This is a genomic window from Pseudomonas sp. PDM25 (genome assembly GCF_019219045.1).
Classification (GTDB): Bacteria; Pseudomonadota; Gammaproteobacteria; order Pseudomonadales; family Pseudomonadaceae; genus Aquipseudomonas.
Window position 1 is genome coordinate 57,672 of sequence record NZ_JAHUWL010000018.1, and the last position, 80,937, is coordinate 138,608.

Here is an 80,937-nt window from a genome sequence, read left to right on the forward strand (position 1 = left end):
GATTGAGATCGCGATGGCCAATCCGGCAAATGCCGAGATTGCCCGGCGTTTGCCTTCACTCGGCCTGGACCAATGCATGTTGACGGCGGGCTGCCTTTTTCAGGCGGTCTGGAATCATCAAGCCGGGCTTCCCGCCGCTTGGGGCATCAAGGATTACGACGTTTTCTACTTTGATGAAGACGTGTCGTGGGAGGCCGAGAATGAAGTCATCGTTGCCGCCCGGAAGCTCTTTTACGATCTGGACGTGAACATCGAAATCAAGAACCAGGCACGGGTTCACCTTTGGTACGGTCAGCGATTTGGCAGGGCTTATCCCAAGCTTCAGTCGGCAAAGGATGGCATTGATCGGTATCTGATTGCGGGGACGTGTATCGGTCTGGATGTGGTGACCGGCGAGGTGTACGCGCCTTACGGTTTGAGCGATGTCGAAGAAGGGCTTTTGCGGATCAATCCGGTGAATCATCAGCCCGATCTGTTCGATCAGAAGGCCCGGAGTTATCAGGCTCGCTGGCCTTTTCTACGGTTGGTCGCAGTTTGAACCGACAGACATTTCCGCCGCGCACCATGCACTCCGTGTGATCGACTTCACCACCGCCTAACGCTCCGATCAACGCCAGGTCCAGTTCGCAGACCACCGGGTGGGCCGCGGCCAGGCGGTGGAAGACGCAGTTATGCGCGACGATTTCCTTGTCGTCGGACGAGCGAAAAAACACCTCTGCTTCGTATCCTGCCTGGTTCATGTGCTGCACGATCCTGGCTTCGTCAACCACCTGAGGTTCGCGGTCCAGGGCCAATTTGCGGCCCATGCTGCGCATCAGCGAAGCCAGGGCATCGGGGCCGATGATGTCGGCCACTTCTTCAATCAGCACACTGGCCAGCATCTGATATTGGCGAGGGAACTGCTCCCGCGCATGGTCGGTGAGCCGATACAGCTGCTCTGGACGCCGGCCCGTTGGCCGGGTTTCGCCGCGCAGCACCAAGGCGTCACGCTCCAGCGCCGCCAGATGCTGGCGAACCGCGGTGCGTGTCACCGAAAGATGGTCAGCCAACTCGTCAATGCTCATGCCGCCCGCGTGGTGCAGCAGCGCATTGAGCAGGTCCTGCTGTGTACGGCCCAGTCCTTCCAGCATGGTTTGCCCTCGCGCGGTATCAGAACTTGTCCGGGAACTGCTTGACCAGTGCGGCCGTCAGCGCATCAGCCAGCGACACGATATGGGTGCGCATCATCTGCCAGGTGCGTGCTTCGCCTGCGTAATCGTGCGCGGCGAGTTCATCGACCTGGGCGACGTGATGGCCGCCGTGAGCCGACAACATGGCAACCAGTGTGTTTTCAGGCAGGTTGGGGTTGGCTTTGGCCAGAAACGCCGCAATCGCCTTGGCATTGCTGGTCAAATCCGTGACGGCTGCCTGCTTGCCTTTCGTGTCTTTGGCGACCGTGGCGTCGCTGTAGTGTTTCACCGCGCCCCAGTGACCGGCAAGCAGCTTGAGCAATTGATCGGCAGCGGGCTGGCCGTAGAGCGGAGCAATGCTGTTGGCGATTTTGGTCGCGTTGTCGACGACCTGGTCAGCGGCGACTTTGGCTTGCTGTTTGTCCGCCGCCTGATTGGCGATTGCGTAGTTTCTGATCCAGAAAATATGCTCGACCCACAGGTCGCGCAAGGCCAGGCGCGTGGTCAGCGCGGCGCTGTCGGCGGAGGCTGGAGCGGCGGGGGGATTCTGACTCCAGGCCGGTTGAGCACAGAACGCCAACAGCATTAAAGCCAGGACTTTGATATTCATGACGGCACCCTCTGGTGATGGGATTGTTCGACAATATCAATTTAAGCATACGAATATGTTTTTATTGGGCCCAAGCCAAACTCGCAGATCAACGGTAGGTAAAAGGGGAGAGTAGGGACACCGCAGCCTAGCTAACGGGTGTCCCCTTCGTTACGCAAAAATCAGAACTTGAACGCTTGTCGACCGACCAGCAACCAGTGGCCTTTCTGTTTTTGCCAGATCTGGAAGTTCTCGATTTCGGTCGGAACCACTTCGGTGCCTTTGAGTGCTTGAGCCGAGAAGTGATGGCGGACCAACGCTACGTCACCCGAAATGGTGATGGTCTGGTTCTGCATCTCCAGGGTTTTGAACGCGCTTTTGCCGGTTTCGATATCGTCGATGAATGCTTTCTTGTCCTGGATCTTCCCGCTGGAATGCCCGTAGGTCAGGTTCTCGGCGGTCAGTGCTTTCAGTTCGGCAATGTTCTTGTGCAGCATGGCTTGCGTCAGATGATCGACGGCTTGCGCAACATCCTTGTCCGCGGAAGCGGGGGCGGCGGCTACGTAGCCACTGAAAAGGCACAAGAATCCAATCAGCAGTTTCACTTTTTTCATCGGTGTTTCCTTGTTGTTGTGGGTTGTAGGAGCGAGAGTGAAAAACATCACTTATCGGTCATCGTACAACCTAGCATGCAGCCGAGAAAAAAACGAACTTGCGTTGAGGACTCATATTCCTGGGTAGGAAGCGCGACTCGCCATTACAATGCAACACGTAGTAACTCATCACTTATAGGGATATTGGCCAGTGGATGACAACAGAAGGCCCATCAAGACGCGCTCTGCGGGCTGGGCAAAACACATCACCGACATTTTGGTGAAAAGAGACATTTCCCCCAATCAGATATCCGTCGCCAGCATCGCCTTCGCGCTTGCCGGCGTCGTGGCGCTCAATATTGATAGCGGTGTCATTGGATCGATCTGCTGCGCGATCGGCATTCAGTTGCGCCTGCTGTGCAACCTTTTCGATGGGATGGTGGCGATAGAGGGCGGCAAGAAGTCCGACATCGGCAGCCTCTACAACGAATTCCCCGACCGGATTGCCGACAGCCTGCTGATCGTCGGGTTGGGGTATGCCATTGGCCAATCCGACCTCGGATGGTTTGCTGCCCTGGCGGCGGCACTGACTGCTTATGTCAGGGTGTTCGGCGGCTCGATTGGCCTCAAGCAGACCTTCATCGGTCCTATGGCCAAGCAGCATCGAATGGCCGTGATGACCGCAGGACTGCTGCTGAATGCCATCGAAGCAAAGTTTTATGGCACTCACTACGTACTGTTGATCGCGCTGGTTGTCATCGCCCTTGGTTCAGTCGCCACCTGCGTCACGCGAACGCTGGCGATCGCCAAGCAGTTGAAGGGGACCGACCATGTGGATCAGTAATGCGCTGATTTCTGTTCTTCGACTGCTGATTGGCGTCACGGCCAGATGGGAGAGCCCGCCGGATCTGACGCGTCAGCGAATCTATTTCGCCAACCACACCAGTCACATGGACACCTTGGCCATCATTGCGGCCCTGCCGCCTGAGGCGAGGTTGAATGTGAAGCCGATCGCCGCTGCCGATTACTGGGGGAAGAACCGATTTCTCTCGTACATCTCCCAGAAAGGCCTGAATGCTGTGCTGATCGACCGTAAACCGGCGCCCGGTAAAAACGCGCTGGAGCCCATTTTCGATGTGGTGCAGGCGGGTCATTCGATCATCTTCTTTCCGGAAGGCACGCGCTCATCCGAGGCACTGCCCGGGGAATTCAAATCAGGTCTTTACCGGCTGGCCGAGACCTTCCCCGATGTCGACCTGGTGCCGATCTACCTGGAAAACCTTCATCGCTCCATGCCCAAAGGCAAACACGTCCCTCTGCCGATCATCTGCACGATCCGTATCGGCAATCCGATGGAAAGGATTGCTGGCGAGGATAAACAGGTGTTTCTGGAACGCGCGCGTAACGCCATTGTGGGGTTGTCGAAATGAGTCTTGAAGCAAAGTTTTTGTGGTTCTTTTTCGGATTGGCCTGCTTGCTGGCGATTGCTTCGCTGGCCGGTCGATTGCTGGCCCGGCGGGCCAAAACGGAAGGCGCTGTCTCGACCATCGAAAACCTCAATCAGCGTGTGAATGCCTGGTGGGGGATGGTCATCATCTTCTTCGTGTCCTACCTGCTGGGCGGCAATGCAACGGTCGTCCTGTTCGGATTCATCTCACTGTTCGCGCTCAGGGAGTTCATTACCCTGACACCGACCAGGCGGGGAGATCATAACGCCTTGTTTTCGGCGTTTTTCATCCTGATCCCGCTGCAATACATTCTGATCGGTACTCACTGGTATTCGATGTTTACGCTGCTGATTCCGGTGTATTCATTCCTGCTGCTACCGGCGATTGCGGTGCTGAGCCAGGACACTGACGGCTTCCTGGAAAGGACGGCAAAAATTCAGTGGGGCGTGATGATCTGCATTTATTGCATCAGCCATGCGCCCGCGCTGTTGCTGTTGGATCTGGAAGGATTCGCCGGCCAAAACGCGCTGTTGCTGTTCTACCTGGTGTTCGTCGTTCAGTTGAGTGACGTGTTGCAGTACGTGTTCGGCAAACTCTTGGGCAAGCACAAAGTTGCGCCGCTGGTGAGTCCGTCAAAAACGGTCGAAGGTCTGGTCGGTGGCGGCCTGTCCGCAACGCTGATTGGCGGCTGCATGTTCTGGATGACCCCCTTCAGCTTCTGGCAGTCACTGCTGATGTCGTTCGTCATCGTGGTGATGGGCTTCCTCGGTGGGCTGGTCATGTCGGCGATCAAACGCAGTCTGAGCGCCAAGGACTGGGGCACCATGATCAAAGGTCACGGCGGCATGCTCGACCGGATGGACTCGATTTGCTTCGCCGCGCCGATCTTCTTTCACCTGACGCGCTACTTCTTCTCCGCTGCCTGATTCAGGCGCCCTCAAAACCGAAAAAACATACCGCATGTCGCAAAGACATGCGCGTATGGACTTTCGCTTCATTAACCACTCGTGCCGGTCGATAACCTCTTTAGCAAACCAATCCGCGGTTGGCTTCAACGCAACTGACAAACGTGCTGTGAGAGGATCCACAAAGTGTCCATAAAATTACGTTTGATTCTGCTGATTGGCACCGGGCTGGCTACCGCGTTGATCATGAGCCTGGTCAGTTACCTGGGAAATACCCGGATGGCTGCTGCGGTGAATGACAACGAGGTCAGTATGACCGTGCTGCGCAACCACCTCGAAGCCGACATGATGCACGACGCCTTACGCGCCGACGTGCTGTCCGCGATGTTGGTCGGGTTGGGTAAAAGCACCAGCAGCAAAGCCGAGGTGCGCAGTTCCATCGAGGAACATGCGGCGCATTTTCGTGAAATGCTCGGTGAAAACCTTAAGCAGCCGGTCAACGACACCATCAAAGGGGCCCTGAACAAGATCAAGCCCAGCCTTGATACCTACATCAGCGCAGCCGAAGGCATTGTTGGGGTGGCGCTGGAAAATCCGCAGGCCGCGCAGCAACAACTGGGCAGTTTCAGTAGCATATTCAGCCAGTTGGAAAGTCAGTTGGCCACCCTCAGCGAACTGATCGAGACCAACACCCAACAGACCCGTGCCGACACTCAGAACGTCATCAGCAATGCCAATTTCACCCTCGGCGGTGTCCTGATCGCCAGCCTGTTATTGCTGCTGGCCCAGGGGCGCTCGGTGATGCTGAGCATCATGGGGCCGTTGCAGACTGCCAGCCGCATTGCTGACAGCATCGCCCATGGCAACCTGAGCGAACCGATTGTCGAACCCACCCACAACGACGAAGCCAGCGCTCTGATTCGCAGCCTTGCGACCATGCAGCGCGACCTGCGCGGCATGATCGAAGCCGTGCGCAGCAACGCCCACGGCGTGAGCGGCATGAGCGAACAATTGAGCAGCGGCTGCCACGAAGTCGCCGGCAGCAGCCAGCAACAAAGCGTAGCGGCCAGCACCATGGCGGCTGCCGCCAGCGAAATGACCGCGAGCATCGAGGAAATCACCCGGCATGCCGAGCGCGCACTGAACATGGCCAATCAGGCCGAGGCACTGGCCAAGGATGGCGGTCGCGTGATCCATCAGGTGGTCAACGACATGGACGGCATTGCGCGTTCGGCGCAGCAATCGGCCCAAGTGATCCGCACGCTGGACAAGGAGTCCGAAGGGATTTTCAGCATCATCCAGGTGATCAAGGGCATCGCCGATCAAACCAACCTGCTGGCGCTCAACGCCGCGATCGAAGCCGCTCGTGCCGGTGAGCAAGGCCGTGGATTTGCCGTGGTGGCCGATGAAGTGCGCAGCCTGGCGGGACGCACCAGCGCCTCCACCCAGGAAATTGCCACGATGGTCTCACGCATCCAGCAAAGCACCCGCGAGGCGGTGACCAGCATGGAGGCGGGCGTGGCGCAGGTCGACAAAGGCATGGCTGTGACCGCCGACGTCGAACGCGCCATCCGCGAAATTCTCGACGCCACGCTGAACACCACGCAACTGGTCAATGACATCACCCGCACCATCGGTGAGCAGAGTCTGGCCAGCAACGAAATCGCCCATCAGGTCGAAATGATTGCCGGTATGTCCGAAGGCAACAGCAAGGTCATCGGCCGGACCGCCTCGACCACCGATGAGCTGTCCACCCTGGCAGGCAAGCTCTCGCAGTCGGTGGATCGGTTCAGACTTTAAGGCGTCAGTCCTGACAACGTCGATTACAGATACTTGTCCGTCACCGCGCCTTCCGAGGCGCTGGACACGGTCTTCGCGTACTTGGCCAACACCCCGCGTTTGTACTTGGATTCCGGGCGCACCCAGCGGGTTTTGCGCTCGGCCAGTTCGGCGTCGGAGACATCGACCGTGATCTGCCGTGTTTCGGCGTCGATGGTGATCTTGTCGCCGTCTTCAATCAGCGCTATCGGCCCGCCGTCAAAGGCTTCGGGCGTGATATGGCCCACCACAAACCCGTGTGAACCGCCGGAGAAGCGGCCGTCGGTGATGAGCGCAACGTCTTTGCCCAGCCCCTTGCCCATGACCGCCGACGTCGGCGAGAGCATTTCGCGCATGCCGGGGCCGCCCTTGGGGCCTTCGTAGCGAATCACGATCACATCGCCGGCCTTGACTTCGCCGTTGAGGATGCCGGCCAGCGCGCCTTCCTCGCCGTGATACACACGAGCCGTGCCTTCAAAGCGCAAACCTTCCTTGCCGGTAATCTTGGCCACGGCGCCGGTGGGCGAAAGGTTGCCTCGCAGCACCACTAAATGGGAGTCCTTTTTGATCGGTTGGTCGAAGGGCAGGATCACGTCCTGACCTTCGGGGTAATCGGGCACGTTTTCCAGGTTTTCGGCCAGGGTTTTGCCGGTGACCGTCAGCGCATCGCCATGCAGCATGCCGGCGGCGAGCATGCGCTTCATCAGCGGCTGGATACCGCCGATGGCCACCAGTTCGCTCATCATGTATTGGCCGCTGGGACGCAGGTCGGCCACCACCGGGGACACCTTGCCCAACTCGACAAAATCATCCAGCGTCAGCTCGACATCCACCGCATGCGCCATGGCCAGAAGGTGCAGCACGGCATTGGTCGAGCCGGCGAGGGCGATCACCACCCGAATCGCATTTTCAAAGGCCTTGCGGGTCATGATGTCGCGCGGTTTGATGTCTTGCTTGAGCAGCTCCATGACTTGCTGACCGGCGCGGAAACTGTCCGACGCCTTGTCGCTGCCGACGGCGTCCTGAGAGCTGGAACCGGGCAGGCTCATGCCCAACGCTTCAATCGCAGAAGCCATGGTGTTGGCGGTGTACATGCCGCCGCAGGAGCCGGGGCCCGGAATCGCCACTTCCTCGATGTGCTTGACCTGAATCTCGCTGATATCCCCCCGCGCGTGCTGACCCACGGCCTCGAACACGGAGATGATATCGGTGTGGCCTGCGCCCGGCCGGATGGTGCCGCCATACACGAAGATGGACGGGCGATTCAGCCGCGCCATACCGATCAGGCAGCCCGGCATGTTCTTGTCACAACCGCCCACGGTCACCAGACCGTCAAAGCCTTCGCAGCCGGCCACGACTTCAATGGAATCGGCGATCACTTCCCGCGACACCAGCGAATACTTCATACCTTCGGTGCCGTTGGCGATGCCATCGGAAATGGTGATGGTGTTGAAAATAACGCCCTTGGCGCCAGCGGCATTCGCGCCTTTTTCGGCTTCAATCGCCAGCTTGTCGATGTGCATGTTGCAGGGCGTGACCATCGCCCAGGTGGAGGCGATACCGATCTGCGGTTTCTTGAAGTCTTCGTCGGTGAAACCTACGGCACGCAGCATGGATCGTCCGGGCGCGCGTTCCACGCCGTCGACCACTTGGGAGGAATATTTGCGCAGATCAACTTTGTCGCTCATGACATCTCCTCACCGGCTCATCGAGAAAAGCACGATGAGTATAGTGGTCGAGACGGACCATCAAGTCGGGAACAGACGCGCGGGTTTGCCTTGTCGTGATATTCTGCGCGCCAACTTGCTTTGACCTATTCAGTTTGTGCGTCCTTGAGACGCGCCAACAGAATCACTGTCGCTCAAGTAGCTGAAGCCAATAACGATAAAAAGTCAGTTCAGTAGGGACATATAAACTGAGGTCGATGGAGACACGTCGGCCTTGTGTGCCCACCCTCCAATCCTTATGCGTGCGCAACCCGCAGCATGCTGCCTGCATGCCGTGAACCAGGGGCATCAAGCATGGGGATGGAAGGGCGGATGACGTTTTATCAAAGGTGCTACAGATGTTTAAGAAAATGAACACGGCCCTGCTGGGGCTGGCTTTGTCGATGGGGATCACGTCCGTTCACGCGGAAGAGGCAAAGAAAGTCGATGTGCTGCTCATTGGCGGCGGCATCATGAGCGCGACCCTCGGTGTTTGGCTCAATGAGCTGGAACCTGGCACTTCGATGGAAATGATCGAGCGTCTCGACGGCGTCGCCCTGGAAAGCTCCAATGGCTGGAACAACGCCGGTACCGGTCACTCTGCCCTGGCCGAATTGAACTACACCCCGGAAGACGATAAAGGCAACGTCCAGATCACGAAAGCCGTTGAAATCAACGAAGCCTTTCAGATCTCCCGTCAGTTCTGGGCCTGGCAGGTTCAGCAAGGCGTGCTGAAAAACCCGCGTTCGTTCATCAACTCCACACCGCACATGAGCTTTGTGTGGGGCGATGACAACATCAAGTTCCTGAAAAAGCGCTACGAAGCCCTGCAAGCGAGCCCGCTGTTCGCTGGCATGCAGTACTCCGAAGACCCGGCTGTGATCAAGAAGTGGGTTCCGCTGATGATGGAAGGGCGTGACCCGAACCAGAAAGTCGCAGCCACCTGGAGCCCGATCGGTACCGACATGAACTTTGGCGAGATCACCCGCCAGTTCGTTGCGCACCTGCAAACCACGCCAAAATTTGACTTGAAACTGTCTAGCGAAGTGCAAGACATCACCAAGAACGAAGACGGCAGCTGGCGCGTCAGCTACAAAAACCTGAAAGACGGCAGCAAAACCGAAACCGACGCCAAGTTCGTGTTCATCGGCGCGGGCGGCGGTGCACTGCACCTGCTGCAGAAGTCCGGCATTCCTGAAGCCCAGGAATACGCAGGCTTCCCGGTTGGCGGCTCGTTCCTTGTGACCGAGAACCCGACCATCGCCGAGCAACACTTGGCCAAGGCCTACGGCAAAGCCTCCGTTGGCGCACCGCCAATGTCGGTTCCGCACCTGGACACCCGCGTCCTGGACGGCAAGCGCGTCATCCTGTTTGGCCCATTCGCGACCTTCAGCACCAAGTTCCTCAAAGAAGGCTCGTACCTGGACCTGCTGACCACCACCACCACGCACAACGTGTGGCCAATGACCAAAGTCGGCATCAAGGAATACCCGCTGGTCGAGTACCTTGCAGGCCAACTGATGCTGTCTGACGAAGACCGCCTCAACGCCCTCAAAGAATACTTCCCGAATGCCAAAGCCGAAGACTGGCGCCTGTGGCAAGCTGGCCAACGCGTGCAAATCATCAAGCGTGATGAAGCCGCTGGCGGCGTGCTGAAGTTGGGTACCGAGATTGTTGCCTCGCAAGACGGCACTATCGCTGGCCTGCTGGGCGCATCGCCGGGCGCTTCGACGGCTGCACCGATCATGCTGACCGTGCTGCAAAAGGTGTTCAAGGACAAGGTGGCATCGCCTGCCTGGCAGGAAAAGCTGCACCAGATCGTGCCGAGCTATGGCACTCAGTTGAATGGCAGCCCTGAGAAAGTGGCTGAAGAGTGGGCTTACACCGCCAAGGTGTTGCAGCTGACGCCGCCGCCGGCGATTGGTCAGATGGTGGCTCCGGCTGCTGCTCCGGCTGCTCCGGCCAAGGCGCCGAAGGCTAATGCTGCGACTGATATGGCTCTGTAACTAGAGGCGTAATCGAAAAGCCCACTGAACCGGTGACGGTCAGTGGGCTTTTTTGTATCTGGGATTCAGTTCTTGCAGGTTTCGCAGTGCTTAGGTCGACGAGTTTTTGTGGCGAGGGGGCTTGCCCCCGTTGGGCTGCGAAGCGGCCCCAGAAAGGTGAACGATCATTCAATGTCGTACATCAGTTCCAAGCTTTTTATCCATTCATTCGGCGCATTGTATCTTGCGTAATAAATTTCCCTTTCTGCTCCGCTTAAATTAGTAAAAACCGCAGGGCAAGGTGGCTTTTGACCTTGACTTGAGACCGGCTAATGGGGGGCGCCTTTTAACCGTCACCTTTTAATCTTCTCGATATTTATTGTTAGTGTTTTACGTTTTTTGAGGGGGCGCGCCAATAACCCAGCTTATGAATACGCTCGCAATCTCGCTCCATAAGTTTTTCAATTTTTCACAGTCGGGAGATATTTGATGATTCGAGGCGAGTGCTGTTTTCACCTCGGCTTTCAACGGCCATGGTCTGATCAGGTAACATTCGCATTTTTTAGCTGTGCACTGTGATGCACATTTATTGTATTCAACACCGAGAGCACCATGCCAATAGTTTCTATAGTGTTCGTTTTCTTGTGCATAATGACCGCGAAGACCTTTTTTATAGTCCCAGTATAACTTGGCTTCAGGGTAACCATTAGTTTCTGCAATTTTCAAGGTAGAGATGATTTGTTTTGCTTCGGCAGTTCCAGAGTTTTCTTCTAGAAAATTCAATGGAAGTAAATTTTCGATTTCATGAAAGTCTAAGTCTAAGTGATACGAGAGGGGCATCGAAGTGTCTTCTACTTCGCGGACCAATGCAGATGTATCTCCAGCCGTATCAGTGGGGTATTTTTTATCGCTATCCGTTATGCATAAGCAGAAGGTTTCTCCCTCTTGCTGTTTTTCTTTGTAAACGGCGTAGGTTCTATTTCCGCCCCCTTGAACTTTTTTATATGTAAGTGAGAGATATTTGTTGTTAAGTACGTTTTTTGCATACCATTCCGCCACGGCTGTGTAAATTAGATTGTCATTGATGTCTTCAAACACAACCTCGGAAGAGGATTGAAAGTTTAACTTTATGAAGCTGTCGATTGGTATCTTTATAACTTTTTTGTTGTTTTCTATTGCGCACTCTATGTTGCTTCTTCCGAAGTCAACGATAGTGTATGTGGTTACATCTTTAAGTATTGAGAGGACTTGACTGCGGCGGGTTGCTGCTCTGTGGAAAATGGCTCTGCAAGGGAGACTTAAGTCATTTAAGTTTGATATCGCAATTAAAGTTTTTTGATCGCCGCTGATTAAATGTGCGCCAGATCTCAGTATTAGGGATAGTCCTTCTATTGATCTTAAGGTGTCGTGAGGAATTTTTTCGGCAGCAATGCAATTTAATATCGAATGATCGAGGTAGATAAACATCTTACACCTCGATATCGAAAAAGCCATAGGGCCAGTTTGTCAATATACCATCGTCATCAAATTTACTAAGGTCGACACAGGTTTTTGATTTTTCGGTTTCTTTGGAAAATATAATGATATTTGCATCATTGTTGCTTATCTCGCCTGCAGCCATCATTAAACCTATTTTGTTAACTATCGCTTCGCTATGAGTCTCTAAAATTAAGTTGATCTGCATGCCGTGTTTTTTTGCTTGCATTACAGCTCTTATGAGAGCTTCGGCAAGCTTGGCTTGAAGGCGTGGATGCAAGTGGAGTTCTGGTTGTTCAATTAAATAAGTGTAGGTAAAGCCGTCTTTGAATCTAGCTTGTTTATTGATTAGTGTCCAAACCTGGACTATTATTGGCATTACTTGAGAAAAGCCGAAGCCCATGTCCGTGAGGTTGAAGCTTTCCCCGGAGCCTTCGTATTCAATCCCCGCAGTTATGTGGCCGCCAGAATATTTTACTTCTAGCCTGAATCCAAATTCTTGTTTTGTCCAATTGTCTAAACTTTGTTTTTCTCTATCCGATAAATTTCGAACGAACATGGCTAAGTTTTCACCCTTAGAGTCAAGCTCTCCAACACTAAGATCTTGAGACCTATAATAGCGTTCTGCTGAGGCTCTTAGGGGCGCAGTGTAAGATACCCTCCGGAATGTTTCATTTAGTACTTCGTCAATTTCTGGGATCAGAGCAGGTAACCTAGCGAGAAGCACAAGATCACGAATTGTTTTAAATTCTATGCAGTCATGTGTCATCCCTTCGGTTCGCTTTCTCCAGGTGACAGTAGGGGAAGCCCGATAGAAGGATGTAAGCATATCTTTGCTACTGCCAATTCTTATTTGAGAGTACGCACTTGCGATAGCGGACTCTCCGGATTTTCCATGCATATAGAGGCTAAGTTTTCTTAATATGACCTGGCGTAATTTTTCTGGTGGGTTTTTTGAGCGCCATGTACTGAACATTAATGCTTCTGAGGGGTCATGTTTCGCAAAAATCCCCGGTAATAAACGTACCGCCTGAAAGTAAGAGAATAAGTCCGCATAATCGGAGTATTCCGCGCCGTTTATATGTAAAGTCGAAATTTTTCCTTGGTCATTGATTCCAATATCAACTTCATTATCTGCTATTGATAATTTTAGTCCTGCTGTTCTGGTGAGACCATCTTTGCCGCGAGAAGTAAGTCGTATATCAACAACTATTTTTGTAGTCGGACCGCTTGGATCTCTTCTGTGATTTCTTTGCCAAAGCAAGGGGTTTATGAGTATCTGTTGTGGGACTGTCAAGCCGAAAGTAAATGATATTTCTTTGCTGTCGTTATTTCTGTTGAGCGCTTGGTCAAAGTCTCCAAAGTCGACATATTTTCCATACCATAAAACAGAGCTTCTGGTATTCGTTTCTACACTTTGCTTTAATAGAGGAAACGTTCGTAAAAAGGTGCTTTTACCAGAGCTGTTTTCTCCTAGCAACACAGTTACGGGGTTGATTTTAATGTTTCCGGTGTCTTCTAAGCTGCGAAGGTTTTTAATTCTTATATAGTCAAGCACAATAATTCCCTTTCTATGTCGACGCGCTTAGGTTAACGATTTGAATACCACACATTTCACACACAAAGGCTATGCTAGATTGAAAGCCATCAAATGGCCATAATTTTGGGGTCGGAATTTTCTTTTTGAGGCATACCTGTCATCAGTACGTGATCAAAGAAACCCCGAATCCTCCCTATACGGACAGCGAAGAAACCGCCCCCACATTCAAATCCAACAAGCCAGCCATGGCTAAACGCCGTCCCAATTCCATTTTTTCAATCGTCCCCAAAACTCACTCCGAAACCCTACCTGTTCACGCCTGTGAAACCCTTGCCTCAGCCGGTGTGATGGCCTCTGAGCTGGCATTCATCCTCGAAGGTCCTAAATGCAATTTGGCATTGGCGATAGAGCAGATGATTTCATTGGCGGAGTTGTCAGTGAATCGAATGCTGGATCAGGTTGATCCGCAGACGGTAGAGGAGGGCGTTGTTTCAGCGTGATATGGCAGTGAAAAGCCCCGTCCCTTTTTAGGGGGCGGGGCTTTTTTACGTTTTAAGATTAAATCATCGCCCGAACACGGTCCGAGCCTTTGGCAGCTCTTACATGTTCGCGGATCTGATCCGTATTTTCCCGCGTCATCTGCATCTGTAATGCACACAGCCGCCGGCTCACAATAACGGCACGCTCCGCAGTCGCGGCAACCGCTGCACCGCAAACTCATAATGTAGGAGGCCCAATGGGCAAGATGGCGATTTTCCTGGGTGGATTTCTGGTGTTGACCATTTTGATTGGCGCCCTGGCCACGATCTCTCCCACTTAGTCCTTTCTGCGATCAGACATTCTCCCGCCAGCGCCGCGCCTGAACCAACAACGCCTCCACAGTGGGAGGCGTTGCAGTTTCAGCGATACCGCTCGTGTTACCTGAGGTCGAAGCGATCCAGGTCCATTACTTTGGCCCAGGCGGCGACGAAGTCTTTCACGAACTTTTCCTGCGCATCAGCGGTTGCATAGACTTCAGCCAACGCTCGCAACTGCGCATTTGAGCCGAAGACGAGATCGACGCGGGTGCCGGTCCATTTCAATTCGCCGGTTTTGCGATCGCGCCCTTCGAACTCCTCATTAGCCTTCGACACCGGTTTCCATTCCACGCCCATGTCCAGCAGGTTTTTGAAGAAGTCGTTGGTCAACGCTTCCGGCTGCTGGGTGAATACACCGTGCCTGGTTTGTCCGACGTTGGTGTTCAACACACGCATGCCGCCAATGAGCGCGGTCATTTCTGGCGCGGTGAGTGTCAGCAGTTGCGCCTTGTCGATCAACAGATGCTCGGCCGGGACGCTGTATTTGCCTTTGAGGTAGTTGCGGAAGCCATCGGCGATGGGTTCGAGGAAGCCGAAAGACTCCACGTCCGTCTGCTCTTGGGTGGCATCCATCCGCCCAGGTGAGAAAGGCACCGTCACGGTTTGACCGGCATTTTTCGCCGCCTGTTCGACGCCGGCATTACCGGCCAGCACGATCAGGTCTGCCAGCGAGATTTTCTTGCCGCTGTTGTTGAACTCGCTTTGGATACCCTCGAGTTTCGCCAGCACGCTCGCCAGTTGCTCAGGCTGGTTGGCCTGCCAGAACTTTTGCGGGGCCAGACGCAAGCGCCCACCGTTGGCGCCACCGCGTTTGTCGGAGCCGCGGAAAGTCGACGCCGCCGCCCAAGCCGTTGATACAAGCTGCGAGACGGTCAGGCCCGAGGCCAGGAGTTTGCTCTTGAGCGCGGCGACGTCACTGTCGTTGACCAAGGCATGGTCGACCGCTGGAATCGGGTCTTGCCACAGCAGCTCTTCGCTCGGCATTTCCGGGCCGAGGTAGCGGGAGAGGGGACCCATGTCGCGGTGGATCAGCTTGAACCAGGCGCGGGCGAACGCGTCGGCCAACTGGTCTGGATTGGCCAGGAAACGCCGTGAAATCGGCTCATAGATCGGGTCGAATCGCAGCGACAGGTCGGTGGTCAGCATGGTCGGATTGCGACGCTTGGACGGGTCGTGAGCATCCGGAATGATGCCGGCGCCGGCGTTATTTTTCGGTATCCACTGGTTCGCACCGGCCGGACTTTTGCTCAGTTCCCACTCGAAGCCGAACAGGTTTTCCAGGTAGTTGTTGCTCCATTTCGTGGGTGTGGTGGTCCAGGTCACTTCCAGGCCGCTGGTGATGGTATCTGCGCCTTTGCCGGTGCCAAAGCTGTTCTTCCAGCCAAAGCCTTGGGCTTCGAGGCCAGCGGCTTCGGGCTCGGCCCCGACATTGTCGGCAGGTCCGGCGCCATGGGTCTTGCCGAAGGCGTGGCCGCCGGCGATCAGTGCCACGGTTTCTTCGTCATTCATCGCCATGCGACCGAACGTTTCGCGGATGTCCTTGCCCGCAGCGACCGGATCCGGGTTGCCTTCCGGGCCTTCCGGGTTGACGTAGATCAGGCCCATTTGCACGGCGGCGAGCGGGTTCTCCAGGTTGCGCCCCTGTTCAGTGCGGCTAGCCTCGTTTTCCCCTGGCTCAGCTACAAGTGGGCCTTCGCCGGGTTCTTGCATGGGCTCGTCTTTTTTGCCGTAGCGGGTGTCGCCGCCCAGCCACTTGTTTTCCGAGCCCCAGTAGACGTCCTCATCCGGTTCCCAAACGTCCGGACGACCGCCGGAAAAGCCGAAGGTCTTGAAGCCCATGGACTCCAGGGCGACGTTGCCGGTGAGGACGATCAGATCAGCCCAGGAAATTTTGTTGCCATATTTTTGCTTGATCGGCCAGAGCAGCCGACGTGCCTTATCGAGGCTGACGTTGTCCGGCCAACTGTTGAGCGGCGCGAAGCGTTGCTGGCCGGAACCGGCGCCACCACGACCGTCACCGGTGCGGTACGTACCGGCGGCGTGCCAGGCCATGCGAATGAAGAGTGGCCCGTAGTGACCGAAGTCCGCCGGCCACCAGTCCTGGGAGTCAGTCATCAACGCAGTCAGGTCTCTTTTGACCGCTTCAAAGTCCAGGCTTTTGAAGGCTTCTGCGTAGTTGAAGTCCTTGTCCATGGGGTCGGACAGGGACGAGTGCTGATGGAGGATTTTCAGATTCAGTTGGTTCGGCCACCAGTCGCGGTTTGTCGTGCCACCGCCAGCGGCGCTAATGAACGGGCATTTCGATTCGTTTGCCATGTGTGAGCTACCTTTGGTCGTATTCATCCGGCTATCCGGCCCAACGTGGGCGTTAAACAGCAACGGGCGAAACCAATGACACAGGCTGCAGGGCCAGCAGTTTGATCAACTGATTGTTTTGATCACAGGGGAATTCTGAACAGCGGCAATCGAGTTGCCTGCACGGTGGCCTACGGCAGGTTTAGTCAGGTTTCTGACCCATTCCTATCTCCTTATCAGCTCTTGACCGGCCGGCTTATGGTGCCGACGCTCGAATAAGGTTAGACCCCAGTTGGGAAGTCAGCTAATAGGGGGAGTATTGGGTCGTGATAGGCAGAGTCTTTTACTGGCGTCACGGGGCGGGGCCGCGTCTATCTGGACCCATAGACGCGGCTCGCAGGCGAAAGCGCTTACATCACGGGACTTTTACGGCGGCGTATCAGTTGCCACTGAACACCGCCGGCCTGCGCTCGGTGAAGGCCGCCAGCCCTTCAGTGAAATCGGCGCTTTCGCAGGCCTGTCGCCGCAACTCCGCAATCTGCTCCATCGCCTGCACAGGCATCGGTTGCAGGTCTTCCAGAATGCGCAATTGTTCCTTCACCGCCGCAATGGCCAGCGGCGCTTTGCCGGCGATGCCTTGGGCCATGTCGAGCGCAGTCGTTTCCAGCGCGTCGCTGTTCACCAGTCTATTGATCACGCCAAACCGCTCCGCCCGTTCGGCATCCAGTTTCTGCGCCGTGAAGAACATTTCCTTCAGCACGTGAATCGGCAAGTTGTTGAAGAACCGCAGCAACCCGCTGGTGGTGTAGGGCAAGCCGATGTTGGCCGGGGTCATTGCGAAGCTCGCGCTGTGGTCGGCAACCACCAGGTCGCAGCTCATGGCCAGGTCTACCGCACCGCCCCAGACCGAGCCGGAAATCAGGGCGATCACCACGCCGGGGTAGGCGCGGATGCGGCGCAGTACCTGTTCGAGGGGTTTGCCGTAGGCAATCGGGTCGCGGTCGTGTTGCAGTTCGCGTATGTCGTGACCGGCGCTCCACACCGGCTGGCCCACTTCGCTGCCAAGAATCACCACGGGGACGCGTTGTAAGGCGAGGGCGGCGAGGCTTTCATCGAGGGATGCCAGCAACTGCGCGCTGAGGGCGTTGCGGTGGGTGGGGTTGCTGAACACCACCCGCGCGATGCGTTCATCGACGATGTTGACGGTCACGGTGCCAGAGGAGGTTGGGTTCATTGGGTGGTTCCTGTTGAGTGTGCGGGCGAAACGTCGGTGTCCTGGAACACGACTTTGGTGGCGAGCAGTGCGTTGATCGATGCAGCGTCGAAACCGGCTTCGCGCAGGACTTCAATGGTGTGTTCACCGAGGAGCGGCGGTGGACGGCTGGCGGCGCCGTCGGTGGCGCTGAACACCGGTGTCACTACCTGGCGCAATGCGCCGAGTGTCGGGTGCGTAAGTGTTTCGGTCAGTTGGCTGTGCAGTACCTGCGGGTCGTCGAACACTTCGTCGAGCGTGTTGATCGGACCGGCGGGCAATCCTGCCTCGACGAACAGCGTGGTCCATTCGAGTTTGCTGCGGGTTTTCAAGCGGCTTTCCAGAATCTCCCGTAACTCGTCACGCCGTTCGACTCGCGCTTCGTTGGTGGCAAATCGCGGGTCATCCGGCAACGCTGGTAAATCGAGCAGCACGCACAAACGCCCCCACATGGCCGAGGTGATCGGCGCCAGATTCAGCGGGCCGTCCAGCGTCTGGAACACGCCATAAGGCGCAATCACCGAATGCGCATTGCCGGTACGACGCGGCACATCACCCAGGCTGAGATAACGTTGACCGTGCACACTCAACAGCCCGATTAAACTGGCCAGCAACGACGTACTGACGTGTTGGCCTTGCCCGGTCGTCGAGCGCTCCAGCAGGGCCGCCAACACCGCCGTCACCAGCCACATGCCCGAGGTCAAATCGCCGATGGCGGTGCCGGTGCGCGTCGGGTCGCCATCGACGAAACCGGTCAGGCTCATCAACCCCGAATAACCCTGGGCAATCTGGTCGAAGCCCGGCCAACTGCTCATCGGCCCGTCGGCGCCAAAGGCATTGATGCTGCCCATGATCAGTCGCGGATTACGGGCGCTGAGCACGTCATAACCGAGCCCCATACTCTCCAGCGTGCCGGGTTTGAAGTTCTCGATGACGACGTCGGCGTCATCGATCAGCCGCTGGATAGTGGCCAATCCCTGGGGATTGCGGAAGTCGATGCACAGGCCGCGCTTGTTGCGGTTACACGACAGGTAGTAAGTGCTCACGCCCCGGTCGAACGGGCCCCAGGTGCGGCTCATGTCGCCGGTCGGGCCGGGCTCGACCTTGATCACATCGGCCCCGAGGTCCGCCAGCACCATGGTGCAGAACGGCCCCGACAGTGCGCGACTCAGATCAACAATCTTCACGCCTTGCAACGCTTGCATAGGGTTCTCCAGTAAGTGTTCAGGTGCGGGTTATTGCGGCAAGGTTTGATCACGGGTTTCGACGGCAAACGGCAGGATCAGAATGCCGACCACGAAGGCCGCAGCCGTCCAGGCGATGGGGGCGCCGAGCGAGCCATACCAGTGAATCGCCGCGGCCAGCAGGAAGTTGACGCCGGCGCCGATGAAGCGACCGACCGAGGCATTGAAGGCGAAGGCCGTGGCGCGGATCCGGGTCGGATACTGCTCGGGCAGCCAGAGCGAGAAAATCGCGAAGTTACCGCCGAAGAAGCCGAGGAACACCAGCGACACCATGAACAGATGAAGGCCATCGTCCATGTAGAACACCCAGCCGAACGCGACGATGATCGATGTCGCCATGCCGGCGAAATAGATGCCCAGAGCAACCCGTCGACCCAGTCGTTCGGCCAGCCAGGGCGCCACGAGGCAACCCAGAATCGTGCTGAGCGACAGCACCGCTGCGCCGATGGAGGCGAGGTGCACCGCGCCGACGTGGTCAATGCCCGCCTGGGTGGCCAGCGTGACGACAGCCGTCGCTTCGTACACCGAGCCGGCCCACAAGCCGACGATGGCGACCCCGACCAGCAATGAGCTGGTCAACGTGCGGCGTCGAAAGGCCGGGGCAAAAATTTCCCACCACGACGCGCGCGTTGCAGGTTTCAACTCGGGGGTTTTGAGGTTGAGCGCAGCGTTGCGCACCTGGCCCGGCTCTTTCACTTTCAGCGCGGTATAGATCGCAATGAACGCCGGGAACAGGCCGCAGAGAAACATCACGCGCCAGCCATAGGTGGCGCCGACGGTGTAGTTCAACAGTGCGGCAATGAAGAAGCCAAAGTAGTAGCCGGTTTGCAGATAACCCGCGCCCATCTTGCGCCGGTCTTCCGGCCAGCTCTCGGCGACATAGGTGCCGGCGAGTGCCCACTCGCCGCCGACGCCGATCCCGGCGATCAGCCGAAATGCCGCCAACTGCCAGATGTTCTCCGAGAACGCCGCCGCGCCGGTAAACAGCGAGTAGACCAGGATGCTGGCGGCGAGCATTTTCACCCGGCCAAAGCGGTCGGCGAGCGGCCCCCAGATGAACGACATCCCCCAGCCGATCAGAAACAACCCGAACGTGATCGACCCGTACATGGCGATGTTGGTGGCGCTGGGCTCAATGCCCGAGGCGGGCAGCAGTTCGGTCAGGGCAGGAATCAGAACCAGGGCGAAGATTACCGAATCCACGCCATCCAGAACCCATCCCACGTAGACCGTCCAGAAGCCACGAATCTGCTCGCGGGTCAGGGGCGTCTTGATGGGCTTCACGCTCGTTGCTGATGCTGTTAACACTCTAGACATTGAGATCTCCCATTGACCTTGATCAGGCCTATAGAAGCGCTGCTTGCCGGTCGCGGCCGTTGGCGCTTCGTTTGTTGTGAGACGAGTCTAGGCGTCGTATCTCATAAGCTTCAAATATGATATTCCTCTGATTCCATCGGAAATTTATATGGCTTTGGAGGGATGCATGGACCTGCGCCAGTTGCGGTATTTCATCAAAGTGGTCGAGTGCGGCAACATCACCCGCGCCAGCGAAGCGCTGCATATTGCGCAGCCTGCGATCAGCCAGCAGATGCGCAATCTGGAACGGGACATGGACATGCAACTGCTCGAGCGCAGCGTGCATGGCGTGGTGCCCACGGCGGCCGGGCAGACGCTGTATCGGCACGCCATCGAACTGCTGCGCCAGGCCGACGGCACCCAGGAACTGCTACGTCAGGACGCCGAATTCCCGCAGGGCAAAGTGTCGGTCGGCATGCCGTCGAGTACCGCCCGCATGCTGGCGATTCCGCTTGCGCGCACGATTCGCAGTCGCTATCCGGGCATCAAGCTGGAGTTGATCGATGCCCCGAGCGCCGACCTGGGGCGGCTGATCACGGTGGGGCGGGTGGCGCTGGCGGTGAATGTCGATGCGGTCGACACCCGTGGCATGGCCATGCAGCGGCTGTTCACCGAAACGCTGTACCTGGTGGCGTGGCCCGAGTTTTCGTTACCGGATGGACCGGTGTCGATCGAGGCGTTGGCGAAGATGCCGCTGGTGTTGCCCTGCGCGCCGAACACGATTCGCAGCCGGGTCGAGTCGGCCTTCCAGGAGGCTGGCCTGCACTGTGAGGTCGAGTTCGAGGCCAACTCCACGGACCTGCTGTTCTCGGCCGTCCTGGCCAAACTGGGCGTGACCATCCTGCCGTGGGCGGCCGCCCATGTTGAACTTGAGCAACACAGGCTCAAACTGGCCAGGATCGATCATCGACTGTTTACCCGTGATCTTTCGCTGTGCTGGCATGACACAGTCGTGGAGAGCAACGCGGTGCAAAAGGTCAAAGCGACCATTTTTGAACTGTTCAAAGACTTCGGACGGCAGCCGGGGTGGGCGGCGGGACGATGACGTTGTGAGGGCAACCTTTTGTCGGTGGGCGTGAACCGGACTCGCGATCAATTGATCCCTGTAGAAGGACTCACTCTCCGACTGAGGAACTCAAACCATGCAGCCCAAGGCACACCAGCGATACGACCTGACGCTGCTGATGCTGTTTGTGTTGATCGTCGTGGTGTCGGGTTATTCACCCCGCAGCCGAGTGGATTGGGCACTGGAAAACCTCTTGGTGCTGTTATTAGTGGGCACATTGGTGGCTGTCGCTGGCCGGTTTCGCCTGTCGGCGGTTGCCATCAGCCTGGTATTCGTTTTCCTGTGCATTCACGAACTGGGTTCCCACTACACCTATGCCAAGGTGCCGTACGACCAATGGTGTTCAGCCTTGACCGGGGTCAGCCTCGATAAAGCGCTGGGGTTGCAGCGCAATCATTTTGATCGGCTGGTCCATTTGAGTTATGGGCTGTTTATGGTTTATCCCATTCGAGAAGTGTTGGTGCGCCTGACGCCGTTGCGGGGTTTCTGGTTGGTGTTTATGGCGTTGAACATCATTCTGTCGACGTCGGCCATTTACGAAATGGTGGAATGGATCGGCGGCGCCTACCTGGGCGACGACACCTCGCGTGCCTTCATCGGTGCGCAGAACGATCCCTGGGATTCACAGAAAGACATGGCATTGGCGGTGGTCGGCGCCTTCGTCAGCGAGTGTGTGGTTTTGCTGTGCAAGCAAAAACGCGCCGTTCCTCAGGCTGAGCAACCGTTTTAAATCACCCGATAAGAAAAACCGATACCCGCTTAAGGATTTCCCAGAGGCGGGGCAGGCACCTACGGCTTTAGAGTCACGCCCTTCGTGATGGGTCATCGTGAGATAGACTCAACAGCGAACATCCGACAGTGGGAGTGACAACGGTGGCGGGAATGCGATGGACTCGCTGATCACGGCCGCAGCGCAGGCGCTGGCAGCGGGTGATCCGCTCGGCGCGCTGAACCGGGTCGCGTTGCGCGACGATGCGCCGGCGCTGGCGTTGCGCGGGATTGCGATGGCGCAACTCGGCGATCTGGTGCGAGCCAAGGCGCTGGTGCAGAGGGCGGCGCGGGCCTTCGGGCCGAAGGAGGCCTTGGCTCGGGCGCGCTGTGTGGTCGCCGAGGCCGAGATCGCGCTGGCCTCCCGGGAGTTGGGCTGGCCGGTGAAGGCACTCGAGTCGGCGCGGTTGACGCTTGAGGCACACGGCGATCGAGTGAACGCCGCTCATGCGCGGTATCTGCAGATTCGGCGTTTGCTGCTGATCGGGCATCTCGAAGAGGCTGACGTGCTGCTCGCCGAGCTTGACCCCGCGCCATTGCCGCCGGCATTGCGCGCCGCCCACGAACTGGTCGTGGCGGGGATCGCGATGCGACGACTCGAGACGAACAAGGCGCGGTCTGCACTCACAAGGGCCGAGCACGCCGCGCGCGATGCCGATATTCCTGCGCTGACGGCCGAGGTGGAAAACGCTGCCCTTGTCCTGAACACGCCCGTCGCGCGTTTGATTGCCCATGGCGAAGAACGGCCTCTGTTGCTGGAGGAGGTTGAAGCGTTGCTCGCGTCCACGTCGCTGGTCGTTGACGCCTGTCGCTACGTGGTGCGTGGCGCCGGCATGTCGGTCTCCCTCGCCACACGCCCTGTCTTGTTCGCCCTCGCACGGGCACTGGCCGAAGCGTGGCCAGCCGACGTGTCGAGGGAAATGCTGATTGCCCGGGCCTTTCGTTTGAAGCATGCCGATGAGTCCCTTCGCGCGCGGTTGCGAGTCGAAGTCGGGCGACTGCGCGCGGCGCTGAAACCCTTGGCCGGTGTGACGGCTACCCAGCGCGGGTTTGCCCTGGTGTCGCTGGTTGCCTCCGACGTTGTGGTGCTGGCGCAACACGTCGAAGAGAAGCACGGGTCGGTGTTCGCTTTCCTTGTCGATGGTGAGTCGTGGTCGAGCTCGGCCCTGGCGCTGGCCCTTGGCGTCAGCCAGCGCACGGTGCAACGGGCACTCGACGAACTGGCCCGCGCGGGCAAGGTGCAGTCGTTCGGTCGCGGTCGGGCGCGTCGCTGGATGACCCCGCCGGTGCCGGGTTTCGCGACGACCTTGTTACTCCCGGTGCCACTGCCGGGTGACTAGGATGAACGTCACCCACCCGTAACGAGGAATGCCAACATGAAACAGTCAGCAGCCAAAATCGTTCGTGAATATGGACCCTTTGCCGGTGTCGACAAGGTGCACGGCGTCACCTGGGACGGCCGGCACGTGTGGTTTGCCACCGGCGACAAACTCAACGCCCTGGACCCGGCGAGCGGCAAGACACTGCGCTCAATCGATGTCGCTGCCCATGCCGGCACCGCCTTCGACGGCCAGCACCTGTTCCAGATCGCCGAGGATCGCATCCAGAAAATTGACCCGCAGACCGGCCGTGTACTCGCGACAATTCCGGCGCCTGGCGGCAGTGACTCAGGGCTGACGTGGGCGGAAGGGACGCTGTGGGTCGGCGAGTATCGGGATCGCAAGATTCATCAGATCGATCCCGAGACCGGCGCGATTCTGCGCACCCTTGAATCCAATCGTTTTGTCACCGGGGTGACTTGGGTCGACGGTCAGTTGTGGCATGGCACCTGGGAAGAAGACGAGAGTGAGTTACGCCATATCGATTCGACCACCGGCGAGGTGTTGGAGAGTGTGAAGCTGCCGGCCGGCGTCGGGGTGTCGGGGCTTGAATCGGATGGTGGCGATCAGTTTTTCTGCGGCGGCGGTGGCAGTGGAAAGGTGAGGGCGGTGCGACGCCCTGAATAAGGCGCCGCTCAATCACTCAAGGCGCGCCAAACAACATCGTCCAATAAACGCCTTCATCGCTACGCGCGTCCGCCGCATAGGCTGCGCCCACCTGGGTAAACATCGGGTTCATCAGGTTGGCGCAATGCCCCGGGCTGGCCAGCCAGCCCGACATGGCCTTGCTCGGTGAACCCTGGCCGGCGGCGATGTTCTCGCCGATCTGCCGGCCACGGAAACCTGCGGCTCTGGCCCGGTCTGCAGGCATGTCACCGTCGGGGTCCTTGTGGGCGAAGTAGTTGCCGTAGGCCATCGCCTTGCTGTGCCCTTGCGCCGCTGCGCCCAGGGCTGCGTTCCAGGCCAATGGCCGTGCGGCGGCGAAGCGCTGACGACCGCAAAGTCGCGGCGTGGAGCGTGCCGCATTGACCTGTGCCAGCAACGCTTTGCTGACGGCACGCGAATCACCCACGCGACTGTCCAGCACGGGCTGCGCCAGCACCACCTGCCATTCACTCCGGGCGCGACTGACGCCAATGTCGGCATATTGGGTATCGAGCAACGCCCCGCAGTAATCGCTCTGGAGCATGTCGAAGGCCTCATCGGCATCCTGAGCCCCGACCACGCGAATCGTGCGAACGGTCACCGCCTGATAGCCGGACGCCTTCAATCGATCACGCAAACCGCCGCCATAGCCGATCGGCAAAGCCAGGTTCGACTTCAACGCCAGCGGTGATAACGCACGACCGGCGCGCCCCAGGCATCGATCGGGATGAGCGCGGTAGTCGTTGATGGCTTCCACCAACTGCCTTTCAGCACCGGCGTGGGCGGGGTTGGCGAACAGGGAAAACAGAGGAATGAAACAGAGCGAGGCAACGCGAACGAACAGGCGGGTTTGGCGCATGGATGAATAGCTCTGAGCGGGCAAGTGGAATTCACGGCTCGGCTATGACTGGCGCTTCAACACAAGGTTCACGGGCGAAAGAGACATATTTCAGCTGGGCGCAGTGCGTCCGCCAACGAGGACATGGAGGTGTCGTATGATGGCTTCTTTTTACCCGTCACAAGGATTCACCCATGCCGTTAAGCAAACGCGATCAGGCGCAGATCGAGCGTCGCCTGATTGCCACCCTGACCGAGGCGTGTGAGACGGCCAAAGTGGACATCGTCGGGTTCTGCTGGCTGACCCACGAGATCGATTACGACCTGTTTCCCTCCAGTCTGCGGGTTATCTGGGTCTTCGATACGCAGGCCAATAAAGATCAGGCGCTGGCCAGCGGGCAGGGCGAGCGCATGCTTGAGTTGACTGCCGTTGCGTTGAGCGAAGCGGACGTTCTCGTCAGCCCGGTATCGGCCCATGTGCAGTTCGATTCTGAAGAAGCCTGCCAGCGCGCCAATGGCGGAAACTGGCAGCAACGCTTGTCGCGCTCGCTCACTTCGAAAACTTTCGCGCCCCGGCCACGCAAAGGATCACCGCGACGGTAACCCCCAGCATGCCGATGCTGACGTGCTCGTGAAGCAGCGTGGCCGCCAGCGCCAACCCAAAAAACGGCTGCAGCAGTTGCAGCTGGCCGACGGCGGCAATCCCTCCTTGGGCCAGCCCGCGGTACCAGAATACGAAGCCGATCAACATGCTGAAGAGCGACACGTAAGCCAGGCTCAACCACGCGGCTGGGGTGACTCCCGAGAACGAAGCCGGGGCTATGAACCAGGTCAGCGGGACCATGACGGGCAGCGACAGGACCAATGCCCAAGAGATCACCTGCCAACCTCCCAGGGTTCTTGAAAGCTTCGCACCTTCGGCATAACCCAGCCCGCAGGCGAGGATGGCCAGCAGCATGAGGATGTCGCCGGTCGGCGAAGCGGTCAGGCCTTGGGAGACGGCAAACCCGACGACCAACGCGCTGCCCAGCACTGAGAAGAACCAGAACACCGGCCGTGGACGCTCCCCGCCGCGCAACACGCCGAACACCGCAGTGGCGAGTGGCAACAAGCCAACGAAGACGATGGAATGCGCCGACGTCACGTACTGCAGCGCCAGCGCCGTCAGCAGCGGAAACCCCACTACAACGCCCATTGCCACGATCGCCAAAGGCATAAGCTGATGCTTGGCCGGACGTTTTTCTTTAAACAGCACCAGCATGCAAAGGGCCAGGAGCCCGGCAATCGCCGCTCGGGCAACGGTCAGAAACACCGGGTCAAATTCCAGCACGGCCAGCCGTGTGGCCGGCAGCGAGCCGCTGAAAATCAGCACGCCGATGAACCCGTTGAGCCATCCGCTCGCGGTCTTTTCCGTCGTTGGGTTTTGCAGGGTCCGTTCCATGTGAGGGCTCTCTGAATTTGCAGAGATCCATCGTATGGTCGATGATCACTACAATCAAAAAATTGTCATGGATACATCTCGACATGCCTCGCTCACGGTACAAGTCATTAGTGGATGCTTTGGCGGCTGACATCCGGTCAGGCCGATTGTTGCCGGGCACGCGCTTGCCGACGCATCGCCAACTGGCGGCGACAGAAGGGCTGGCGCTGGTGACCGCCAGCCGGGTCTATGCAGAGCTCGAAGCCATGGGCCTGGTCAGCGGCGAGACGGGGCGAGGCACGTTCGTGCGGGAGACGTCTTTGCCGCCGGGTTTGGGCATCGACCAGAAAAACGTTGCCGTGGGAATGACCGACCTCAACTTCAACTATCCCTCGCTGCCGGGGCAGGCAGAACTCTTGCGAAATGCCCTGCGCCAACTCGCCTCGGGCGGTGATCTGGAATCCCTGTTGCGCTACCAGCCACACGCCGGGCGCCTGCATGAGCGCGCCTCGGTGGCGCGTCATTTACTCGCCCGAGGGCTGACGGTGGAGGCCGAGCAAGTGCTGATAGTCAGTGGCGCTCAGCATGGGCTGGCCGTGACGATGATGGCGCTGCTGCAACCCGGTGATGTGATTGCTGCGGATGCGCTGACCTATTCAGGGTTCATCGTGCTGGCCGAAGCCTTGCACCTTGAAATCGTGCCCATTCCCGTGACCGAACAGGGGCCTGATCTGGAGGCGCTGGACCGTCTGTGCCGGAGTCGCCGCGTGCGGGCGGTGTACTCGATGCCGACGCTGCACAATCCACTGGGATGGGTGATGAGTGCCGATCAGCGCGACTCGCTGGTGACGATTGCGCGCAAGCATGACTTGCTGATCATCGAGGACGCTGCCTATGCGTTCCTTGCCGAGAACCCGCCGGCACCGATAGCGCAACTCGCACCCGAGCGGACCGTTTACGTTTCAGGACTCTCCAAGAGTGTGGCCACTGGACTGCGCGTAGGTTTCGTCGCCGCCCCGGCCGAAAAAGTCCCCGCGCTGGAGCGCACGATCAGGGCGACCACCTGGAATACTCCGGGTGTGCTGACGGCGATCGCGAGCACGTGGCTCGACGATGGCACCGTCATGCAACTGGAAGCTGAAAAACGCCAGGATGCGCAGGCCAGGCAAGCCATCGCCGCAGAAGTGCTGACGGGCCTTCCGTGCATTCGCCACCCGTCGTCCTATTTTCTTTGGCTGCCTCTGTCTGAAGATGCGAGGGCCGACCAGATCGCCGCGGCGTTGCTGCGTGAAAAAGTCGCGATTTCAACCGCTGAGCCTTTTGCGACGTCTGCCCATGTACCGCATGCAATTCGCTTGGCGCTGGGGTCGGCAGAGATGGGCGCACTGCGGGAGGCGCTGGAAAAAGTGAAGTGGGTGATTGGTGCCTATTCATAGCCCGAAGTCGCCCACCGCCATCTATATTGAAAGGTCAAGTCCGCTGCAGATTACGCAAGCGCCCTGACGCGTGGCGAAGCTTTCGCCCTTGCGATATGGCATTACCCAATGCGTTCTCTGGCCGGTTGGTAAAGCGTCTTCGGTGACCGATAAGCGCACACTCATCACTCATCGTGATCCTCAACTGAGGTAATGAAGATGAAGCACCCATTCGCGGTCGCTATCGCGACCCTCGCGCTTTGCGTCTCGGCCCTCGCCAGCGCCGCTCCCGCCGCCGATCCCCAGGCCATTCAACCCTTCCACGTCAATGTTGCGGACAAGGACCTCACCGATCTGCGCAACCGTATCGCGGCGACCCGCTGGCCGGACAAAGAGACGGTTTCCGATCGATCACAGGGCGCACAGCTGGAACAACTGCAGGCGCTGGTTCGCTATTGGGGCACGGACTACGACTGGCGCAAGGCCGAAGCGCAGCTCAATACTCTGGCGCAGTACGTGACCACCCTCGATGGGGTCGAGATCCACTTTATCTGGGTGCGCTCCCCGCACCCGAACGCTTTGCCGATGATCATGACCCACGGTTGGCCAGGCTCGGTATTCGAGTTCATCAAGGTCGTCGGTCCGCTCACCGACCCGACCGCGCACGGGGGCAATGCGGCAGATGCCTTCGACGTGGTGATTCCGTCCATTCCTGGCTACGGCTTCTCCGGCAAACCGAGTGGTATCGGTTGGGACCCGGACCACATCGCGCGGGTCTGGGCGCAGTTGATGCAGCGCCTCGAGTACACCCACTACGTCGCCCAAGGTGGCGACTGGGGCGCGCCCATTACCAGCGCGATGGCGCGCCAGGCGCCGACCGGGTTGCGCGGCATTCACCTTAACCTGCCCGCCACGATACCGGCGGAAGCGAGCGCGGCGCTCGCTGTCGGCGGACCGGCACCGGCGGGATTTTCCGACAAGGAACGCGCGACCTACGACGCCGTCGCCACGCTCGTCAAACAGGGGAACCTGGCGTACAGCGCGATGATGGCCGCGCGGCCGCAGATGATCGGTTACGGCGCGATGGATTCACCGGCCTTCCTCGCCGCGCTCATGCTCGTGCATCCAGGCTTTGCCCGGTGGACATACGGCGCCGACCCGCAACAGTTGCCGACCAAGGATGAAGTGCTGGACGACATCACCCTCTACTGGCTGACCAATAGCGCCGCCTCGGCAGCCAGGCTCTACTGGGAGAACATGGGGCGAAGCCCGCTTTCTTCGGCCGCACAGAAAACCACCGAGATTTCGCTGCCGGTGGCCGTCACCGTGTTTCCAGAGGATGTCTACTGCCCGCCGGAGTCGTGGGCCCGGCGCGCCTATAGCAACCTGATCTACTTCCATCAGGCCGACAAGGGCGGCCACTTTGCGGCCTGGGAACAGCCGCAGCTGTTTACCGAGGAGCTTCGCACTGCGTTCCGGTCGCTGCGCTAGTCGCCGCCATTTACAAACCAGCGCCCAACACCTTGAGGTACTCGGGGCTCTCGGATATCGAGTTGTGCCCCGTACCCGGTATGACCTTCAGCGACGCCACCCCCTTGGCGAAATGCGTGAAGAGCCGCTCGGTGCTGGAACGCGGTATCACTTCGTCGTGCTCCGCCGCGATCAACAGCGTCGGCACCGTGATGTGGGCGGCGTACTTCCAGGATTCAAAGGTGTCCTTGAGCAACCACTTCACCGGGAAAATGGGGAACTGCCAGGCGGCGAGTTCTTCAACACTGTTGTAGGGCGTGATCAGCACCAGACGCGCCGCCGGGCGTTGGCTGGCGAGGCGCACGGCGACGCCCGAGCCTAGGCTGCGACCGACCACCGTAATGTGTGGATGGGTGGCGTAGACCAGGTCAAACAAGGTCAGGGCGTCGCGCGAAATCATCTCCTCGGAGGGCGATCCGGAACTGCCACCGTAGCCTCTGTAGTGCAGCAAGTAGACGGCGTGATCGGCAAAGGCTGCGGAAAACGAAGGCAGGCTCCGGGAGACATCTTCGGCATTTCCACCGAAATAGATCAACGCGTTCGGCCCCTCGTGAGGCCTGACAGACACCAGCACCTGCGCGTCGTCGACCGATAGCGTGAGCAGCGTTGCCGAGGTGCCGACGGCGCGGGGTTGCGGGAAGTAGATGAGGGCGCGCTGAAACACGAACAGCGCAGCGCAGAGCGCCAGATACACGACGGCGATGATGACGACGGTTGACACCAGGATGCGTGGCATTCGGCTAACTTTAGTGGGCGGCATTGGCGGCTCTGGCCTGAAGACGGCTATCGCTTGATCGCTGTCAGAGTGTAGTAGACCGATAGCGCGACGCACCGGGAGGGGCACCCATGCCCGTCGCTGTGAAATGGCTCAACGTCCTGCCGTCGGAAAAAGCGGTGCAGTCGCCGGTAGCTATGCTGATGTGGCCAGCCTCGTGCGTGCGGCGCGAGAAGTGCGGTGGACCGTGGCTGACAGCAAAAATGTGGAAGGGCAATTTCATGAGCCACACTGATGGCTACACGCGTCGAAAAATACTCACGCTGGCTGCCGGTGCTTCGGCGGTTTTCACCTTCGATCCGGCTTTTGCAGCATCCACGCCGTCGACCGAAACAGGAGGCAAGAACATGCTGACCCGGGCCATTCCATCCAGCGCCGAACGCTTACCGATCGTTGGGCTGGGCACGTATCGCGGTTTTGATGTCGAGCCTTCAAGTCCGGCCTACAAGCAACTGCCTGCGGTGCTGCGCGCGTTGTTCGAGAAGGGTGGGAAGGTGATCGACAGTTCGCCCATGTACGGCCGCGCCGAACAGACGACCGGTGAGCTGCTGTCGATTCATGAGCCGCGCTCGCCGGCGTTTCTGGCCACCAAGGTGTGGACCCGTGGCCGCGAAGAAGGCATCGCGCAGATGGAACAGTCTTTCAAGCTGCTGCAGACCGACCGGATCGACCTGATGCAGATTCACAACCTGCTGGACTGGAAAACCCATTTGCCCACGCTGCGCAAATGGAAGGAAGAAGGGCGCATTCGTTACATCGGCATCACCCATTACACGGCGTCGGCGTATGACGAGGTGGAAGCGGTGCTCAAGGCCGAGCCGTTGGACTTTTTGCAGATCAACTATGCCCTGGACGATCGCGGCGTCGAGAAACGCATCCTGCCGCTGTGTCGCGAGCGGGGCGTGGCGGTGATCTGCAATCGGCCCTTCGGCGGCGGTGATTTGCTCGCGCGCTTGAAGGGCAAGCCGCTACCGGGTTGGGCCGCACAAGTGGGGGTCAACAGTTGGGCGCAACTGGCGCTCAAGTTCCTGCTGACGCATTCGGCGGTGACCTGCGTGATCCCCGGCACCAGCAACCCGCGTTACATGGCGGAAAATGCCGGTGCCGGTTTTGGTCCGATGCTGACGGGGGCGCAGCGCGAGCAGTTGATTGACGTGGTGGGGTAGGCGAACTTTCGAGGCCGGTCAGGTGTTGTCCGGCGGCTGGCGAAATCGCTTCGGGATCGCCTCTTCAAATGGATAAAACGAAAACCAGGGCCTGGCTTCGTCAATGACCCGCTGGACGGACGGTCTATTCATCAGTCTCTCGAAATAAGCTTTCAAGTGGCCATAGTCGTCGGGGAACGGCTCGAGCGTGCTGGCATAGAAAAGCGCCGGGGCCGCGGCGCAATCGGCCAGGCTGAAATCTGCACTGGCGAGCCAGATTCTCGACGCCATCTGGTGGTCGAGCATGCCGTACGTTGTCCGCAGTGTGGAACGTTCTCTGGTCAAATCGCCGTGAGCGTCGCGGATGCGATCGAGCACGATCTGTTGCAGCGGCGTTTGTAGGTAGTGGTCGCAGATTCGGTCCCACAGACGGACTTCCAGCGCGGTGTCCCAATCGTTGGGAACGAGTGGATGTTCACCCGGATAAAATCGGTCCAGGTATTCGATGATGATCGTGGTCTCCGCCACGTTGCGTTGGCGAGCATGGTCGCGGATGACCGGGAACTTGCCGAACGGCCACAGCGCTTGCAGCTCTGTTCTGTCTGCATCGTTGGCGAGATCGATGATCCGCTTTTCGAAGTCGATAGCGTTTTCATAGAGCGCGATGAGCACTTTGTGGCAGAACGACGACAACGGATGGTAGTAAAGAGTCAGCGACATCTCTCAGCTCCTCGAAAGGCAGGTGACCCTCATCATCATAGTCGCCGTCCAGGACGGTCAGGCGCGCGGTGCTAGACTTTCAGGGTGGAATAGACGTTCGAACAACCTGATCCGGCGGTGCGAGGACGAGAACGCTGGAGGTATGACATGACGACTCAATCGCTGGCTAAAGAACACATCAACGTGGTGGTCCGCAATTATGTGGAAGGCATGGTGTTCGCCGATGAAGCCTTGCTGCGACAAGCCTTTCATCCTGCTTGCCGCATCATTGGCCATTACGAAGACAAGCTTGAATGGTTATCGCTGGAGGAATTTATCGGCGCGATCAAGGCCGAAGGGCCGGCGCCCAAAGAGGTCAAACCATTTTGGGAAGTACTCAGCATCGATATCACGGGCGATGCCGCCGCGGTAAAAGTCATTGATGAATATCTCGGCATGCGCTTTACCGATTATCTGTCGCTACTGAACATCAACTATCGCTGGATGATTGTGAACAAACTGTATTACCTGAACGAATAGCACGTGAGCCCGGGAGCCAAAGGGCTCCCGGGCATCGTTATGCAATCAGTGCCGATCCAGCCACACCGTCTGGGCATTGCAGAATTCGCGCACACCGAAATGCGAGAGCTCACGACCAAAACCGCTTTTCTTCACTCCGCCGAAAGTGACACGCGGATCGGAGGCGCAATAGCCATTGATAAACACACCACCGGTTTCCAGTTCATCGGCCATCTGCTCGGCAAGCTCGACGTTGCGTGTGTAAATGGTTGAGGCGAGACCGAATTCGCTGTCATTCGCCAGCGCCAGAGCATGGGCCGCATCGCGTGCGGTGATGATCGAGGCTACCGGGCCAAACAGTTCCTGTTTGAACGAGGTCATCTGGTCGGTGACATCACCGAACACCGTGGGCTCGTAAAAGTTGCCGGGGCCTTCAGCCTTCTTGCCGCCCATCAACAGTGTCGCGCCTTCTTCCAGGGTGTCGCGCACCTGTTGATCCAGTTCATCACGCAGATCAAAGCGGGCCATCGGGCCGATGTAGGTGTCGGCGGCCAGCGGATCACCGACCACCAGTTTTTGCGTGGCTTCGACGAACTTACGTGTGAATTCCTCGACGATGCCTTGCTCGACGATCAAGCGTTTGGCCGCTGCGCAAACTTGCCCGGTGTTCTGATAACGGCCAATCACGGCGGCTTTGACCGCTTCGTCGAGGTCGGCATCGTTGAGCACGATGAACGGATCGGAACCGCCCAGTTCCAGCACGCACTTCTTCAGCGCCGCACCGGCTTGAGCGCCGATGGCCATGCCGGCTCGCACGCTGCCAGTGAGGGTGACTGCTGCGATACGGGGATCGGCGATTGCGCTGGAGACGCCGTCCGGCGTGACATTGATGACTTCGAAGACACCTTCGGGAAAGTCGGCTTGCTTGAAGGCTTCGCGCAACAGATAGGCGCTGCCCATCACGTTGGGCGCATGTTTGAGCACGTAGGTGTTGCCGGCGATCAGCGCTGGAACGGCGCCGCGCAGAACCTGCCAGATCGGGAAGTTCCATGGCATCACCGCGAGAATCGGGCCGAGTGGGCGGTATTCAATGCGCGCTTTTCCACCTTCCACCAGCGTCGGCTCAGCGTTCAGCATCGCCGGGCCGTGTTCGGCGTACCACTCGCAGAGTTGCGCGCATTTTTCGATTTCGCCGCGCGCCTGAGTGATCGGCTTACCCATTTCCAGGGTGATCATGTTCGCCATCGCGGCGGCGTTGTCGCGCAATGCCTTCGCCAGGGCGATCAACAACGGCGAGCGTTGATCAACCGGTTTGCTGCGCCAGGCGCGGTACCCGGCAGCGGCACGGGACAGGGCGGCGTCCAGAGCCGATGCGGATTCGAAAGGGTAGTGGCCGATCTGTTCGCCGGTGGCGGGGTTGATCGAAATGGCATGGGTGAGGCTGGAAACTTGAGTCATGGCACCGTCCTGCGAGGTGGGGATGCGCTCAGGTTACGGTGGCGTTTGTTTTCTGGAAACTGAATAATACTGAGCATATCGTTCACGTTTGGAGAATGACTTGGATCTGGTTCAGCTGGAAATTTTCAAAGCCGTCGCCGAACACGGCAGCATCAGCGCGGCGGCTCAGCACATCCATCGGGTGCCGTCGAACCTGACGACGCGGATCAAGCAGCTGGAGCTGGATCTGGGCGTGGACCTGTTTATCCGCGAGAAGAGCCGTCTGCGCCTGTCGCCGGCCGGCTGGAGTTTTCTCGACTATGCCCGGCGCATCCTCGACCTGGTCCAGGAGGCTCGCGCGACGGTGGCGGGCGAAGAACCGCAGGGTTCGTTTCCGTTGGGATCACTGGAGAGTACCGCTGCGGTGCGCATCCCTGAGCTGTTGGCTGCGTATAACCAGAAGTACGCCAAGGTTGAGCTGGACCTGTCCACCGGGCCTTCGGGGACCATGATCGACGGGGTGTTGTCGGGCCGACTGGCGGCAGCGTTTGTCGATGGACCGGTGCTGCACCCGGCACTGGAAGGCGTGCCGGCGTTTGAGGAAGAAATGGTGGTAATCGCACCGCTCAACCATTCCCCCATCCATCGTGCGCGGGATGTTAATGGCGAAAACATCTACGCCTTCCGCTCCAATTGCTCCTACCGCCATCACTTCGAAAGCTGGTTCGCCAAGGACGCGGCGGTGCCCGGCAAGATTTTCGAAATGGAGTCCTATCACGGCATGCTGGCGTGCGTCAGCGCCGGTGCAGGCCTGGCGCTGATGCCCCGCAGCATGCTCGACAGCATGCCCGGATGCACCACGGTGAGCGTCTGGCCGCTATCGGAATCGTTCCGCTATTTGCGCACCTGGCTGGTGTGGCGCCGGGGGACGGTGTCGCAAAGCCTGACCATGTTTGTGCGCTTGCTGGAGGAGCGCGGGGTGGTGGGGGATGAGGTGGTGCGCTAGTTCGCGCGCGAAAATGTCCAGATCGACTGGCCGGCTCATTCCCCGGCTTTCGTCGATTTGATCAGATTGCCGCGCAACTTCACGATCGCCTTCTGCAAAATCGTGAACTCGTCGAGCGTCAGGCCCGTCGCGTCGGCGAGGCCCATTTCCGGTTGGCTTTCGCGCAGCTGTCGACCGTTCTTCGTCAGGCTGATCCGTACCTGGCGCTCGTCCTCGGGGTCGCGCTGCCTTTGCAAAAAGCCCATCGCTTCCAGCTTCTTCAGGATCGGGGTCAGGGTGTTCGATTCCAGAAACAGCTTCTCGCCAAGGCTGCCGACGGTCTGATGGTCTTCCTCCCACAGCGCGACGATGGTGATGTATTGCGTATAGGTCAGCCCAAGCTGTTCGAGTATCGGCTTGTATGCCTTGCCGAAGGCCAGGTTGGTGGAATAGACCGCAAAACACAGGAATTCGGAGAGCTTTAGATCAGCAGGGGTGTTGTCTGTGGGTTTCATGTGCTTCCTCGTTGGCCAAAGACGGATGGCTCGCAAAAACTGAAATATACCTCGTATGCGATTGTGTCGGAACGACTCTAACTGACGGTGGCGACCGGCTCGACGGCGGAAGTCGAACCGGTCGTACGGTGCATCATGCGGTCAGGGCGTTGATGACCACGTCGATATTGCCGCGCGTTGCCTTCGAGTACGGGCAGATTTGGTCTGCAGCGTGCGCCAGCTCCGTCGCGACGGCTTGCGTCAAGCCTGGCACGCGAAGCGTCAGCCGGGCCTGGAGGAAGTAGGCCGGACCGGTCTGACCCAGATCGACCTCAATATCAATGGCCAGATTGGGCGGCAGCGTCACCTGCATATTTTTCGCCGCCAGCTCGACGGCAGCGGTGTAGCAGGCCGACCATGCGCCGGCGAAAAACTGCTCTGCCGTTGGGTGCGGCACAATGGCGGCGAACTCGTGTGCCAGCCGAGGGTTTCCCGGCGACGAGAGCTCGATGGCGAGGCCGCGGGAAGAGTTGGCACCGTCGCTGAATGTCGTGTGGGTTTTGCCTGTGGCCAGGACTTTTTCGATCTTGTTCATGGTTGAGTCCTCAACGTGTTGTTGGGTTTGTGATTCGTATGCGCTTAAAGCGCATACGTCATATGTGGCATATCGACAATGCTGATCGATAGCAACGCCGCGCGGTGCGTCAAGCCGTGAGGACGTTCAGGGCCACGTCAATGTTACCCCGCGTCGCTTTCGAGTACGGGCAGATTTGATCGGCGGTGTGCGCCAGTGTCGTCGCGATATCGTGGGACAAACCCGGCACGCGCAGGGTCAATCGAGCCTGAAGGAAATAGGCCGGACCGGTCTGACCCAGATCGACTTCGATGTCGACGGACAGATCCGACGGCAGCACCACGTTCATCTCACCGGCCACCAGCCCGACGGCGGCGGTGTAGCAGGCCGACCAGGCACCGGCGAACAGTTGCTCGGCAGTCGGGTGCGCCTGGGTAGCGGCGAACACGTGGGCAGGCTTGGCGATGCCGGGCGTCGACAGGGTGATGTCGAGGCTGCCGTCATGGCCGCGCGAGGTAGTGCCAGCGCTGCTGACGGTGGTGTGGGTTTTGCCGGTGGCCAGTACTTTTTCGATCTTGCTCATGATGATTTCCTGAGTTTTTACTGTTCTCGTATGCGCTTATATCGCATGCGATATATTTAATAAATTAAAGCGATCTTCACGCCGTCAGGACGTTCAGCGCCACGTCGATGTTGCCCAGCGTCGCTTTCGAGTACGGGCAGAGTTCGTGTGCGGCGTGCGCCAGTGCGGTGGCGACGTCGTGTGCCACGCCCGGCAAGCGGACAAAGAATCGAGCCTGGAGGAAATAAGCCTGACCGGTCTGGCCCAGATCAATCTCGATGTCGACAGATGCATCGGCCGGCAGCACCACTTTTTTCGCCTTGGCTATGTGTTCGATGGCGGAGATGTAGCAGGCCGACCACGCACCGGCGAACAGTTGCTCGGCGGTCGGGTGCGCTTGGGTGGCTGCGAACACGTGGGCCGGTTTTGCGTCACCTGGCGATGACAGCTCGATGTCGAGCTTGCCGTGGGCACGGGTCGCGTCGCTGAACGTGGTGTGGGTCTTGCCGGTAACCAGTACTTTTTCGATCTTGCTCATGGAGTGAATCCTCAACGTTTCAATAGATGCAGTCTGTCTGTCGTATACGTTTGTATCGTATGCGATTGAAATAATACTCACCCAGAGCTCAATCGGTGTCAAGGGGTGGTGTGAGATGCAGCCGACGAATGGTCGGTGGCCGAGATATGCCGAATTCGTCGTCGACCGGGCCTAAAGCGATCAAGCCGTGGCGTCTGGAATGGGCCAGTCTGGACGGTCTGTCCAAGGAGTTGATGATGAAACGACTGTCCCTGGCCGAAGCTCGCGAGCTGGCCGAATCGATCTTGCTGCACCACGGTTTCAACCTTGCCCACGCTCAGGCGGTGGCCGCCACGGTGATTGCCGGCGAGCGCGATGGCTGCGCCTCCCACGGTTTGTATCGGGTATTGGGGTGTGTGAATTCGCTCAGGGCCGGCAAGGTGGTGGCCGATGCCGAGCCACGGGTGATCGACCAGGCACCTTCGATTGTGCGGGTCGATGCGGCGGGTGGTTTCTCCCAGTTGGCGTTTCAGGCGGGTCTGCCATTGCTGGAGGAGAAAACCCGGGCAAACGGGATTGCGGCCCTGGCGATCAATCGCTGTGTGCATTTTTCCGCCCTGTGGGTCGAGATCGAGCAATTGACCGCTGCCGGCCTGGTGGCGCTGGCGTGTAATCCCAGCCATGCCTGGGTCGCGCCGGCGGGAGGCAGTCAACCGGTGTTTGGCACCAATCCCATTGCCTTCGGTTGGCCGCGTTCGGGCAAGGATCCGTTTGTGTTCGACTTCGCCACCAGTGCGATTGCCCGTGGCGAGATCGAGTTGCATCGACGTGCCGGCAAAGCGATTCCCGAAGGTTGGGGCGTCGATGCAGACGGGCAGCCGAGCACCGATGCGAACGTGGTACTCGATGCCGGCGCGATGCTGACGTTCGGCGGGCACAAGGGCTCGGCGCTGGCCGCCATGGTGGAGTTGATCGCCGGGCCGTTGATTGGTGACCTGACCAGTGCCGAATCGCTGGCGTACGACGCGGGCAGCAAGTCGTCGCCGTACCACGGCGAGCTGATCATCGCCCTCGATCCGCGACGCTTTCTCGGCGAGGCCACCGAGCAGCACCTGGCCCGCGCCGAAGTGATGTTCCAGAGCATACAAGGGCAGGGCGCCCGCTTGCCGTCGCAACGGCGTTACGAGGCGCGAGCGCGCAGTCTGGCGGAGGGCGTGCAGATTCCCGAAGCCTTGTACAACGACTTGAAAGCCCTGCTGGATTGAAGAAACGGAGGGCAACCAAACCTGTGGGAGCGGGCTTGCTCGCGAAGGGGCCGTAACCTCCAACATTTCTGTCGACTGTTACACCGCTTTCGCGAGCAAGCCCGCTCCCACAGGAGGTCGCTGCTCGATTGAGTGGTTTTACAGCGGTTCGCGGTGGCTGTTGCCATCGACCAGACGGGCGATGCCCAGCGGATTGGCGTTTTTCAGCGCGTCGGGCAAGAGCGCATCCGGGCAATTCTGGTAGCACACCGGGCGCAGGAAACGCTCGATGGCCAGGCTGCCGACCGAGGTGCCACGGGCATCGGAGGTGGCCGGGTAGGGCCCGCCATGCACCATCGCATCGCAGACTTCGACGCCGGTCGGGTAGCCGTTGAACAGTACCCGGCCGACTTTCTGTTCAAGCAGCGGCAGCAGCTCGTCATGGGTTTGCAGGTCACCGGCTTCGGCAATCAGGGTGGCCGTGAGTTGACCGTGCAAACTCTGCAACGCCCGTAGCAGTTCGGCCTTGTCGGCCACGTCCACCAACACGGTAGTCGGACCGAACACTTCTTCCTGTAACAGAGGATCGCCATTGAGCAGCAGGCTGACATCGGCCTTGAACAGCTGCGGCTGGGCCTGCTTGCCCTGTTGTTCACGACCGGCGAGGTGGCTGATGTGCGGATGCGTGTGCAGCGCCTGCACGCCCTTGGCGTAGCTGGTTAACGTGCTGGTGTTGAGCATGGTTTGCCCCGGCTGGTCGGCCATTACCGCGCTGAGCGATTGAATAAATGCGCTGAACTCGGGGGAGCGAATGCCGATCACCAATCCGGGGTTGGTGCAGAACTGGCCGCAACCGAGCACCACTGACGCGGCGAGTTCACTGGCGATTTTCTCGCCCCTCAGTTTCAGGGCTTCGGGCAACACCAGCACCGGATTGATGCTGCTCATTTCGGCGAACACCGGAATCGGCTGAGGCCGTGCGGCAGCCATGTCGCAGAGGGCGCGTCCACCCTTGAGCGAACCGGTAAAACCCACCGCCTGGATCGCCGGATGCTTGACCAGCGCTTCGCCGACACCCGCGCCGTAGATCATGTTGAACACACCCTTGGGCATGCCGGTTTGCTCGGCGGCGCGCAGGATTGCATCGGCCACCAGTTCGGCAGTCGCCATATGCCCACTGTGGGCCTTGAACACCACTGGGCAACCGGCGGCCAGGGCGGCAGCGGTGTCGCCACCGGCGGTGGAGAACGCCAGCGGGAAATTGCTCGCACCGAACACCGCGACCGGGCCCACGCCGATGCGGTACTGACGCAGATCCACACGAGGCAGCGGCTGACGCTCGGGCAAAGCGCGGTCGATGCGCGCACCGTAGAAATCGCCACGGCGCAGGACCTGAGCGAACAGGCGCATCTGGCCGCTGGTGCGCCCGCGCTCACCTTGAATACGCCCGGTTGGCAGCGCCGTCTCGCGGGTGACCAGGGTAACGAATTCATCGTTCAGCGCATCCAGTTGCGCGGCGATGGCGTCGAGAAATTCTGCGCGCCGGCTCGCCGGCAAGTTGCGGAAGGTTGGGTAGGCGGCAGCTGCGGCTTGGGCGGCGGCGTCGACTTCTTCAACGGTGGCTTGCATGAACGAGTAGGGCAGCGCTTCACCGGTGCTGGCGTCATGGCTTTGCACGGTAATGTTGCCGGCGGCACTGCGCGCACCGCCGATGTAGTTGTGGCCGATGATGTGGGGCATGAAAAACTCCTGTCGAAAAGGGGCAAAGGCAAAGGCGCGCCGGCCACAAATATTCACTGCCCTCAAGCCAGCGAATCACCCCGGCGAGCGGTGGCGGGTTCGGCGTTGTTCAGGGCAGCGATCCGCGCCGCAGATTCGCTATCCACCAGGTGCAGCGACTTGCCACGGGTTTCCCGGGTCAGGCCGACGGCGACGATGGAGATCAGCGCGGCGCCGACCAGGTACCAGGCGATGGGTGTCGAGCTGTGGTACTTGTTGAGCAGGGTGAGGGCAATCAGTGGCGCCAACGAGCCGGCGAAGATCGGTGCCACCTGGTAGCACAGGGACAACGCGGTGTAGCGCACGTGGGTCGGGAACATTTCCGCCATCAGCGCCGAGTAGGGCGCATAGGTCATCGACTCGATCGCCAGGCCCAGGGTGATTGCCCCGATGATCAGCCAATTGTTGCCTGTATCCATCATTGGGAAGCCGATGAAGCCCCAGAACGCGGTGAGGATCGCACCCGTCAGGTACACCGGTTTGCGTCCGACCAGGTCGGACAGATAACCCATCAGCGGGATCATGAAAAAATGCAGCAGGTGCGCGCCGAACATCAGAAACAGAATCTCTGAAGTGTCCTTGTGCACCACCAATTTCAGGTAGGTAATCGAGAAGGTTACAACGGTGTAGTAAAGAATGTTCTCGGCAAACCGCGCGCCGATACCGACCAGCACCGCACGCCAGTGATGACGCAGCACTTCGACCACGGCCAATTGCTGTTGCTTGTTTTGCGCCTGACGGGCCTGGGCTTTCTTGAAGATCGGCGCGTCATCGACGCTGGTGCGAATCCAGTAGCCGATCAGCACCACCACCGCCGAGAACCAGAACGCTACACGCCAGCCCCACGCGAGGAATTGTTCCTCCGACAGGTTCGACGACAACAACAGCAACGCGACGGTCGCCACCAGGTTACCGGCCGGGACACCGGCTTGCGGCCAGCTGGCCCAGAAGCCTCGGCGATTGTCCGGGCAGTGTTCGGACACCAGCAGAATCGCACCGCCCCATTCACCGCCGAAGGCGAAACCCTGGATCAGCCGCAGCAGCACCAGTAACACGGGCGCGGCGTAGCCGATCTGATCGAAACCAGGCAGGCAACCCATCAGGAACGTGGTGATGCCGACCACCACCAGGCTCAGTTGCAACAGGCGTTTGCGGCCGAACTTGTCACCGTAGTGACCGAACACCAAACCACCCAATGGGCGGGCGAGGAAGCCAACGGCATACAAGGCGAAGGCGGCGAGGATGCCGTCGATTGGGCTGTCGGTTTGACGGAAGAACAGCTGGCCGAAGACCAGTGCCGAGGCAGTGCCGTAGAGAAAGAATTCATACCATTCGGCGACAGTGCCGGCCATGGCGGCAGCCACGACACGCTTGAGTCCTGAGGGCGTAGTTGTGCGAGAGATGCTGTGAGGAGTGGGCATGCGGACGTTTCCTGTAGAGGCGCAGAGACAGGCAGCCGGGCCGGGTCCTCAAGGACCCGCCCGGCAATCACTCAGAGACCGACGTCCGGCAGTTCCGGACGATTGGCCAGGGCCTTGGCCATGATCTGCTCGACGAAAACCCGATCGGCTTCCGGCAGGGCCAGGCGTGGTGGACGGGTCAGGGCGCTGCCGCGACCGGCGATGGCTTCGCACAGCTTGATGCACTGCACCAGATCGGCACGGGCGTCGAGGTGCAGGATCGGCATCAGCCATTCGTAGATCGGCATGGCTTCGGCGAAGCGACCGGCCTTGGCCAGGCGGAAGATAGTTTCGCCTTCTTTCGGGAACACGTTGGACATGCCCGAGACCCAGCCTTCGGCCCCCACGGCGATGCTTTCCAGCACCACGTCATCAAGGCCGGCGAACAGCACAAAACGGTCGCCCACTTCATTGCGCACGTCGATGAAACGGCGGGTGTCGCCGGAAGAATCCTTGAAGCACACCACGTTGTCGCAGTCGGCCAGGGAAATCAGGATGTCCGGGGTGACGTCGTTTTTGTAGATCGGCGGGTTGTTGTAAACCATCAGCGGTACGTCGGCGTTTTTTGCCACGTAGCGGTAGTGCTCGGCGGTTTCGAACGGCTTGGAGCCGTAGACCAGCGCCGGCATCAGCATGACCCCGTCAACGCCAACCCGGCGCACCGCGTTGGCCACCTTGGCCGCTTGAATGCTGGTGAATTCAGCCACACCGCAAATCACCGGCACGCGACCACGGGAAGCGTCGACCGCGACTTCGGTCACGGCGATTTTTTCTTCGGCGGTCAGGGAGGTGTTTTCCCCCACCGAACCGCACACCACCAGACCCGACACGCCGTCACGGATCACGTTGGAAATCACCTGGTGGGTTTTTTCCAGGTTGATGGAAAAGTCGTCGTTGAATTGAGTGGTCACCGCGGGGAAGACGCCACTCCAGTTAATGCGCTTGCTCATTGTTGCCTCCGGTTCGTTAATTGTATTTCGTATACGATATTTCAAGTAAAAAGACTCGGCCAGTGCTTTTTTCAGTTACGAGGGGTTTTTTACTAGCCGTTGGTCAGAGTTTTTTGGTCAGGGTTTGTAAGGCTGTGCTCAGGCCCCAGGCCAGGTGTCAGACAGGCGATAGCCTTGTGGCCACGGATCGCTCGGATCGAGCAGCAATTGGTGAGTGCCGGTGATCCAGGCCCGGCCGGAAATGCACGGGTAAATTGCCGGGCGTCCGGCCACTTCGGTCAGCGAATCGATGCGGCAGTGAAACTCTGAACCGATGATCGAACGGCCGATAAAACGCTCGCCGACTTGCATCAAGCCCTTGGCCTGCAGCACCGCCATGCGCGCCGAGCAGCCGGTGCCGGTGGGCGAACGGTCGATCTTGCCGGGTTGAATCACCACCGCGTTGGCGCCGGCGGCGATGCCATTTTCATAGACGAGGGGCGCAGCGATCTGGCAGAAGGAAATGTGCGACCACTCAGGGTTCAGCGGATGAACGAAGCCCAATTGTTCGTTGGCCGCGCGGGTGATTTTCAGCCCGACCTCGACCAGCTCCGCCGCTTCATCAGGACGAATGGAAAAGCCCAGGTGCTTGGCATCGGCGATCACAAAACTGTCGCCGCCATATGCGGTGTCGACTTGCAACGAGCCGACACCTTCAACTTCGATCCAGGCGTCGAGGCGGTCAGCGAAGGAGGGCACGTTCTTGATTTCCACCCGTTCGACCTTGCCGTCACGGCAGTCGGCCACCGCTTCGATCAGTCCGCCCGGTGCTTCGAGCACCAGCCGGGTTTGTGGTTCGGTCATCGGCAGGATGCCGCTGTCGAGCAACACGGTGGCCACGCACAGTGAGTTGGAACCGGACATCGGCGGTGTGTCGGCCGGTTCCATAATGATCCAGGCCATCTGCGCCCGAGGATCCTTGGCCGGCACCAGCAAGTTGACGTGACGGAACACGCCGCCGCGCGGCTCGTTGAGGACGAAGTTGCGCAGGGTCTGATCCTTGGCAATCCAGCGCGACTGTTCCCACACGGTGGCCCCGGGTGGTGGCGCGACCCCGCCGACGATCACGTCGCCGACTTCGCCTTCGGCGTGGCAGCTGACTACATGGATGACTTTCGATGAGCGCATTGTCTGCTCCTTGTTTTGTCTGTTAGGGCCCCTTCGTCGGAACGCCGCCCGGAGCAAGCCCGCTCCCACAGGGTTTGATGGTGTACACAAAATCACTGTGGGAGCGGGCTTGCTCGCGAAGGGGCCATCCGCTACTTCACTGATTTCAGGAACGCCGCAGTTTCGGCATGCACCGGATTACCAATCACCTGATCCGGCGAACCAATCTCATGCACCAGCCCATTGCGAAAGAACGCCACACGATCAGACACATCCCGGGCAAAGCGGATCTCATGCGTCACCAACACCATGGTCATGCCGTCTTCGGCGAGCATGCGCATGGTGTCCAGCACCTCGCCCACCAGCTGCGGATCGAGGGCCGAAGTGGCTTCGTCGAACAGCATGTAGTCCGGCGACATGGCCAGGGCGCGGGCAATCGCCATGCGCTGTTGCTGACCGCCGGAGAGCTTGCCGGGAAAGGCCTTGAGCTTGTCACCCAGACCGACGTGGGTCAGTTGTTTCACCGCCAGTTCCTCGGCTTCGGCCTTGCTCTTGCCCAGTACTTTGCGCGGCGCCAGCATCACGTTTTCCAGCACGGTCAGGTGCGGGAACGCGTTCCATTGCTGGAAGACGATGCCGATCTTCTGCCGCAGACGGTTGAGGTCCGTGGCGCTGTGATGGACCTCGACACCGTCGACGCGGATGTTGCCTTTCTGGATCGGCTCCAGACCGTTGATGCACATCAGCAGGGTCGATTTGCCCGAGCCGGAGCCGCCAATGATCGACACCACCTCGCCCTTGTTCACCGTCAGGTTGACGCCCTTGACCACTTCGAGGTTGCCGAAGGATTTGTGTACGTTGTCGATCTCAATCATTTTCTTGCCACCTTCTTTCCAGACGAGCGCCGAGGCGAGCGACCACCAGGCTCATGACGTAGTAGATGAGGCCCGCGATGCACAGCACCAGCAGCGGCTCCTGAATGCGGGTCACGATGGTTTGCGAGGCGCGCAGCAGTTCGACGATGCCGATCCACATCACCAGCGCGGTGTCTTTCATCACGCTGAGCACCAGGTTCAGCCAGCCGGGAAAGGCTACGCGCGTGGCCATCGGCAGGACGATCCAGCGCAAGTCCTGCAGGAAGCTCAGGCCCAGCGAGCGACTGGCCCGGCGCACGGTGAACGGCACTGACAGCACGCCGCTGCGCACGATCTCGGTGAAGTACGCGGCGGCGTAGACCCCGAGCACAATGCAGCCGACGCTGAAGGCGCTGATGTTCAAGCCGACGATGCTTTTCAGCGAGTTGAACAACACAAACTGGATCAGCAACGGCACGCTGCGAAACACGTCCAGCCCCCAGGCCAGTGGCAGGCTGGCGCGCGGCAACAACGCCCGCAGCAAGCCGAACAGCAACCCGGCGAAGGAGCCGAGGATGATCGACCAGAACGTGAGTTTCAGAGTGACCCAAGCGCCATCCAGCAAGAACAACAGGTCATTCCAGGAAAAACTGGTGGTCAACATGCTCACCTCCTCAGTAGCGGAACAGTCGCCAGGCCATCAGCCGGGCGACGGCGACGATCGCCTTGGCAATCAGGTAATACAGTGCCGCGGCGATGGCGAAATATTCGAAGGTGCGGAACGTCTTGACGTTGTAATCCTGGGTCACGCCGGTGAGGTCATTGTTCAGCCCGACGATCACCCCCAGCGACGTCATCAGCACCGCCCAGACCATCTGGTTACTCAACGGGTAGAACACGATCCGCAGCAGCTGCGGGACGATGATCATCCGGTAGGCCTGGAAGGCACTCATGCCCAGCGAACGCGCGGCGCGCACTTGCGTGCCGGGCACAGCCTTGAGGCCGCCGCGAAAGTTTTCCGCCAGGTAACCGGCGTTGTTGAAGGTGATCCCGGCCAGCAGCGCGAACCATGAGCTGACGTGTAAATCGAGCGAGCCGAGGCCGAAGTAGAGGACGTAGATCTGGAACAGCGACGGGGTGTTGCGGGCGATCGACACCCAGCCGTTGCCGATGCCGCGCAACAACGGTTGTTTGGCTTCGCGCATCACCGTCAGGGCCAGGGCGATCAGCACGCCGAAGATCATCGACAGCGCAGCGGTCTCGAAGGTAACCCAGGCGCCGGCGAGCATGTCCGGCAGGGCGCGCAGGGTCGCGCGCCATTGGAAGGTGTAATCAAACATGCGCGGGGTTCTCCAGAGAAGCGGCCGATTGCAGCCAGGCCGGCAAACGACCACTGGCCGTGGCGCTGCAGGCGGCGTCGACACATTCGGCGAGGTTGGCAAAGTGCACCTTGCGGCCCACCAGGCCGGGTGCGTAATGGGCGTACTTGCCCGAGTTGGTCATCAAGGTTTTGGCGGTCAGCGGGATCACCGGTTCGCCGAGCATGCACCAGCAGGTGTCGGTGACCAGCGTCGCGCCAAAGGCTTCGATCACCGCGATATGTCCCGCCTCGCGGGCCTGCTCCAGCACCGCACGACCGCAGGTAATGGCAAGCACTACTTCGGGGTGTTTGTGCCGACCCCGGCACAGCCGCGCCAGATGCGCGAATTCGCTGAGGGAGAAATGGGGGTTGCCCAGCGAGACCACATCCACCCGGTTGTCGCGGGCACTGTTGAGTTCGCGCCAGCTGAGCAGCAAATCCTTCTGGCGGATTTTTTCCACCGGCACGGGGACATTCGCCTCCAGCACCTGCGTCGGGTCGAGTGCTTCCGGGGTCACCCCGGCGATGTGAAACAGCGGCGCGGCAGAGGTGGTGGCGAAAGCGGCACCGAAGGCTTTCAAATCGTCCAGGCTCGGCCTGCTCTGTTCCAGCCCCAGCACCAGCGGAATCCGGCTGCCGGCCAGGGCACCGATGTGGTAACCGAGCAGCGGATAGAAGGCATCGTCCAGTTCAGCTAAAACCGGCAATTCGATTTGCAGTCTCGCTTTACGTTGCGCGTCCAGATGGCAACCGATCAGGGGCGCGCGGCCGGTCAGGGCGATGCAGATATCCAGGTAATCCGGGTATTTCAGGGTGCGTGCGCCGAGCACGCTGTTGGCATACACCACGGCGTTGGATTCGGCCCAGACGATTTGCTCGCCGGCCTTCGGCGCGCTGTCGAGCAGGTAGGGCGCGCAGGTAAAACTCAGCTGTGCGCCCATCGCCATGTAGGCATCGCCAAGGGCGCTGGCGGGTACCCCGAGTGCCGGATCAATGCCCAACTCGCGCCAACGGCGTTGGTCGACGGAAATCGAATTGAGGGTGGTCGGCACCCGCACTTTGGCTCCCCACTGCACCAGTTGTTCGGCGAAGCGCAGGCTCGCAGGCCCGGTATAAATGCAGCCGTCGATGTGTGCCTGGGTGACATCCACCAGACTGCGCGCACCTTGCAGTTCAGCCATGCGCAGGACGATCTGCATCGCCACTTGGGCGGCCTTGCCATGCTCGCCGTCAAGCAGTGCCTGATCGTGTTCGGTGAGTTCGATGGCGGTGCTTTTTTCTGCTGTCTGCAACGGACTGTCGAGTGCCTGCCAGGCATCGCCCGGCAGGTGTTCGAACAGGGTCACCGTTGAGGCTTCGACCCGAGCAAAGGCCTTGCCGCGTAGGGCGGCAAAAGCCTCCCGGCCGATGCACAGCACCGGCAGGGAACGCTCGAAAATGGTCTGTGCCACAAGCACGCCCAGGGTCAGGATCTCATCGGGTTCGGCCAGCACCAGTGCGGCCGGCGCATGACCGTTGCTGATCAGTTCCATCAGCACACTGCTGCCGGTGCATGAGCCGCGACCACTGGGGATCACCAGCACCCGACCGGCCAGATGTTCGCCGCTGAGCGGGTGGTGACGGTCGATGATCTCTCCACTAAACGGATCGACCCCGCCCCAGAAACTCAAGCCCACATCGGCAAACAGCAGGGCGCCTTGGGCGGCACCGGCGACCAGGCCGCGACCGGTCAGAGAGGTTGGCCTAGGCATGCCGGACACCTCAGTAATAGACCTTGGGCACGGTCAGGTCGGTGGGTGAAATCTCGGTGCCGACCCATTTGGTGAACAACTCGTTGTAGCGGCCGCTGCGCACCTGCTGATTGACGAACAGGTTGAGGTAATTGAGCAGGCCATACTCGTTACGCTTGGCGCCCAGGGACACGTAGTCGATGGTGTACGGCGCGTTACCGGCGATTTTCAGGTTCTTGTATTTGCCCGACTTGATCGTGGCGGCGGCCACGGTGTTGGTGACCACGGTGGCGTCGATGTGACCCTGGGCGACCGCCAGCAGCGTGTCGTTCTGCGACTGATAGGCGCGGAAGGTGCCGGTGCCCCAGTTCTTCACGTCTTTTTCCAGAGCAATGGCTTCATAGGTGCCGCTGGTGTTGCCCAGGGCTTTGCCTTTGATATCGGCGAAGCTGTTGATGCCGGTGTTGTCGCGGGTCAGCACGACCATTTGGAAAGCGAAGTACGGCACGGTAAGGCCGACGGTCTTGGCCCGTTCGAGGGTATCGGAGGTGGAGGCGACGATCACGTCTGCGCGCCCGGAGACCAGTGCCGGAATTCGATCCGGAAAGGGCGTTTCAACCACTTCCGCATCGACCCCGAGGATTTTCGCCAGGTCGCGGCAGTAGTCCACGTCGAAACCGGCCGGGTTGTTACCTTCATCGCGAAAACCCATCGGCGGGAAGTCCAGGGTCACGGCGCAGCGCAGCTTGCCCGAACCAATGATGTCGTCGAGCTTGTCGGCCTGGGCGGTGGCGATAAAGGAGGTACTGAGAACAGCGCTGAGGGCTACGGCAAATGCGGTGTTTTTCATAGAGGCCTCGTTGTCGGAAAGTGCTGTTGGATATCGTATTGTGAATTTCGTATACGATATGTGATTAGCAATGAGCGTGCCCGTTTCCGAACTGAGGCGAGAATTAATCGCCAAGCCTTGAGCTAAAGGTCTTACAAGATTGTGGGAACAGGGCGTAGGAGAAGAGCGCCTCGGCGGGCCGTATCAGGCGGTGTTACAGAAGGGAGCAGTGGGAACGGCGGGCGCCCCTTAAAGGAACACTCGCCCGGCTTCAGCGACGGCTTTCGCGATACTGACTTGGCGCCAGGCTGGTCAAGGCGCGGAACTGCCGGCTGAACGCGCTGTGGTCGGTGTAACCGCAGAGCAGGGCGATCTCGGTGATCGGCAGGTCGGTGTGCAGCAACAGCCGGGAGCCTTCTTCCAGGCGCGCCTTGTGAATCATCTGCCGTGGGGTGAGCTGGAACACTCGTTTGCAGTGGCGCTCCAGTTGCGCCACGGAAAACCCGGCGATCGCGGTCAGTTCGGCGAGGCTGATCGACCTGGCGAAATGGCTGCGGATATGCGCGTCCACCGCCGCAAGTTTCTGGAAGGCCGGATGGCTGGACTGTGGCGCTTGCAGGTCGCGGGAAATGCCGGCCAAACCGACGATCTGACCTTGCAGGTCGCGCAGCGCGAGTTTGTGGGTCAGGCACCAGACCGGCTGGTTACCGTAATACAGGTGCAGTTCGAGTTGGTCGGCCAGTTCGCGGCCGGTGGACAGCACCCGTCGATCCTGCTCGGTGTACAGCGGGCCGAAACGCTCGGGAAAGACCATGTCGGCGGTGCGTCCGAGCAGCTCGTCACTGTGTTTGAAGCCGCAGCGCCGGGCCAGGGTCTGGTTGACGAAGGCGTAGCGGGCCTCGCTGTCCTTGATGAAAAACACCACGTCCGACAGGGTGTCGAGCAGCGCCGCGATCGGCTGCAGACTGCTCAGCAGGGTGGGCAGGTCGCAGGGTTTGAAGGTAGTGAGCGAGGCATACATGGCGCTGGGCGTCTGGAGGCAATGCCCGGGATCATAAAGACTCGGCGACGGAGCCGAAAGCCCCGGGCCGGCATTCAGGCCGGCGGGGTGTCGTCCAGGCACAGCAAGGTCTCGATCCGCGCCGGACTGAACGGCGGGCGTGGTGCCGCAGGTTGCCAGCCGAACAGGTGCTGCAACGCGCCGCCACACACCCGGCCCTGGCAGGCGCCCATGCCGCAGCGGCTGGCCAGTTTGGCCTCGCGCCAGTCAGTGTGCCCGGCAAGCGCTGCGTAAGGCACGTCTTCGCAACGGCACACCAGGGTGTCGGGTTGTGCCAGCGATTTGAGTTGCGGGTCGAGGGTGAATGCTTTGTTGAGGGCGTTGGCGAAACCCTGCCAGCGCGCACGACGCGGCCACAATGCTCGGGCCGAATCAAGGTCACCGACGGCGGCGTGGCCAGCGATGGCGCCTTCGACCAACGCCAGTTCACTGCCACCGAAACCGGTGCATTCACCGGCCGCGTAGTGATCGGCGCGGCGAGTGGTCTGCCAGGCATCGACGGCGATCGCCTGGCCATCGAGTTCGCAGCCCAGAGCCTGGCCGAGCTGGGTGTTGGGGATCAGACCGAAGCCACAGGCCAGGCGACCACATTCCAGTTCGATGATTTTCCCTTGCTGTTGCAGGCGCACACCTTCCAGTCGCTCACTGCCCAGGGCGGCCAGTACATAGGTTCCGGTACGGTAATGGCGGTCGAACAACGTGACCGACTGCATCAGCTTGTTGGGCCAGCGTGGCAGTTGCGCGGCGAAACCGCCAACGGCGGCCGCGCAGGCTTGCTCGGCGATGCGCAGCACTTGGGCGCCGTTGTGTTTTGCGGTGGCGGCGCTGGCCAGCAATAACGGTCCGCTGCCGGCAATCACAAGGCGTTCGTCCTGCACCGGCAGCCCGCCTTTGATCAATGCCTGGAGGCCACCCGCACCCGTCACGCCGGGTAGCGTCCAGCCGGGGAAGGGCAGCAGCAATTCGCGAGCACCGGTACACAGAATCAGTTTGTCGTAACCGATCACCCAGCCTCGATCGGCGTCTTCGACCAGCAGTCGTTTCGGCCCGGCGCAGGCGATCACTCGAGTGCCCGAATGACGGCGGATGTTGCTGCACGCTTCCAATCGCTCGCGCATCTCACGCGCCGGGTTCGGCAGCTTGGCTTGAGGCCCATCACGCCAGATTTGCCCACCCGGCAACGGGTTGTCATCGAGCAGGACGATGCGCGCACCGCTTGACGCGGCGGCGAGCGCAGCGGCCATGCCGGCGGGACCGGCGCCGATGATCAGCAGGTCGGCGTATTCGTTCATGCTTGAGTCTCCACGTGCATGCCGTCACGGCACAGCGTCTGGCAGGCCAGTCGTCGCCGACCGTCGATGGTCACCCGGCATTCCTGGCAAATGCCCATGCCGCACAGCGGTGCGCGACGTTGGCCACTGACCGAGGTGCGCGTGCAGCCGTCGCCACTCAGGGCCAGTGCAGCGGCGACGCTGGTGCCCTCGGCAACTCGCAGGGCACGCCCGTCCAGCATCAATTCAGGCATAAACGGACTCTCCGAGAAAACGTTGCGGCAGATACGGTTGCGCGGCCAGCGGCGGCGTTTCGTCGAACAACTGCGCGACCAATAGGTCGGCGGTGCCGGGGGCGGTCGTCACGCCGAGGCCCTCATGACCGACCGCCAGCCATAAGCCTTTGCGTTGCGGATGCTGACCCACCAGCGGCAAGCCGTCGGGGCTGGCGGCGCGAAAACCGGTCCAGGCGCGGATGCCGTTGAGCTGCGCCAGCCCCGGCATGTAGTAGGTGGCACGCCGGAGCATTTTCGCCAGCATCCAGCCCTCGACCTGCGGGTCGGTGGTGCCGAATTGTCGCGAGGCACCGATGAACAGTTGCCCGGTGGGCCGAGGCTGGATATTGCACGCCGTCGAGGGACCGCTGGCGTTGTGGGCGCTGGTGACGTAACCAAGTTCCACCAGGGTGTGAGTGACTTTGCCGGGGTAGCGGTCGGTGATCAGCAAGTGACCTTTCTTCGGCTCTATCGGCAATTCGGGGCAGAGCTCGTTGGCCTGGACGCCGTTAGCCAGAATCACCGCTTCGGCGCTTAGCCAGTGGCCGTTGTCGAGTCGCACACGGTTGCCGTCGACTTCGCTGACCCGCGCCCGGCGTTGGCTGATGTTCGGTGTGTCGAGCATCCAATTAGCCGTCGCCGGCGCATAAAGAATGCCGTCGCCATTGATCAGCAGTCCGCCTTCCAGGCCTTCGCGCAGTTCCGGTTCGCGCTGGTTCAAGGCACTGCTGGAGATCAATTCGCAGGCCACGCCTTGGGCCTGCAAATTCAGGTATTTGCTGTGGGCGACGGCCATTTCTTCGGCATTGGCGGCCAGCCAGAGGGTGCCATTGCACCGGTAGGCGCAGCCGTCGGGCAGGGCCGGCGCCAGTTCGCGCCAGCGTTGCAGGGAATATTGGCTGAGGGCCAGTTCGGCCGGGTTGTCGTCGAGGACCAGCAAGTGGCCCATGCCCGCCGCCGTAGCGCCGGGCAGGCCGGCGTCCAGCACCAGCACACGCAAGCCGCGTCCCGCCAACGCCTGGGCACAAGCGGCGCCGATAATGCCGGCGCCGATCACGATCACATCGGCCACCCGGCCCTCGTTCACGGACGAATGCCCCAGGCGAACGGGTCGTCCTGCTCGATGATCAGGCTGGCTTCGGCGCTGATAAAGGCGCGGCCGCGAATGGTCGGCACGATGCGCTCGCCCTGAAGTTCGTAGGAACCCTCGAACTCGCTGCCGATGACACTGGCCTGACGCCAGATCTGTCCCGGCTGCAATTTGTCGTCGGCCGCCAGGCACGCCAGTTTTGCGCTGGTGCCGGTGCCACAGGGCGAGCGGTCATAGGCCTTGCCGGGGCAGAGGACGAAGTTGCGGCTGTCGGCCTGCACGTCATCGGCGAACAGCTCGACATGGTCGATCAAGCCGCCGTCTTCGCCGCGAATACCCTGAGCCTCCAGTGCTTGCTGGACGGCGAAGGTGTAGGCGGTCAGCGCATCGAGGTTATCGCCGGCAACGCGCAGGCCATGCTCGGCAATCAGGAAAAACCAGTTACCACCCCAGGCAACATCGCCGGTCACTTGACCGATCCCCGGCACCTGCAGCGACAGCGCTTTGCGGTAACGGTAGGCCGGCACATTGCGCACGCTGACCGAATGGTCTTCGTGCAGCGTCGCCTGCACCGTGCCCACCGGGGTTTCGATGCTGTGGACCCCAGGGCCGATCTTGCCCAGATGCGCCAGCGAGGCCACCAGGCCGATGGTGCCGTGGCCGCACATGCCGAGGTAACCGCTGTTGTTGAAGAAAATCACGCCGGCACAGGCGCTCGGGTCCACCGGCTCACAGAGCAGGGCGCCGACCAGCACATCGCTGCCCCGTGGTTCCAGCACGCAAGCGGCGCGCCATTGATCATGCTGTTCGGCCAGCCGCTGCCGACGCTCGGCCATGCTGCCGGTGCCCAGGTCAGGAAAACCGGCGGTCACCAGGCGGGTCGGTTCGCCGCCGGTGTGGGAGTCGATCACGGTGATGCGTTTCATGGGATGGCCACGTCCGTTCAGATGAGTGAACGAAAGAGTGGCCTGTAGAGAGGGGTGTCGGCTTGATGGTTTTACCCAGTGCCGATGACGAAATCGGCACAGTGTGGCGAGCGGTCAGTGGTGGTGAGGCAGGTGCTCGAACAGGGTCTTGCAGACCCCGGAAATGTGCTCGTCGAGCAACTTCACCGCCAGGTCCACGTCACCGGCGCGACAGGCCGCAAGGATTTCCCGGTGTTCGTGATCGGCGCGTTCCTTGCCGGCCGACAGGCTCATCTGCATGCGCAGGTAGCGCTCCAGCTTGTCGTTGACCGAGCGGATCAGGCCGACCAGAAATGGACGCTGTGCCGGTTCGTAAAGGCAAGCGTGCAGTTCCCAGTTAAGCTCGGCCCAGCGCCCGACGTCATCTTCGCCGATGAACTCCTGGCAGATGCGTTCGGCACGGGCGAAGGTGTCTTCGGTCATGTTCGGAATGGCCAGGCGCAGCACCTTGTCTTCAAGCAGCATGCGCACTTCGAACATCTGCGCCAGTTCTGCATCGGAAACCCGGGTGACCATCGCCCCGCGATTGCGCTGGAACATCACCAGGCCTTCGGCCTCCAGGCGCTTGAGGGCTTCGCGCACCGGAATCTTGCTGACGTTGAACTGGCGGGCGATGTCGTCCTGGCGGATCGGCTCGTCCTCGGCAAAATGCCCGGCGACGATGGCGTCACGCAGATGACGGGTGATGATTTCCGACGTCGAAGGCGAATTGCCAAGGTCGGGAGCGTTGAGTTTTGTCAGGGCCACGGTCGTGATCATCAGGATTGAATTGCAGATAGGGTATACGAATTTGCACTGGGTGGTCTTCGGCGATGGTCAGGACCTCCCGCCCACCGTCTGCCAGCCATCAACGTTCGGGAAGGTTCCAGCTTTCGCGGATTTGCTCGTATTGCGCCTCAGGCATTTGAACCAGCAGAGGGGACTGGCGAGGATCCAGCCAATTGAACAAGCGAGAAATATCCGCTGGGTCCATGGCGGTGCAGCCCAGCGTCGGCGAGGCGGGGCCGCGCCAGATGTGGAAGAAAATGCACGAGCCCGAGGCGGGGGACGCCGGCGTATTGTGCTCGATGAAAATGCCTTTTCGATACATGTCGTCATCGCGACGCATCCGTTCGGAGCTGTTCCAGTCTTTTGAAACAGTCGCTCCATCGACCAGCTCGTTATAGCGTGCGGAGTGGCTGTCATCCACGCATTCGATGGTCGGGGTGAGTGCCAGGTAAGGCAGTCTGGTGTCGGCCGTGCTGTCGTAGCCAAACGCCGTTCCCAGTTTGAACACCCCGGCAGGTGCTTTTCCATCGCCTTCATGTTTGAGCGGGCCTTCGCGTTGCTCAACGCTGCTCAGACCCTTGCCCCACGCCAGCCCGCTCTTGCCGACCACTACCGGAAACGATCCTTCGTATTTTCGAAAGGTGTTGCCCTGCCGTTCATAACGCTGGGCCGTGCCCTGGATGTCAGTCCAGTTTTTTGTGGTGACCACAATCAGCTGATTGGCGGTGTCGAGAACATCGCGTGCACCCAGCGGCGTGATGGGGAAGTCCATGACGTTCTTCGGCGAACCTTCCCCGCTGTAGGTGAAGTGCCACCATTCCTTCGAGTACCCGGTAAACCCTTCTTTCTCCATGGCCCTGCTGAGCTTCTGGCGATTTTCTTTGGCGGCAGCGCTGATCGTCGGGTTGTCGGTATGCGCGCGCTCATCGAAGCAATCGAACCCCGTGCCCATGTCGAGCGCGCCGTCGCGCCAACGCTGGCCATAGGCGGCCGTGCAATCGACTTGCCCGGCTGAAGGCGTCCAGGTCTCGGCGGGCAGGGCATCCGGGCCGGTCAGTGTCAGGTCCACGGTTGAGCCTTTGGAGTGGTTCGACACCCGGGCCACGTAGCCCAGGCGCCAGAAGTCCTGCTTGTCCACACGTGGATAGAACTCGGCCTTGCGCGGGTCACCCGGCTCCGACGCAAAACGCCCCATATCGGCAACGGCACGGCTGGGTCGATAACAGTCAAACACCTTCAAACCGTAGCCTTGCGCACGCAACGCTGTTTGTACCCGAGCGAGGGCCTTGGCGGCGTCCAGCGATAACAGGCACTGTGGCGCGGCGTAACCGTCGAGTGGGTGCCCGGTGAAGTTGTGAGCGCTGGCATAGCGCATGTCTTGCTCGATGCCCGGATCAATCGTACGCAGATACACCATGTTCTCGGGTCGTGTCTCTGCCCCGGCGATGCCGGGCACGATAATGCTCAGGCACAGGATCCATTGCAGCCAGTGCCGCGCGAGCAGGCTGCGCGAACGCAGCGAAAACAGTGTCGAGGAGGGCAGAGGCAGGAGGGTGCAGAGACGGGGCATGCGAGACTCCAAAGAGGCCGATTCTCAAGCTGAATCAGGCGTACAAACCATACCCTGCCGCGATGATCAGCGGAGAAACCAGCAGCGTTGCCCAGAACCCCGATTTTGGAACAGCAATGACGCAAATGATCGAGATCATCAACACATAGAGGCCAACCATTTTAAGTAGCGCGAGATCGCCAACGGCTACGGCGTGAATCGCTGTCTGCCCAGCGAGCATAAAAAGCGGCCCCAGCATGGTAAACCAGAGGGCAGTGCGCCGATCTTCGTGCGCTTTGAATTGGTCAACGAAGCCAGAGTCTACAGCGGCGGCGAATGCTGTTTTGAACTTGATAATACCGAATGGAATATGGAGGACGCCCAAGGCGAACAGGGTCCATGCGACGATGTTTGACATGTCTTATATGCTCCGTAACGGTAAGGCTGGATAAGTGCCTGACGTTTGGTTAAGGGAGCGCGGCACGGTCCCGGTTTTATCGCGTAACGTCCAGCAACCGAAGAGAGCGACGTTGAGTGCATTGTCAGGCTGCGTCCTCACGGTGCGAGCCATCGGAATACCTGGACCAAACAGATGTGTAAATTGCGCTGGTGTTTAAGGTAAATAGATCAGCTCTCCGGGGAAATGGTCGAGTCTAGACCAGGTTCAGCCGCGAGCTTCAATCGGTCAGCTTTACTAATGTATTTAGACTTGTTGGCCGGTGCCAATTTGGCACTGGCCTTTTTGGCGTGAGCCTTTAACAACTGCTGTATTTTTTTACGACGATTCATGTTTTCTGCTCGGCTGGTAAGTTCTTCAATGATGGCAGAGGTTGGCGCACGAAGCCTAGGGAGTGAGAGAGGACTTCACTGCGTCTTCCATGACAAAGATGACATCGGCCCAGCGAATATCCGCTGGACCGATGGGGCTACGTGCGTTCGGGCTTGTGCCTCTCAGGCAAACGCAGTGTCGATAAAGGCCTCCAGCGCCTTGTCTTCCAGGATCTCGATAGAGAAGTGCCCGAAGCGCTTGGGCAACCAGATGATGCGTGTCCCGGACGGGGATTGCAGGTTCGCGCGGGCCAACGGCGCTCCGTTTTCGTCTTCTGGCTGAACACCGGCGACCATCAATTCGTCATAGGCCTTCTCAATGTCCGGTGTCGAGTAGCAGTGGCGATAAATCATCCCTTCACCCGAGGCGTCCAACAGTTCCCTCAGGTTCCCCGCCAACGGCTGAACCAGCATGAAACGTTCTTGGCCGATCAGCGCAATCGCGTAGCGCACGTGCAGACTACCTCGTTCCCAGACGAGCGTTTTGGAGATCCTGGCCTTCAGTATCTGTGCGTAGTAAGCACAGGCTTCCTCGAGATTGTTGACCAGTACATCGACGTGACTGAACTTCAGTTCCATTGCATGCCTCCTGCCGCCCCTGCGTCCTATTGATCCATGGGTACTGATCTTGGGATTGCCCAATCACAGACTGCGCAGTCTAGCGGGAGCAGCTCCCTCGCCAAAGGGTTAGCGTCACGCTTAACTAGCAATCAGCTCCCGGCCCGTTTATTCAACGCCTCTTCCGCCGCCGCAATTTCAGCCTGACGCTTGATGATCATGTCGCCAATCGGCGGCCCCTGAAAACGTCTGGCTTCAAAACCGAACCAGACGATGGCCGTCAGCACCAGAAAGCCGATGGTGATGTACAACGCCCAATCGTTCGGTGGCTGGATGCCGATGACGAAAATGATCACCATCGAGAGGATCGAGAGGACGGCGAATACTGTGTACCAGAAGCGTCCCATGTTCCACGGTCCCATGGTCGGCCACTTCGACGTCCCGTAGGTAAACAGGCCCAGCACGATGGGAATGATGAAGGAGAAGAACAGGAAGATCACCGTGCAGGACACCACGATGGTATAGACCGGCGTTGCGCCGACCGATATCACCGACGATCCCCAGTCGAACAATACCGCCAGGGTGGCACCGGTCCAGATCGCCGCCACCGGGCTGCGATAGGTAGGCGACACCGAGGCCAGTGCTTTCGAGCAGGGCAGGCCACCGTCACGGGAAAACGCGAAGATCATGCGTGAAACCGAGGTCACGGTTGCCAGCCCGCAGAGGAACTGCGAGATGAAAATCGCCACGTACAGCACGAGCTTCACGGTTGGGTTGACCTGCGTGTTCATGGCCCAGAAAAATACGTTCCAGCCTTGCTTCGCCGCCTCATCCATGTTCGGCAGCATCAGCACAAACGAGCAGAGCATGACCCAGCCGAACAGCAGCGACCAGACCACCGACGTGACCATGCCACGCGGCACGGACATGGCTGCCTGCCGAGTCTCCTCGGAGGTGTGCGCAGAAGCGTCATAACCCGTGATGGTATAGATCGGCAGCAGCAGGCCGAGCATGAAAACCCAGCCGTTCGACACCTGTGGCCAGACGCTGCCGCCAGCCTCGCCGGAATAGTTACTGAAGGTCCATAACCGGGCGAACTCATAACTGGGCGCCGAGATCAGGCAGACGATGGTCAGCGCGAGCGCCGTGGCGAAGATCAGATACCCCGAGAAGTCGGTGAGTTTCGCGGTCAGGCCGATACCCAGGTGGTTACACAAGGCCTGGATACCGGTCAGGATCGCCAGGAAAATCACCCGGGTCGTGGTGGTGTCTTCCATTCCCAGGGACGGTCCGAAGGCGCCGAAAAAGAAGTAATAAGTACCGACGTTGATCGCGCCGAGCACGGTGACCAGCCCCAGCAGGTTGAACCACGCGGTCAGCCAGCCGGTGAAGCGGTTACCGAGAATCGAGCCCCAGTGATAGAGGCCACCAGCGGTGGGGTAGGCCGAGGAAATCTGCGCCATGGCCATGGCGAAAACCCCGGAGATCAGGCAACCGATCGGCCAGCCGATGCCGATTGACGCACCGCCCGCCCCCGAGGTGCCCTGGGCGAGTGAGTTGATGCCACCCGAGAGGATGCAGATGATCGAAAAGGAAATGGCAAAGTTGGAGAAAACGCCCATGCGTCGCGAGAGTTCCTGGGCGTAGCCCATGCTGTGCAGCACCTTGACGTCATCGTCTTGCGGCGCGCTCGTGCCGGGCTGGCTTGTTGGCTTCATGTTGTGTGCCCCTTCAGGTTTTGATACGCATCCATCCGGGTTTACGTTGCCGGACGGGCTGGCCTTCAACCCCTTGTCGTACTGCTCCTGTTGCTAACGGATAAACCCCGTCCATGCTGCGCGTTCGCACCTTGGCCATGGACAGACAACTGCTCCTACAAACGGCCGTGGTACGCCGCTTCGAATATTTCTGCCGCGCCATTTCGGGTCAATGGCAGCGGGTTGCCGCCGGCGCAAGGGTCGACAATCGCCATGTCCGCGATCAGGTCGGCCTGCCGGTCATCCACCCCCAGCTCAACCAGCGTATGGGGCACGCCGATGTCCTTGCGCAACTTGAGGACAAAGGCCAGAAAACTGTCGAAGCCGGGCGAGGGCAGACGCAAATAAGCCGCGAGGCGGGTGATGCGTTCCTCGATGGCCGGTCGATTGAATTTCAGGACATAGGGCATGAACGTGGCGTTCGTCATGCCGTGATGGGTGTCGTACAGGGCGCCCACCGGATGTGAGAGGGCGTGCATCCCGCCCAGCCCTTTCTGGAAAGCGGTAGCGCCCATCGCGGCAGCCGCGAGCATTTCCGCTCGCGCCTCCAGGTCCGAGGGGGTGTGTACGGCTCGCACCAGGGCATTGGCGACCAGGCGCATGCCTTCCACCGCAATCCCTTCGGCCATGGGGTGAAAGCCGGGAGCGCAATACGATTCCAGACAATGCGCAAACGCATCCATGCCGGTGCCCGCAGTGACCTTGGCCGGCATGCCGACGGTGAGGGCCGGGTCGCTGATGACCACGCGCGGCATCATCTTCGGGTGGAAGATGATGCGTTTGGTGTGCGTACGCTCATCGATGATCACCGCGGCACGGCCCACCTCGGAGCCGGTACCCGCCGTGGTCGGCACCGCAATGATCGGGGCGATGCTGCCTTCGTCGGCGCGGGTCCAGTAGTCGCCGATGTCTTCGAAATCCCACACCGGTCGGGTCTGGCCGCTCATGAAGGCGATGAGCTTGCCCATGTCCAGTCCACTGCCCCCGCCGAAGGCGACCACGCCATCGTGTTTGCCGGCGCGCCAGGCGTCGAGCCCGCCCGCCAGATTGGCTTCGACCGGATTGGGTTTAAGGTCGCAAAACAGCGCGACACCAAGGCCGGCGGCGCGCAAGGCGTCCAGCGCTGAAAGGGTGATCGGGGCACGCGCCAGGCCACTGTCGGTGACCAGCAACGGTCGCTGGATTCCTTGGCTGCGGCAGATCTCGGCAAGCTCGGCGATGCGGCCGACACCGAAGCGGATGCTTGTGGGGTAGTTCCAGTTCGCGGTCAGGCTCATGGCTCAGATCTCGTGGCGCAAATGGAAGGATTTCGCGCGGGTCAGATGTTCGTAACCCAGGCGCGACAGCGTGACGCCGCGCCCGCTGTTCTTCACCCCGGTCCAGGCCAGGGCCGGGTCCAGGTAATCGCAGCGGTTCATGAACACGGTGCCGGTGTCGATCTCGTTGCCCAGGCGTTCGGCGGCGGCAAGGTCTTGCGTCCAGATGGACGCGCTGAGCCCGAACTCACTGTCGTTCATCAAGGCAATGGCTTCGTCGTCGCTGGCCACCGGCATGATGCCGACCACGGGACCAAAGCTTTCCTCGCGCATCACCGACATTTGATGGGTGACGTCGACTAATACTTGCGGCGCGAGGTAGGCACTGCCCGGTGTGTCGGCGGGAAAGGTCTTCGGATCAATCAGCGCCTTGGCGCCTTTTGACAGTGCTTCGGCGATCTGACCCCGAACGAATTCAGCGGCGGCCGGATTCACCAGCGGGCCGAGGGTGGTGGCTTCGTCCAGTGGGTTGCCCAGCACGTATTGGTGGGTCAGCGCGACGAAGCGCTCGACAAACGCCTGGTAGATTTTTTCATCGACATAGATCCGTTCGACCGCACAGCAGCTTTGTCCGGAGTTGAAGTAGCTGCCATCCACCAGGTTTTCCACTGCGTGTTCGACGTTGGCGTCTGCGCGGACATAGGCCGGGTCTTTGCCGCCCAGTTCCAGGCCTACGCCGAGGAAACTTCCGACGGCAGCCTGTTCCATGGATTTACCGGCTTCGACCGAGCCGGTGAAGTTCACTTGCTGCACGCGTCCAGAGGCAATGATCGCTCCGGTATAAACATGACTCAGCAACAGGTTCTGGAACAGTCCTTCGGGCAGATGGGCGCGGCGAAATGCCTCGGCGAACCGTTCACCCACCAGCAACGTTTGCGACGCGTGTTTGAGGATGACGCTGTTGCCGGCCATCAGCGCCGGGATAATCGTATTCACCGCTGTCAGGTAGGGATAATTCCAAGGGGCGACGACCAGCACCGTACCCAACGGTTCGCGTTTGATATGGCGTCGAAAACCGGCAACAGGCGTGGGTTCAATTGCTGCCAAGGCTTCAGGCGCAATAGCGATCATATGCCGGGCACGCTCTTCGAAACCTCGCAGTTCGCCAGCGCCAAAGCGCACCGGACGGCCCATCTGCCAGGCCAGTTCCGGCACGATGTCGGCCTTCATGGCCAGCATTGCGTCTACCGCGGCACTACAGAAGGCGGCGCGTTCGCTCAGTGGCCGGCGTTTCCATTGCGCCTGGGCCGCTTCGGCCGCCGCCAGCGCCTGGTCGATTTGCGCCGCATCGGCGCAGCGGCGTTCGGCATAGATCCGGCCATCGACCGGGGAGATGAGTTGAATGGTTGAAGTCATGATGGTGGTCTCAATAGCGCTCAAACCCGCGCTGCAGTTCCCAGTCGGTGATCCGCCGGTCGTACTCTTTCTGCTCCCATTCGGCGGTGTGCACGTAGTGGTCGATCACTTCATCGCCGAACGCTTCGCGCAACATGGTTGAGCCCTGGAGTGCGGCGCAGGCTTCGCGCAGGGTCTTCGATACTTCAGGCAAGTGTTCGTCGACGTAGGCATCACCCTCGAAGGGCGGCGCGAGGCTGAGCTTCTCGTCGATACCGGCCAGTCCCGCAGCGATCAAAGCGGCGAAGGCCAGATAAGGGTTGAGGTCGGCCCCGCCAATGCGACATTCGATGCGGATGGATTTGCTGCCTTCTGCGCACAAACGGAAACCTGCGGTGCGATTGTCCCGACTCCACACAGCCCGGGTCGGGGCAAAGGTGCCGGCCTGAAAACGCTTGTATGAATTGATGTAGGGCGCGAGAAAACAGGTGATGTCGTTGGCGTACTTGAGCTGCCCGGCCACCCAGGAGCGCATCAGTTTCGACATGCCGAACTCCGCCTTGGCGTCGAAGAACAAAGGCTTTTTACCGTTCTTGTCCCACAGCGAATTGTGGATGTGGCTGCTGGAACCGGCGGCGTCATAACGCCACTTGGCCATGAACGTGATCGCCTTGCCCTGCAGTTGTGCGATCTCTTTGCAGGCGTGTTTGATGATGACGTGGTGGTCGGCCATGGTCAGCGCGTCGGCGTAACGGATGTTGATCTCTTCCTGACCCGGCCCCCATTCACCCTTGGAATTTTCGACGGGAATGCCGCTGGCCTGCAGATGCTTGCGAATCGCCCGCAGCACCGGCTCTTCGCGGGTGGTCTGCAGGATGTTGTAGTCCTCGATGTAATGACCAGCCGTCTTCGGCTTGTGGTAATTGCGCTCGTGGATGGCCTCGTAGCTCTCGTCGAACAGATAGAACTCCAGCTCTGAAGCGAACATGCCGGTGTAGCCGCGCTCGCGCAGTCGCTCGACCTGCTTTTTCAGAATCGCCCGGGGGCTGTGCGGCAAGTCGCGCCGATGGTGATGATCGAGTACATCGCAGAGCACCAGCGCCGTGCACTCGAGCCAGGGCACCCGTCGCAACGTGGCCATGTCGGGTTTGAGCACAAAGTCGCCATAGCCTTTGCTCCAGCTGGCTGCGGCGTAACCCGGCACCGGCTCCATGTCGATGTCGTCGGCCAGCAGGTAATTGCAGCAATGGGTTTCTTCATGGCCGCTGTCGATGAAAAACTCGACCTGGAATCGTTTGCCGACCAGTCGGCCTTGCATGTCGACCATGCAGACCAGCACGGTATCGATCTCGCCGGACGCGGCGGCACGCTTGAGTTGATCAAAACTGAGGAGGGGCTCGGTCATCACGTAGTCCTGCGTGAATTGTTTGGGCCTGTCTGAAATAGCTGTTGCAGACGCTCTCCAGAACCAACCAAAACCTGCAGACGCGAGCATCGTGTGCAATAAGCTGCTGTAAGCGTAGCCTACTGTTGCAGTGTGCAAGTTTCGCCAATCGCAGCCTGATGACTCGAGCGCAAAGGCGCGAATTGATCGCCCTCCAACGCGAGGAAACAAACATGACAAAGAAGAAAGCGCACAACACCTACCAACGCCTCGAACAGCAGTACCCGGATTACCTGGCCGCCGTGGAGGCCTTGGGGACGGCGGTGCGTCATACCGGCCCACTGGAAGAGATCGTTGTCCAACTGATCCAGCTCGGTGCCGCGGCGGCCATCCGCTCTGAGGGCGCGGTGCACAGCCATACCCGACGGGCACTGGAGGCGGGCGCTACACCAGAGCAGATCCGTCACACGCTGATCTCCCTGACGAGTACGATCGGTTTCCCCACCGTCGTTGCGGCCATCAGTTGGGCGGATGATGTGATTGAGACGTGAACGAGTTCGCTGGCAGGCAGGGCGCCTGTCGCCTTGACCTAAGCAACGGGGTGGACTCCTTTACACTTCGGCAGTCATTTTTTGGCTATTTTCTCTGGCCCAGGGTTTCTCCAACAATCCGCGCGGCATCTCCTGAGGGCGGCAAGCCGAACACTCGTGCGTAATCGCGGCTGAATTGCGTAGCGCTCTCATAACCGACCTCGAATGCTGCACTCGTGACACTTCTGGCGTGGGCCACTAGCAGAGTCCAGACCTGAAGCAAGCGGCCCCTTTTTTGATACGCCGTTGGCGGCTGTGGCGGCTGTGGAGGCTGCGCGCCGGGTGCTGAACGGTGATCGGCGACCAGGCTTTGAATCGCCTGCGCGGGTGTTTGGCGTCGGATTCGCGCAGACGATTGCAGGTTCGACAATCACAGATTTTTAGGGCGCGACAACGCTCGGTTTCGCACTGATCATGAGCAAGGCTGCCGACGTGACGCTGCTGGGTTCGATGGGCCGCATCATTAACATCAGCTCCATTCAGGGTGGGCTTTGTGTTTGGTCTTTGTTCTGATAATGGTATATCGCGAATAAACAGGGAGCGTCCAATGATCACTGCACACGTTTTCATCGCCATAAGTCTGGATGGTTTCATCGCCCGGCAAGATGGCGACATCGAGTGGCTGTTACAGCGCGATGATCCGACCGAGGATCACGGCTATGCAGCCTTTATCGCTGATATCGACATGATCGTGATGGGGCGCGGGAGCTATGAAAAGGTGTTGACCCTCGACACATGGCCCTATGACCGCCCCGTACTGGTGCTTTCTGAACAGCTGGCCGATACACCCGTGCCCGAGGCGCTGCAGGACAAGGTTCGGTTCTGCAACCTCTCGCCAAAGGACACGATTGAGAAACTGGCTGGGCAGAACGTACGTCGGGTTTATGTCGATGGCGGGCGGCTGGTGCAGTCATTCCTGCGCGAAGGGCTCATTGCCGATATCGTCATCACCACTGTTCCTGTGTTGATCGGCTCGGGAAGGCCGCTGTTCGGTGCATTGATAAAGGACATTGATTTGAGACTGGTATCCAGCCGTAGCTTTCCTTCGGGTCTGGTGCAATCCACCTATCGGCTGGCCCCATGACCTGCCCGCGATGAAGGCGGGGGCAGGTCAAATCGAGGCTATTTCCCTGAGCCTTTGTGCCTGATATCTCCGCAAAAAATATCGATGTTGCCACTGTCCGGCGCACTTCGAACGACGATGGAGTACTCGCCGGCCAGCAGGACCGGCAGTGCGACCGGTGCGCTTCTTGAGAACGCCCAGCCGCGTATGGCCTGGCGTTCGGTGGTGACATGATCATTCATTGCGTAAGCGACTGGCCCGGGGTGCTGGCAGCTGCCTTTATTGATGAAGGTGAAAAGGCGCAAGGGCAGAGACGCCCCGCTTGGCGCACCACTGATGAAGAAACTGAGCCCGGTTTCTTTGCCCCAGTCGGCCAGCGTTACATTGCCGATTTGACCGGTGTTTTGCCGGGTGGCAACCAAAGGAACGCTCACGCCATGGTTTGATGAAGTGGTGCAGCCGAAAAGGCTTGCGGTGACCATTAGCGCTGCAAGTGAGTTTCTACGCTTCATTACCAACCTCCTGCGGTGAAGAACTGCAATGGGAGATTAGCGGGTATAGCTCATTCGTCGTCTTCCTGGCGTTGTCTGTTCGAAATCCTCCATTCATGCGGAATCTGGCAACAGTGTTTGTCCAGTGGGTCGCTGTTTGAGGGAGGGGTAAACACCTAGCATCGTCTCTACCGAATGAGCCAATAGCGTCAGTGTCAACTCGCTCACGAGGTTAACTTTGGACGATAGGGTGAATACGATGAAAATTTCAAAACTTGTGATGGTTTTTGCGCTTGGCGTTTTAGGTACACAGGCCTTTGCAGGCGAAAGCCAGTCTACTGCCGCGAAGAGCAAGACGCCTGTAGACACGTACACTTACGACATGAAACTGGATATCCAGAAAGTCATTACAGTGTCAGATATTCCTGACCAGTGCGGGCCCGTCCCGGCGCAAATGACGTATGAAGACTCTCAGGGGCAACGGCATATCCTGCAGTATCAAGTCATGGGCACTGGCTGTTCAAACGGTTGAGTCGTGTGTGGAAGATGGAGGGTCGACACTCCATGCCTGCCGCACTCGTGATTTCAAATGTTGTTATCGTTTCCTGGGTGAACCGGTGATTGTTTCATCGGATGCCAACAAGCCTGGAATATAACTTTTAAGAAATTCCACCCATGTCTTGATCTTTGCATCCACGAACTTTCTTGATGGGTAGATTGCAAATAGATTCAACTCTTCAAGATGATAGTCGGGTAGTACCCGCACTAACGTACCCGCCTTGAGACCGTCGACTGCCGAAGCAATCGGCTGAATGCCGATGCCCATCCCGTTGGTAATCGCGATGGTCATGCCATCGGCGGTGTTGATGTGCAAGGGCGACAGCGGGACGTTGACGGTTTCCATGCCTTCGGGCCCCTCAAATGCCCAGTTTTCAGCCGGCATGACGCTATTCACAATTCTCAGACAATCATGTGAGCCCAGTGCACTCGGGGACTCGGGGTGTCCGCGTTTCTTCAGGTACGCAGGCGAGGCGCAGAGGATGCTGTAGGTCATGCCGAGGCGCTGAGCGACAAACCCTGAATCGGGTAAATCCCGCGCCAAGACAATCGACATGTCATAGCCTTCTTCCAGCAAGTCAGGGAGCCGGTTGGTCAGGGTCAGATCAAACATCACCGAGGGATGAGTCTCTCGATAGCGGGCGATGGCATCGATCACGTAATGGTTGCCAATGGCTGACATCGCGTGAATCTTCAGCCGGCCAACGGGCAAGGTATGAGCCGTGCCTGCTTCTTCGTCCGCTTCACGCACTTCTTCAAGAATTTTCTCGCAGCGTTGCAAGTAGCGCAGACCGGCTTCGGTCAGCGCCAGGCGTCGGGTTGTGCGGTTAATCAGGCGAGTTTGAAGCCTGGCCTCCAGGCTGGAGACCGCTTTGGAAACGTTGGTTGTTGTGGTGTCCAACACCTCAGCCGCCGCGGTAAAGCTACCGCTTTGAGCGACCGCAACAAAAAAACGCATGGTTTGGAAAACGTCCATCGTTTCCACCTCAAGGGTATGGATAAAGAGGGCGGCCCTGCAAAAAGACCGCCCCCTCGTGGTGTATTACTTCTTCTGCGGAATAAATCCAGGTACACCCGTTTCCACGACTGAGTTGAATCGAACCCGGGTCGTAATCTCTTCCTTGATTTCAAGCATGGCCCTGTGCGGCAGGGTAGAAATATCAATGTTTTCCTGAATATGGCTCGGCGTCGCAGACGTGGTCAGGAAAGCGACTCCCCGCTGGACCGACCAGGCCAATGCTACTTGAGGCGGAGTTTTCTGTATGCGCTTGGCGATCCCTGTAATCACCGAGTCTTCCAATACGTTCGGCTCCATGCCATGCCCGAGTGGCGCAAAGGCAAGGACGATAATTCCGTGCTGCTGACAATACTCAAGCAGTTCCCATTCAGGCAAATAAGGGTGGGATTCAACCTGCACGACGGCGGGTTTTATCCGGGCCACTGCCACAATCTCTTGTAACCGCTCCAGCGTGATATCAGACAAGCCGATGGACTTGCAGCGGCCTTCATCCACCAGGCGCTCGAGCGCCCGCCAGGTTTCAATTAACGTCACGCCGGAGTCGTAGATAACTCGACCGTGCTCGTCTCTTGGGTCCTGATCATCACCGGGCTTAAAGGCAAACGGCGTATGGATCAGATAGCAGTCGATGTAATCCACTTGGAGTCGTCGGCAACTCGCCTCGAAAGCAGGTTCGACGCGCTCGGGACGATGGTTGGTGTTCCACAATTTGGTGGTAATGAACACGTCCTCGCGCCGGACCTTGCCTGCCTCAATCACTTCCTGCAGGGCAACGCCGACCCTCTCTTCATTTCGATAACGTTCTGCACAGTCGAAATGGCGAAATCCTGCTTCCAGCGCGTCTTTGACCGCTTGAGTTGTGACGCTGAGATCCCGAAACAACGTGCCAAAGCCAACGGCCGGCATCTCACCCGAACCGTGTATCAGAGGGAATCGGGTATCGCGAAGTGCATCGTGAAATGATTCGTAAGGCATAGCTTTTACTCCAATATCGGGCTCTATTGATAGGAAGGTTTCTGGTCTTCGCGACTGGCCACTCGTTGCTCAAATACACCGACGGAATTACCGCCGAGTGCCACGTACAGCCGCACCGTGTCGAGGTACTGCGCAGTCTTCACTCTGATTTGACCCAGTAACGCTTGCTCATAAGCACGTTCCGCCTCCAGCACCTGGAGAATGCTGTTCTCGCCTTGCGCGTAGGCTTGCTGGTTCAACCGAAAGCTCGTTTCCGCCGCGCGCAACGCGTCCTCCTGGGCCAGGTTTTCCTCGGCGTCATGATTGATCGCCTGCAAGGTGTCAGCGACCTGACCGAACGAACTAATGACGGTTTGCTGGTAGCCGGCGAGGGTTGCCTTGTAGCCGTCGACGGCGGCCTGGCGTTCAGCTTTCAGCGTTCCGCCATTGAAGATGGGCGCCGTGAGCCCGGCGGCGAAGCCCCAGAGTGCGGCGCCGCCATTGCCTGAAGCCGCCTGTGCAAGCGACGCGGACAGTTCAACATGCGGATAGAGGTTGGCTGTCGCCACGCCAACCGCGGCGCTGGCCATGTGCAGTTCTGCCTCGGCTTGTCGTACGTCCGGCCGGTCGTGGGCCATTTCGGAAGGGAGACTGACCGGCACGTTTGCCGGCAAGGCAAACTCGGCGAGCGTGAAGTCAGGTGCGATCCAGTCAGCCGGGCCTTTGCCCGTCAGAATCGAGAGTGCGTGACGTGCCGAGTCGCGCTGCTGGGCGAGGGGCGGCAACAGCGTGCGGTCCTGGGCGAGCCGGGTTTCGGCCAGTGAAACATCGATCTGCGTGGTGCTGCCATTGGCGTGCGCCATGCGCACCAGTTCGAGGTTCTTTGCGTCATTGGCGAGCAACTTTTCGACGGCTGCCATCTGTGCGCTGGCAGAGGCCAGCAACAACGCCTGACTCGCGACATCGCCCGTCAGAGTCAGGTACGCCGCTTCGTAGCGATGCGTCTGCAGATCGGTAAACGCTTGCTGTTGTTCGACCTGCCGTTTGTTACCGCCGAAAACGTCAAGGTCGAAGCCAACCCGCGGCCCAATCGCATAGAAGTTGGAGGTGGAAGGTTCTTTCGCGTTGTGCACCCGTTGGCGGCCAGCCTGGGCACCAAAATCGACCTGCGGATACAGCGCACCTTCCGCCGCAGCGACGGAGGAAGCCGCTTGCCGGATCGTCGCGTCTGCGGCCACGAGCTCAAGATTGCCGTCAATGGCGCGACGTACAAGCTTGTCGAGCTTCGGTGAACGAAACGCAGACCACCAGTCACCGTTGACCTTTTTGCCAAGGTCGATGCGCTGCTCGCCAGGCTTGTTGCTGCCTTGGCCAAGACGCTGCTCGGCCTGTTGATCGTAGTGCTGCGACAGGCTCGGTGGCGGCATTTGATAGTCAGGGCCGACGGTGCAGGCGGTCAGGAACGCGAGAGCCGACACCGCACCGAACGTGGTTTTGAACATTTGTCTATTGATGAAGCGTGCAGGGAATTTCATTTGGCAAACTCCACGAAAACTAGTTGGTCGGAACGGGCTTGCGAAGAAAGACAACCAGTGGGCTGACCACCAGCATCGCGAACATCAAAATCTTGAACTGGTCGACCACCGCGATAAACGCGGCCTGGCCGGTGATCATTTCGTTGAGCCCCGCCAGTGCTTGCAGGGACGTCGGCGCGGAATGCGCAGCGGCGCGATACGGCGTCAGGTTACTGGCCAGCGCCATGTGCATCGCCTGCGTGTTGTTGAAGAAGAACAGCTGCACAATCGCAACGCCCAGGGTGCTGCCGTACACGCGTGACAGGTTGAACAGACCGGTGCCTTCCTGGCGTAACGTCGGGTCGAGCGTGCTGAACGCGACCTTGGTCAGCGACGGCATCAAGATGCCGATGCCAATGCCCTGGATCGCACCCGCCACCGCCACGGGCGACCAGTCCATCAACGGCGAATAGCCGAGCATCAGCCAGTTGGCATAAATCACCACGGCGACGCCTGCCGCCACGAACAACCGACGGTCGAAACGCTCGGGAACACGGCTCATCAACAGGAACGCACCGACCAGCCCGATCCCGCGCGGAATCGTCAGGGAACCCGTGGTGTCAGGCGGGTAGCCGAGAATCTCGTCGAGCATCGGCGAGGTCAGCGCCATGGTTGATAACAGCACGAAACCCACGGCGAAAAAGATCACCGTCGAGAGCACGAAGTTGCGGTCGTTGAACAAACGCTTGTTGAGGAAATGCACCTTCGTGGTCAGCACATGCGCAGCGAACAGGTAGAGCCCCAGTGCACAGCCGATCGCTTCCAGCCAGATTTCGGTCGAGGCAAACCAGTCCAGGCGTTCACCACGGTCGAGCAACATTTGCAGGCTGATCAAACCCAGCGTGAAGCTGCCGAAGCCAAAGAAGTCGAACGACGGACGTTTCTCGGCCTTTTTCTCGGCAAGCAACAGCGCCATCACCAGGAAGATAAACGCCGCCAGCGGAAGGCTGATGTAGAAGATCGGGCGCCATCCGAAATGTTCGCCGAGCCAACCGCCGATGCTCGGGCCGCTGACGATGCCGAACAGCACGATGGCCGTCCACGTCGCGCCAAATTTCGCACGCTTCTCGAGGGGCAATGTCTCCAGGGAAATCGCCATCGACAGCGGTGCCAGCACGCCACTCGCCAGGCCTTGAATAATGCGTGCGCCCACGAATTCCAACGGCGTCGTTGCCTGCGTCGCGAGCAGCAAGCCAAGGACGAAGAAGGCCAGCGCGGCTTGATAAACCAGTTTCAAGCCATAGCGCCCGGCGAGCCATTGCGCAATCGGCATCGTGATGGCGCTCGCCGCGAGGTACGAGGTGAATATCCAGCCAGCCTGGTCGTCGGTCATCGACAGGCTGCCCTGAATCAACCTGAGAACCGCATTCGGCAAAGGCAGGTTCGCCGACTGCATATAGGTGGCGAGCAGCGCGGCGAACCTTAATGTCCGCGCACCTTGAGGTCCGGCAAGTTTGGCGTTCATCAGAAGTTACCTGCGGACAACAGGGCCTTGAGCGGATGCCACCAAGGCGTGCGATAACCGGTATCGATCTTGACCGTGGCGCTGGTACCCGAGAAAAGCGGCAGGGCAGGGTCCATCTCATCGAGTTCGAGTCGGACTGGTACCCGCTGCACAACCTTGACCCAGTTGCCGGTCGCATTTTCCGGCGGCAGCAGGGCGAAGTCCGAGCCGGCACCGGGGCTCATGCTGGTCACGTGGGCTTTGAAGACGCGATCAGGATACGTATCGATCCTGATGGTCGCGTCCTGGCCTGGACGCATGTGGGTCACGTCGGTTTCGCGGAAGTTGGCCTCAACCCAGATCTCGCGATCGGACAGCAGTGCAAAGGCTGGCGCACCGTTGTTCACATAGTTGCCCACCTGCAAGTCGTCGACCTTGGCCACGATGCCATCGTCCGGCGCATACACCGTCGCGTACGAGAGATACAGCTGCGCCTCGTCGAGCTGAGCCTTGGCCTCGCGAACCGACGGGTGACTATCGGCTTCGATGTCTGGATTGCCGTTCAAGGCAACGATCGTACTGGCGATCTGTTGTTCGACCGACGCGATTCGTTGCCGGGCCACTTTAACGTCAGTGTCGGCGCGCTCGTAAATCGAGCGCGAGACAAACTCTGTAGCGACCAGCGCCTTCTTGCGGGCAAAATCCCGCTGGTCGAAATCGGCCGACTCTTTAGCCGATTGCAGTTCAGCCTGCTGCTGGCGGTAGCTGGCCTTGAGGCCATCAATGCGCAACCGCGCGACGCTCAACTGCGCTTGTGCACGGTCAACCGCGATCTGCAGCGGTTTCGGGTCGATCCGGAACAGAATCTGGCCTTTGTGAACAGGCTGGTTGTCCTCGACGGCGATCTCGACGACTTGCCCGGAAATGCGCGCGTTGACCGATGCCTTCGCTACTCGGGCGTAAGCGTTATCGGTCGAAACAAAGGGCTCACCCGCGACATAGTGGGCGTACCCAACTGCAGCGAAGAGGACAGGGAACCCCACCATCAGCAATGGCCGAATTTTCTCTTTAAGCGGCTTCTTGATCGGTGAGTCAGACGGGTTCGGCCCTGGATGCTCGAAGGTCTGTGTAGCTGGGATGTCGAACTGTTTGGTCATGATCGATTGCACCTATTAACCGGGAAGTCGGGCTAACACCCGCAAAAACAGCCATACCGTGTGCGGTCAGGAGGATCGCTCCGCCGCCTCTGTTTCGTCGCCGCAATACCCAGTTCGAGCTCCGCTACAACAAACCTCAAAGCCAAGGAATTTCTGGTTCCTTAATTTTGTGCGATGGTGTAAGAATATCCCCCGGGCTCACTTTCATTCAAGGATTTTGTACGACATGGCACAAAAAAAGATTACAGAGGCGAAAGGCCGCGGCCGCCCACGCGCGTATGACCCGCAGACAGCGCTGTTGCAGGCACTTGATGTTTTTTGGAGTACCGGATATTCCGGCGCTTCCTTGGACAGCATCGCCACGGCGGCGGGCATGAATCGCCCAAGCCTCTATGCGGCATTCGGTGACAAGCACGCGCTCTATATAAAAGCGCTGGAGCAGTATTGGGAGTTTGCCGCTGCGGCCATGCAGGAGGCGCTGACAGACAACGAACTGACCTTGAACCAGGCATTGATGCGGTTTTATGAAGGGCAGTTGTCGATCTACTTCTCGGGTGACGGTCAGCCGCGTGGGTGCTTTGCGATCGGCACGGCGACGACCGAAGCCGTCGAGGATTCTGAAATACGAGACGTGCTGTCGGACCGGCTCAGCAGGCTCGATGCCGATCTCGAAACGCGTCTGCGAACGGCCATCAGTTCTGGTGAATTGAAAGGCGATGTCGACCCGGCGGCCCTTGCCGTACTCGCGTCATCCCTGCTGCATAGCATTTCGATACGTGCGCGGGCGGGCAAATCCCGCGCTGAATTGACCGAGCTTGTGCGCAGCGCGGTCAACGTGATCTGCGGTGGGTGAGGTTTACGGTGAGTGAAGGACTCGACGATATTCTTGCCGAACAGCTGGCCGTGATTTTTTGTGGCATCAACCCAGGCATGACGGCCGCTGCCCAAGGCCACCATTTTGCGGGCAGGGGCAATCGCTTCTGGCGCACGCTGCATCTCGCGGGGTTTACGCCTGAGGAGGTGCGCCCGGAAAACGATCGGACGATCTTGCAGTATCAGTGTGGATTAACGGCCGTGGTGGAACGGCCTACGGCCCGAGCGGATCAGTTGTCTGCCCATGAGTTCATCGCTGCCGCTGCGGACTTCGAACAAAAAATCCTGCGCTATGCGCCGCGCTTTGTGGCGTTTCTCGGTAAAGCGGCGTATTGCGCGCTATCCGGTCAACGAGACATTGCATGGGGGCTTCAGCCAAAGACCTTCGGCAATGCTTCGGTATGGATCCTGCCCAATCCCAGCGGGCGAAATCGCGCGTTCACGCTTGATCAACTGGTGGGCGCGTACCGCCAACTCTATTTAGCAACCGGCGAGCAACCTCACCCTTAAGCCAGGTACCGCCGAAACCACCCCAGCGTCCGGTTCCAGGCCATCAGGGGCGAGGGCAATGAAGCCTGCCTTGGCCACACGCCGCGCGACGTCTTCGATATACGGGTTGAGCCCGCGGTTTTCATGCACGACCACCACCGCGAGCACCTTGCCGGTGGCTTTCGCCGGGTGCACCAGATAGCCACGGACTTGCCCGTTACCTTTGGGTGATGGATAGGTGATGTACTCGGCAACGATGTCCGGGTCGGTAAATTCAACCTGCTCGGCGAGCGCATAATTCGGACTCAGGGCGGCGAGGAGCGCGCTGGCGGTCAAACCACCCAAAGTGAACAACGCCGCCCCGATCCAGAAAATCTCGCCGGTTGATCTTGCCGTGGGCGTAGTAGTCGTACAGTTCGAGCAGTTCCGGAGCAAAGTCTTTCGCAGTGAGACGGGGCATCTGTGCGCTTCCTCTTTGGCGGGTCGGTGAGCGATACCTATCGAGCGTAGGCGCTCACAAAAAAAGAGGCCTTAGCCTCTTCTTTTTTTATTTCCTCCGATTACACCCTCGACTGCTTATACACGCGCCGGAATTTATGCAGCAGCGGTTCGGTATAACCATTGGGTTGTGCGCATCCCTCGAACACCAATGCGCAAGCCGCTTGAAACGCAACCGACTGCTCGAAATCCGGCGCCATGGGCGTGTAGATCGGATCTCCGGCGTTTTGCTCATCAACGACCCGCGCCATGCGCTGCAAAATCTCGACGACCTGATCCTGGGTGATCACCCCGTGTCGCAGCCAGTTGGCCATGTGCTGACTGGAAATGCGCAAGGTCGCGCGATCTTCCATCAACCCCACGTTATGGATGTCGGGCACCTTCGAGCAGCCGATGCCTTGTTCAACCCAGCGCACCACATACCCCAGCAAACCTTGCGCGTTATTTTCGACTTCCTGCCGAATTTCATCGGCTGACCAGGACGGGGCGGTGACGACCGGCACGCTGAGCAAGCCGTCCAGAAGTGCCGGGCCGGCGGCACCGAAGTCCGTTGTTTCAAGGGACGCCTGCACCGAGCGCACGTTGACCTGATGGTAATGCAGCGCGTGCAGGGTCGCAGCGGTCGGCGAGGGCACCCACGCGGTATTCGCGCCCGCTTGTGGGTGGGCGATTTTTTGCTTGAGCATTTCGGTCATCCGGTCCGGCATGGCCCACATGCCTTTACCGATCTGCGCCCGCCCACGCAATCCACAGTCCAGACCAACGAGCACGTTGTTGCGCTCGTAGGCCTCGATCCACGAGGTATTTTTCATGTCGCCCTTGCGCAGCATCGCGCCCGCTTCCATGGCGGTGTGCATCTCATCGCCGGTGCGATCCAGGAAACCGGTGTTAATGAACGCGACCCGTGAGGACGCTGCGGCGATGCAGGACTTGAGGTTGACGCTGGTGCGCCGCTCCTCGTCCATGATGCCCATTTTCAGGGTATGACGTTCGAGCTGGAGCAAGTCTTCGATGCGGCTGAACAACTGCTCGGCGAAGGCCACTTCGGCGGGGCCGTGCATTTTCGGTTTGACGATGTAGACGCTACCGGTCCGGGAGTTGCCGCGACGTTGCAGGTCATGCAAGGCAATCAGGCTGGTGATGACGCCGTCGAGAATACCTTCCGGGATTTCCAGTCCATCCTTGTCGAGAATCGCCGGGCTGGTCATCAGGTGTCCGACGTTGCGGATGAACAGCAACGACCGCCCGTGCAGCGACAGTGAGCGGCCATCGGCCGCGGTGTACTCGCGGTCCGGGTTCAACCGTCGCGTGATGGTTTTACCGTTTTTCTCCAGGTCCTCTTTCAGGTCGCCCTTCATCAAACCCAACCAGTTGCGGTACACCTGCACCTTGTCATCGGCGTCGACCGCCGCCACCGAGTCTTCACAATCAATGATGGTCGAGAGCGCTGCTTCAATCAGCAGATCCTTGACCCCAGCGGCGTCAGCCTGGCCGATAACGCTCTGCCGATCGATCTGAATCTCGACGTGCAGATCGTTGTTTTTCAGCAGAATGGCCGTGGGATCAGCGAGGGAACCCTGGTAGCCGACGTACTGCGCGGTGTTCGATAAACCGGTTTGGCTGCCGTCTTTCAAGGAGGCTTGCAGTGTGCCGTTGTCGATTCGGTAACGCGCCACTTCGGCATGGGAACCGCTGCTCAAGGGGAATGCCTGATCCAGGAAGCCACGGGCAAACGCGATGACCTTCGCCCCGCGCACAGGATTGTAAGTCCGGCCCGGTTCGGCGCCGCCGTCATTGGAAATCACATCGGTACCGTAGAGCGCGTCGTACAGCGAACCCCAGCGCGCATTGGCTGCGTTGAGCGCATAACGCGCGTTGACCGCCGGGACGACCAGTTGCGGTCCGGCCTGCACACTGATTTCCGTATCGACGTTGGCGGTGCTGACCTTGACGTCTGCGGGTTGCGGTTGCAGGTAACCGATACCGCTCAGGAAGCTGCGATAAGCCGCCATGTCCGTCACCGGTCCCGGGTGGGCGCGGTGCCAGGTGTCCAGTTCGGTTTGCAGGCGATCCCGTTCAGCCAGCAGCGCGCGGTTGATAGGTGCGAGTTCATGCACCAGTGCGGCGAAACCACTCCAGAACGCTTGAGGGTCCAGGCCGGTTCCCGGCAGCACGTCCAGATCAACGAAACGTTGCAAGACAGGGGCGACCTTGAGGCCTTGGCAGTTCACGAAATCGGTCACTTTTTGCATCTCCATCACACAGAATTTATCGAGCGCGGATAACGCCCCTGTTCAGTTCAGGCATTGCGCCCCAGCTTTGGCCACCTGCGCGTCCTGCTCGGCTTTGACCCCGGACACCCCGACCGCGCCGATCACCTGACCGTCGACGATGATCGGCACGCCGCCCTCAAGGGACGTCAACAATGGCGCCGACAAAAAGGCGTGGCGCCCGCCATTGACCATCTCTTCATAGCCTTTGGATTCGCGCCGACCCAGGGCCGAAGTGCGGGCCTTTTCGGTGGCGATGTAGGCGCCAATCGGAGCGCAACCGTCGAGGCGTTCGAGGGCCAGGGGATGGCCGCCGTCATCGACAACCACGATGGTCACGGCCCATTGGTTGTTCTGTGCTTCGGTGCGTGCAGCCGCGAGGATTTGGCTGACTTCGGTCTGGCTCAGTACGGCTTTGCTTTTCATGGGGATACTCCAGTGCTCGGTGAGGGCAAGGCGGCTTCGACCAGTTCGATCCAGTGCCTGACAGGGGTTCGGCCCGCACCGTCGAGGTGGGACTGACAGCCGATATTGGCCGTGACAATGACTTCGGGATGTCCGCTTTCCAGTGCATTGAGCTTGTTGTCGCGCAGTTGCCGGGACAGTTCGGGTTGGGTTAGCGAATAAGTGCCCGCCGAGCCGCAGCACAGGTGACTGTCGGCAACAGGCGTGAGGTTGAAGCCCAGACTGATCAGAATCGCTTCCACCGCCCCCCCCAGTTTCTGCGCGTGCTGCAAGGTGCAGGGGCAATGAAAGGCCAGGCGCTGGGCGCTGTGGATACCGAGCTTTTCCAGCGGCTCGTCGCGCAGCACTTCGACCAGATCCTTGGCCAGCGCACTGACCTTTTTCGCCTTCTCGGCATACGCCGGATCGGTGCTGAGCAGGTGACCATAATCTTTGATGAACGCACCGCAACCGCTGGCGGTTTGCACGATGGCTTCGGCACCGTTTTCAATGCTTGGCCACCACGCATCGATATTGCGGCGGGCGCGATCCAGGCCGGCTGCCTGAGCGTCGAGGTGATAATCCACGGCGCCGCAGCATCCGGCCTCGCGGGTCGCGATGACGCTGATCCCCAGTCGATCCAGTACTCGCGCGGCGGCGGCGTTGGTATTGGGCGACAGGCTCGGTTGCACGCAGCCTTCGAGCATTAACACCTGCCGGGCGTGGCGAGTGACCGGGCGCGGCTTGGCCGGATAGACGCGGCGAGGCAACTTTATCTGCAAGGTGTTGGGCAACAACGCCCGGAACACCTGGCCGCTGCTGACCAGCGCTTTGAACAGCGCCGGATTGGGGACGACGCTGCGCAATCCTTCACGCAACAAGCGCTGACCCAGTGGGCGCGGCACCGCCGCATCGACCACCGCCCGGCCGATGTCCAGCAAGTTGTGATAGTCGACGCCGGAAGGGCAGGTGGTTTCGCAGTTACGGCAGGACAGGCAGCGATCCAGGTGCTGTTGGGTCTTCTGCGTGACTTCGTTGCCCTCCAGAACCTGTTTGATCAGGTAAATGCGGCCCCGCGGTCCGTCCAGTTCATCGCCGAGCAATTGATAGGTCGGGCAGGTGGCATTGCAGAAACCGCAGTGCACGCAGGTGCGCAAGATGCTTTCGGCTTCTTCGGCGCGGGGCAGTTGGCGGGCTTGTTCACTCAAGGTGGTCTGCATGGGTCAAAGCTCCGCGTACAGGCGTCCGGGGTTGAAGATGCCCCGGGGATCGAGTTGTTGCTTCAAGTTCCGGTGGTAGCGCATCAATGCATCAGGCAACGGTTGGAACGGGCTGTCGATCAGGCCATGGGTGTAGCAGGTCACATGCCCGCCGACTTCTTCGACGATCGAGCGAATGAACGTTGCCTCTGCGTCGGATTTGAGCCAGCGCTGCGCACCGCCCCAATCGAGCAACTGACCGCCAGGCAGGGAAAGCCGAGGCGTGTTGTGAGGGACAGACAGGCGCCAAAGTGCCTGGTCCTCATCGAAGAAACTCAATCGATGTTCGTTGAGATCAGCCCAATAAGAAGCGTCGAGCAACTCGCCGCCCAATCGGTCATGTGCCGCTGCCACTGAACCTTCGCCACCCTCAAGTCGCAGGTGCAGGCGTTCCCCATCGTGGCACGCAGCGCTGATCGGCAACGGTTGTTGGCCCCATTCGGCGAGGCGCAGCAAGGCGCGATCACTGTCCATTTCCAGGCTGATGCTTAAGGTTTGACGCGGCTTGGGCAGGACCTTGAGCGAGACTTCGGTGACCACGCCCAACGAGCCGTAGCTGCCGGCCATCAGCCGCGACAGGTCGTAGCCGGCGACGTTTTTCATGACTTCGCCGCCAAAGCGCAAATGCTTGCCGTGGCCGGTGATGACCCGTGTCCCAAGGACGAAGTCCCTGACGGAGCCGGACCAGGGACGCCGTGGACCCGACAGCCCGCTGGCGATCATGCCGCCGACCGTGGCGCCGTCGCCGAAGGAGGGCGGTTCGCAGGGCAACATCTGCTGTGCCGCGTCCAACACTTCCGCCAGTTCTGCCAGCGGGGTGCCGCAGCGTACGGTGATCACCAGCTCGGTCGGGTCGTAGCTGACGATGCCTCGGTGGCTGCGCGTGTCGAGCACTTCGCCCGCCATGATGCGCCCAAGAAACGCCTTGCTGTTGGCGCCTTGAATGCGCAACGGCGTGGCGTTTTGCAGCGCCTGGTTGACCTGTTCCAGCAGCGAGGCGCTGTCGTCGATATCGTGTTCGCTGCGCATCAGAAACGCTCCAGTTCAGGGAAGGGCAACTGACCCATGTGAACGTGCATGGCACCGAACTCGGCGCAACGGTGTAGCGTCGGAATGTTCTTGCCGGGGTTGAGCAAACCACTCGGATCGAAAGCGGCTTTCACGGCATGGAACACGGTCAATTCGTCGCTATTGAACTGCGCGCACATCTGATTGATTTTCTCCCGGCCCACGCCGTGTTCACCGGTAATGCTGCCGCCGACCTTCACGCACAATTCGAGGATCTTGCCGCCCAGGGTTTCAGCGCGATCGAGCTCACCCGGTTGGTTGGCATCGAACAGAATCAGCGGGTGCATGTTGCCGTCACCGGCGTGAAAAACGTTGGCCACCCGCAGGCCGTACTCGGCCGATAGCGCGGCGATCGCCTGCAGCACACCGGGCAACTCGCGGCGCGGGATCGTCCCGTCCATGCAGTAATAATCCGGTGAGAGACGGCCCACCGCGGGAAAGGCATTTTTGCGCCCGGCCCAGAAGCGCACGCGTTCGGCTTCATCGCGGGCCTGGCGCACTTCGGTGGCGCCGGCCTGTTCCAACACCTGGCGCACACGGTCGCAGTCATCATGAACGTCGGCTTCAACGCCATCGAGCTCACACAGCAGAATGGCTTCGGCGTCGACCGGGTAGCCGGCGTGGATAAAGTCTTCGGCGGCGCGAATGGCCAGGTTGTCCATCATTTCCAGGCCGCCGGGGATAATCCCGGCGGCAATAATGTCACCCACCGCGCGGCCAGCCTTCTCGACGGAATCGAACGCCGCCAGCAGCACTTTGGCGGTCTGGGGTTTGGGCAGCAGTTTGACCGTGACCTCGGTGATGACACCGAGCATGCCTTCGGAACCGGTGAACAACGCCAGCAGATCGAAACCCGGAGAGTCGAGCGCCTGGGAACCCAGGGTCAGGTGTTCGCCGTCGACGGTGAGGATGTCGACCTTGAGCAGGTTGTGTACGGTCAGCCCGTACTTCAGGCAATGCACGCCACCGGCGTTTTCCGCCACATTGCCGCCGATTGAACAAGCGATTTGCGAGGAAGGGTCTGGCGCGTAATACAAGCCAAACGGCGCTGCAGCCTGGGAAATCGCCAGATTGCGCACCCCCGGCTGAACCCGGGCCGTGCGGGCGGCGGGGTCGATGTGCAGAATAGAGTTGAAGCGCGCCATCACCAGCAGTACGCCTTTTTCCAGCGGCAATGCACCGCCGGACAAACCGGTGCCGGCACCGCGGGCAACCACCGCGACTTGTCGCTCATGGCAGAGTCGGAGCACGCCTTGCACCTCGTCGATGTGGCGCGGCAGTACCACCAGCATGGGCGTGGTGCGGTAAGCAGAAAGTCCGTCGCATTCGTACGGTTTGAGCTCTTCCTGTTGATGCAGGACTTCCAGATCCGGCCACTGTGTTTGCAGGGCTTGCAGCAAGGCGGTTTTGTCGACATCAGGCAGGACGCCATCGACGCGTTCATCGTAAAGAATGTTCATAGTCGGTTGACGACCCTCAGTTGTTTTTATAGGAGGTCTGTGTCCGTTTAGCACTGACTTGCATCATTGGCCTGAGGCGTTCTACTGTCTATGTGTTGTTTGGCTGGTCGAACCAGTTTTTTATTCAGTAGTTTTTAACTGATGAAAAAAAACAGTTTTAAAACATAAGTTTATGTTTGTGGTTGAACATTTGTGGTTTTGGCCGCGAGGCTGGTCATACCAGTTGGAGAGTCGATGGAAAGGGCAGAAACGAGCCGTAATCCACAAGTCGCAGACGTGGTCTGTGAACGTATAGAACGGCTGATCGTGGACGGGGTACTCAAGACCGGGCAACTGTTGCCGTCGGAGCGTCGTCTGACCGAAAAACTCGGCGTTTCCCGCACGGCACTTCGCGAGGGCCTGAAGCTGTTGCGCGCTCGCGGGATTATCAAGACAGAACAGGGCAAGGGCTCATTTGTTGCCGATCTTTCGGGGCACGGTGCCGCGTCACCGCTGATGCATTTGTTCAGCTCACAGCCTCGCACGCTTTACGATTTGTTCGAGGTCCGCAGCCTGCTCGAAGGCGAGTCCGCACGCTTGGCGGCGTTGCGCGGAACCGACGCCGATTTTGTGCTCATCACCCGCAGCTATGAGGCGTTGATCGACGCCCATAGCCATTCGCTGGAGGCGTCCGAACACGCCCGGCTCGATCATGCGTTTCACCTGGCGATTTGCGAGGCCTCGCATAATCCGGTGCTGGTGCAGACCTTGCGCTCGCTGACGGACTTGCTGCTGAACACGGTGTTTGCTTCGGTGAACAACCTTTATCACCGGGAGCCGCAAAAGCGTCAGATCGACCGTCAACATGCGCGGCTCTACAACGCTGTCACCGGTCGTATGCCGGAGCAGGCGCGCAAGGCTGCCATTGCGCATATTCAGAGCATCTGCGAGAACCTCAAGGAAATCGAAAGTGAAGAGCAACGATTGGTTCGGGCCACACTGCGACTTGAGGGGTGGGCGTAATGCCCGGGTCTTCAGGCGTACGCATTCCCCTGTGGGAGCGAGCCTGCTCGCGATGAGGCCCTGTTAGTCGACATCAATGTTGAATGTAAATCCGCCTTCGCGAGCAGGCTCGCTTGTATGGTAGGACTTGAAGGGAGGAGGAGGGACAAGGCTCGATTCCGACTGTTGACGCAGTACAGACCGTGGGAGATTTCGCCCCTCCTCCTTTCACCCAAGC

At 59.7% G+C, this 80,937-nt stretch carries 77 protein-coding genes and 4 pseudogenes (1 of these 81 cut by a window edge); 25 read left to right on the plus strand and 56 right to left on the minus strand.

The features are described 5' to 3' along the window. Nucleotides 1-538 carry the 3' portion of a nucleotidyltransferase family protein gene (locus KW848_RS26550; RefSeq protein ID WP_218538547.1) on the plus strand. Its footprint begins 23 nt before the window's first position, so 538 of the gene's 561 nt are visible here — the last part of the coding sequence; its start codon lies off the left edge, out of view; it ends in the stop codon at nt 536-538. Here KW848_RS26550 and KW848_RS26555 read toward each other — a convergent pair. The 3 genes from KW848_RS26555 to KW848_RS26565 all read right to left on the minus strand — a co-directional run bounded on the left by KW848_RS26555 (nt 447) and on the right by KW848_RS26565 (nt 2,372). After that, nucleotides 447-1,130 (minus strand): metalloregulator ArsR/SmtB family transcription factor, encoded by a 684-nt coding sequence (locus KW848_RS26555; RefSeq protein ID WP_218538548.1) that lies wholly within the window; start codon nt 1,128-1,130, stop codon nt 447-449. The genes KW848_RS26550 and KW848_RS26555 overlap by 92 nt on opposite strands. A 19-nt stretch (nt 1,131-1,149) precedes the next feature. Next, nucleotides 1,150-1,779, minus strand: a complete 630-nt coding sequence (locus tag KW848_RS26560) for a hypothetical protein (protein ID WP_033056644.1) — start codon at nt 1,777-1,779, stop codon at nt 1,150-1,152. A 161-nt stretch (nt 1,780-1,940) separates the two neighbouring features. Then, the gene (locus KW848_RS26565) at nt 1,941-2,372 is read right to left on the minus strand and encodes a nuclear transport factor 2 family protein (RefSeq protein ID WP_111448695.1); all 432 of its coding nucleotides are present in this window, start codon (nt 2,370-2,372) and stop codon (nt 1,941-1,943) included. Between the two features lie 190 nt (nt 2,373-2,562). On the opposite strand from KW848_RS26565, the gene KW848_RS26570 reads away from it, so the two are divergent. The 5 genes and pseudogenes from KW848_RS26570 to KW848_RS32530 all read left to right on the plus strand — a co-directional run bounded on the left by KW848_RS26570 (nt 2,563) and on the right by KW848_RS32530 (nt 6,504). After that, nucleotides 2,563-3,195: a CDP-alcohol phosphatidyltransferase family protein gene (locus tag KW848_RS26570; RefSeq protein WP_192409690.1), complete on the plus strand. Its 633-nt coding sequence runs from the start codon at nt 2,563-2,565 to the stop codon at nt 3,193-3,195. Further along, nucleotides 3,182-3,781, plus strand: coding sequence for a 1-acyl-sn-glycerol-3-phosphate acyltransferase (locus KW848_RS26575; RefSeq protein WP_008156442.1), 600 nt, complete (start codon nt 3,182-3,184; stop codon nt 3,779-3,781). Before KW848_RS26570 ends, KW848_RS26575 begins: the two co-directional genes overlap by 14 nt. Continuing rightward, a complete protein-coding gene (locus tag KW848_RS26580) occupies nt 3,778-4,725 on the plus strand; it encodes a phosphatidate cytidylyltransferase (RefSeq protein ID WP_111448693.1) in 948 nt (315 codons plus the stop codon). Before KW848_RS26575 ends, KW848_RS26580 begins: the two co-directional genes overlap by 4 nt. 165 nt (nt 4,726-4,890) lie before the next feature. Next, nucleotides 4,891-5,646: pseudogene (locus KW848_RS32525) on the plus strand (MCP four helix bundle domain-containing protein); the annotation flags it as partial. A 132-nt stretch (nt 5,647-5,778) separates the two neighbouring features. After that, entirely contained in the window at nt 5,779-6,504 is a 726-nt protein-coding gene (locus KW848_RS32530) for a methyl-accepting chemotaxis protein (protein ID WP_375154737.1), read from the plus strand. 23 nt (nt 6,505-6,527) lie between these two features. Here the strand turns inward: KW848_RS32530 and ilvD are convergent, their stop codons facing one another. Further along, complete coding sequence (gene ilvD, locus KW848_RS26590; protein WP_218538550.1) at nt 6,528-8,210, minus strand: dihydroxy-acid dehydratase; 1,683 nt, start codon at nt 8,208-8,210, stop codon at nt 6,528-6,530. Nucleotides 8,211-8,587: 377 nt separating this feature from the next. Here ilvD and mqo point away from each other — a divergent pair, with 377 nt between their 5' ends. Then, complete coding sequence (gene mqo / locus KW848_RS26595) at nt 8,588-10,234, plus strand: malate dehydrogenase (quinone) (RefSeq protein ID WP_218538551.1); 1,647 nt, start codon at nt 8,588-8,590, stop codon at nt 10,232-10,234. Between the two features lie 369 nt (nt 10,235-10,603). On the opposite strand, the gene KW848_RS26600 is transcribed toward mqo, so the two are convergent. Together KW848_RS26600 and KW848_RS32270 are read right to left on the minus strand one after the other, a co-directional pair. Continuing rightward, nucleotides 10,604-11,680, minus strand: coding sequence for a hypothetical protein (locus KW848_RS26600; RefSeq protein ID WP_218538552.1), 1,077 nt, complete (start codon nt 11,678-11,680; stop codon nt 10,604-10,606). A gap of 1 nt (nt 11,681) precedes the next feature. After that, nucleotides 11,682-13,247 carry an AAA family ATPase gene (locus KW848_RS32270; RefSeq protein WP_218538553.1) on the minus strand — a complete coding sequence of 522 codons (1,566 nt, stop codon included), beginning with the start codon at nt 13,245-13,247 and terminating at the stop codon, nt 11,682-11,684. 149 nt (nt 13,248-13,396) lie between these two features. Here KW848_RS32270 and KW848_RS26610 point away from each other — a divergent pair, with 149 nt between their 5' ends. Continuing rightward, nucleotides 13,397-13,729 carry a DUF6124 family protein gene (locus KW848_RS26610; protein ID WP_218538554.1) on the plus strand — a complete coding sequence of 111 codons (333 nt, stop codon included), beginning with the start codon at nt 13,397-13,399 and terminating at the stop codon, nt 13,727-13,729. Nucleotides 13,730-14,146: 417 nt separating this feature from the next. Here the strand turns inward: KW848_RS26610 and katG are convergent, their stop codons facing one another. The 4 genes from katG to KW848_RS26630 all read right to left on the minus strand — a co-directional run bounded on the left by katG (nt 14,147) and on the right by KW848_RS26630 (nt 20,161). Continuing rightward, nucleotides 14,147-16,402, minus strand: coding sequence for a catalase/peroxidase HPI (gene katG / locus KW848_RS26615; RefSeq protein ID WP_218538555.1), 2,256 nt, complete (start codon nt 16,400-16,402; stop codon nt 14,147-14,149). 418 nt (nt 16,403-16,820) lie between these two features. Beyond that, nucleotides 16,821-17,615, minus strand: coding sequence for a methylmalonyl-CoA decarboxylase (scpB, locus tag KW848_RS26620; protein WP_218538556.1), 795 nt, complete (start codon nt 17,613-17,615; stop codon nt 16,821-16,823). Further along, complete coding sequence (locus KW848_RS26625) at nt 17,612-18,838, minus strand: CaiB/BaiF CoA-transferase family protein (RefSeq protein ID WP_218538557.1); 1,227 nt, start codon at nt 18,836-18,838, stop codon at nt 17,612-17,614. Before KW848_RS26625 ends, scpB begins: the two co-directional genes overlap by 4 nt. A gap of 30 nt (nt 18,839-18,868) precedes the next feature. Then, nucleotides 18,869-20,161: an MFS transporter gene (locus KW848_RS26630; protein WP_309140086.1), complete on the minus strand. Its 1,293-nt coding sequence runs from the start codon at nt 20,159-20,161 to the stop codon at nt 18,869-18,871. A gap of 199 nt (nt 20,162-20,360) precedes the next feature. Here KW848_RS26630 and KW848_RS26635 point away from each other — a divergent pair, with 199 nt between their 5' ends. From KW848_RS26635 to KW848_RS26650, 4 genes are all read left to right on the plus strand, one after another. Continuing rightward, nucleotides 20,361-21,278: a LysR substrate-binding domain-containing protein gene (locus tag KW848_RS26635; RefSeq protein ID WP_218538559.1), complete on the plus strand. Its 918-nt coding sequence runs from the start codon at nt 20,361-20,363 to the stop codon at nt 21,276-21,278. A gap of 97 nt (nt 21,279-21,375) precedes the next feature. Further along, nucleotides 21,376-22,029: a DUF2238 domain-containing protein gene (locus KW848_RS26640; protein ID WP_218538560.1), complete on the plus strand. Its 654-nt coding sequence runs from the start codon at nt 21,376-21,378 to the stop codon at nt 22,027-22,029. A 157-nt stretch (nt 22,030-22,186) separates the two neighbouring features. After that, entirely contained in the window at nt 22,187-23,407 is a 1,221-nt protein-coding gene (locus tag KW848_RS26645; protein ID WP_218538561.1) for a GntR family transcriptional regulator, read from the plus strand. Nucleotides 23,408-23,443: 36 nt separating this feature from the next. After that, entirely contained in the window at nt 23,444-24,073 is a 630-nt protein-coding gene (locus tag KW848_RS26650; protein ID WP_218538562.1) for a glutaminyl-peptide cyclotransferase, read from the plus strand. Between the two features lie 16 nt (nt 24,074-24,089). Here KW848_RS26650 and KW848_RS26655 read toward each other — a convergent pair whose 3' ends face one another. Continuing rightward, entirely contained in the window at nt 24,090-24,950 is an 861-nt protein-coding gene (locus KW848_RS26655; RefSeq protein WP_218538563.1) for a CAP domain-containing protein, read from the minus strand. Between the two features lie 173 nt (nt 24,951-25,123). On the opposite strand from KW848_RS26655, the gene KW848_RS26660 reads away from it, so the two are divergent. Beyond that, nucleotides 25,124-25,531, plus strand: coding sequence for a hypothetical protein (locus KW848_RS26660; RefSeq protein WP_218538564.1), 408 nt, complete (start codon nt 25,124-25,126; stop codon nt 25,529-25,531). Here the strand turns inward: KW848_RS26660 and KW848_RS26665 are convergent. Then, complete coding sequence (locus KW848_RS26665) at nt 25,479-26,369, minus strand: DMT family transporter (RefSeq protein WP_218538565.1); 891 nt, start codon at nt 26,367-26,369, stop codon at nt 25,479-25,481. The genes KW848_RS26660 and KW848_RS26665 overlap by 53 nt on opposite strands. Before the next feature lie 83 nt (nt 26,370-26,452). Here KW848_RS26665 and KW848_RS26670 point away from each other — a divergent pair, with 83 nt between their 5' ends. Together KW848_RS26670 and KW848_RS26675 are read left to right on the plus strand one after the other, a co-directional pair. Beyond that, nucleotides 26,453-27,784 (plus strand): PLP-dependent aminotransferase family protein, encoded by a 1,332-nt coding sequence (locus tag KW848_RS26670; RefSeq protein WP_218538566.1) that lies wholly within the window; start codon nt 26,453-26,455, stop codon nt 27,782-27,784. Nucleotides 27,785-27,982: 198 nt separating this feature from the next. Next, complete coding sequence (locus KW848_RS26675) at nt 27,983-29,254, plus strand: epoxide hydrolase family protein (protein ID WP_218538567.1); 1,272 nt, start codon at nt 27,983-27,985, stop codon at nt 29,252-29,254. 10 nt (nt 29,255-29,264) lie between these two features. On the opposite strand, the gene KW848_RS26680 is transcribed toward KW848_RS26675, so the two are convergent. Beyond that, the gene (locus KW848_RS26680; RefSeq protein ID WP_218538568.1) at nt 29,265-30,053 is read right to left on the minus strand and encodes an alpha/beta hydrolase; all 789 of its coding nucleotides are present in this window, start codon (nt 30,051-30,053) and stop codon (nt 29,265-29,267) included. Nucleotides 30,054-30,289: 236 nt separating this feature from the next. On the opposite strand from KW848_RS26680, the gene KW848_RS26685 reads away from it, so the two are divergent. After that, nucleotides 30,290-31,234, plus strand: coding sequence for an aldo/keto reductase (locus tag KW848_RS26685; protein WP_192409673.1), 945 nt, complete (start codon nt 30,290-30,292; stop codon nt 31,232-31,234). Between the two features lie 18 nt (nt 31,235-31,252). On the opposite strand, the gene KW848_RS26690 is transcribed toward KW848_RS26685, so the two are convergent. After that, nucleotides 31,253-31,933: a glutathione S-transferase family protein gene (locus tag KW848_RS26690; RefSeq protein WP_218538569.1), complete on the minus strand. Its 681-nt coding sequence runs from the start codon at nt 31,931-31,933 to the stop codon at nt 31,253-31,255. Nucleotides 31,934-32,080: 147 nt separating this feature from the next. On the opposite strand from KW848_RS26690, the gene KW848_RS26695 reads away from it, so the two are divergent. Beyond that, entirely contained in the window at nt 32,081-32,452 is a 372-nt protein-coding gene (locus KW848_RS26695) for a nuclear transport factor 2 family protein (RefSeq protein WP_111448673.1), read from the plus strand. A gap of 45 nt (nt 32,453-32,497) precedes the next feature. On the opposite strand, the gene KW848_RS26700 is transcribed toward KW848_RS26695, so the two are convergent. After that, nucleotides 32,498-33,889: an aldehyde dehydrogenase family protein gene (locus tag KW848_RS26700; RefSeq protein WP_218538570.1), complete on the minus strand. Its 1,392-nt coding sequence runs from the start codon at nt 33,887-33,889 to the stop codon at nt 32,498-32,500. 100 nt (nt 33,890-33,989) lie between these two features. On the opposite strand from KW848_RS26700, the gene KW848_RS26705 reads away from it, so the two are divergent. Further along, nucleotides 33,990-34,874, plus strand: a complete 885-nt coding sequence (locus tag KW848_RS26705) for a LysR family transcriptional regulator (RefSeq protein ID WP_218538571.1) — start codon at nt 33,990-33,992, stop codon at nt 34,872-34,874. Nucleotides 34,875-34,909: 35 nt separating this feature from the next. Here the strand turns inward: KW848_RS26705 and KW848_RS26710 are convergent, their stop codons facing one another. The 4 genes from KW848_RS26710 to KW848_RS26725 all read right to left on the minus strand — a co-directional run bounded on the left by KW848_RS26710 (nt 34,910) and on the right by KW848_RS26725 (nt 37,021). After that, nucleotides 34,910-35,368, minus strand: coding sequence for a MarR family winged helix-turn-helix transcriptional regulator (locus tag KW848_RS26710; RefSeq protein ID WP_111448670.1), 459 nt, complete (start codon nt 35,366-35,368; stop codon nt 34,910-34,912). A gap of 133 nt (nt 35,369-35,501) precedes the next feature. After that, the gene (locus tag KW848_RS26715; RefSeq protein WP_111448669.1) at nt 35,502-35,942 is read right to left on the minus strand and encodes an Ohr family peroxiredoxin; all 441 of its coding nucleotides are present in this window, start codon (nt 35,940-35,942) and stop codon (nt 35,502-35,504) included. Between the two features lie 109 nt (nt 35,943-36,051). Beyond that, entirely contained in the window at nt 36,052-36,504 is a 453-nt protein-coding gene (locus KW848_RS26720) for an Ohr family peroxiredoxin (protein WP_111448668.1), read from the minus strand. A 76-nt stretch (nt 36,505-36,580) separates the two neighbouring features. Continuing rightward, nucleotides 36,581-37,021: an Ohr family peroxiredoxin gene (locus KW848_RS26725; protein ID WP_192409668.1), complete on the minus strand. Its 441-nt coding sequence runs from the start codon at nt 37,019-37,021 to the stop codon at nt 36,581-36,583. Between the two features lie 236 nt (nt 37,022-37,257). Between KW848_RS26725 and KW848_RS26730 the strand changes: the two genes are divergently transcribed. Then, complete coding sequence (locus KW848_RS26730; RefSeq protein WP_218538603.1) at nt 37,258-38,265, plus strand: Ldh family oxidoreductase; 1,008 nt, start codon at nt 37,258-37,260, stop codon at nt 38,263-38,265. A gap of 138 nt (nt 38,266-38,403) precedes the next feature. Here KW848_RS26730 and KW848_RS26735 read toward each other — a convergent pair whose 3' ends face one another. The 24 genes and pseudogenes from KW848_RS26735 to KW848_RS26845 all read right to left on the minus strand — a co-directional run bounded on the left by KW848_RS26735 (nt 38,404) and on the right by KW848_RS26845 (nt 62,529). Continuing rightward, complete coding sequence (locus KW848_RS26735; protein WP_218538572.1) at nt 38,404-39,984, minus strand: aldehyde dehydrogenase (NADP(+)); 1,581 nt, start codon at nt 39,982-39,984, stop codon at nt 38,404-38,406. Between the two features lie 62 nt (nt 39,985-40,046). Further along, a complete protein-coding gene (gene abaF / locus KW848_RS26740; protein ID WP_218538573.1) occupies nt 40,047-41,444 on the minus strand; it encodes a fosfomycin efflux MFS transporter AbaF in 1,398 nt (465 codons plus the stop codon). A 71-nt stretch (nt 41,445-41,515) separates the two neighbouring features. Then, nucleotides 41,516-42,433, minus strand: coding sequence for a dihydrodipicolinate synthase family protein (locus KW848_RS26745; RefSeq protein WP_008157198.1), 918 nt, complete (start codon nt 42,431-42,433; stop codon nt 41,516-41,518). A 138-nt stretch (nt 42,434-42,571) separates the two neighbouring features. Beyond that, nucleotides 42,572-43,600, minus strand: a complete 1,029-nt coding sequence (locus KW848_RS26750) for a proline racemase family protein (RefSeq protein ID WP_218538574.1) — start codon at nt 43,598-43,600, stop codon at nt 42,572-42,574. A gap of 131 nt (nt 43,601-43,731) precedes the next feature. Beyond that, complete coding sequence (locus KW848_RS26755) at nt 43,732-44,454, minus strand: amino acid ABC transporter ATP-binding protein (protein ID WP_008157200.1); 723 nt, start codon at nt 44,452-44,454, stop codon at nt 43,732-43,734. Then, nucleotides 44,447-45,097: an amino acid ABC transporter permease gene (locus KW848_RS26760; protein WP_218538575.1), complete on the minus strand. Its 651-nt coding sequence runs from the start codon at nt 45,095-45,097 to the stop codon at nt 44,447-44,449. The genes KW848_RS26755 and KW848_RS26760 overlap by 8 nt, the downstream gene beginning before the upstream one ends. A gap of 10 nt (nt 45,098-45,107) precedes the next feature. After that, nucleotides 45,108-45,773 (minus strand): amino acid ABC transporter permease, encoded by a 666-nt coding sequence (locus KW848_RS26765; RefSeq protein ID WP_218538576.1) that lies wholly within the window; start codon nt 45,771-45,773, stop codon nt 45,108-45,110. Beyond that, nucleotides 45,766-47,544 (minus strand): aconitase X, encoded by a 1,779-nt coding sequence (locus tag KW848_RS26770; protein WP_218538577.1) that lies wholly within the window; start codon nt 47,542-47,544, stop codon nt 45,766-45,768. The genes KW848_RS26765 and KW848_RS26770 overlap by 8 nt, the downstream gene beginning before the upstream one ends. A gap of 10 nt (nt 47,545-47,554) precedes the next feature. Beyond that, nucleotides 47,555-48,373: a transporter substrate-binding domain-containing protein gene (locus tag KW848_RS26775; RefSeq protein WP_218538578.1), complete on the minus strand. Its 819-nt coding sequence runs from the start codon at nt 48,371-48,373 to the stop codon at nt 47,555-47,557. A gap of 250 nt (nt 48,374-48,623) precedes the next feature. Next, nucleotides 48,624-49,373, minus strand: coding sequence for an AraC family transcriptional regulator (locus KW848_RS26780; protein ID WP_218538579.1), 750 nt, complete (start codon nt 49,371-49,373; stop codon nt 48,624-48,626). Between the two features lie 74 nt (nt 49,374-49,447). After that, complete coding sequence (locus KW848_RS26785) at nt 49,448-50,704, minus strand: FAD/NAD(P)-binding oxidoreductase (RefSeq protein WP_218538580.1); 1,257 nt, start codon at nt 50,702-50,704, stop codon at nt 49,448-49,450. Continuing rightward, nucleotides 50,701-50,937, minus strand: coding sequence for a (2Fe-2S)-binding protein (locus KW848_RS26790; RefSeq protein ID WP_008157207.1), 237 nt, complete (start codon nt 50,935-50,937; stop codon nt 50,701-50,703). Before KW848_RS26790 ends, KW848_RS26785 begins: the two co-directional genes overlap by 4 nt. Next, entirely contained in the window at nt 50,930-52,045 is a 1,116-nt protein-coding gene (locus KW848_RS26795; protein WP_218538581.1) for an FAD-binding oxidoreductase, read from the minus strand. The genes KW848_RS26790 and KW848_RS26795 overlap by 8 nt, the downstream gene beginning before the upstream one ends. Next, entirely contained in the window at nt 52,042-52,974 is a 933-nt protein-coding gene (locus tag KW848_RS26800) for a 4-hydroxyproline epimerase (protein ID WP_218538582.1), read from the minus strand. Before KW848_RS26800 ends, KW848_RS26795 begins: the two co-directional genes overlap by 4 nt. 114 nt (nt 52,975-53,088) lie before the next feature. Beyond that, a complete protein-coding gene (locus tag KW848_RS26805) occupies nt 53,089-53,760 on the minus strand; it encodes a GntR family transcriptional regulator (RefSeq protein WP_309140087.1) in 672 nt (223 codons plus the stop codon). Nucleotides 53,761-53,860: 100 nt separating this feature from the next. After that, complete coding sequence (locus KW848_RS26810) at nt 53,861-55,351, minus strand: M15 family metallopeptidase (RefSeq protein ID WP_256365287.1); 1,491 nt, start codon at nt 55,349-55,351, stop codon at nt 53,861-53,863. A gap of 34 nt (nt 55,352-55,385) precedes the next feature. Continuing rightward, nucleotides 55,386-55,748, minus strand: a complete 363-nt coding sequence (locus KW848_RS26815) for a DUF6463 family protein (RefSeq protein WP_218538584.1) — start codon at nt 55,746-55,748, stop codon at nt 55,386-55,388. Between the two features lie 209 nt (nt 55,749-55,957). Beyond that, the gene (locus KW848_RS26820) at nt 55,958-56,119 is read right to left on the minus strand and encodes a DUF2986 domain-containing protein (RefSeq protein ID WP_218538585.1); all 162 of its coding nucleotides are present in this window, start codon (nt 56,117-56,119) and stop codon (nt 55,958-55,960) included. An 85-nt stretch (nt 56,120-56,204) separates the two neighbouring features. Next, a pseudogene (locus tag KW848_RS31975) lies at nt 56,205-56,279 on the minus strand (phosphotyrosine protein phosphatase); the annotation flags it as partial. A gap of 2 nt (nt 56,280-56,281) precedes the next feature. Further along, the gene (locus KW848_RS26825) at nt 56,282-56,737 is read right to left on the minus strand and encodes a VOC family protein (protein ID WP_218538586.1); all 456 of its coding nucleotides are present in this window, start codon (nt 56,735-56,737) and stop codon (nt 56,282-56,284) included. A 131-nt stretch (nt 56,738-56,868) separates the two neighbouring features. Beyond that, the gene (locus KW848_RS26830) at nt 56,869-58,434 is read right to left on the minus strand and encodes an amino acid permease (protein WP_218538587.1); all 1,566 of its coding nucleotides are present in this window, start codon (nt 58,432-58,434) and stop codon (nt 56,869-56,871) included. Between the two features lie 155 nt (nt 58,435-58,589). After that, a complete protein-coding gene (locus tag KW848_RS26835) occupies nt 58,590-59,750 on the minus strand; it encodes an iron-containing alcohol dehydrogenase (protein ID WP_008157173.1) in 1,161 nt (386 codons plus the stop codon). A gap of 3 nt (nt 59,751-59,753) precedes the next feature. After that, nucleotides 59,754-61,145 (minus strand): aldehyde dehydrogenase family protein, encoded by a 1,392-nt coding sequence (locus KW848_RS26840; RefSeq protein WP_218538588.1) that lies wholly within the window; start codon nt 61,143-61,145, stop codon nt 59,754-59,756. A gap of 10 nt (nt 61,146-61,155) precedes the next feature. Next, entirely contained in the window at nt 61,156-62,529 is a 1,374-nt protein-coding gene (locus tag KW848_RS26845) for a glutamine synthetase family protein (protein WP_008157169.1), read from the minus strand. A 212-nt stretch (nt 62,530-62,741) separates the two neighbouring features. Between KW848_RS26845 and KW848_RS26850 the strand changes: the two genes are divergently transcribed. Continuing rightward, entirely contained in the window at nt 62,742-63,059 is a 318-nt protein-coding gene (locus KW848_RS26850) for a carboxymuconolactone decarboxylase family protein (protein WP_008157167.1), read from the plus strand. Nucleotides 63,060-63,144: 85 nt separating this feature from the next. On the opposite strand, the pseudogene KW848_RS32535 reads toward KW848_RS26850, so the two are convergent. After that, nucleotides 63,145-63,441: pseudogene (locus KW848_RS32535) on the minus strand (helix-turn-helix domain-containing protein); the annotation flags it as partial. Nucleotides 63,442-63,645: 204 nt separating this feature from the next. On the opposite strand from KW848_RS32535, the gene KW848_RS26860 reads away from it, so the two are divergent. Beyond that, nucleotides 63,646-64,182 (plus strand): dihydrofolate reductase family protein, encoded by a 537-nt coding sequence (locus tag KW848_RS26860; protein ID WP_218538589.1) that lies wholly within the window; start codon nt 63,646-63,648, stop codon nt 64,180-64,182. A 38-nt stretch (nt 64,183-64,220) separates the two neighbouring features. Here KW848_RS26860 and KW848_RS26865 read toward each other — a convergent pair whose 3' ends face one another. Further along, on the minus strand, nt 64,221-64,673 hold the full coding sequence (locus tag KW848_RS26865; RefSeq protein WP_218538590.1) for a hypothetical protein: 453 nt from the start codon (nt 64,671-64,673) through the stop codon (nt 64,221-64,223). Nucleotides 64,674-64,911: 238 nt separating this feature from the next. Here KW848_RS26865 and KW848_RS26870 point away from each other — a divergent pair, with 238 nt between their 5' ends. Beyond that, nucleotides 64,912-65,184: a DUF2790 domain-containing protein gene (locus tag KW848_RS26870; protein WP_218538591.1), complete on the plus strand. Its 273-nt coding sequence runs from the start codon at nt 64,912-64,914 to the stop codon at nt 65,182-65,184. Nucleotides 65,185-65,247: 63 nt separating this feature from the next. Here the strand turns inward: KW848_RS26870 and KW848_RS26875 are convergent, their stop codons facing one another. From KW848_RS26875 to KW848_RS26895, 5 genes are all read right to left on the minus strand, one after another. Continuing rightward, nucleotides 65,248-66,186 (minus strand): LysR family transcriptional regulator, encoded by a 939-nt coding sequence (locus KW848_RS26875; protein ID WP_218538592.1) that lies wholly within the window; start codon nt 66,184-66,186, stop codon nt 65,248-65,250. A 66-nt stretch (nt 66,187-66,252) separates the two neighbouring features. After that, complete coding sequence (locus KW848_RS26880; RefSeq protein ID WP_218538593.1) at nt 66,253-67,203, minus strand: aldo/keto reductase; 951 nt, start codon at nt 67,201-67,203, stop codon at nt 66,253-66,255. Between the two features lie 23 nt (nt 67,204-67,226). Further along, entirely contained in the window at nt 67,227-68,717 is a 1,491-nt protein-coding gene (locus KW848_RS26885) for an efflux transporter outer membrane subunit (protein WP_218538594.1), read from the minus strand. 19 nt (nt 68,718-68,736) lie between these two features. Further along, complete coding sequence (locus tag KW848_RS26890) at nt 68,737-70,221, minus strand: DHA2 family efflux MFS transporter permease subunit (protein ID WP_218538595.1); 1,485 nt, start codon at nt 70,219-70,221, stop codon at nt 68,737-68,739. Then, entirely contained in the window at nt 70,221-71,357 is a 1,137-nt protein-coding gene (locus KW848_RS26895) for an HlyD family secretion protein (protein WP_218538596.1), read from the minus strand. The genes KW848_RS26890 and KW848_RS26895 overlap by 1 nt, the downstream gene beginning before the upstream one ends. A 226-nt stretch (nt 71,358-71,583) precedes the next feature. Between KW848_RS26895 and KW848_RS26900 the strand changes: the two genes are divergently transcribed. Next, nucleotides 71,584-72,210, plus strand: coding sequence for a TetR/AcrR family transcriptional regulator (locus KW848_RS26900; protein WP_218538597.1), 627 nt, complete (start codon nt 71,584-71,586; stop codon nt 72,208-72,210). Nucleotides 72,211-72,218: 8 nt separating this feature from the next. Further along, on the plus strand, nt 72,219-72,740 hold the full coding sequence (mug, locus tag KW848_RS26905; RefSeq protein ID WP_218538598.1) for a G/U mismatch-specific DNA glycosylase: 522 nt from the start codon (nt 72,219-72,221) through the stop codon (nt 72,738-72,740). 21 nt (nt 72,741-72,761) lie between these two features. On the opposite strand, the pseudogene KW848_RS26910 reads toward mug, so the two are convergent. The 6 genes and pseudogenes from KW848_RS26910 to glcD form a co-directional block, all read right to left on the minus strand. After that, nucleotides 72,762-73,179: pseudogene (locus KW848_RS26910) on the minus strand (dienelactone hydrolase family protein); the annotation flags it as partial. Between the two features lie 100 nt (nt 73,180-73,279). Beyond that, nucleotides 73,280-75,460 carry a malate synthase G gene (locus tag KW848_RS26915; RefSeq protein ID WP_218538599.1) on the minus strand — a complete coding sequence of 727 codons (2,181 nt, stop codon included), beginning with the start codon at nt 75,458-75,460 and terminating at the stop codon, nt 73,280-73,282. A 51-nt stretch (nt 75,461-75,511) separates the two neighbouring features. Further along, nucleotides 75,512-75,913, minus strand: coding sequence for a heme-binding protein (locus tag KW848_RS26920; RefSeq protein ID WP_134097463.1), 402 nt, complete (start codon nt 75,911-75,913; stop codon nt 75,512-75,514). Beyond that, the gene (gene glcF, locus KW848_RS26925) at nt 75,910-77,151 is read right to left on the minus strand and encodes a glycolate oxidase subunit GlcF (RefSeq protein ID WP_218538600.1); all 1,242 of its coding nucleotides are present in this window, start codon (nt 77,149-77,151) and stop codon (nt 75,910-75,912) included. Before glcF ends, KW848_RS26920 begins: the two co-directional genes overlap by 4 nt. A 3-nt stretch (nt 77,152-77,154) precedes the next feature. Continuing rightward, nucleotides 77,155-78,219, minus strand: coding sequence for a glycolate oxidase subunit GlcE (gene glcE, locus KW848_RS26930; RefSeq protein WP_218538601.1), 1,065 nt, complete (start codon nt 78,217-78,219; stop codon nt 77,155-77,157). After that, nucleotides 78,219-79,718: a glycolate oxidase subunit GlcD gene (gene glcD / locus KW848_RS26935; protein WP_111448640.1), complete on the minus strand. Its 1,500-nt coding sequence runs from the start codon at nt 79,716-79,718 to the stop codon at nt 78,219-78,221. The genes glcE and glcD overlap by 1 nt, the downstream gene beginning before the upstream one ends. Nucleotides 79,719-79,952: 234 nt before the next feature. Here glcD and glcC point away from each other — a divergent pair, with 234 nt between their 5' ends. Continuing rightward, a complete protein-coding gene (gene glcC, locus KW848_RS26940; RefSeq protein ID WP_218538602.1) occupies nt 79,953-80,720 on the plus strand; it encodes a transcriptional regulator GlcC in 768 nt (255 codons plus the stop codon). The last annotated feature ends 217 nt before the right edge of the window (nt 80,721-80,937 follow it).

Coding starts and splice junctions, on each gene's coding strand:
- KW848_RS26695 (WP_111448673.1), top strand. CDS start 32,081: ATGACGACTCAATCGCTGGCTAAAGAACACATCAACGTGGTGGTCCGC.
- KW848_RS26780 (WP_218538579.1), bottom strand. CDS start 49,373: ATGTATGCCTCGCTCACTACCTTCAAACCCTGCGACCTGCCCACCCTG.
- KW848_RS26690 (WP_218538569.1), bottom strand. CDS start 31,933: ATGTCGCTGACTCTTTACTACCATCCGTTGTCGTCGTTCTGCCACAAA.
- glcC (WP_218538602.1), top strand. CDS start 79,953: ATGGAAAGGGCAGAAACGAGCCGTAATCCACAAGTCGCAGACGTGGTC.
- KW848_RS26600 (WP_218538552.1), bottom strand. CDS start 11,680: ATGTTTATCTACCTCGATCATTCGATATTAAATTGCATTGCTGCCGAA.
- KW848_RS26575 (WP_008156442.1), top strand. CDS start 3,182: ATGTGGATCAGTAATGCGCTGATTTCTGTTCTTCGACTGCTGATTGGC.
- KW848_RS26865 (WP_218538590.1), bottom strand. CDS start 64,673: ATGAAGCGTAGAAACTCACTTGCAGCGCTAATGGTCACCGCAAGCCTT.
- KW848_RS26800 (WP_218538582.1), bottom strand. CDS start 52,974: ATGAAACGCATCACCGTGATCGACTCCCACACCGGCGGCGAACCGACC.
- KW848_RS26890 (WP_218538595.1), bottom strand. CDS start 70,221: ATGAACGCCAAACTTGCCGGACCTCAAGGTGCGCGGACATTAAGGTTC.
- KW848_RS26735 (WP_218538572.1), bottom strand. CDS start 39,984: ATGCCCCACATCATCGGCCACAACTACATCGGCGGTGCGCGCAGTGCC.
- KW848_RS32530 (WP_375154737.1), top strand. CDS start 5,779: ATGGCGGCTGCCGCCAGCGAAATGACCGCGAGCATCGAGGAAATCACC.
- KW848_RS26560 (WP_033056644.1), bottom strand. CDS start 1,779: ATGAATATCAAAGTCCTGGCTTTAATGCTGTTGGCGTTCTGTGCTCAA.
- mqo (WP_218538551.1), top strand. CDS start 8,588: ATGTTTAAGAAAATGAACACGGCCCTGCTGGGGCTGGCTTTGTCGATG.
- KW848_RS26685 (WP_192409673.1), top strand. CDS start 30,290: ATGAGCCACACTGATGGCTACACGCGTCGAAAAATACTCACGCTGGCT.
- KW848_RS26665 (WP_218538565.1), bottom strand. CDS start 26,369: ATGGAACGGACCCTGCAAAACCCAACGACGGAAAAGACCGCGAGCGGA.
- KW848_RS26710 (WP_111448670.1), bottom strand. CDS start 35,368: ATGAAACCCACAGACAACACCCCTGCTGATCTAAAGCTCTCCGAATTC.
- KW848_RS26845 (WP_008157169.1), bottom strand. CDS start 62,529: ATGACCGAGCCCCTCCTCAGTTTTGATCAACTCAAGCGTGCCGCCGCG.
- KW848_RS26750 (WP_218538574.1), bottom strand. CDS start 43,600: ATGCGCTCATCGAAAGTCATCCATGTAGTCAGCTGCCACGCCGAAGGC.
- KW848_RS26785 (WP_218538580.1), bottom strand. CDS start 50,704: ATGAACGAATACGCCGACCTGCTGATCATCGGCGCCGGTCCCGCCGGC.
- KW848_RS26715 (WP_111448669.1), bottom strand. CDS start 35,942: ATGAACAAGATCGAAAAAGTCCTGGCCACAGGCAAAACCCACACGACA.
- KW848_RS26675 (WP_218538567.1), top strand. CDS start 27,983: ATGAAGCACCCATTCGCGGTCGCTATCGCGACCCTCGCGCTTTGCGTC.
- KW848_RS26790 (WP_008157207.1), bottom strand. CDS start 50,937: ATGCCTGAATTGATGCTGGACGGGCGTGCCCTGCGAGTTGCCGAGGGC.
- KW848_RS26895 (WP_218538596.1), bottom strand. CDS start 71,357: ATGACCAAACAGTTCGACATCCCAGCTACACAGACCTTCGAGCATCCA.
- abaF (WP_218538573.1), bottom strand. CDS start 41,444: ATGCCCACTCCTCACAGCATCTCTCGCACAACTACGCCCTCAGGACTC.
- ilvD (WP_218538550.1), bottom strand. CDS start 8,210: ATGAGCGACAAAGTTGATCTGCGCAAATATTCCTCCCAAGTGGTCGAC.
- scpB (WP_218538556.1), bottom strand. CDS start 17,615: ATGAACCCAACCTCCTCTGGCACCGTGACCGTCAACATCGTCGATGAA.
- KW848_RS26860 (WP_218538589.1), top strand. CDS start 63,646: ATGATCACTGCACACGTTTTCATCGCCATAAGTCTGGATGGTTTCATC.
- KW848_RS26870 (WP_218538591.1), top strand. CDS start 64,912: ATGAAAATTTCAAAACTTGTGATGGTTTTTGCGCTTGGCGTTTTAGGT.
- glcE (WP_218538601.1), bottom strand. CDS start 78,219: ATGCGCAGCGAACACGATATCGACGACAGCGCCTCGCTGCTGGAACAG.
- KW848_RS26720 (WP_111448668.1), bottom strand. CDS start 36,504: ATGAGCAAGATCGAAAAAGTACTGGCCACCGGCAAAACCCACACCACC.
- KW848_RS26640 (WP_218538560.1), top strand. CDS start 21,376: ATGCAGCCCAAGGCACACCAGCGATACGACCTGACGCTGCTGATGCTG.
- KW848_RS26835 (WP_008157173.1), bottom strand. CDS start 59,750: ATGAGCCTGACCGCGAACTGGAACTACCCCACAAGCATCCGCTTCGGT.
- KW848_RS26660 (WP_218538564.1), top strand. CDS start 25,124: ATGCCGTTAAGCAAACGCGATCAGGCGCAGATCGAGCGTCGCCTGATT.
- katG (WP_218538555.1), bottom strand. CDS start 16,402: ATGGCAAACGAATCGAAATGCCCGTTCATTAGCGCCGCTGGCGGTGGC.
- KW848_RS26830 (WP_218538587.1), bottom strand. CDS start 58,434: ATGAAGCCAACAAGCCAGCCCGGCACGAGCGCGCCGCAAGACGATGAC.
- KW848_RS26565 (WP_111448695.1), bottom strand. CDS start 2,372: ATGAAAAAAGTGAAACTGCTGATTGGATTCTTGTGCCTTTTCAGTGGC.
- KW848_RS26765 (WP_218538576.1), bottom strand. CDS start 45,773: ATGTTTGATTACACCTTCCAATGGCGCGCGACCCTGCGCGCCCTGCCG.
- KW848_RS26625 (WP_218538557.1), bottom strand. CDS start 18,838: ATGCAAGCGTTGCAAGGCGTGAAGATTGTTGATCTGAGTCGCGCACTG.
- glcD (WP_111448640.1), bottom strand. CDS start 79,718: ATGAACATTCTTTACGATGAACGCGTCGATGGCGTCCTGCCTGATGTC.
- glcF (WP_218538600.1), bottom strand. CDS start 77,151: ATGCAGACCACCTTGAGTGAACAAGCCCGCCAACTGCCCCGCGCCGAA.
- KW848_RS26875 (WP_218538592.1), bottom strand. CDS start 66,186: ATGGACGTTTTCCAAACCATGCGTTTTTTTGTTGCGGTCGCTCAAAGC.
- KW848_RS26810 (WP_256365287.1), bottom strand. CDS start 55,351: ATGCCCCGTCTCTGCACCCTCCTGCCTCTGCCCTCCTCGACACTGTTT.
- KW848_RS26850 (WP_008157167.1), top strand. CDS start 62,742: ATGACAAAGAAGAAAGCGCACAACACCTACCAACGCCTCGAACAGCAG.
- KW848_RS26730 (WP_218538603.1), top strand. CDS start 37,258: ATGAAACGACTGTCCCTGGCCGAAGCTCGCGAGCTGGCCGAATCGATC.
- KW848_RS26700 (WP_218538570.1), bottom strand. CDS start 33,889: ATGACTCAAGTTTCCAGCCTCACCCATGCCATTTCGATCAACCCCGCC.
- KW848_RS26885 (WP_218538594.1), bottom strand. CDS start 68,717: ATGAAATTCCCTGCACGCTTCATCAATAGACAAATGTTCAAAACCACG.
- KW848_RS26680 (WP_218538568.1), bottom strand. CDS start 30,053: ATGCCGCCCACTAAAGTTAGCCGAATGCCACGCATCCTGGTGTCAACC.
- KW848_RS26755 (WP_008157200.1), bottom strand. CDS start 44,454: ATGATTGAGATCGACAACGTACACAAATCCTTCGGCAACCTCGAAGTG.
- KW848_RS26655 (WP_218538563.1), bottom strand. CDS start 24,950: ATGCGCCAAACCCGCCTGTTCGTTCGCGTTGCCTCGCTCTGTTTCATT.
- KW848_RS26775 (WP_218538578.1), bottom strand. CDS start 48,373: ATGAAAAACACCGCATTTGCCGTAGCCCTCAGCGCTGTTCTCAGTACC.
- KW848_RS26900 (WP_218538597.1), top strand. CDS start 71,584: ATGGCACAAAAAAAGATTACAGAGGCGAAAGGCCGCGGCCGCCCACGC.
- KW848_RS26745 (WP_008157198.1), bottom strand. CDS start 42,433: ATGAGCAAGCGCATTAACTGGAGTGGCGTCTTCCCCGCGGTGACCACT.
- KW848_RS26725 (WP_192409668.1), bottom strand. CDS start 37,021: ATGAGCAAGATCGAAAAAGTACTGGTTACCGGCAAGACCCACACCACG.
- KW848_RS26635 (WP_218538559.1), top strand. CDS start 20,361: ATGGACCTGCGCCAGTTGCGGTATTTCATCAAAGTGGTCGAGTGCGGC.
- KW848_RS26650 (WP_218538562.1), top strand. CDS start 23,444: ATGAAACAGTCAGCAGCCAAAATCGTTCGTGAATATGGACCCTTTGCC.
- KW848_RS26645 (WP_218538561.1), top strand. CDS start 22,187: ATGGACTCGCTGATCACGGCCGCAGCGCAGGCGCTGGCAGCGGGTGAT.
- KW848_RS26840 (WP_218538588.1), bottom strand. CDS start 61,145: ATGACTTCAACCATTCAACTCATCTCCCCGGTCGATGGCCGGATCTAT.
- KW848_RS26670 (WP_218538566.1), top strand. CDS start 26,453: ATGCCTCGCTCACGGTACAAGTCATTAGTGGATGCTTTGGCGGCTGAC.
- KW848_RS26580 (WP_111448693.1), top strand. CDS start 3,778: ATGAGTCTTGAAGCAAAGTTTTTGTGGTTCTTTTTCGGATTGGCCTGC.
- KW848_RS26770 (WP_218538577.1), bottom strand. CDS start 47,544: ATGCCTAGGCCAACCTCTCTGACCGGTCGCGGCCTGGTCGCCGGTGCC.
- KW848_RS26815 (WP_218538584.1), bottom strand. CDS start 55,748: ATGTCAAACATCGTCGCATGGACCCTGTTCGCCTTGGGCGTCCTCCAT.
- KW848_RS26820 (WP_218538585.1), bottom strand. CDS start 56,119: ATGAATCGTCGTAAAAAAATACAGCAGTTGTTAAAGGCTCACGCCAAA.
- KW848_RS26880 (WP_218538593.1), bottom strand. CDS start 67,203: ATGCCTTACGAATCATTTCACGATGCACTTCGCGATACCCGATTCCCT.
- KW848_RS26825 (WP_218538586.1), bottom strand. CDS start 56,737: ATGGAACTGAAGTTCAGTCACGTCGATGTACTGGTCAACAATCTCGAG.
- KW848_RS26555 (WP_218538548.1), bottom strand. CDS start 1,130: ATGCTGGAAGGACTGGGCCGTACACAGCAGGACCTGCTCAATGCGCTG.
- KW848_RS26760 (WP_218538575.1), bottom strand. CDS start 45,097: ATGTTGACCACCAGTTTTTCCTGGAATGACCTGTTGTTCTTGCTGGAT.
- KW848_RS26920 (WP_134097463.1), bottom strand. CDS start 75,913: ATGAAAAGCAAAGCCGTACTGAGCCAGACCGAAGTCAGCCAAATCCTC.